Origin of the sequence: Bradyrhizobium sp. AUGA SZCCT0182 (genome assembly GCF_018130185.1) — a bacterium.
Lineage (GTDB): Bacteria > Pseudomonadota > Alphaproteobacteria > Rhizobiales > Xanthobacteraceae > Bradyrhizobium.
In genome coordinates this window covers 110,957-226,299 of record NZ_JAFCLY010000001.1, presented here as the reverse complement: position 1 = coordinate 226,299, position 115,343 = coordinate 110,957, and the positions used below count along the sequence as shown (strand labels likewise).

Below are 115,343 nucleotides of genomic sequence, written 5' to 3'. Positions count from 1 at the left end.
GCAGGGAGCGGCGTCGATGGCTATATGCTGCGGGAATGATATGGATGCCGGCATGACCCGTACACCCTCGCCGAAAGACCGTGAACCCGTCGATCAGGACCAGTTCTTGATCATCCTGTCGCGCGAGGAAGCGTTGGCGCGGTTTGAAGCCGCGTTGTTTCCGCGCGCGGTGCCCATCGAGCGGTGGGCGCTCGCGGATGCACTCGGCTGCGCGTTGGCCGAAGATATCGTGGCACCGATCGATGTGCCGCCGTTCGATCGTTCCAACGTCGATGGTTTTGCGGTGCGTTCCGCCGATCTCGCTTCCGCCGGTGAAGCAACGCCGGTGCGGATGATGCTGAACGACGAGGTGATCGCCTGCGGCACCGCGCCGACGCGGCCGGTGCTGTCGGGCACCGCCACGTCGATTGCGACCGGCGGTCCGGTGCCACGCGGCGCCGACGCCATCGTAATGGTCGAGCACACGCAGCCGGCGGGAACCCGCGTGATCGAAATTCGCCGCGCCGCTTCGCCCGGTCAGTTCGTGTCCTATGCCGGTTCCGACATCGCGCGCGGCGAGGCGCTGCTGCGCGCCGGCACTATGATTGGCTCGCGCGAGATCGGGATGCTGGCAGCCTGCGGTATCGCGCAAGTTGCCGTCGCGCGCCGGCTGCGTGTCGCCATTATCTCGACCGGCGACGAATTGGTGCAGCCGGGTTCGCCGCTGCGCCCGGCCGCGATCTACGACACCAATGGCGCGATCGTCACCGCGGCGATGTCGGAGAATGGCGGCGAGGCGATATTTCTCGGCGCCATTCCCGACGACGAGGCGCAGCTTGAATCTGCGATGCGCAGTGCGCTGCAAATCAGCGACATGCTGGTGCTCTCGGGCGGCACCTCGAAAGGTGCGGGAGATGTGACCCACCGCATCATCGCGCGGCTCGGCAAGCCCGGCATTATTGCGCATGGCGTCGCGCTGAAGCCGGGCAAGCCGCTCTGCCTCGCGGTTTGCGACGGCAAGCCGGTGGTGATCCTGCCGGGATTTCCGACCTCGGCGATGTTCACCTTCCACGACATGATCGTGCCGGTGCTGCGGCGCATGGCGGGCCTGCCGCCGCGTTTGGACGCCAAGGTCAGCGCCAGAATTCCGGTGCGGATCGCCTCCGAACTGGGGCGCACCGAATTCGTCATGGTCTCGCTGGTCGAGGGAACGGACGGTCTGATCGCCTATCCCACCGGCAAGGGCTCGGGCGCGATCACCTCATTCGCGCAGGCCGATGGTTTTCTGCGCATCGAGGCGCTGGCCGACCAGATGCCGGCAGGCACTGATGCCGAAGTGACGCTGTTCACGCCGCATGTGCGGGTGCCGGATCTCGTGATCGTCGGCAGCCACTGCACCGGGCTCGATCTCGTCACCGCGCCGCTGGCGCGCACCGGGCTTTCGGTGCGATCGATCGCGGTCGGCAGCCTCGGCGGACTGGCGGCGGCCAAGCGCGGCGAATGCGATTTTGCGCCGATCCATCTGTTCGATGACAAGACCGAAACCTACAACACGCCTTATCTCACCGACGGACTTGAACTGGTGCCGGGCTGGCGGCGGATGCAGGGCATCGTGTTCCGCAAGGGCGATGCGCGCTTCGAGGGCCTGGGCGCCGAGGCCGCGGTGCGTGCGGCGCTCGCCGATCCCGCCTGCATCATGGTCAACCGCAACCAGGGCGCCGGCACGCGCATCCTGATCGACCGGCTGCTGGCGGGTGCCAGGCCCGACGGTTACTGGAATCAGCCGCGCTCGCACAACGCGGTCGCCGCCGCCGTGGCGCAGCATCGCGCCGACTGGGGCATGACCATCGCGCCGGTGGCCCATGCGTCCGACCTGGGTTTCATTCCCTTTGCCGAAGAGCATTATGATTTCGCGCTGGTGACGGCGCGCAAGCAGCGGGCGGCGGTACAGGCTTTCCTCAACGCGCTGGCGTCGGAGGAAGGCCGCGCGGCGCTGGAAAGAGCCGGGTTTCGACCGGCCTGAATGGCGGGGAGGCGATGACGCGGCGTCTTTCGATTGCAATCATAGGCGCTGGCATGGGCGGCCTCGCGTCATCAGCAGCGCTGCGCCGGGTCGGCATCGACGTCTCCGTCTATGAACAGGCCTCGCAATTCGCGCGATTGGGCGCCGGCATCCAGATCGGCTGCAATGCCATGAAGGTGCTGCGCGGGCTGGGGCTCGAGGAAAGATTGCGCAGCCAGTCGTTTTACCCGCGCTCCTGGAACAACCGCGACTGGCGCACCGGCGAAGTCAAGTTCGACATGATTTTTGGCGAGAGCGCCGAACAGAAATTTGGCGCGCCCTATCTGCTGGCGCATCGCGGCGATTTGCATGCGGCGCTGGCGAGCGCCGTTCCCGATGAATGCGTCAAGCTGAACCACAAACTGGTCGGACTCGACGAGACCGGCGAGGGCGTCCGGCTTTCGTTTGCCAACGGCGAGGTTGCGATCGCCGACGCCGTCATCGGCGCCGATGGCATCCACTCCGTCGTCCGAGACATCCTGTTCGATACTTCGCCGGTGCACTTTACCGGGCGCATCGCTTACCGAACCACTTATCCGGCTGCGTTGCTCGGCGGTGAAAAAATCGACGACTGCACCAAATGGTGGGGCGAGGACCGGCACATCGTCATCTACTACGTCAAGCCGGACCGCAGCGAAATCTACCTCGTCACCAGCCAGCCGGAGCCGGACTTCCGGATCGAGTCGTGGTCGGCCAAGGGCGACGTCAGGGAATTGCGCAAGGCTTTTGCGGGCTTCGATCGCCAGGTCGAGCAGGTGTTGGCCGCCTGCCCGGACGTGCACAAATGGGCGATCGTCGATCGCAATGCGCTGGAACGCTGGGGCGAGGGCAACGTGACGCTGCTCGGCGACGCCTGCCATCCGATGACGCCCTATATGGCGCAGGGCGCGGCGATGGCGATCGAGGACGCCGCCGTGCTGTCGCGCTGCCTCGACGGCGTCGAGCGGGATGGCGTGCCAAATGCGTTTCGAAGATTTGAGGCAACCCGCAAGGAGCGAACCGCGCGGATCCAGCAAACCTCGCGCACCAATACATGGCTCAGCGGAAAGACCGATACCGATTGGGTCTATGGCTACGATGCCTGGACCGTGCCGCTGGCGGCGTAGGGACGACGTGGAGAGAGCTGCAGTCTAACCGCCATCCAGCGCGGCCAGCCGGTCCGCCTCGGCGATGTCATCCATGGTGTTGGCATTGAAAAACGGGTCGATCGGTTCGACCGGCCAGGTCACCGTGGCGAGGCGGTAGCGCGCGGTCCAGCGGTCGATCTTCCTGACGTCCTCGACAACCAGCGCGTGGCGGAGTTGTTCGCGCAAAGCCACGCTCCACAGCCCGATCACCGGATGCGACTGGCCGTCGGAAGCGGCGACCGCGAGCTCCGCGTTCTCATTGCGTAGCGCCGCACCGAGACGCGCCACGAGATCGCGCGGCAGGAACGGGCAGTCTGCCGCGGCACTCAACACCCACTTGACCTCCGGCCGGTTGGCCGCGGCCCAATCCAGCGCCGCCAGGATGCCGGCCAGCGGTCCGGGAAAATCGGCGACCCCGTCGGGGATGACCGGCAGCCCGAACGCTGCAAAGCGCGCGGGATCGCCATTGGCGTTGAGAATGAGCCCATCGCATTGCGGCTGCAGCCGCGCGATGACGCGGTCGAGGATGGTGCGGCCGCCGATTGTGCGCATCGGCTTGTCGCCGCCGCCCATCCTCCGCGCCAGGCCGCCGGCGAGCAGCACGCCGGGAATCTCCAGCGCGCCTCCTGGCGTCGCCTGCGCGGCTCTTGCCGTCGCGTTATCAGTCACGGTCTTCGCCCTTGCGTTTGTGCCGCGCCGATTCCTCTTCGACAAAGGCGAGATTCTGGTCGAACACGATGCGTTCCTGGCCTGACAGCGCGATGAACCGCTTGCCGCGCGTGCGCCCGACCAGCGTCAGCCCGACCTGCCGCGCCAGCTCGACGCCCCAAGCCGTAAACCCCGAGCGCGACACCAGGATGGGAATTCCCATCCGCACCGTCTTGATCACCATTTCGGAGGTCAGCCGGCCCGTGGTGTAGAGAATCTTGTCGCCGGGATCGACGCCGTGGCGATAGATCCAGCCCGCGATCTTGTCGACGGCGTTGTGACGGCCGACATCCTCGGTGTAGCAGACCGGCGTGCCCTCCTTGCACAGCACGCAGCCATGGATCGCGCCGGCCTCGAGATAGAGCGAGGGCATGGTGTTGATCGCATGCGTCATCTCGTAGAGCCAGGAGGTGCGCAGTTCCGCCTTCGGCAGTGCGACGCTTTCCACGGCCTCCAGCAGGTCGCCGAATGCGGTGCCCTGCGCGCAGCCCGACGTCTGCGTGCGCTTCTTCAGCTTGGCCTCGAAATTGGTGTGATGCTCGGTGCGCACCACCACCACCTGCAGGTCGTCGTCATATTCGACCTCGGTGACGACGTCGTCGTATTTCAGCATGTTCTGGTTCAACAGGTACCCGAGCGCGAGATATTCCGGATAGTCGCCGATCGTCATCATGGTGACGATCTCCTGCGCGTTCAAATACAGCGTCAGCGGCCGCTCCACCGGCACCCTGATTTCGACCGTGGCGCCGGTCTGGTCGGTCCCGGTGACGCGCTCGGTCAGCCTGGGATCATCAGGATTGGGCACGATCAGGGGGACGGGGGCTTTGTCGATCTTCATCATTTCCGCAGGTTAGCATGACAATGGCTCGCAGCCGATATAAAGCACCTCAGGAGAAAGCCCAGCCTGGTTCCGGCTGGGGTGCGGAGATTGCAATGAAAGTGATTGGCCTCGCGGGATGGAGCGGCGCCGGCAAGACCACCTTGCTGGCGCGGGTGATCCCGCATTTGCTGAAAGACGGCCTGCGGGTTTCCGTGATCAAGCACGCCCATCACGCCTTCGACGTCGATATTCCCGGCAAGGATTCCTGGCGGCATCGCGAGGCCGGCGCCACCGAGGTGCTGGTGTCTTCCGCGCGGCGGTGGGCGCTGATGCATGAATTGCGCGGCGCCGAAGAGCCGCGTCTGCCGGAGCTATTGACCAAAATGTCGCGGGTCGATCTGGTCGTCATCGAGGGTTTTAAGCGCGAGCCGCACCGCAAGATCGAGGTTTTCCGCGCCGCCAACGGCAAGCCATTTCTGTTCCCCGACGATCCCGGCGTGGTCGGCCTCGCCACCGATACCGCGGTTGAAACCAGGCTTCCCACCGCCCATCTCGATGATATCGAGGCGATTGCCGCGATGATGCTGCGCTCGGCGATTTCGGTCGAAGAGGTGCTGGCAAAGAGCGAAGCGGAGAGCTAACTGGCGATGGCGCAATTGTCCGACGATTGCTTTGCCTTCGGCGGTCCGATGATGTCGGTCGATGAGGCCGTCGGCATCATTGCAGCGCGGGTCACGGCTGTGCAGGAGGTGGAGACCGTCCCGCTCGCCAATGCCGACGGACGCGTGCTCGCGCAGGATGTTTCGGCGCCGCTGCCGCTGCCGCCCTTCACCAATTCCGCCGTCGACGGCTACGCGGTGTCGAGCCGCGATCTGCCTGATGACAAGGAGCAGGCGTTTGCGGTGTCCGGCCGCGTTCAGGCCGGCGCTTCCGCAGGCGCGCCGATCACGCCGGGCGAGGCGGTCCGCATCTTCACGGGTGCGCCGATGCCCGACGGCGCCGACACCGTGTTCATGCAGGAAGACGTTCGCCTCGACGACGGCAAGGTGGTGCTTCCAGCGGGGCTGAAACCCGGCGCCAATGTGCGTCCCGCGGGCGAGGATATCCCGTTGGGTCACGCGGCATTGAAGGCCGGACAAAGACTGCGGCCGCAGGATGTGGCGCTGGCAGCCGCATTCGGTCTGACGGAACTTGGCGTCAACAGGCGCATCCGCGTCGCGGTGTTCTCCACCGGCAATGAGCTGGTTTCGCCGGGCGAGCCACGCGCGGCGGCGCAGCTGTTCGATTCAAACCGTTTCATGCTCATGGCGATGCTGGCGCGGCTCGGCTGCGAGGTCAGCGACCTCGGCATTATCAGGGACGAGCCCACCGCGCTCGCTGCCGCACTAAGGAAAGTCGCCAGCGCCCATGATCTGATCCTCACCACCGGCGGCGTATCGACCGGCGAAGAAGATCACGTCAAGGCCAGCGTCGAAAGCGTGGGCTCGCTCGTGCTGTGGCGAATGGCGATCAAGCCGGGACGTCCCGTGGCGATGGGGATCATCGGCGGCACACCATTCATCGGCCTGCCGGGCAATCCAGTGGCGAGTTTTGTCACCTTCGCTCACGTGGTGCGGCCGACGATTCTTGCCCTGTCGGGCGCGCGGCAGCAGAAGCTGGTGCCGATGCCGGTTCGCGCCGCCTTCGCCTACAAGAAGAAAATCGCCCGCCGCGAATATGTCCGCGTCACCCTGCGCAAGGCCGGGGATGGTACGCTCGAAGCGGTGAAGTTTCCGCGCGAGGGTGCGGGGCTGTTGTCCTCGCTGGTCGACACCGACGGCCTTGTCGAACTCGGCGAAGAGATCACGCTTGTCGAGCCTGGCCAGACCGTCGGCTTCCTGTCCTATGCAAGCTTGATCTGAAGGCTCATTGACGATGCGCATCCGCTTCGCCATGTTCCCGGGATGACCACGACAAAGCTCGATCTCACCGGCCTCAAATGCCCATTGCCGGCGCTGAAGACGCGCAAGGCGCTGAAGTCGGTCAAACCTGGCGAGCGGCTTGAAGTCCACTGCACCGATCCGCTGTCGGTGATCGATATCCCGAATCTGATCCGCGAAACCGGTGACAAGGTCGAGATCACGGAGCGCGCGGAGACCCGAATCGTATTCCTGATCGAGAAGGCGGACGGTGGCGTAAGTTGAGACAGTTCATTTCGAATCTGCATCGACTGATTGCAAAACCAAATCGATGCGCATTCCCTATCGCATCATGAGACAGCTTTATTGATCTTTAGATCGATTCCAGTTCTCATTCGCTGATCGAAAAGATGGCTTCGACGCGAAGCCTCGTCCGGGCGGCGAGCGGCATGACCGCGCCGGACGTGCCCGCTTAAATGCTTATCAAAACGCGACAATTCTCTTGGCATCTGGCATGCCACGATTTATGATCGCGGAAACATGCAGGCAGGAACGAGACGTTTTCCATGGTTCAAGACGTGCAGAAAGTCCGCTCGTTCGATCACCCCGGCGCCGGGCGGAAGCGGGCCAAGGCGACGCCGAAGGGCCGCCAGGTTGATCCGACCGCCGCGCACGAGATTGAACAGCTGCTCGGCGACCGGTCGCGGCAGCGCGATCTCTTGATCGAACATTTGCATCTGATCCAGGACACGTATCACCAGATTTCCGCAGCCCATCTCGCCGCCCTCGCGGACGAGATGAAGCTGTCGTTTGCCGAAGTGTTCGAGACCGCAACCTTCTACGCGCATTTCGATATCGTGAAGGAGGGCGAGCCGGATATCGCGCCGCTGACCATTCGCGTCTGCGACTCGCTGACCTGCGCGATGCTGGGCGCCGAAAAATTGCTGCATGAATTGCAGGACAGCGCAGGCCCCGGCATTCGCGTGGTGCGCGCGCCCTGCGTCGGCCGCTGCGATACCGCGCCCGCCGCTGAAGTCGGCCATCACTTTGTCGATCACGCCACCGTCTCGAACGTGCTGGCCGCGGCGAAAGCCGGCGAGACCCATGCGCATCTGCCTGACTATGTTGGTTACGACGCCTATGTCGCCGGCGGCGGTTACGCGCTGCTCAATCGCCTGCGCTCGGGTGCGCTTTCAAAGGAAGATTTGCTGAAGGCGCTCGACGACGCCTCGCTGCGCGGGCTCGGCGGCGCCGGCTTCCCGACGGGGCGCAAATGGCGCGCGGTGCTCGGCGAGCCCGGCCCGCGGCTGATGGCGATCAATGGCGACGAGGGCGAACCCGGCACCTTCAAGGACCGCTTTTACCTCGAGACCGACCCGCATCGCTTCCTCGAGGGCATGCTGATCGGCGCCCACGTGGTCGAGGCGACCGATGTCTACATCTACCTGCGCGACGAATATCCGGCCTCGCGCGAAATTCTCGAACGCGAGATCGCAAAATTGCCGCCGGGCGGACCGGTGCTGCACATGCGCCGCGGCGCCGGCGCCTATATCTGCGGCGAGGAATCCTCGCTGCTCGAAAGCATTGAAGGCAAGCGCGGTCTGCCCCGCCACAAGCCGCCATATCCGTTCCAGGTCGGCCTGTTCGGCCTGCCGACGCTGATCAACAATATCGAGACGCTGTGGTGGGTGCGCGACATCGTCGAGAAGGGCGCCGATTGGTGGAAGGGCAACGGCCGCAACGACCGTCACGGCCTGCGCAGCTATTCGGTGTCGGGCCGCGTCAAGAACCCCGGCATGAAGCTGGCGCCTGCGGGCGTCACCGTGCGCGAACTGATCGACGAGTTCTGCGGCGGCATGGCGGACGGACATACTTTCCACGCCTACCTGCCGGGCGGTGCGTCCGGCGGTATCCTGCCGGCGTCGATGGACAACATCCCGCTCGATTTCGGCACGCTGGAAAAATACGGCTGCTTCATCGGCTCGGCGGCGGTCGTGATCCTGTCCGAACACGACAGCGTGCGGGGCGCGGCCCTGAACCTGATGCGCTTCTTCGAGGATGAGAGCTGCGGCCAGTGCACGCCGTGCCGGGTCGGCACCCAGAAGGCGGCGATCCTGATGGAGCGTCCGGTCTGGAACCGCGAACTGCTCGACCAGTTGAGCCAGGCGATGCGCGATGCCTCGATCTGCGGGCTCGGGCAGGCGGCCTCAAATCCCCTGACGTCAGTGATTAAGTATTTTCCGGAAGAATTCGTGCCGAAAGAAGCCGCGGAATGACCAAGATCAAGTTCGAACTCGACGGCAAGCAGGTTGAGGCCAACGCAGGCGAAACCATCTGGCAGGTGGCAAAGCGCCAGGGCCAGGAAATCCCGCATCTGTGCTATTCGCCCGCGCCGGACTATCGGCCCGATGGCAATTGCCGCGCCTGCATGGTGGAGATCGAGGGCGAGCGCGTACTGGCGGCGTCCTGCAAGCGCACGCCCACCGTCGGCATGAAGGTGAAATCCGAAAGCGCGCGCGCGGTCGCAGCCCAGAAGATGGTGATGGAGCTGCTGGTCGCCGACCAGCCGGCGCGCGAGACCTCCCACGATCCCGACTCAAAATTCTGGCATTGGGCCGAGAAGGTCGAGGTCACCGAAAGCCGTTTTCCCGCGGCCGAGCGCTGGGAAAGCGACGTCAGCCATCCCGCGATGAGCGTCAATCTCGACGCCTGCATCCAGTGCGGCCTCTGCGTGCGCGCCTGCCGGGAAGTGCAGGTCAACGACGTCATCGGCATGGCCTATCGCAGTCACGGCTCGAAAATCGTGTTCGACTTCGATGATCCCATGGGTGAATCGACCTGCGTGGCCTGCGGCGAATGCGTGCAGGCGTGCCCGACCGGCGCATTGATGCCGTCGGTGATGCTGGACGAGAACCAGACCCGCGTGACCTATCCGGACAAGGAAGTCGACTCGCTGTGCCCGTTCTGCGGCGTCGGCTGCCAGGTCACCTATCAGGTCAAGGACGAGAAGATCATTTACGCCGAAGGCCGCGACGGCCCGGCCAACCACAACCGGCTCTGCGTCAAGGGCCGCTTTGGATTTGACTACATCCACCACCCGCATCGCATCACCAAGCCGCTGGTGCGGCTGCCCAATGCGAAGAAGGACTCCAACGACCAGGTCGATCCGGCCAATCCGTTCACGCATTTCCGCGAAGCGTCGTGGGAAGAGGCGCTCGATATCGCCGCCAACGGCCTCGTGAAGATCCGCGACGAGAAGGGCGTCAAGGCGCTGGCCGGTTTCGGCTCCGCCAAAGGCTCCAACGAAGAGGCCTATCTGTTCCAGAAGCTGGTGCGCACCGGCTTCGGCTCCAACAATGTCGATCACTGCACGCGGCTGTGTCACGCCTCCTCGGTGGCGGCGCTGTTCGAAGGCCTGAGCTCCGGCGCGGTGTCGGCCCCGTTCGCGGCGGCGATGGACGCCGAAGTCATCATCGTGATCGGCGCAAATCCGACCGTCAACCATCCGGTCGCTGCAACCTACATTAAGAACGCGGCGAAGAAGGGTGCAAAGCTCTTCGTGCTGGATCCGCGTCGGCAGTCGCTGTCGCGCCACGCGACCAAACATCTGCAGTTCAAGCCCGGCTCCGACGTTGCCATGCTGAATGCGATGATCAACACGATCATCACCGAAGGCCTGACCGACGATCAGTACATCGCGGGCTACACCGAGGGCTTTCAGGATCTCGAGGAGAAGATCAAGGAGTTCACGCCGGAGAAGATGGCGCCGATCTGCGGCGTCCCGGCCGAAACCCTGCGCGAGGTGGCGCGAACCTATGCGCGCGCCAAATCGTCGATCATCTTCTGGGGCATGGGCATCAGCCAGCATGTTCACGGCACCGACAATGCCCGCTGCCTGATCGCTCTCGCGCTGATCACCGGGCAAGTCGGCCGTCCCGGCACCGGCCTGCATCCGCTGCGCGGCCAGAACAACGTGCAGGGCGCGTCCGACGCCGGCCTGATTCCGATGTTCCTGCCGGACTACCAGCCGGTTTCCCGCGACGACCTGCGCGGCAATTTCGAGAAGCTGTGGAGCCAGGAACTCGATCCGGTACGCGGCCTGACCGTGGTGGAGATCATGAACGCGATCCACGCCGGTGAGATCAAGGGTATGTATATCGAGGGCGAAAACCCCGCAATGTCCGATCCCGATCTTCAGCATGCGCGCGGAGCGCTCGCCATGCTCGATCATCTCGTGGTGCAGGACCTCTTCGTCACCGAGACCGCATTCCACGCCGACGTCATCCTGCCGGCCTCGGCCTTTGCGGAAAAGGACGGCTCCTTCACTAACACCGACCGCCGCGTGCAGCTTGCGCGCCAGGTGATCAAGCCGCCGGGCGACGCGCGACAGGATCTCTGGATCATCCAGGAGATCGGCAAGCGTATGGGGCTGCCGTGGAATTATTCGGGCCCCGGCGACGTCTACACCGAGATGGCGCAGCTGATGCCGTCGCTCAAGAACATCAGCTGGGAGCGGCTGGTCCGTGAAGGCGCCGTCACCTATCCGGCGGATGACCCGAACAAGCCCGGCAACGAGATCATCTTCACCACCGGCTTCCCGACCGAGAGCGGTCGCGGCAAGATCGTGCCGGCCAAGGTCATTCCGCCGGACGAACTGCCGGACGGCGAGTATCCGATGGTGCTGTCGACCGGCCGCGTGCTCGAACACTGGCACACCGGTTCGATGACCCGCCGCTCCAGCGTGCTCGACCAGATCGAGCCGGAGGCGGTGGCGTTCATGTCGCCCAAGGACATGCGCCGTCTGAGCGTATGGCCCGGCGATTTCATCAAGCTGGAAACCCGCCGCGGCGCGGTCGAGGTCAAGGTTCGCTCGGACCGCGACGTGCCGGAGAACATGGTGTTCATGCCGTTCTGCTACGCCGAGGCGGCGGCGAACCTGCTAACCAACCCGGCGCTCGATCCGTTCGGCAAGATCCCCGAGTTCAAGTTCTGCGCGGTGCGCGCCGAAAGGGCCGAGCTGCGAACCGCGGCGGAATAGACCTAAAGCCTGATGAGGTTAGGCTGGGTTGGTTGCCACGAAGACGGTGTACTCCCTCTCCCGCAAGCGGGAGAGGTTGAGGGGACTCGTGGCTCGATGGATTCAACCAAAAGCCATGCCGCTCTAGAAAGCCCCCCGGCGCGCGTGTCCCGCTGCTCAGTTGGGGCCGTTCGCAGCCGCGGCCTGCTGCAAGGACTTGTGTTGCGCGACAATCCCTTCGAGTCGCGCAATGTTTTCCAACAGGCGCTGGCTGGTCAGGACCAGGAAGTAATAGCCGAACTGCGGGTTCTGAAAGTAGATCTCGAGCAGCTTGTCATAAGTGATGGTCAGCACATGACCATCCTCGATGCATTCGATCGTCGCCGTGCGCCGGTTATCCGGCGTGAGGAAACCAAATTCGCCCATTAAACGTCCCGGCGGAAGCTCGACGCTGATTTCCTTCACCAGGAATTTTCCGGTGACGGTCAGCAGCATCTCATGGGCGGCATCGTCTTTCTTGAACAGAATATCGCCCTTGCGATATTTGCGTTCGGTCATGAACGGCTTGAGCCATTCCAGCGACGTATCGCCTTTCGTTGCGCTGCGGGCCTTCTTCACCAGAACGAGCATCTGTCGGAGGCGATACGCATTGATGGGGACCATCAGGAGATACAACAGGAAGGTCGTGACGGATGCCGTGAGCGCGCCAAACAGGGCGAAGAATGCGCAACCGATCATGTTGGCGACGCGCAGCGGCACCATGGTCTGCGTCAGCAAGGTGGCGACGAAGAAGATGGCGCCGACCAGGGCAAACATGTTGGCCAGCGTGATATTGTGGAGAAAAATCTCCAGCAGGCGATTGAACAGCGCGTCGTAGGTGATGTTGTTGGGGTCGAGGCCCAGCTGGACCAGGATTTTCGCTATCCTGAGATTATCCGCGGCCGCGTCGAGAATTCGATCAAATATTGTCACTGGTCTGCACCGCTACACTTCGTTCTAGCCGCTACACACAAGAATACAGGCGGGTTGTACCGCCTCAAAGCCCCGCAGGGAAGCGTGCCAAGGCGCAGGCGCCTTGTCACAAATGATTAAAAGCACGAAAGGTCTGCGACGCGCCGTGCGGGCCGAAAAGGCCGAGCTGGGACCGCGGCGGAGTGAAGCGAGATAATCGTTCAACCGCGACGTGACGGTCGTCGTGCGCGTCCAGCAGAACCGCCGCACATAATCGAGCGCGAGCTAAAAAGCCGCGCAATCTCTCGCTCAGACGCTATGGCCGCGCTTCCTGCACCGGAACGACAAAAACCTGGCCGGGATAAATCAGGTTGGGATTGCGGATCTGTTCCCGGTTCGCCTTGTAGATAACGGCGTAGCGCGTGCCCGCTCCGTAGGAGAGTTGGCTGATGCGCCAGAGGCTGTCGCCGCGCGAGACGGTGGTGGTGGTGATCTTCGGCACGACCACGGTGGAGGGCGAGCCTTTGTTGTCTGGCAGAACGGCGGCCATGGCGGCCGCCAGCTCCGGCGGCTGTGCAGCGGCAACGTCCAGCCGCTTGGCCGCGGTGGCCTGTGCCGGCACGGAGGCCGTGACCATCGTGTCGGGAACGTTGAAAGGCACCTCGGCGCGTGCGCGCACCGCGCCGGAATTCTGCTCCACCTCGTCCAGCCTCACGCGGTAGCTGCCCGAGGCGACCCCCTCATTGATCGTGACCGCAAAACGTCCGTCCGCGCCAGCCGTTGCCGACGCAATAAAGCTGTCGTTGAGATAAAGCTTCACCGCGGCGCCGGGGCGAGCGCGGCCGCTGACATGGAGCTTGCCGCCCGGTTCGATCTCAACCGTCTCCGCAACCACTGCGCCGGCCATCGGCTTTGGCACAGCCGGCTGCGACAGCACGACGGTGGGTTTGTCCGGCGCCATCAACGCTACGACCGGCCGATCGGTTGATTTCGGCTCAAGCGCCACCGTCACGCTCTGCTTGGATGAGGTCTGCTTGCCGTCCGGCTCCTTGGCCCGCAGCGTCAGGTCATACGTCCCTGAGGGAAGCCGGGGCGGAACCATGACGAATTGTCCGGATTGATCCGCCACCACGCGATCGTGTATCTCGCCGTTGCGCAGCAGTTCCACCGCTGCGCCCGGCGTGGCCCGGCCGGCGATGACGGCTTCGCCCGTCGGCTCGATGCGGGCAATGTCGAACGACGGCACGCTGTCCGGCGGTGGGGGTGGTCCGCCCAGCGTGGCCGTCACGGCGTTTGCTTCTGCTTGCGCCGCTGCGAGCGCACCCTGCTTTGGGGCACCCAATGCCGGCTTTGAGACCGCCGGCGCGGCGGTTACGGCCTTGGTATCGACCCGCGGTTCTTGGCGGACGTAATAGACGGCGAAGATAGCCGCCACGCTACATGCCGCAACCATGGACGGTACGACTATTCGACTCATCGATGTCGCAATCATGATGCTCATCCATCAGCCAAATCACTGGCTCGACGGCATTCTATAGCGTCTCGGGCAAAGTTGGTACTCGTTTGCGTTGAGAAAAAGGGGTAGGCCGGCCAGCTTACAGCCACCCGGCACGCCGGAAGCGCCAGAACAGGCCCGCGCACACGGTCAGGATCGTGCCAATAATGGCGAAGTAGCCATACTCCCACTCGAGTTCCGGCATGTGCTTGAAGTTCATGCCGTAGATGCCGGCGATCGCGGTCGGGACCGCGATGATGGCAAGCCATGAGGCGAGTTTCTTGGAGACCGCGGTCTCCTGGGCCTGGCCCACCAGCAGGCTGGCCTCAAAGGCAAAAGCGAGGACTTCGCGGAGCGAGTCGATCTGTTCCTGAACGGTGCGGACGTGGTCGGTGACGTCGCGGAACAGCGGCTGCATGGTGGGCCGGATCATCGGCAGATTGTCATGCTCAAGCCGGCGGCAGACCTCCACCAGGGGTCCCACCGCGTTCCGCAGGCGCAACAGATCGCGCCGCAACAGATAGAGCCGCTCGATCTGCGCCCGCGTCATCGCGCTGGCGAGCACCTGCTCCTCCATCGCTTCGACTTCTTCCTGGATGGTCTCGAGCACCGGCGAGTAATTGTCGACGATAAAATCGAGGATGGCGTAGAGGATATAATCCTCGCCGCGGGCCAGCGCCCGCGGGCAGCTTTCGCAGCGCGCACGCACCGGCGCATAGGACGTCGAGGCGCCGTGGCGAACGGAGACGAGATATCCTTCGCCGACGAACAGATGGGTTTCGCCGAACGCGATGCTGTCGCCTACGAGTTGCGCGGTGCGTGCCACGATGAAAAGGCCGTCGCCATATTGTTCGATCTTGGGGCGCTGATGGGCGTTGTTCGCGTCTTCAATGGCAAGATCATGCAACTGGAATTGCTGCTGCACGCTGGTCAGGATCGTCATGTCTGGTTCGTGCAGCCCGATCCAGACCACATGGCCGGGCTTGCTGCGCCAGCTCGAGGATTCCTCGATGGCGATATTGGCGACCCGCCGGCCGTCGACATAGGCCCCGGCCGCGACCACACCTTCGGAAGCAACGGGATCGCTCGGCATGTCCGCTTGCGGCGCTATGTTCATGGTTTCCATCCCTCAATGATCGCAGCTGAAACCTGCGCCGACGCCGTGTTCTCGGCAAGGCTAGCTACCGGGGAATTTGTCGTCAAATGTATGTTCGGCCTCACATGTCGTTATCGTTGATGCCGGTCAGACCAAACGCAGATGTCGGTAGCAGATTCTTGCGCACGGGTCGTTCGGCCGTTCTCAATGGCTGACGCGCGAAAGGAAGACCGCAGCCTTGAGGACGATGACGCCGGCGATCGCGACAGCTATCAGCAGGGGACCAATCGCGCGAAGGCAGATCAGCTTGAGTATCGCAAGGTTCGCGGTGGTGGTTGGGGCACGGCGTCCCGACCGATGGGAAGCCGGTTTGAACCGGCTGCCGGGATGCGTCAGCATGGTCATGTCATCACTCCTTCTGAAGATCGGATGTGCGGGTGAATCTGTCGCGGCGACATGCACCGCGCGCCTGGGCGGCTACCCATGTCGAGCTCGATTTCGCAGGCCAGTTCGACGATCGTTTCGGGATGGTGGCCGTTCTCGAACAACGCATATTTGATGGCCTGTGCGCGATTGACGAACAGGCCGCCATAGAGGCCGTTTTGTTCCTGGGCAACCCAATGGCCGCGGCGGTTTCTGCCGATGAAGACGATTGCGGATGGCGAGCGGCACGATGGAGGTTCGATGAGCTTCACGTTGGTATTCTTTCATTTTGGCGAGCTGTGTATTCCCGGCTCGTTCAGCCGAAATTGTCGCTCAGGACCGGCTCATAGAGCGCGCCGGCATCGCAGCGCATGGCAGGGACGCTGGGCCGGCGCAACGGCACGCTGAGGCGCTGCGCCTCGACGAACGCGCTCAGGATAGCCAGCGCCAGGTCGGCGTGCCGGCCCTCGGCCGATTGATCGAGCCAGTCCGGCAATTCGCGTTCGCGCGACAATGCGCAATGCCACTCGCCTTCGTCATAGGCGATACGGCGCAGCTGCCATTGCGGCAATTCCAGATCGATCAGCGCCAGGGCGGCATCGGTCCAGGCGCCGGATTGAATCAGCCGCTCAATGCGGGCGGTGTTGCCGCTCTGGCTCACGGACGGAAAGCGCCGGCAGGTCTGGTCGACGATGTCGGAGAGGAATTCAGTGGTCACGGCATAGGCATTGCGCAGCCGGTCGCCGGGTTCTGTGGGGTTCTGGGATTCTACAAGTAGTGACATGGCGTGATCTCACTTGTGGGGCGGCTGATACGGCAGCCGTGCCCCCCAAGGTGGTCAAAACGCCATTTGAAAACGAGATGAGGTGAGGAGCAGAGAAATAGAGATTTCATAAGTGGTGGGTGGGATGTTGGCGCGCTCCCTCCCCACGTCGTCCCGGCGAAGGCCGGGACCGATAGCCACCGTCAGAATTTTGCGACAGGTCTCTGCCGTTCTGCCCTTTCGATGGGACAACGCGGTATGGGTTTCGGCGTTCGCCGGGACGACGCCAGAGTAAAGTGGCCAAGACGACCGGCACTTATGAGATTCCTATAACGTCGCCATTGCCCCCATCTCGAAAACCTATGCGCAAGGTGGCACTTCAGCCATCCAAAGCGAGGCCGTCCATTCGGTCCGCGGCTCATTTCGCACAGGAGCATCCCATGCTGGACATTGTCATGCTGGCGCTAGGCGCAGGCTTCTTCCTGGCAGGCGTCGGCTACGCCTATGCCTGCGAACGGTTGTGAGGGTAAGGCCATGATTTTCGATTACTCGCTCGCCGGGCTCGTGTCGCTGGGTCTGCTGTTCTACCTGACCTACGCGCTGCTGCGGCCCGAACGCTTCTGAGGACGCCATGATCACGCTGGTCCAAGTCGTTCTGGCGTTTGTCGTTACCTCGGCGCTGCTGATTGCGCTCATTCACCTGCTGCTGCCTGCAAAGAGATTCTCAAGGATTCCCGACCATGACCGTCATCGGCTGGATTCAAATTTTCCTGTACTGCGCCATCGTGGTCGCGCTGGTCAAACCGCTCGGCTGGTACATGACTCGCGTCTTCAACGGCGAGTCCACCTTTCTGTCGCCCGTGCTGCGGCCGGTCGAGCGCGGGCTTTACTGGATCGGCGGCGTCGATGAGAAGCGCGAGCAGCATTGGCTGACCTATACGGTCGCGATGCTGCTGTTCCATGTCGGCGGCTTCCTCATCATTTATGGACTGATGCGGCTGCAGGCGCTGTTGCCGTTCAATCCGCAGGATCAATCCGCGGTCGCCCCGGATCTGTCGTTCAACACAGCGATCTCCTTCATCACCAACACCAACTGGCAGAACTACGGCGGCGAAAGCACGCTGTCCTATCTGGTCCAGATGCTGGGACTGACGCACCAGAATTTCCTGTCGTCGGCGACCGGTATCGCGCTCGCGGTGGCGCTGATCCGCGGCTTCTCGCGTTCCTCGATGCGCACCATCGGCAATTTCTGGGTCGACGTCACGCGCTGTACCCTTTATGTGCTGCTGCCGATCTGCGTGGTCTACACGCTGTTCCTGGTCTGGCAGGGCATGCCGCAGACGTTAGGGGCCTATGTCGACGCCACCACGCTGGAAGGCGCCAGGCAGACCATCGCGGTCGGCCCGGTCGCCTCGCAGGTCGCGATCAAGATGCTGGGCACCAATGGCGGCGGCTTCTTCAATGCCAACGCCGCGCATCCGTTCGAGAACCCCACCGCGCTGTCGAACTTCGTGCAGATGATTTCCATCTTCGCGCTCGGCGCGGCGCTTACCAACGTGTTCGGCCGCATGGTCGGCGACCAGCGCCAGGGCTGGGCGATCCTCGGCGTCATGGGCGTGCTGTTCCTCGCGGGCGTCGCCATCACCTATTGGGCCGAGGCCAACGGCACGTCGACGCTCAGTGCGCTCGGGCTCACCGGCGGCAACATGGAAGGCAAGGAAGTCCGTTTCGGCATCGTGGCCTCCAGCCTGTTCGCGGTGATCACCACGGCGGCCTCCTGCGGCGCGGTCAACGCCATGCATGACTCCTTCACCGCGCTCGGCGGCATGATCCCGCTGATCAACATGCAGCTCGGCGAGATCATCGTCGGCGGCGTCGGCGCCGGCCTCTATGGCATGCTGCTGTTCGTCGTGCTGGCGATCTTCGTGGCCGGCCTGATGGTCGGTCGCACGCCGGAATATGTCGGCAAGAAGATCGAGGCGCGCGAGGTCAAGATGGCGATGCTCTCGATCCTGGTGCTGCCGTTGATGTATCTCGGCTGGACTGCTGTCGCCGTGGTGTTTCCGCCGGCGGCGGCGTCGATGGCCAATGCCGGGCCGCATGGCTTTACGGAGGTGCTCTATGCCTTCACCTCGGCGACCGGCAACAACGGTTCGGCGTTCGGCGGCCTGACCGGCAACACCTTCTTCTACAATCTGACGCTGGCAAGTTCGATGTTCGTCGGCCGCTTCTTCATGATCGTGCCGGCGATGGCGATTGCGGGCTCGCTGGCGGCCAAGAAGTCGATCCCGCCATCGGCCGGCACGCTGCCGACCACCGGTGGCCTGTTCGTCGGCCTCGTCGTCGGCGTGATCCTGATCATCGGCGGTCTCACCTTCTTCCCGGCGCTGGCGCTCGGGCCGATCGTCGAGCACCTCGCCATGAATGCCAACAATCTGTTCTGATCGATCTCTCGTTGGAGTTGCGTCCATGGAAACCACAAGACTGCAGAAAAAAGCGACGGCCTCGGCGATATCAGACCCGAAGATCCTGCTCCCGGCGATCAGGTCGTCGTTCGTCAAGCTCGACCCGCGGCTGATGATCAAGAGCCCCGTGATGTTCGTGGTCGAGATTGTCGCGGCGTTGACGTCAATCATATTTGTGCGCGATCTCGTCACCGGCGGCGCGAACCTCGGCTTCACGTTCCAGATCATCCTGTGGCTGTGGTTCACGGTGCTGTTCGCCAATTTCGCGGAAGCGGTTGCGGAAGGCCGCGGCAAGGCGCAGGCCGAATCGCTGAAGAAGACCCGCACCGAAAGCCAGGCCAAGCTGCTGACGGGTTCGGACAAGACTTTTCGCCTGGTGCCCGGCACCGCGCTGAAAGTCGGCGATATCGTTCTGGTCGAAGCCGGCGACAACATTCCGTCCGACGGCGAAGTGGTGGAGGGCGTCGCTTCGGTCAACGAGGCTGCGATCACAGGCGAATCCGCGCCCGTGATCCGGGAATCCGGCGGCGACCGCTCGGCGGTGACCGGCGGCACCCAGGTGCTGTCCGACTGGATCCGCGTCCGTATCACCGCGGCGCAAGGCTCGACCTTCATCGACCGCATGATCAGGCTGGTGGAAGGCGCCGAGCGGCAGAAGACGCCGAACGAGATCGCGCTCAACATCCTGCTTGCGGGCCTCACCATCATCTTCGTATTTGCTACCGTGACGATCCCGAGCTATGCCGCCTATGCCGGCGGCTCGATTTCGGTGGTGGTGCTGGTGGCGCTGTTCGTGACGCTGATCCCGACCACGATCGGCGCGTTGCTGTCGGCGATTGGTATCGCCGGCATGGACCGGCTGGTGCGCTTCAATGTGCTGGCGATGTCCGGCCGCGCGGTCGAAGCCGCCGGCGACGTCGACACGCTGCTGCTCGACAAGACCGGCACCATTACCCTCGGCAACCGGCAGGCAACGGTGTTTCGCCCGGTCCGCGGCGTGACCGAGCAGGAACTGGCGGATGCGGCGCAACTGGCTTCGCTGGCCGACGAGACGCCGGAGGGCCGCTCGATCGTGGTGCTGGCCAAGGAAAAATACAACATTCGAAGCCGCGACATGAAGGAGCTCGCCGCGACATTCGTGCCCTTTACCGCGCAAACCCGGATGAGCGGCATCGACGCCGGTTCATCGTCGGTCCGCAAGGGCGCGGTGGAGGCGATCCTCAATTACATCGGCGGCGGCACCGCGCAGACCATGGCCAGCGGCAACGCGGTTCGTGCGATCCAGCCGACTATAGGTACGGAAGCGGCCCGCGAACTCCAGGCCATCGCAGACGAAATCGCCAAGGCCGGCGGCACGCCGCTCGCCGTCGCCAGGAACGGCCGCCTGCTCGGCGTCATCCACCTCAAGGACATCGTCAAGGGCGGCATCCGCGAGCGCTTTGCTGAACTCCGCCGCATGGGCATCCGCACGGTGATGATCACCGGCGACAACCCGATGACCGCAGCGGCAATCGCGGCCGAGGCCGGCGTCGATGATTTCCTGGCCCAGGCAACGCCTGAGGACAAGCTGAAGCTGATCCGCGACGAGCAAGCCAAGGGCAAGCTGGTGGCGATGTGCGGCGACGGCACCAACGACGCGCCCGCACTGGCGCAAGCCGACGTCGGCGTCGCCATGAACACCGGCACCCAGGCCGCGCGCGAGGCCGGCAACATGGTCGACCTCGATTCCAACCCGACAAAACTGATCGAGGTGGTCGAGATCGGCAAGCAGCTGCTGATGACGCGCGGCGCGCTGACGACGTTCTCGATTGCGAATGACGTCGCGAAGTATTTCGCCATCATCCCGGCAATGTTCCTCGCGTTCTATCCGCAGCTCGAGGTGCTCAACGTCATGCACCTGGCGAGCCCGCAAAGCGCGATCCTGTCGGCGATTATCTTCAATGCGCTTGTTATCATCGCACTGATCCCGCTGGCGCTGAAAGGCGTGGCCTATCGCGCCGTCGGGGCAGGGGCACTGCTGCGCCGCAACCTGCTGATCTACGGCCTCGGCGGCATCATCATTCCCTTTATCGGCATCAAGGCCATCGACCTCGTGGTCGCTGCCTTGCACCTGGCTTAACCCCCATCGTCATTGCGAGCGAAGCGAAGCAATCCATCCCACCGCGCAAAGAAAGAATGGATTGCTTCGTCGCTTCGCTCCTCGCAATGACGAATTATCAGGAGGCATGTTATGTTAAGAGAAATTCGCCCCGCCATCATCCTGCTGCTCTTGCTGACCGCCATCACAGGCCTCGCCTATCCGCTCGCGATGACCGCGATTGCCGGCGTGATCTTTCCGAAGCAGGCGCAAGGCAGCCTGATCGAGAAGGACGGCAAGGTGATCGGCTCGGCCCTGATCGGGCAGGAGTTCAGGGAAGACAAATATTTCCACGGCCGGCCCTCGGCGACGTCGGCGCCGGACCCGGCCGATTCCAGCAAGACGGTATCGGCCCCCTACAACGCCGCCAATTCCGGTGGCTCCAACCTCGGCCCGACCAGCAAGGCGCTGAACGATCGGATCAAGGAGGATGTCGACAAGCTGAAGGCCGAAAACCCCAACGCTCCCGTCCCCGTCGATCTCGTCACGACCTCTGCCAGCGGCCTCGATCCCGATATTTCGCCGGACGCGGCGCTATTTCAGGTGCCGCGGGTGGCCAAGGCGCGGAAGATGCCGGAAGAGCGTGTTCGCCAGCTGGTCACGGAGCACAGCCAGGGCCGCATGGCTGGATTGCTCGGCGAGATCAGAGTTAACGTTCTGGCGCTGAATCTGGCGCTGGATGCCGCCGCAACCAAATGACGGGAGCTAGGCCGCGCCGGATGAGATGACTATATTGCCGCATGGCTAATCAGCGCCAAGATCATGAAAAAAGACCGTCGCCGGACGCGCTGCTGGAGGCCGCCCGGCGCGAGAGCGATCAGGCCGGAAAGCTCAAGATATTCGTCGGCGCCGCCCCCGGTGTCGGCAAGACCTACGAAATGCTGCAGAGCGCGCACGCCAGGAGCAAGGCCGGTGTCGATGTTGTGGTCGGCGTGGTCGAGACCCATGGGCGGGCAGAGACCGAAGCGCTGCTGCACGGCCTTGAAGTCATTCCGCGCAAGAAGCTTGAGTATAAGGACCAGATCCTTGAGGAGATGGACCTCGACGCCCTGATTGCGCGGCGCCCTCAGATCGCCCTGGTCGACGAACTCGCTCACACCAACGCGCCCGGCAGCCGCCATCCCAAGCGCTATCTCGACGTCGAGGAGCTGCTGTCCCACGGCATCGATGTCTACACCGCAGTCAACATCCAGCACATCGAAAGCCTCAACGATGTGGTCGCGCAGATCACGCATGTGCGGGTGCGCGAGACCGTGCCGGACAAGGTGTTCGACCGCGCCGATGCCATCGAGCTGATCGACCTTACACCTGACGACCTGATCCAGCGGCTGAAGGAGGGAAAAGTCTACGTCCCCAAGCAGGCCGAACGCGCGCTCGAACACTATTTCTCACCGGGCAATTTGACTGCGCTGCGCGAACTGGCGTTGCGACGCACCGCCGAACGGGTCGATGAGCAACTGCTGACCCACATGCAGGCCAACGCGATCGCCGGGCCCTGGGCCGCAGGCGAGCGTGTTCTGGTTTGCATCAGTGAGGATCCGCGATCGGCGGGGCTGGTGCGCTACACCAAGCGGCTGGCCGACCGGCTGCACGCGCAATGGACGGCGATCAGCATCGAGACGCGGCGCAGCCTGCAACTGACCGACGAGCAGCGCGACCGGCTCGCCGATACGATGCGGCTCGCCGAAGCGCTCGGTGGCGAGGCTATCACCATTCCCGGCGTCGGGCGGCGCATTGCCGATGACGTGGTCCAATTCGCGCAAGCCAACAATGTGACCCAGATCATCATCGGCAAGTCGACGCGTTCCCTGTGGTTTGAACTCACGCGCGGCTCGGTCGTGCACGATCTGGTGCGCCGCGCCGGCAATATCACCGTCAACGTCATCGCCGGCGAGGAACTCGCGGCCGAGCCCGTTCCGAAGAAGACGGTGCACACGGCCGAACGGCAGGAGCCGTTCGATCCACTGCCCTATGCAATATCCCTGCTGTTCGTCGCCATTGCGCTCGGTGCTGGCCTGCTGGTTCATCCACGGCTGGGCATCGAAAACGTCGACCTCGTGTTCCTGACGGCCGTGGTCGGGGCCGCCGTCCGTTACGGGCTGTTGCCTTCGATATTTGCAAGCGTGGTGGGCTCGCTTTGCTACAATTTCTTCTTCCTGCCGCCGCTCTATAACTTCACGATCACCGAGCCGACCAATATCGCCGCCTTCTTCTTCTTTATGCTGATTGCGATCCTGGTTTCCAACGTCGCGGCGCGGGTGCGAACGCAGGCCGTGACTGCGACTAGCCGGGTCCGCACCACGGAATCGCTCTACGCCTTCAGCCGCAAGCTCGCCGGCACCGCGACCCTCGACGACGTGTTGTGGGCGACCGCCTACCAGACGGCCTTGATGTTGAAGGTGCGGGTGGTGCTGCTGTTGCCGGAGGACGGCATCATTACCGTCAAGGCCGGCTATCCGCCCGAAGATCAACTGGACAAGGCCGATCTCGCCGCCGCGAACTGGGCATGGGGCAATGACCGAGCCGCGGGGCGCGGCGCCGATACGCTGCCGGGCGCCAAGCGCCTGTTCCTGCCGATGCGAACCGGACGCGGACCGATCGGCGTCATCGGCATCGATGACGACAAGACCGGGCCGCTGCTCACCCCGGATCAGCGCCGGTTGCTCGACGCCTTGATGGATCAGGGCGCGCTGGCGATCGAGCGCGTGTTGCTGGTGGAGGATATGGACCGCGTCAAACGCACGGTGGAGTCGGATCGTCTACGCTCGGCGCTGTTGACCTCGATCTCGCACGACCTCAAGACGCCGCTGGCCTCGGTGCTCGGCGCCGCAAGCGCGATACGGGACCTTGACAGCGGCCTGAGCGATACCGAAAAACGCGACCTGCTGGCAACCGTGATCGACGAGTCCGAACGGCTCAACCGCTTCATCGCCAACCTGCTCGACATGACAAAGCTGGAATCCGGCGCCGTGGTGCCGAACACGGCGCTGCATGATATCGGCGAGATCGTCGGCAGCGTGCTGCGGCGCGCCAGCAAGATTCTTGGAGGCCACAAGGTTTCGCTTGAGCTTGCCGCGGACTTGCCGATGCTGCAGCTTGACGCGGTGCTGTTCGAACAGGTGCTGTTTAATCTGCTGGACAACGCGGCGAAATATGCGCCGGCCGACACCACGATTTCGATCAGGAGTTCGCGGGAAAGGGATTGGGTATCCCTGCAAATCATTGACGAAGGCGATGGTATACCGCCCGAGGAGCTGGATATGATATTCGACAAGTTCCATCGCGCGCAAAAGGGCGATCACGTCCGCCCGGGCACCGGCCTTGGCCTGGCGATTTCGCGCGGCTTTGTCGAGGCGATGCATGGCACGATCTCGGCCGCCAACCGGCTTGACCGGAGCGGCGCCGTGCTGACTATCCGCTTGCCGGTCCCGGCAGTATCAGATGCACTGGACACCGCCGCATGAGTGCCGCGCCGATCAAGGTCCTGGTGATCGACGATGAGCCGCCGATCCGCAAGCTGCTGCGGATGGGACTGAGCACGCAGGGCTACGAGATCCTGGAAGCCTCCAACGGCAAGATCGGGCTCGAATTGCTTGCGCAGGATCCCGCATTGATCATTCTCGATCTCGGATTGCCGGATATCCAGGGCCATGAATTGCTGCGCATGATCCGCGGGCGTAACGACAGCGTTCCGGTCGTTGTGCTGTCGAGCCGCGGCGACGAGGCCGGCAAGGTCCAGGCGCTCGATCTCGGGGCCGACGATTATCTCACCAAACCGTTCGGGATGGACGAACTGCTCGCCCGCATGCGCGCAGCACTTCGGCACCAGTTGCAGGTCCATGGCGAACGGCCGGTATTCCGATCGGGCGATCTTTCGGTCGATCTTGTGCGCCGGATCGTCAAGGTGGGTGACAAGGATGTCAAATTGTCGCCCAAGGAGTATGAATTGCTGCGCGTGCTGGTGCAGCATGCCGGCAAGGTGCTGACCCACCGGTTCCTGCTGAAGGAGCTGTGGGATGAGTTGACCGACGCGCAATATCTCCGCGTCTATGTGCGGCAGCTCCGACAGAAGATCGAGACGGATCCGGAGCGCCCGCAATTCGTTCTGACTGAAACCGGAATAGGCTATCGGCTGCGCGCGCCGGATTAGAGCATGATCCGGAAAAGTGGGTACCGGTTTTCCGATGAGATCATGCTCAAACAAAGAGTTAGAGAGGGATGACGAAACGAAGAGAAGTCGTCCCGCTCTAACGCGGCGATCCGCCCGGAGTTACGATGAAGATTTCCGATCTGCTATCGCCAACCGACGTCATGATCGACGTTCGGGCCTCGCAGAAGGGGCCGCTGTTGCAGGAATTGGCGGCCATGGCCGCCGCCAATCTCGGCTTGGCGGTTGATGAGGTCACGTCGCATCTCCTGAAGCGGGAAGAACTGGGATCGACGGGGACCGGCAATGGCATCGCCATTCCTCATGCCCGGCTGACGGGCTTGAAGCGGCCCTATGGGCTGCTTGCAAAGCTGAAGCAGGGCATCGAATTTGATGCCATCGACGGACGGGCGGTGGACGTGGTGTTCGTCCTGCTGTTGCCTGCGGCAGTGGAGAGCGAAGCGCTCACCGCTTTGGCGCTGGTAGCCCGGACGTTGAGATCGCCGGATACGCTCGCGCGACTGCGGGCCGCGAAGACCTCAGCCGAACTCCATGCCGCGGTGGCCTGAGGGTTGCGGGCTGGAACCTTCGTGCAATGCGACGATTATTTTCCCGAACACCGGTAGGTAATCCATGGCACGAAAATATTCCAAGAAGGCTTCGGCCGACGTCAAGCGCGCAATGAAGAAACGCAAGGCTGGCACCTTGAAGAGTGGCCGCTCCGGCAGGACGGTGAAGAGCAAGAAGCAGGCGATCGCGATCGGACTTTCCGAGGCGCGCGCCAAGGGCAAGAAGGTGCCGAAGAAGGCCAAGAAGACAGCAAAGAAACGGAAGACAGTGAAGAAACGGAAGGCGAAGAGGTAGGGCATCTCTCTCTCGTCATGGCCGGGCTTGACCCGGCCATCCACGTCTTTGCTGCAAGCTAAAGGAAGTCGTGGATGCCCGGGTCAAGCCCGGGCATGACGAATGAGTGGGCTGCGCTCTCAAAATCACCCCGCCTTGCGGGCTCGCGCCGCCGAGCGGTGCGCCTTCTTGGCCGCGCGTCGTTGTGGGGCCCGGCGCGATGCCGGGGCGCCGGCTCGGCGCTTGGTGGCTGCCTTGCCTTTCAGGCTCTGCTTCAGCGCGTCCATCAGGTTGATGACGTTATCCACCTTCTCCTCACGCGGGGCGGCCTTCACGGGCTTGCCGGAGGCCTTGCGGCGGACCAGCGCCTTCAACGCGTTTTCGTATTCGTCCTTGAATTTCGACGGATCGAAATGCGCCGCCTTGGTATCCAGGATGTGGCTGGCCAGTTCGATCATGTCTTTCGATATTTTGGGGCTCTTGATGTCGTCGAAATAGCTGTCCTCGTCGCGCAGTTCGTAGGGGTAGCGCAGCGTGGTGCCGAGCAGGCCCTTGCCGAGCGGTTCGATCGCGATGACGTGCTCGCGGTTGGTGAGCACGATGCGCGCCAGCGCGACGCGGTCCTGGTCCTTCATGGCGTCGCGGATCACGGCAAAGGCGTCGATACCGGCCTTGCCGTCCGGCACGATATAATAGGGGTTGTTGAGATAGCGTTTGTCGATCTCGTCACGGGGCACGAAGCTGTCGATGTCGATGGTGTGGTTGCTCTCGATCTGGACCGCCTCCAGTTCCTCTTTCTCGACCTCGACATATTCGCCCTTCTTCAACTCGTAGCCGCGGCCCTTCTGGTCGCTCTCGACGACATCGCCGGTCTCGCTATCGACCATCTGCTGCTTCAGCCGGTTGCCGGTGTCCCTGTTGATCATGTGGAAGCGGGTTTTCTCGGCGGAGGTCGAGGCCGGGTACAGCGCAATCGGGCATGACACGAGGGAAAGCTTCAGCGAGCCTTTCCAATAGGCGCGAGGGGCCATGACAATCTCCGGCGAGGATTTTGGTTTCGGAGCTTCAACGGTTGGTGCTGGGTTTGGTTCCTGTTGCTGCTGTGCAAGAGCAACGCCGCCTTTCCGTCATTGCGACCCGTTGGCTCGCAATGACAGTTGAGTGCGACAAAACAACCCGACGGGCAAATCACTTCGAATTTTCGGAATTAATGTCAAGCCCCAGAATTAGAAATATTTCTGTTTCCCAGAAAGAAAATCAGAGGTATGTGTTTGGCCATCCCGTCCTACTCAAAAGGGCGTCGGCCGTCGTCACGGACGTTGGGCGGGTTGCGGTGGACGCTGGTTTACGCCTCGACGATGGCGTGGATAAGCGTACGGCAAAACCGTGTGGTCCTGGCACCCGTTGCAGGTGTCAAGCTGTCGGGTAGGCGAGAGCTGAACCGGCGGTGACGGAGTCAACCAAGAACTCGTCTCCGGGGAGATCACGGCATAAGCCGTAAAGCCATTGCGCAGGGAAGGCCGGGTGTTCTCCGCTGCCCTGTATGCTCGTGTGCAGCCTACTTAGTGCAAACCGCACACGGGACCGCGGGTGCAGCGCGCACCCGGTCTTCCCTGCGCCCTCTATTTGAAGAGGGCGGGAAGTTTCTGGCACAGCTCGGGCGCATCGCGCCGCGAGAATGCGAAGGTGTGTTTTGGATAACGGCGCAACAACAAACACCGCTGTCGTCCCGGCCTTGAGCTCAGATGCGCAATTGCGCATCGGGGGACCCATACGCCGCGGCCCATCGGTTAGGCGCTGGCGTTAGAGACCTTCTTCAACAATGATTGCCGCGGAGTATGGGTCCCGGCGCCGGGACGACGCGCTGATGGAGCTAAGGCCACGCCCGGCGGGCTTTGGTTTCGGAACTTCAACGGTTACCATGGGTTTTGGATAACGTTGCCGCCTCGCGGGGCGCCGGACGGATGTGAGGCTAGACCGTGTCGCTACGAAACCTGAACACCTACCGGAAAAAACGCGATTTCGAAAAGACCAGCGAGCCCTCCGGCGACGTCAAGGTGGCGCCGTCGAAGCAGCGGCGGTTCGTGATCCAGAAGCATGACGCGACCCGGCTGCACTACGATCTCCGGCTGGAGTTCGACGGCGTTTTCAAGTCGTGGGCGGTGACGCGTGGTCCCTCGCTCGATCCGCACGACAAGCGGCTCGCGGTCGAGGTCGAGGACCATCCGCTCGATTACGGTGATTTCGAAGGCACCATTCCGGATGACCAATATGGCGGCGGGACCGTGCAGCTCTGGGACCGCGGCTATTGGGAATCCGACGACCCCGAGCGCGGCTTCAAGAAGGGCGACCTGAAATTCAACCTGCAGGGCGAGAAGCTGCATGGCAGCTGGGTGCTGGTGCGGATGAAGGGCGACCGCTATGGCGGCAAGCGCACCAACTGGCTGCTGATCAAGCATCGCGACGAATTCGTCAAGGAAGGGGACGACAACGATATCCTCGACGAGGACAAATCGGTCGCGTCGGGCCGCTCGATGGATCAGATTGCGAACGGCAAGGGGAGGGCGCCAAAGCCGTTCATGCTGGCGAAGGGCGGCAAGACCAAAGCGGATGCGGTGTGGCATTCCAACCGCGGCGATGCGGCGGAAGCGCGGGCGCAGGGAAAAACATCGATCAAGACGTCGATCGCGCGGTCCGCGCCTCTAACGAAGGCGCCCGCCGCCGCCAAGGCGAAGAAGATTGACGCGATGCCGGATTTCGTCGCGCCGCAACTTTGCGCCTCGGCCGAAAGCCCACCCAATTCGGACGGCTGGTGCCACGAGATCAAATTCGACGGCTACCGCATGCAATTGCGGGTCGAGGATGGCGACGCCGTCCTGAAAACCCGTAAAGCACTGGACTGGACGGAAAAGTTCGGCGCCATCGCCAAGGAGGCGACATCGCTGCCGGATGTGCTGATCGACGGTGAAATCGCGGCGCTCGACCACCACGGCGTACCGCATTTCTCGACGCTGCAGGCCGCAATCTCCGACGGCAAAACCGGCGCCCTGATCTTCTTCGCGTTCGATCTGCTGTTCGCCGGCGGTGAGGATCTACGCGGCCTCCCGCTTGGCGAGCGCAAGGCGCGCCTGAAGCAGCTTCTGGAAGCCAGGAAGCGCAAGGGCCGTCTGATTCAGTACGTCGCGCATTTCGAGGAAAGCGGCGATTCCGTCCTGGAAGCCGCCAACAAATTGGCGCTTGAAGGCATCATCTCCAAGAAGCTGGATGCGCCGTATCGATCCGGGCGGTCCGAAAGTTGGACCAAATCCAAGACCCGCGCCGGACACGAGGTGGTGCTGGGCGGCTGGAAGACCACCAACGGCAAATTCCGCTCGCTGATGGCCGGCGTCTATCGCGAAGGTCATCTCGCCTTTGTCGGCCTCGTGGGCACCGGCTTTGGGCAGGATACGGTCCGGCGCATCATGCCGGCGCTGAAGTCGGCGAGTTCAGACAAGAGCCCGTTTGGCGGCAAGGACGCGCCGAAGAAGACCCGCGACGTGCATTGGCTGAAGCCTGAACTCGTTGCCGAGATCGAGTTCGCGGGGTGGACCGACGGCGGCAACATCAGGCAGGCGGCGTTCAAGGGGCTGCGGCAGGACAAGCCGGCAAATGAGGTTGAAGCGGAGAAGCCTGTCATGACCAAGGCGGCAAAACCTTTGATCAGGTCCGGCAAGTCGTCGGCCAGCAAATCCGCTGAGGTGATGGGCGTCGTCATCTCAAAACCCGACAAGGCGCTGTGGCCCGACGGCGGGGACGGCAAGGGCGTGACCAAGCTCGATCTTGCGCGTTATTTCGAGGCGGTCGGCGAATGGATGATCGGCTATCTCAAGGGACGGCCGTGCTCGGTGGTTCGCGCGCCCGATGGCATCAAGGGAGAGACGTTCTTTCAGCGTCATGGCATGCCGGGCAAGTCGGAGCTGCTCGAACTCGTCAAGGTCTCCGGCGACCGCAAGCCGTACCTGCAGATCGATCGCATCGAGGGCCTTGCTGCGGTAGCCCAAAGCGGCGGGCTCGAACTGCATCCCTGGAATTGCGCGCCTGATGCGCCAGATGTGCCCGGCCGGCTGGTGTTCGATCTCGACCCCGCGCCCGATGTCGAATTTGCTGACGTGATCGAGGCCGCCAAGGAGATGCGGCAGCGGCTGACTGCCGTGGGCCTCGAGAGCTTCTGCAAGACCACCGGCGGCAAGGGACTGCACGTGGTGACGCCGCTGCTCCACGGGCCTAAGGACAAGGTGACGTGGAAGGAAGCGAAGGCGTTCGCGCAGGGCGTTTGCCAGTGGATGGCGAACGACGATCCCGAGCGCTATCTGCTCAACATGTCGAAGAAGCAGCGCCAGGGAAAGATCTTCCTCGACTATCTGCGCAACGACCGGATGTCGACCGCGGTCGCCGTGCTGTCGCCGCGCGCGCGCGAGGGCGCTACGGTTTCAATGCCGCTGACCTGGGCGCAGGTGCGCGGCGATCTCGATCCAAAGAAATACACCGTGCGCACGGTGCCGGCGTTACTGGCCAAAACCAAGGCGTGGCAGGGCTATGATGAGGCGGCGGCGTCGATCAAGGCGGCGATGAAAAAGCTGGCGGGGAAGTGATGGAGGGCAGCGAACACAGCCAAGTCGTCATGCCCGGCCTTGTGCCGGGCATCCACGTCTTTGCCAAGCTCAAGCAAGGAAGACGTGGATGGCCGGGACAAGCCCGGCCATGACGGAAAATCTCTTTACTCAGAGATCACAGCTTCCCGAGCAACAACAATATCAGCAGGATCACGATCACCAGCCCGAGGCCGCCGCCACCGTAATAGCCGGTGCCGTAGAACGGTCCGCCGCCGATGCCGGAAAAGCCGCCGAGAAGGGCGATGATAAGAATGATCAGGATGATTGTTCCGAGTGACATGTAGTTCTCCTCAGCCCGGCATTGGGCGCCTGTTTGCCTTGCCCTCAACCGGAAAAACAAATGGCAGGTGTGAAAGTTCCACCTATTGCAGTGCACATATCGCGCCCGCCTCTTCCTTTCGAACGGAACGGAATTACATCCGAAAGATCAGACCCGAGGATTTGTCCAATGTCCGCACCGCTGGTCGTTTCCATTCCGCACAGCCTCGGCCGCGAAGAAGCCATGCGCCGTCTCAAAACAGGTTTATCGCGCGCTGCGTCGAGCGTGCCGATGCTGAGCGTCGATGAGGAGCGATGGGAAGACAACCGCATGGTCTTTCGCGTCCGCGCGCTCGGGCAGGCGGCTGCCGGGCATGTCGATGTCGCCGACGATCATGTGAAGGTCGAGGTCGTGTTGCCGTGGCTGCTGCAGCGCTTCGCCGAAGTGGCCCAGGCCGCGATCCGGAGTCGCGGCAATCTGTTGTTGACCAAGAAGAACTAGGGCGTTGGTATCAAGCGCCTGCGCTTTGGCGCACGCTGCGCCGCGCCGTGATATCTGGCCTTCAGCACGGCCACAGGCAGGTGCGCCAACAGGTCGGACAACCGCAATTGTGAGGCATCGGCGTCGGCAAAGCCTTCCGCCGAATAACCGGTGACGTCGAGGGTGGCATCATGGCTTTCGGCGCGGGGCCACGCCCGGCCACTCTCGGAGAACGCGGCGGACGATTTCGTGACGACGACGATTGCGGCCTCGCGGCCGCGACGGCGGGCAAAGGCGATAAAGTGGTCGCGATGAGGTCCGCTGATATCCAGTGGCTGATAATCGCCGTTGGTGAAGACATCGGCGAGCCCAGTGCGCAATTTGAGGAGATGCCGCGTCCAGGCCAGTTTCAACTTGCCGCTCGGCCAATCCTGCACCAAATGGTCCCAGTCCGGTGTCTGCAGTGAAGCGAGCAGGTGGGCACGTTTGGCAAAGTCGACTGGTCGCCGGTTATCGGGATCGACCAGCGAGAAATCCCAAAGCTCGGTGCCCTGATAGAAATCGGGTACGCCCGGCATCGTTGCCTTCAGCGTGATCTGGCTCAGCGAGTTCAAGGCGCCTAATAGCGATACGCGCCGCGCCAGTGCATCAAGCGCGTCCAAAAACTCGGCGGAAATGGAGCGGTCCAGAATGCGCGCGATGAAGGTCTTCAGTCCCGCTTCATAAGCCGCGTGCGGATTGAGCCAGCTGGTCTCTTCCTTGCCCTCGCGCGCCGCCTTCAGCGCATAGGCCTGCATCCGCTCCAGGAACCCCTCGTCGTCCGGCTGCCAGGCGCCCAGCAGGGCCTGATAGAGCATGTATTCGAATGTCGCCGACGGCGCCCGCATCTCGCCGTCGATGACCAGATGGGGCGCGTTGAGAACCTTCCACCGCGCCACGGCGCTGGTCCACTCGCCATGGATCTCGGACAGCGCCATGATCCGGGCGCGGGCGTCCTCGCCCCGCTTGGTGTCATGCGTTGCGGTCGCGGTCATGCCATGCGGCCATTCCCCGGCGCGCGTCTGCATGACCTGATGAAAATCATCGACGGAGAGCGCCCTGGCAGATGGGTCTCCGCCGACCTCGTTGAGTGCGAGCAGGCGGTGGTAGCGATAGAACGTGGTGTCCTCGAGCGATTTCGCCATCATCGGCCCGGTGAATTGCTGCACCTTCAGCGCAAATCGCCGCACGCGCGGCGCGCTGTGTGGCGGCCGGCCGGGCTTGAGCAGGTCCATGGTCAGGGTGTCGCGCAGGAATTCGAAAATGCCGTCATCGGCCGCGAACCAGTCGGCGCGTGCCTTCTGGAGAGTTTGCGAGATCAGCGCACGGTCATGGGCGTTCGGACCCGACGAGGTCAAATAGGTCCGGTAGACCGGGAAATGCAGCACATAGAGTTCCAGCGCCTGCCGCAGACTGTCGGCGGAATAGTCCCGTGTCGAGTAGTGTCCGCTGGCGATGCGCGCCAGGAGGCGCGTCAGCACCGTGAACTCGCTGGTCAGCAGGGTTTCCAGCACCCGGCGCTTAGCCTCCCTCAGGATCGGTTCGAGTTTCGGCGACTGGCTGCTGATCTGGCGAAAGATTTCGCTGAGCGGTTCGAGGCCATTGCCGTCGACCAGCGCTTGCGTAATCGTGTTCATCCACTCGTAGCCGGTGGTACCGTGAACCCCGGTGAAGGAAGGCAGCTGTTCGCCTTCCCCGAGAATCTTCTCGATCACCATATAGAATGGCTTACTGCCCTGCGCGCCGCGGATCAGGCGGCGCAGGCGCTGAAAATATTGGACGGGATCGCGCAGGCCGTCGATATGGTCGAGCCGCAGGCCCTGCAGCTTTCCTTCCGTGATCAGCCGTCTGACGAGTTGATGGATGGCCTCAAAGGTGCCGGCGTCCTCGACGCGCAATCCCGCGAGCGAATTGACGTCGAAGAAGCGGCGGTAGTTGATGTCGCTGGAGGCAAGCCGCCAGTGACCGAGCTTGTAATGCTGGCGTTCGAGAAGGTGGTGCAGCGCCAGCGTCTGAGCGGGACGATCCGGTCCGGCGCGATAGGCGTCGATCCCGTGCGTGATGGCCGCAGTGCTTCCGGCGATCGCCCGCAACCCCGCCTTGAACGCCGGGGCTTCCTTCCGGTTGGGGCGGCGCAGCCCGTGGTAGCGCGCGGCGAGGGCGAGGATGTCCTTGCCGGCTGGACGATCTTCGGCGCCTGCTTCTCTGACGACGGTTCGCAGGATTTCGCTGTAGCGCTCGGGTGCGATCGGCAGCCGATGCTCGAAATACCATGCCGAGAAGCTGCCTTCGTTGGCATCATAGCGCAGTTCGATCTCGCCGCTTTCCAGCGCCTGACCATAGGATGAACCGATGATCGGCAGCAGCACGCCGCCGCGCGCGCGATACGGCAGCAGTTCCCAGTCGATATCGAAGGATGCCGCGTGCGGCGAGGTCTGGCCCCATTCCAGCACGTCCAGCCACCATGGATTATCGGCGAAATGCACCCCGACATGATTGGGCACGAAGTCGAGGATCAGGCCGAGATCGTATTTCCGCAGCGCCGCACTCAACCGCTCGAAGCCGGCTTCGCCGCCGAGCTCGGGATTGAACCTTGTGTGATCGGTGATGTCGTACCCGTGCGTGCTGCCCTTGCGCGCCGTCATGAAGGGCGAAGCGTAGAGATGCGTGATCCCGAGCGCCGCAAGATACGGGACGACGGAAGCGGCCGCGTCGAAATCGAAATCCGCCGAAAGCTGCAGGCGGTAGGTCGCGATCGGGATCGCCGGGGGCATTTTCCTATCCGATGCGCCAGTGCACCGACCATGGCGGGACGCGTTCTCCCAACTCGCTGCCCCAGATCAGGGTTCCCTGGAATTCGCCCGATGTATTGGCGATCTCCAGGTCTGACAGGTTGGCGAGCAGGCGAAGCGTGGCGCCATCGCCCATGCGCCAACTGGCCGTCAGCAGGCCATTGCCGGCGGCCTTTGCTTCGCCGAACGCCGCGCCTGCGAGGCGAGGGACGATCTCTCGCCTGCGGATCGCCAGCATCTGCTGCACGGTTGACTGCCGTCGTTGTGCCGCCGGCTCGGCACGTTCATTCCAGTTGAGGACAGCCGATTGGAAGGTGGATGGCGCCAACGCGTCGGGGACCTCGTCGCCATATTCGGCGTAGGCCCAGGCGTATTCGCTGCGGCGGCCCTTGCGGACCGCGTCCGCAAGATCGCCCTTGAAATCACAGAAGAATGGGAAGGGAGTTTTCGAGCCCCATTCCTCCCCCATGAACAGCATCGGGATCGCAGGGGCCAACAGCATGACGGCGAGCGCCGCTTCGATGGCTTCCGGACGCGCTACGCCTTCGAGCCGGTCGCCAAAGGCGCGGTTGCCGATCTGGTCGTGGTTCTGCAGGAAATTGATGAAAGCCGTCGGTGCGAGCTTGCCGCTCGGTTCGCCGCGCGTGCCGCCGCGAAATTCCGACACCTCGCCCTGGTAGACAAATCCTGAGGATAGCGATCTGGCGATGTCGTCCAGCGGCGAACGCTGATAGTCGCAATAATAACCCTGCTTTTCGCGGGTCATCAGCACGCGCCAGGCGTGATGATAATCATCGTTCCACTGCGCGCGATATTTGCCGCGCGGCGGGTCCTGCGCAGCGTCCAGTATGCTGGCGCGGTTGTCGCCGTTTTCCAGCACCAGATGAATGTGCCGACCGGTTGCCGCGGCGAGCTGGCCCACAGCCATGCTGAGATCGTGCAGCAGCGAGAGCCCACCCGGTTCGACGATGCTGTTCACCGCATCCAGCCGCAATCCGTCGAAGCGATAATCGCGCAGCCAATGCAGCGCATTCTCGATCGCGAAGGCGCGCACTTGCGGCACGCGGTAATCGATCGCACTGCCCCACGGGGTGTGGGCCTCCGTAAAGAACCCCGGCGCGTAACGGCCGAGATAATTTCCCTCGGGGCCGAAATGGTTATAGACCACGTCGAGAAACACCATCAGGCCGCGCAGATGCGCCTCGTCGATCAGCGCCTTGAGATCCTCAGGCCGGCCATAGGCGCTGTCGGGCGCATACCACAGCACGCCGTCATACCCCCAGTTGCGGCTGCCGGCGAAGTCCGCCAGCGGCAGCAATTCCAGCGCGGTGATGCCGGTCTGCACGAGATGATCGAGCCTCCCGATCATGGCGCGATAGCTGCCGTCCGGCGTGAAGGTTCCGACATGAGCCTCGAGGATGACGGCTTCCTGCCAGGGCCGCCCGCGCCACTCCGTCGCGCGCCACGGAAAGGCGGCGTGGTCGATCACCTCGCTCGGACCGAAGACGTCCTCGGGCTGAAAATCGGCCGCGGGGTCGGGGATATCGATCTCGTCGTCGATGCGGAATTTGTAGCGGGCGCCCGATTTCGCGCCCGGGATATTGGTGGAAAACCATCCACCGTCGCCGCCCTGCATCGCATGGGGTTGTTGCAGCAGCAGATCGACGCGCTTGGCCGCCGGCGCCCACAGGCGAAAGCGCGCGCCGTCTTTCGTCAGCTTTGGGCCAAATTGTCGGTCATTCATGCTGAGCCCGCAAAGGCGAGCACCGAGCGCGGCGGCGCCTTCAGGTTGGCGCCCGCGGCGAAGTCGGCCGTCGCTTGTGCGTTTTCGGTGGTATTCAGCACCCGCTGCCAGCTCTTGTAGTTGCTCATCTTGGGCAATTTGAATGCGATCTCTTCGGGGGCGGCGTTCAGAACGATAAAGATCGGCGCTTGTCCTTGTTCCATCGGTCCGAGCACATAGGCGAGGAATCGTCCTTCCGGAAACTTCCAGTCGGATTCCTTCATTTCCTCGGCCGCCGGCGTCAGCCACAGCACGCCGTAGGAGCCGTCGGCGCGACGGCCGTCGAGCCAGCGCTGGCAGCGGATCTGGCCGAACCGCCGGCGCAGGCCGGTCAAATGGCCGATGAAATCGGTGAGGTCCTCGCCTTCCTTGCCGAGGTTTTCCCAACCAACCCAGCCGATCTCGTTGTCCTGGCAATAAGCGTTGTTGTTGCCGCTTTGCGAGTTGCCGACTTCATCGCCGGCCAGCATCAGCGGCGTACCCTGCGCGAGCATCAGGCACGCCAGCTGGTTCTTGCGGAGCTGGCGGCGTAACGCAATGATCGCAGCGTCATCGGTCGGGCCTTCATGCCCGCAATTGTTGCTGTCGTTGTGGCTGGAGCCGTCGCGGTTGTCTTCGCCATTGGCCTCGTTGTGCTTCTCGTTGTAGCTGAACAGATCCGCCAGCGTGAAGCCGTCATGAACGGTGATGTGATTGATGCCGGCGCGCGGGGCGCGATTGTCATGGTGAAACAGGTCGGAGGAAGCGGTCATGCGGCTCGATATTTCGCCGATCAGGCTGCCTTCGCCGCTCCAGTAGCGCCGCATCGCGCTGCGATATCGGTCGTTCCATTCCGACCATTGCGACGGGAACGCGCCGACCTGATAGCCGCCCAAACCGAGATCCCAGGGTTCGGCGACCAGTTTGACGGTTGCCAGCACCGGATCCTGCCGCACGGCGGTGAGGAAGGCGGCGTTGCGGTCATAACCGTTCGGCCCGCGCGCCAGCGTGGTGGCGAGATCGAAGCGGAAGCCGTCGACGTGGCAGACCTCGACCCAATAGCGCAGTGAATCCATCACCATTTGCAGCACGCGCGGATGGGTCAGATTGACCGAACTGCCGCAGCCGGTGAAGTCGTCATAGAAGCGCCGATTGTCCGGCTTGAGCCAGTAATAGGACGCGTTGTCGATGCCGCGAAACGACAGCGTCGGGCCGAGATGATTGCCTTCGGCGGTGTGATTGTAGACGACGTCGAGCATCACCTCGATGCCGGCATCGTGCAGCCGCGCCACCGTGGTGCGGAACGCATCGAGCGGATTGTCCTGCGCGTAGCGCCCTTCGGGCGCGAAGAACGCCAGTGTGTTGTAGCCCCAGTAGTTGACCAGCTTCTTTTCGACCAGCACGCGGTCGTCGATCAGCCCGTGGACCGGCAGCAAGTCGATGGTGGTGACGCCAAGGCGCTTGAGGTGATCGATCATCGCAGGCGAGGCGAGCCCGCTATAGGTGCCGCGCAGGCCCGGCGGCACGTCGTCGCGCTTCTGCGTCAGGCCCTTGACGTGGGCCTCGTAGATGATGGTGTCTTCCCAGGAAATGTTGGGGCGCATCTCGCGGCGGCCCCAATTGAAGGTCTCGTCGACCACGACCGCTTTGGGCATGCCGCGGGCGTTGTCGCGCCGGTCGAAGGAGAGATCCTCGCGCGAACTGCCGGCCCGATAGCCGAAATGCGCGTCGCTCCAGACCAGCCGGCCGGCCAGCCGCCTTGCATAGGGATCGAGCAGCAGCTTGTTGGCGTTGAAGCGGTGCCCGTGCTCGGGATGGTAGGGCCCGTGGACCCGATAGCCGTAGAGCTGCCCGGGTGAGACGTCGTTGAGATAGCCGTGCCAGACATCCTCGGTACGTTCGGGCAATTCAATGCGCTCGAGCTCGCGGCGGCCCTGGCCGTCGAACAGGCAAAGCTCGACCTTCTCTGCGTTGGCCGAGAACAGCGCAAAATTGGTGCCTCTTCCGTCCCAGCTTGCGCCGAGACGTGAGGGCGTTCCCGCGGTCAGGCGCATGCGTCAGCTTTCCGGTACGAGAAAGATCGCGGCCAGCGGCGGAATGGTCAGGTTGAGTTCGGGGATGTTGCCCTCCAGCGTCCGGACCTCGCCGACATTGCCGACATTGCTGCCGCCATAATGCGCGGAGTCCGAATTGAACACTTCTTTCCATTTGCCGGCAAACGGCGCGCGTACCCGGTAATCATAGTAGACGTTGGGCGAGAAGTTCACGACCACAAGGCAGCGCGCTCGCGGATCAAGGCCCTTGCGGACCCAGGCAAAGACGTTGCCGCCGGAATCATGGGTGATGACCCATTCGAAGCCCGGCTGGCTGCAATCCAGCTCGTGCAGCGCCGGCACCGTGCGATAGAGGTGGTTGAGGTCGCGGACCAGGCTGTGGATGCCGGCATGCCTTGGCTGTTGCAGCAGGTGCCAATCCAGCGAGTGATCGTGATCCCACTCGCGCTCCTGGCCGAATTCGCAGCCCATGAACATCAGCTTCTTGCCGGGATGGCCGAACATGAAGCTGTAATAGGCGCGCAAATTCGCAAAACGCTGCCAGTCGTCGCCGGGCATCCGTCCCAGGATCGAGCGTTTGCCGTGCACGACTTCGTCATGCGACAGCGGCAGGATGAAGTTTTCCGAGAACGCATATTGCAGGCCGAACAGGATGTCGCCGTGATGGAATTTGCGGTGGATCGGATCCTTGCCGATATATTTCAGCGTGTCGTGCATCCAGCCCATGTTCCACTTGTAGCCGAAGCCAAGCCCGCCATATTCGACCGGGCGGGAGACTTGCGGCCATGCGGTGGATTCCTCCGCCGCGGTGGTGGCGTCCGGGAAGCGTCCGAACACTTCGGTGTTGAAGCGGCGCAGAAAGCCGATGGCTTCGAGATTTTCCCGCCCGCCAAGCTGGTTCGGAATCCATTCGCCGGCGGGCCTGGAGTAGTCGAGATAGAGCATCGAGGCGACCGCATCGACGCGCAGCCCGTCGATGGCGTAGCGCTCAAGCCAGAACAGCGCGTTCGACACCAGGAAATTCACCACTTCGGTGCGGCCGTAATTGTAGATCAGCGTGCCCCAGTCGAGATGGCGGCCCTGCAAGGGGTTGGCGTGCTCGTACAATGCGGTGCCGTCGAAATGGCCGAGGCCATGGGGATCGTCGGGGAAGTGTCCGGGCACCCAGTCCAGCAGCACGGCAATGCCCTCGCGATGGAAGGCATCGACCAGCGCGGCAAAATCCTCCGGCGTGCCGAACCGGCTGGTCGGTGCGAACATGCCCGTCGGCTGATAGCCCCACGAGCCGTCGAACGGATGTTCGCTGATGGGAAGAAGTTCGACATGGGTAAATCCGAGATTCCTGACATAGGCCGGAAGCTGCTCGGCGAGTTCGCGGTAGGTCAGCCAATCGTTGCTGCCCTTGCGCCGCCATGAACCGAGATGAACCTCGTAAATCGACATCGGCACGTTCAACGCATTCATGCCAACCGGTGCCGGGCGCGGACGCGGCAGATTGGCCTGGTCGAAAACGATCGAGGCGGTCTTGGGACGCACTTCGGCGGCAAAGGCGACCGGATCGGACTTCAGCGGCAAATGCTGTCCGTTGGGTTCGATGATGTCGAACTTGTAGTGGTCGCCGACGCTGGCGTGGGGAATGAACAGCTCCCAATAGCCGACGCCGCGCACCCGCATCGGGTGCCGGCGCGGATTCCAGTAGTTGAAATCGCCGACCACGCTGACGCCGCGGGCGTTCGGCGCCAGCACGACAAAGGCCACGCCCTCGACGCCTTCGAGCGTCATCGGATGGGCGCCGAGCTTGTCGTAGATGCGCTGATGGGTGCCTTCGCCGAGCAGGTAAAGGTCGAAGTCGCTCAGGACAGGCGGAAAACGGTAGGGGTCGTCGAGGTCGACCAGTTTGTCGCCGAACCGGGCGCGCAATTGATAGCGCGTAGAGCCGTTCGGCAGCGCACCGGCAAATAGCCCGGCATCATGGATCCGCGCCAGCGGCGCCCGTTCACCATGTTCTCCGATTGCCTCGACATTGGAGGCCTCCGGCAGGAACGCACGAACGATCTTGCGGTCGCCCTCGGTATGAAGGCCGAGATAATGGAAGGGGTCGGTGTGATTGCCCTGGATGATCGCATAGGCCTCGGCGGGTAGCTTGGTCATAAGGCCTCAAGCGACTGTTGCGGCAAAATACGGAGCATTCCGGTCAAGGCCGTTCGTAGCCAATCCGGCCGGTAGGATAGTTCATATTCGATCTCGTAGCATGCCTTCTCCAGCAGGAAGAAGTTGAGCATCGACTCGGCGGCTTCGGGGTCGGCTGGCCAAAGGCGCTTGTTAACCATGGCTTCGCGATAGGCGGCCAGGAACGCGGCGGTCGCCCGATTGCGCCACTCCGCGAGCGCAGCCCCGAGCCTGCCGTTTTCATCGTGGGCCACCTTGAGCGCCCGCTCAAGGGCAGCAGTCGTCGAATAATCGATCGAACGGATCATGCTGGCGACGTCGCGCGCCGCGGGCGCCTTGCGCCGACGCTCGGCGATGGAGCGCCGCGGATCGCCGTCGAAATCGACGATGAAGATGTCGTCCTTGACGATCAGCAGCTGGCCAAGATGGAAGTCGCCGTGATGGCGGATATTGAGCCCGGCGTTTTCTTGCGGCAACAGCGCCTTCAGCCGATCGGGCAGGCCGGATTGCTGGGCCAATAGCTGATCGACCAGCGGACGATCCGCCTCTTTCAGCGTATCGCGTCGTTGCTTCAGCGTGTCGAAGACGCGCTCGACGCGGGCCAGGGTGTCGCCGAACCAGCGCTGGACATCCTCGTGCTTGATGGGCTCCGGCACGAAGTCGGGAAGCTCATTATTGCTTGCCAGTGCGACATGCATCTCGGCGACGCGCCGGCCGGCCTGCGACATGTAGCGCAGAAAAGAGACCTGATCCTCGCTTTCCCTGACACGCTCGCTTGCCGCCAGCAGGCGCTGCTCGTCGACGAAGCGGTCGAGATAGGCCGCGGTCACGGTCCAGGCGTCGCCCTGGTTGGCGACGAAAGCATGCAGGACGCCGATAGCGTTTCGTTCGTCGCCGTCAATCAGTTCGACGCTGCCGAGCAGCGCCGGCGTGTTGGCATAGCCGGCGATCTCGGTCAGAAAACGGCCCATCTCGATCTCGGGACTGATGCCGGCCTGCAGCGTGCGGTAGATCTTGACGACATAATCGTCATCCACCTGCGCAGTACTGTCGACCCGCTCGGTCTCGATCGTGCGGATGTGTTCGGGCTGCTTGATCGCCTTATCGGAGAAACGGCTGGTCGGCCGGAATTCCAGCTTCAAACCCTGCTCGCTTTCGTCGACGAGTAGCGACTCCTTGAGGTTTCGCAGCAAGATCGCGATGAAAATCTGGTCGTTGGCGACGTCGAGCAATGTTCCTTCACGGGCGCCCTGACGCACGGCGGCCAGCGCGCGCGGGTTATAGCGCTCGCGGTCGAAGCGCACCCATTCGATCTGCAACGGCAGCACGTAGCGCGTGGTGACGCCGCGTTGCGTCGACTTGAAGAAGGCGAGCCATGGCCTGTTATCACCGATATCGCAGAACGGGATCGCCGAAATCAGCGTCGGCTGGATCGCCTTGGCCGATCGCTCCGGGTACCAGCGCGTCCGCGCCAGATGCCCGGGCAGCACGTCGCGTTCGAACACGCCGCGGGTGCGCGCCAGCGATACCCAGGTCGCGCCCAGCGGCACCACCAGCGTTTCGAATTCGGGCACCGCCCGCTGCACCACCGGCTCGGACTTGTCGCGCTCCTGCAGCTCGAACCAGTAGAAGCCGTACGGCGCCAGCGTGATCATGTAGGGCAGTTCGCCGATCGCGGGGAAGCGCGTGCGGCCGAGCATCTCCAGGGGAATCCGGTCCTTCCACGGGGAGAGATCGAGTTCGGTGGCCTGTGCGGAGCGCGACAAATTGGCGACGCAGAGAATGGCCTCGTCCTCGTACTGGCGCACATAGCACAGCACCGAGCGGTTTTCCGGGCGGATGAACGTCATGGTGCCGCGGCCGAAAGCCAGCGTCGATTTGCGGACCGCGATCAGCCGTTTGGTGGCTGACAGCAGCGACGACAGGCTGCGCGACTGCGCCTCCACGTTGACGGATTCATAGCCGTAGACGGGATCCATGATGGTGGGTGCATAAAGCCGCGCCGGATCGGCGCGCGAGAACCCGCCATTGCGGTCCGGCGTCCATTGCATCGGCGTGCGCACGCCGTTGCGATCGCCGAGATAGATGTTGTCGCCCATGCCGATTTCGTCGCCGTAATAAATGATCGGCGTGCCCGGGAACGACAGCAGCAGCGAGTTCATCAGCTCGATCTTGCGCCGGTCATTGTCCATCAGCGGCGCCAAGCGCCGGCGGATGCCGACATTGATGCGGGCGCGGGGGTCGTTGGCGTAGGTCGACCACAAATAATCGCGCTCGACGTCGGTAACCATTTCCAGCGTCAGCTCGTCATGGTTGCGCAGGAACAGCGCCCATTGGCAATTGCTCGGAATGTCAGGCGTCTGCCGCAGGATGTCGGTGATCGGAAAGCGGTCTTCCTGCGCGATCGCCATGTAGATGCGCGGCATCAGCGGGAAGTGATAGGCCATGTGGCATTCATCGCTGCGGCCGAAATATTCCTGCACGTCCTCGGGCCATTGGTTGGCCTCCGCCAGCAACACCTTGCCTTTGGCATAGGCGTCGAGCTCGATGCGCAGCCGCTTGATGATGGCGTGGGTCTCGGGAAGGTTCTCGTTGTTGGTGCCGTCGCGCTCGCACAGATAGGGAATGGCATCGAGGCGGAAACCGTCGACGCCGGTATCGAGCCAGCGCTTCATCACCTTCACCAGCGCGCTGACCACGCGCGGATTGTCGAAATTGAGATCCGGCTGGTGCGCGAAGAAGCGATGCCAGTAGAACTGGCCGGCTTCCGGGTCCCAGGTCCAGTTCGACTTCTCGGTATCGGTGAAGATGATCCGCGTGCCCTGGTATTTCTGGTCGGTATCGCTCCAGACATACCAGTTGCGCGCGCTCGAATCCGGGCCGCTGCGCCGGGCGCGCTTGAACCAGTCGTGCTGGTCGGAGGTGTGATTGACGACGAGCTCGGTGATGACGCGCAGGCCGCGCCGCTTGGCTTCCTGGATGAAGCGCCTGAAATCCTTCATCGTCCCGAAATCGGGATTGATGTCGCCATAGTCGGCGATGTCGTAGCCGTCATCACGCCCGGGTGAGGGGTAGAACGGCAACAGCCACAGCGTGGTGACGCCGAGGTCCTGCAGGTAACCCAGCTTCTCCGTCAGTCCTGCGAAATCGCCGATGCCGTCATTGTTGCTGTCGGCAAAGGCCTTGACGTGGAGCTGATAGATAATGGCATCCTTGTACCAAAGCTCATCGTCGCTGGACTCGACGGCTGGCACCTCGCTTGCATCGATCGCAAAGCTGCCGCCGTCATTCAGCGGATCGGCAGCATCGAATCGGTAGGAGACGCCGGCCTTGGAGCTTTCGCCGGTTTGGACTTTTTTGTTCACGGTGATGCCATAGCCATGGAAACGACGCCCCCGTTTCACTTGCGAGAAAGGAGACGTTCCGAACATATGTAAAAAGCCGCTCGGCCGACTTTGGTTCCCCTGGAACCGATCAAGGGGCTGAGCGTTAGACACCGTCTATCCCCTTCCTGTATTTGGACAATTTCGCGACGCCTCTGAGACGTTTGCGTGCAAACCGCGTGCCGAATGGACCTTTTCGCTCAAGCTAACAGCCAGGGAATCCAGACCGAATTCGTGGACGGTCAGGGTCACCGCCGTGTGACTGATACGGCCGCCCTCAAAATTATCCTCGATGCCTTGCCGCCGCAGACCCCGGGCCCGTTCATCGGCGGCCCGGTCGTGGTGCGGTCCGGGCTGCCTGCGCGGACCGGGCTTTCGGCTGCCGCAAGGCTTCCGGTCCGATGGAAAATCGTGGCCGATCACAAGGTTATCGCAGAAGGCGAGGCCGTCGATCGCGTCATTGCCTGGCCGCTGGATCTGCCGCTGGGGGTCCATCGGTTGCAGCTGACCGATGCCGCATCCACCACCGAAGACGTGCCGCTGCTATCGGCGCCGCCAAGGGCTTTTGGCGGCGATTTCGACCGCTGTTGGCTGCTCGCGGTCCAGCTTTACGGCGTCCGCTCGGCGCGCAACTGGGGGATCGGCGACTTCACCGATCTAAAGGGTCTGATCGAACTCGCGAACCATCTGGGCGCCGATGGCGTCGGCCTCAATCCGCTGCATGCCCTGTTCGACGATCGTCCGGGTGATTGCAGTCCGTATTCGCCGAACAGCCGGCTGTTTCTCAACCCGCTCTATGTCGATGTCGAGAACATCCCGGAATTCCGCATCGACGCCGGGACAAGGGATGCGCTGGCGCGGGCCAGAGAAGGCGAAATGATCGACTATGTCGCTGTCGCCGGATTGAAATGGCGCGCACTGCGATCGGCATTCGCCGCCTTCGAAGCCGATGCGACACAAGGGCGCAGGCGGGAGTTCGAAAAATTTCGCGCCGAGCGCGGCTCGCTATTGTCGCACTTCGCCTGCTTCGAGACGCTCCGGCACAAATTCAAAAAGCCCTGGTGGGAATGGCCGGACGAATGGCGGCAACCGGACGACGCCAAATGCGCTGAGCTGCGCAAGGGTCCGGACGCGGCCGAAATCGCGTTTGTCGAATTCGTGCAATGGACGGCCGATCGGCAATTAGCGGCTGCGAAAGACCGCGCGCTTGAGCTCGGCATGAGGGTAGGGCTCTATCTCGACGTCGCCGTCGGCGTGCAAGCCGACGGTTTCGATGCGTGGAACGAACAGGTGGCGATCTCGCGGCATCTCGGCGTCGGCGCGCCGCCCGATCCGCTCAACACCGCCGGGCAGAGCTGGGGCCTTGCGGGCTTCAACGCGACCGGGCTGGAGCTGAAATCGTTCGCGCCCTATCGCGAAATGCTGCGCGCCTCGATGCGGCACGCGGGCGCGATCCGGCTCGACCACGTATTGGGCTTGAAGCGGCTTTATCTGGTGCCGCAAGGCTTCAGCGCCGCCGACGGCGTCTATGTGCCAATGCCGTTCGAGGCGTTATTGGCCGCAACCGCGCAGGAAAGCATCGCGCAGCGCTGCGTCGTGATCGGCGAAGACCTTGGCACCGTGCCGGAAGGTTTTCGCGACCAGATTGCCGGATGGGGCATCTGGTCATATCTGGTGATGATGTTCGAGCGCGAGGACCACGGTCCGTTCAAGAGCCTCGATCATTACCTCGCCAATGCGCTCGTCACTTTCAACACCCACGATCTCTCGACCTATGCCGGCTGGCGCTCGTTCGGCGACCTCAAAACCAAGCGCGCGCTCGGCATCGACCCCGGCGAAAGCGACGATGCGCGATGGCATGCGCTGGCAATGCTCGACGATGTGCTGCGCCACAACGGCATCGGCAAGAACGACCTTTATTCGGTGGCAAATTTCCTCGCGCGCACGCCATCACGGCTGCTCGCGATCGCGCTGGAGGATTTTTTGGGTCTGGTGGACCAGCCCAATATTCCCGGCACGGTCGACGAACACCCGAACTGGCGTCGCCGGCTGCCGGTGCCGCTCGAGCAGATCGCGTCCACGATCGACGTTGCCGCGCTGAAGGCGGCGACACGCGAGCGGTCGCGCGGATAGGCCCGATCCAGGTGGTAGCAAGCCTTGTCGTGCAGGATAGAAGACTACGGATTGATCGGCGATTGCGAGACGGCGGCGCTTGTCGGTCGTGACGGCTCGATCGACTGGCTGTGCTGGCCGGCGTTCGATTCCGACGCCTGCTTTGCCGCACTGCTCGGCACCCACAAGCATGGCCGCTGGCTGATCGCGCCCGCAGAAGAGATCACCAACACGTCACGCCGCTACCGGGGCAACACGCTGATCCTGGAGACGCGGTTTGAGACCGCCAATGGCGTGATCGACTTGATCGATTTCATGCCGCCGCGCGGCAATGCGTCCGACGTGGTGCGGCTGGTGCGCGGGGTCAGCGGCCGGGTCAGGCTGCGGATGCAACTGGTGATCCGCTTTGGCTTTGGCATCGATATTCCCTGGGTCAGGAAAACCGACGACGGCTCGGGTCTGCTCGCGATTTGCGGGCCTGACATGACCGTGCTGCGAACGCCGGTCGCGACCCGCGGCGAGGACCTGACCACGGTGGCGGAGTTTGAGGTAGGCGAGGGCGATACCGTGCCCTTTGTCCTCACCTACGGGCCCTCGCATCTGGCGGTGCCCGCGCCGATCGATCCGGCGGTCGCTTTGCAGGAAACCGAGGCGTTCTGGAGCGAATGGAGCGCCCGCTGCAGCTACGAAGGCGAACATCGCGATCTCGTGATGCGCTCGCTGATCACGCTAAAGGCGCTGACCTATGCGCCGACCGGCGGTATTGTCGCGGCGCCCACCACCTCGCTGCCGGAAAAGCTCGGTGGCGGGCGCAACTGGGACTATCGCTTCTGCTGGCTGCGCGATGCCACCTTTACGCTGCTGGCGCTGATGAACTCGGGCTATACCGAGGAAGCCCTCGCCTGGCACAACTGGCTGTTGCGTGCGGTGGCGGGATCGCCGGCCAACATGCAGATCATGTACGGCATCATGGGCGAGCGGCGGCTCTTGGAATGGGAGGCGGGCTGGCTCCCGGGCTATGAGGGCGCGCAGCCGGTCCGCGTCGGCAACGCCGCGCATGCGCAGCTGCAACTCGACGTCTATGGCGAGCTGATCGACGCCTTCCATCAGTGGCGAATAGCCAAGCTCGAACTCTATGAAGGAAGCTGGGCACTGGAATGCACGGTGCTGGAGCATCTCGCCGAACAATGGGATCAACCGGATCACGGCATCTGGGAGCGCCGCGGCGACGGCAAGCACTATGTCTCGTCCAAGGTGATGTGCTGGGTCGCCTTCGACCGTGGCATCAAGAGCGTCGAAAAATTCGGCTTCAAGGCGCCACTGGAAAAGTGGCGGACACTGCGCGACACCATCCATCGCGACGTCTGCGAAAAGGGCTTTGATCGCGAGCTGAACGCGTTCGTCGAATCCTACGGTTCGAAAATGCTGGATGCCAGCATCCTGTTGTTGCCCTCGGTCGGGTTCCTCGAACCAACGGATCCCCGCGTGCGGGGAACGCTGGCCGCTATCGAGAAATACTTGATGCGGGACGGCTTCGTGTTGCGGCATGACCCCCGTGAAGTCGAGCAGCAGCCGGCGGAAGGCGCATTCCTGGCCTGCAGCCTCTGGCTCGCCGATGCCTATGTGCTGACGGGAGAACTCGACAAGGCGCGGGCGTTGTTCGAGCGCATGGTCGCGATTGCCAATGATGTCGGCCTGTTGGCCGAAGAGTTCGACACCGGCGCTGGCCGCCAGACCGGTAATTTCCCGCAGGCGTTGACGCATATCGCGCTGATCAACACCGCCCATAACCTCAGCGCGGCGAAGCAGACGACCGAGAAGCCGGCGATGCAGCGGTCGAAGTAGGCTATCTCGTCGGATTGACGTCACGCGAGCCGGCACCCAGTCGCACGGCTGCAGGCGGGGCTGGGTGCCTGCGTACCTCTGGATGAATACCGGCTCGCGCTTGCCGATTCACACCCGTTGGAGTCGGAAATGGTGTGGGGTATCGGCAACCCCGAAAACCGCGGCGACGAAGGCAATAAAGCGGATTTGCCGGGCGAAAGCTTTGGCGACTTATGGATTTATTCTTGAGACGCCCTTGATATCGCGCGCCGCGTCCCCTGTGATATGAAGTGGCCGCTAGCCGAGCTTCAAAACCGTCTCCATCGCGCGGGCAAAGCCGTCACGTTCGTTCGTATCGGTCACATGCGTCGCGCGCTGCTTGATGTCATCGGCCGCGTTGCCCATCGCGAACGACATGCCGCTTCGGGCAAACATCGGCAGGTCGTTCTGCATGTCTCCGATGGTGGCGACGGCGTCGGTCGAAACGCCGAGCCGTTTGGCGATGTTCTCGACGAACGTGCCCTTGTCGTGACCCGCGGGGGTGACGTCGAGGTAATAGGTCTGCGAGCGAACCGCGGTGGCCTCTGCGCCCACCGCCTGCTTCATCGCCGCTTCGCAGCGCGCGAGCAGCGCCGCGTCGGAACTGGCGCCGACGATCTTGCAGGCCTCTAGCAGATGCGGCGTGAAATCCTCAATGATCGTCGGATCGGCCTTGATCGCGCGCTTCTCGTGCGGAACGTATTCGCCGTCGGGATTGCGCGTGTACCAGCGCTCGTTGCTGAACAGCCAGATATCGACGCCGAATTCATTGAGCACATCGAGACTGCGCTGTGCGACCGCGGGCGCGATCAAATGCTGTTCAATCGGCTGCAGCTTCGCATTGACGATCGAACTGCCGTTGAAGGCGCCGACCGGCAGCGTGATTGCAAGTGGTTCGATCAGAAAGCCCATGCCGATGGTCGGGCGGCTGGAGACGATGGTGAAGCCGATGCCGGCGGCGTGCAGCGCCCGCACGGCGTTCCTTGCATCGTCTGTGAGGATCTTGTCCTTGGTCAACAGCGTGCCATCGACATCGGATACGACAAGCGCAATGCGGCTCATGTGGGCACTTTCAATTGACGGATTATGTCGTCGACGATGGTCTCGATCGGCGCGGCAATCGACACCGTAATGGGCCGTTCGCCTGGCTGCGGCGGCTCCAGCGTCTTGAACTGGCTGGCGAGCAGCCCCGGCGGCATGAAATGCCCCTTGCGGGCAGCTAACCGGTCCGCGATCAGGTCCTGCGTCCCGTTCAGGAAGACGATGCGGATATCATCGCGTCCATGCACGAGAATGTCGCGATAGCTGCGCTTGAGCGCCGAACAGGCGACAACAGCGCGTTGTCCGGCTGCCGAGAGGCGGTCGATCTCGTCGGCAATCGCCTGCAGCCAGGGCCAGCGGTCTTGATCCGTCAGCGGCTGGCCCGCGCTCATCTTCGCGACATTGGCGGGCGGGTGAAATTTGTCCGCGTCCTCGTAGCGCCAGCCCAGCCGCGCGGCCAGGCTTTCCGCGATGGTGCTCTTGCCCGAGCCGGAGACGCCCATCACCACCAGCGCGCAGGGGCTTGTCGCATCACGCACGAAAATTCTCCGGCAATGCCGCCTGATCCACCAGCCAGATCGTCTCGCCGCTGGATCGCGCGCGGCTCGTCGGCAGGTTCTCGCCTGCGAACACGCGCGTCAAGATCGCGCGTTTGTCTGATCCTGCGACCTCGAACAGCATTTCGCGGCAGCAACCGAGTGTCGGCAGCGTGAGCGTGATGCGCGGGACGAACGGTTCGACATTGGCTTTGTGTACGCCGACCACCCAACGCCTGACCTCGTCGAGCAAGGGATCGCCGGGAAACAGCGACGCGGTATGGCCGTCGGGCCCGACGCCCATCAGCACGAGATCGAACAGCGGCCGGGCCGGGTCGAGGTCGTCTGCGCCATAGAACGCCTTCAGTTCGCCCTCGTAAAGCGCCGCACCGCGATCGGGATCGGTGGGATCGGCCGTACTCGTCGGAATTGGATGGATGTTGGATGCCGGCGCGCATCGGTCCAGAAAGGTCTTCCGTGCCACGCGCATGTTGTTGAGGGGATCATCCGCGGGCACGAAACGTTCGTCGCCGATGAACCAGTGCACGCGTTGCCACGGAATCCGGCTTCGCCAGGGGTCGGTGCCGAGCAATTGATAGAGCTGTTTCGGGCTCGATCCGCCGGTCAGGCAGATCGCGACGCGGCCGGGGTTCTCCGATATCCGCGCGATGACGCGCTCTGCGGCGGCCTCGGCCATCGCGGCTGGATCGGCAACTGACGTCACATGGCGATTGTCGTTCGACATCATCTCTAACTGAGCTTGCGCCAGCTGCGGCCGTCTCGCTCCAGCAGATCGTTGGCTTCCTCCGGACCCTCGCTGCCGGGCTCATAGACCTTGAGCCCCTTGCCGCCGGCGTTCTTCCAGGCGTCGAGAAATGGCTGCACCGCGCGCCAGCCGGCCTCGACGCTGTCGGCGCGCTGAAACAGGATGTTGTCGCCGATCATACAGTCGTAGATCAGGGTCTCATAGCCGGTCGATGGCTCGGCCTTGAAATAATCCTTGTAGCGAAACTTCATCTCGACGCCGTCGATATTGATGGTCGGGCCCGGCACCTTGGTGTTGAACTGCAGCGCGATGCCTTCGGTCGGTTCGGTCGAGATGATCAGGTAATTCTGCGAGAGCCGGTCCACCGGCGTGTCGCGGAACATCGCGAACGGCGCCTGCTTGAACTTGATGGCGATCTCGGTGCGCTTGATGCCGAGCGCCTTGCCGGTGCGCAGATAAAAGGGAACGCCGGCCCAGCGCCAATTGTCGATGGTCAGTTTCAGCGCGGCATAGGTTTCCGTGGTGCTGGCGGGTTTGACGTCGGCGGTCCTGCGATAGTCCTCGATCTCGGTGTCGCCGACCATGCCGGCGCGATATTGCCCGCGCACCGAATTGTGCAGCGCCTCCTGCTCGCTCTGGGTCTGGATCGCGGCCAGCACGTCGGCCTTCTCCGAGCGCACCGAATGCGCATCGAATTTCGATGGCGGCTCCATCGCGACCAGCGACAGCAGTTGAAACAGATGGTTCGGCACCATGTCGCGCAACGCGCCGGTGGCGTCATAGAAGCTGCCACGATGACCGACGCCGAGCCTTTCATCGACCGTGATCTGGATGTGGTCGATGTGATTGCGGTTCCAGATCGGCTCGAACATGCCGTTGGCGAAGCGCAGCACCAGGATGTTCTGGACGGTCTCCTTGCCGAGATAATGATCGATCCGGTAGATCTGATGCTCTTCGACCAGCTTCAGGAGTTCGTTGTTGAGCTCTCTTGCCGATGCCAGATCGGTGCCGAACGGCTTTTCGACCACCAGCCGCCGCCATGTGCCGTTCTCGACCAGCATGCCGGTGCGGCCGAGTTCGCGGCTGATCGGCAGGAAGGCGCTCGGCGGCGTCGCGAGATAGAACAGGCGATTGCCCTGGGTGTTTCGCGCGGCTTCCAATTTGTCGAGCTGCTCGCTCATGGCGTCGAATGAGGCGGGATCCCGCGGGTCAGCCTCGATGCAGGTGACGCATGCGAGCAGGCGCATCGCGATCTCCTCGTCCACTTGGCGCGTGGCGAATTGATGCAGGCCCTTCATCAGGCTGTCGCGCAACTGGTCGCTGGTCATGCCCTTGCGGGCAATGCCGACGACGCAGAATTTTTCCGGCAGCAGATCGGCTGCCGCCAGATTGTAGAGGGCAGGGATCACCAGCCGATGCGCGAGATCGCCGGTGACGCCAAAGATGACGAAGGAGCAGGGATCGGGTTTCGTCTGTGCCAGTTTGCCGACCGCCATGGGCGTTAAGCCTTCGAGCCCGGCTTCTTCGGCGGCTCCTTGTGACCGCCGAAGCCTGCGCGCATCGCGGAAAGGATCTTCTCCGCGAATGTGTGATCCTTGCGCGAGCGGAAGCGCGCATAGAGCGCCGCCGTCAGCACCTCGGCCGGCACCGCCTCGTCGATCGCGGCATTGACGGTCCAGCGGCCTTCGCCGGAATCCTCGACATGGCCGGAGTAATTATCCAGCGTCTGGTTCTCGGCGAGCGCCGACGAAGTGAGATCGAGCAGCCAGGAGGGGATCACGCTGCCGCGCCGCCACACCTCGGCGATATCGGCGATGTCGAGATCAAACCGATGCTCGGCCGGCAGCGCCTCGATATTGGCGTTCTTCAGGATATCAAAACCCTCGGCATAGGCCTGCATCAGCCCATACTCGATGCCGTTATGGATCATCTTGACGAAATGCCCGGCGCCGCTGGGGCCGGCATGGATATAGCCTTGCTCGATGCGCTGATCGCGGCCGTCGCGGCCGCCGGTGCGCGGAATGTCGCCGATCCCCGGCGCCAGCGTCTTGAAGATCGGATCGAGCCGATCGACCACAGCCTTGTCGCCGCCGATCATCATGCAATAGCCGCGCTCGATGCCCCAGACGCCGCCGCTGGTGCCGACGTCGACATAATGCAGCCCGCGCTCTTTCAGAGTCTTGCCGCGGCGGACGTCGTCCTGCCAGAACGTGTTGCCGCCGTCGATGATGACGTCACCGGGCTCCATCAGTTTTGCGAGTGCTTCGATGGTGGCCTCGGTGATTTTGCCGGCCGGCAGCATCACCCAGGCGGTGCGCGGCTTCTCCAGTTTCGCCACGAAAGCTTCCAGCGTGTCGGCGCCGGCAGCGCCTTCGGCCGCCAGCGCGGCGACGGCCTTGGCGTCCTTGTCGTAGACTACCGACGTGTGGCCGTTCCTCATCAGCCGCCGCACGATGTTGCCGCCCATCCGGCCGAGGCCGATCATGCCAAGCTGCATGCCAATACTTCCCTAATTGAGCGCTTCTGATATCGCGGCATCCAGCGCGGCAAGCGCCGGCTTGAGGTCGCCCTTGAGATGAACCCGCAATGCGCGCCGGCCGCGTTCGGTCAGCACGTCGAAGTCGCCGCGCGCCTGGGCTGCCTTGACGACGCCGAAACTCGCCTTCTGGCCGGGCACGGCCAGGTCCTTGGCATCGTCGGCGGTGATCTGCAGGAACACGCCGCTGTCGGGCCCACCCTTGTAGGCCTGGCCGGTCGAATGCAGGAAGCGCGGACCGAATTCGGCGCAGGTCGCTACCTGCCTGACGTCACGTACCGCCAGCCGCATCTTCTGCAGCGTGTCGATCGAAGCGCCGTCGCGCCCGATATAGGCCAGCAGCGCAAAATAGTCGCCGCTGCCGGGACGCGTCAGATGTGCCTTGATCCAGGATTCCAAAGTGCCATTGGCGCCGGCCTTGCGCAGCGCGGCGGCATTGGCTTCGTCGGTGTAGATGTCGGCCTCGGCTGTCGCGACCACCGGCCGTTCCGCCGGCAGTGCACCGGTTTTCTCGAACGCCGCGGTCAGTTCGCGCGTCTTGATCTTGGCCGCCTCGACATCAGGCTGGTTGAACGGGTTGATGCCGAGGATAGCGCCGGCGACGGCCGTGGCCATCTCGAAGCGGAAGAACTCCTGGCCGATATGGTCGATCGATTTCAGCACGATGCGCACCACCGGATGCCCGGCGGCCTCGAGGGCGGCAAGCTTGTCGTCGTGCGCCGAATCGGCTTCGCCCTCGGTTCGGATATCGATGAAGAAGCGATCGTCGCCATAGACGGCGGGATCGGCGAGCGGTTCGCCGTCGATCGGGATCAGGCCTTTGCCGTCCTTGCCGGTGGACTCCGCGATCAATTGCTCGGCCCAGGCGCCGAAATCGGCGATCTTCTTCGACGAGGATATCGTCACCTTGTCGCGGCCTTCGAGCCCGGCGAGTCCGAGCGCAAGCCCAAGCTGCACGCCGGGGTTTTCGTGCGGCGGCACGTCGGCGCCGCAGGAGCGCACCATCGCCAGCGTGTGCTTGATCAGACTTTTGACATCGATGCCGGCGGCAGCCGCCGGCACCAGCCCGAACGGTGACAGCACCGAGTAACGTCCGCCGATCGATGGATCGCCGTAGAAAATGCGCGCGAAACCCTGCTTGGTCGCGACCTTCTCCAGCGACGAGCCGGGGTCGGTCACCGCGATGAAGCGATGGCCGGCCTTGTCAGCGCCGATGGTCTTACAAACGCGATCGAAGAAATAATCCTTCATCGCATTCGGCTCGGTGGTGCCGCCGGATTTGCTGGAGACGATGAACAGGGTTTTTGCAAGGTCGACCTTCTTCTCCATCGCGCGCACCTGCGCGGGGTCGGTGGAGTCGAGCACGTGCAGTTTCGGGAAGCCCGACTTTTTCGGGAAGGTTTCCGCCAACACTTCCGGACCAAGGCTCGATCCGCCCATGCCGAGCACGACAGCGTCGGAAAAGTTCTGCCCCTTCACGCGCCTGGCAAAATCCTCGTAGTCGGCGACGTCAGCGGCAGCCGGGCTGTTCAGCCAACCCAGCCATTTGTTCTCGTCGTCATTGCTCCAGACCGATTTGTCCTTGTGCCAGAGCCGTCGGATTTTTGCTGACGCCCGCCAGTCCTCGGTGCTCTTCTCCACGGCTTTCTTGATGCCGTCGCCGAGCACGAGGTGCTGCTTGTCGATCCCGCCGCCAAGCGAAGCCGCGCGCTTGTGCGCGACGGCGCCGTAGAGCTTGTCGGCGGCGTCGGCGAATTGCTTGACGCCATCCTTGACCAGCTCGGTGGTGATCGCATCGAGCGAGATGCCGGATTTTTCCAGCTCTTCCAGCACGCGGCGCGCGTCCTCGATATTTTCCTCGAGGCTGTCGCGCGGCGTGCCGTGATCGCGGAACGCGTCGAGCGTCGCCGGCGGCACCGTGTTGATGGTGTTGGGGCCGATCAGTTCCTCGACATAGAGCACGTCACTATAGTCTTTGTTCTTGGTGCCGGTCGAAGCCCACAACAGCCGCTGCGGCTTTGCGCCCTTGGCCTTGAGCTTGTCCCAGCGTGCGCCCGAAAACAGCCCCTTGTAGTCCTGATAGGCCATCTTGGCGTTCGCGATCGCGACCTTGCCCTTGAGCGCGCTCAGGCGCTCCTTTTCGCTGGGATCGTTGGCCTTTGCGATCTTGTCGTCGAGCTGCTTGTCGACGGCGCTGTCGATCCGGCTGACGAAGAAGCTGGCGACACTGGCCACACGCGAGGGATCGCCACCCCCGGCGACGAGTTTCTCCAGCCCGTCGAGATAGGCTTCCGCCACCTGGCGATAGACCTTTTGCGAGAACAACAGCGTGATGTTGATGCTGATGCCTTCGCCGATCAGATGTTCGATCGCAGGCAGGCCTTCCGGCGTCGCCGGCACCTTCACCATCAAATTCTTGCGCTTGACGTCCTTCCACAGCCGCTCGGCCTCGGCGATGGTGCCTTTGGTGTCCATCGCCAGATAGGGCGAGACCTCGAGGCTGACGAAACCGTCCTCGCCCTTCAACTGGTCGTAGACCGGCCGCAACACGTCAGCGGCGTTCTGGATGTCCTCAATGGCGACATGTTCGAACAGGTCGGCGACCGGGCGGTCGCCCTTTTTCAGCGCCTGGCCGATCGCGCCGTCATATTCGTCCGAACTGCCGATGGCTTTCTCGAAGATCGCGGGGTTCGATGTCACGCCTTTGACGCCGTCGGTGTCGATCAAATTCTTCAGATCGCCCTTGGCGACGAAGCCGCGGGCGAGGAAATCCAGCCAGACGGCCTGACCGTGGTTTTCGAGTGCTTTGACGGGATTCATGATGCCTGTTCTGTCCGGTCGTCGGTTTTCGGGTTCCCCGGCAGCTTTCGGGTGCGAGGCGGGAATGTCAACAATTGGATGGCAAGTGGATGGCAAGTGATGGAATGGCTGCCGGTCGGAATGGGTGTATCCGGTCGGATAACGCCATTTATGTCAGTTCGATCCCCGGGATGAGCACCCGGAGAGTTGCCGAAATCCAGCACGATTTTGTGACGGGAAAGCGGACGCCGCGATCACGATCGCAGACTGCGATCAGGGTCGCAGATAGAGATAGCCCTGCGATTGCAACTCGGCGATGCGCACCACGCCGCCCTGGTCGGCGGAAATGAAGCCCGGCAGGAGATCGGCGAGGCCGACTTTCTGGGATTTCATGGTGTTGCCGCAGACGGCGAGTTCAATTCCGGCCCTGGCGAACTGGCCGATATGCCGTGTCAGATCGGGATTGGCCGCGGACGCGTGGAACGCGCGCAGCGCCTGGCCGTGAACGACCAGAGCGATGGTGACGTTGTCGGGCCCGCCGACGCCGTCGAGATGGTTCTGGATGTTGCCGACGACAGAGCTGACCTTGTCGAGGTCGTTGAGGTGATAGACCACTTTCAGTTTTTTCGTCGGCGGCGCCTCGGTGGCCGCGCTGGCGCGCGAGGCGGCAAAGGCGGCGCCGAAAGCGGACGCCGCGGCCCACAAGATGCTGCGTCGATGCATGGCGTCCTCCAACTCGATTGCCTTAAAGCTGTCACTTATGCCTGAGCGCCGCGAGTTCCTTGCGGTCGGTCACCAGCTCGGCACATTCGCGCAGATCGGCGCGATCGACCCGGAAAATCTTGTCGTCGGCGCCGGCTACCAGATCATTGCTGGCATCGTCGTCGGGCTTGCTGCGCTCCCAGATCCTGATCCGCTCCAGCCGGATGATGGCGGATTTGTCGTCCTTCATCGCGACATCGATGCCGCCGCCGTCGCAATCGATGCCGCAGCCGAAGCGGATCTCGTTGCCTTTGTCCTCGGCGACGACATGGTTGCAATAGCCGCTGGAGTCGAAATTGCCCGGCCGATGCCGATGTTTGACGCCGATGCGGAAGGAGTAATTGGTGATCTTCTCTTCCGGCGGGTTTTCGGCGGTGACCAGCAGCTTCATCGCGCTGACTTTTTGCTTGGGATGCTGCGCCAGGTGGTGGGCGTCATAGCGGCGGACGAAGCAGGCATAGGTCTTTTGACCGAGGGGGCCGGCGAACATCCTGTTGTCGAAGACGGCAGCTCTTGCCTTGTCGACGTCGTCCTGGGCATGGCCGGGGCCGGCAAGCGAGGCCATCGCGGCCAGCGTGAGGGTACACAGGAAGATACGCTTCATGATCGTCCCTAAATGCGTGACACACCGACCGTCCGCACGGAAGCGGTGCGGCGCCAGGCGCCGCCAAGGTTCGGCTTCGATCTGTTGATTGGTCGCAGGCGGCCGCGGCTGCGTTCAATTTCAGGCAGTTGGCGGGAAAACCGTGCTGCTGGCAGCCGCTTGCCTAAATATTGAGCGACGCGCCCATTCGCGCCCCATGATTTGCCCGCATTGTGCCTTGCACAATAAATCCCGGCCGGTGTCCAATTCGGACCATGACCTGGAGCACGCCTGACCCAATTGGACGCAGCGCGGGTTTCGTTTTTGCGCCGCACTCAGGAGGACCGGCGAATTGGTTGCGCCGGACTAATCCAAAAGTACTAGCGCGCGAGCCTCTTGTATCGGTTCGCCGCGTTCGGGACTTGATTACAGTCGCAATGAACGCCGCCGTGACGGCGTTCATGCCGACGAGAACGCAAACGTCACCCGTCGTGGTGAGTGGCATAAGCCCGAGAAGCGGAATTCGCGCGTTTGGATTCGTCGAACGACACCGAACAGAGAGATGATCTGCCGAGGATGACGCAGCCTGGAGTGATCTGGATTTCCGATCGCCCGTTATGGTCCAACGCGCTGAACGGACGCCGCGCGCGGCGTGCATTAATGAATCGACAAGCATTGCGGCGGCGCGTGTTCAACCGCGCGAATTCTGCAGGTTCGTTCATCTACCTGAAAAACCAGTACTTCTCCGGATGCCGCATGTTGCACTCCGGTTACAGATTCAGTGGATTCCAGTACATTCTTGAGCTCCCGAGTCGTTTAGCATGACTATTGCATTGCGTGAGGGAGTCAGTCGCGTGTCAGATATCACATCTGCTGTTGGTGATTCGCGATTGGGTACGCAGGAGGCTTGCCGGGGCTTGGAACTTGGCCAGCGCATCCTACGTTATAGCTGAACCATGAGGAGATGAATCTATGTACAACGATTCTCTGTTCAACGCGTTTGCTCGCTCCTTCGAAGCCAGAAGTCAGAGCGACATGTCGATGGCGGACTATCTGGAATCGTGTCGAAGCGATCCACTTAAATATGCGAATGCGGCCGAACGGTTGCTCGCGGCAATTGGCGAACCTCAGATGATCGACACGGCCAGGGACCAACGCCTTGGCCGTATTTTTTTGAACCGCACCATGCGCACCTATCCGGCCTTTGCCGGCTTCTATGGCATGGAGGAAACGATCGAGCGCATCGTCGGATTCTTCCGGCACGCCGCTCAAGGCCTCGAAGAGCGCAAGCAGATCCTCTATCTGCTCGGGCCCGTCGGCGGCGGCAAGTCATCGCTCGCCGAACGCCTGAAGGCGTTGATGGAGGTTCACCCCATTTATGTCTTGAAGGCCGGCGACGAACTCAGTCCCGTCTTTGAAAGCCCGCTCAGCCTGTTTGACCCGGAAACACTCGGGCCGATGCTCGAGGAAAAATACGGCATTCCGCGCCGCCGCCTCAACGGCTTGATGAGCCCGTGGTGCTACAAGCGGCTCGAATCGTTCGGCGGCGACATCTCGCAATTCCGTGTCGCCAAGATCCAGCCGTCGCGGCTGCGGCAGATCGCGGTCGCCAAGACCGAGCCGGGTGATGAAAACAACCAGGACATCTCCTCGCTGGTCGGCAAGGTCGACATCCGCAAGCTGGAAACCTTTGCCCAGAACGACCCCGACGCCTACAGCTATTCCGGCGGCTTGAACCGCGCCAACCAGGGCATCCTCGAATTCGTCGAGATGTTCAAGGCGCCGATCAAGATGCTGCATCCGCTGCTGACGGCGACGCAGGAAGGGAATTACATCGGAACCGAAAACATCGGTGCGATCCCCTTTACCGGTGTCATTCTTGCGCACTCCAACGAGTCCGAATGGCAGAGCTTCAAGACCAACAAGAACAACGAAGCCTTCATCGACCGCATTTGCGTCATCAAGGTGCCGTATTGCCTGCGCGTCACCGAAGAACAGAAGATCTACGAGAAGCTGATCCAGGGCTCTGAACTCGCCGCCGCGCCCTGCGCGCCGTCGACGCTGGAGACGCTGGCGCGCTTCTCGGTGATGTCGCGGCTGCGCCGTCACGAAAACTCCACCGTGTTTGCAAAGATGCGGGTCTATGACGGCGAAAGCCTGAAAGAGTCCGATCCCAAGGCCCGCAGCGTCCAGGAATACAAGGATGCCGCCGGTGTCGACGAAGGCATGGACGGCGTCTCGACCCGCTTCGCGTTCAAGGTGCTCGCCGCAACCTACAATCACGATACGTCGGAGGTCGGCGCGGATGCCGTTCACCTGATGTATGCGCTGGAACAGTCGATCCGTCGCGAGCAGCTCCCTGATGAGACCGAAAAGCGTTACCTCGAATTCATCAAGGCCGAACTGGTGCCGCGATATGCCGAGTTCATCGGAAACGAGATTCAGAAAGCCTATCTCGAATCCTATTCGGATTATGGCCAGAACCTGTTCGACCGTTACGTGGATTACGCCGACGCCTGGATCGAAGATCAGGACTTCAAGGATCCCGACACCGGACAATTGCTCGATCGTGAATTGCTCAATCAGGAGCTGACCAAGATCGAGAAACCTGCGGGCATCGCCAACCCGAAGGACTTCCGTAACGAGGTCGTGAAGTTCTCGCTGCGGTCGCGGGCCCAGAACGGCGGCAAGAATCCGGGCTGGACCAGCTATGAAAAGGTTCGCGAGGTGATCGAAAAGCGGATATTCTCGCAAGTGGAAGATCTGCTGCCCGTCATTTCGTTCGGCTCGAAAAAGGACGGCGAAACTGAGAAGAAGCACGACGATTTCGTCGCGCGGATGGTGGACCGCGGTTACACCGAACGGCAGGTCCGCCGGCTCGTCGAATGGTACATGCGCGTGAAGCAAGCCGGCTGAGGCGGATGCGAAGTGGTTGCTATTCACATCGTTGACCGGCGGCTGAATCCGGGCAGCAAGAGTCTCGAGAACCGTCAGCGGTTCCTGCGCCGGGCGAAGGCGCTGGTTCAGCAGGCGGTCAAGAAGACCTCGCACGACCGGGACATCAAGGATGTCCTGGAAGGCGGCGTGGTCAGCATACCGCTCGACGGCATGGACGAGCCGCGGTTCCGCCGTGAAGGCGGCACCCGCGACATGGTGCTTCCCGGAAACAAGAAGTTCATCGAAGGCGACATGCTTCCGCGCTCGGGCGGCTCGGGCGGCAAGGCCGGCGGCGCGGGTGAGGGCGACAGCGAAGACGCGTTCCGCTTCGTTCTCAGCCGCGAGGAATTCGTCGACCTGTTCCTGGACGATCTCGAATTGCCTGATCTCGCCAAGCGCAAGCTTGCCGAGGTGGAGAGCGAAGGAATCCGCCGCGCCGGTTATGCGACATCAGGTTCGCCGGCGAATATTTCCATTCCCCGTACCGTGAGCCGCGCGATGGCGCGGCGGGTGGCATTGCGGCGGCCGAAGCCGGAAGAGATTGCGGCCCTCGAAGCCGAGCTGCTGATTTGCGGCGACGAGGCGCGCCGCGCCGAACTGCTGGCCGAGATCGAAGCCCTGAAAGCCAAGGCCAAGCGGATCCCGTTCATCGATCCGATCGACATCCGATATCGGCGGTTCGAGACCACGCCGAAGCCGATTGCCCAGGCCGTGATGTTCTGCCTGATGGACGTCTCGGGCTCGATGACCGAGCACATGAAGGATCTCGCCAAGCGCTTCTACACGCTGCTCTATGTCTTCCTGAAGCGGCGCTATCGCCATGTCGAGATCGTCTTTATCCGCCATACCGACCGCGCCGAAGAGGTCGACGAGGATACATTCTTCCATGGCCCGGCATCGGGCGGCACGCTGGTCTCGAGTGCACTGCAAGAAATGCACGAGATCGTGCGTTCGCGGTTCCGCCCGGCGGACTGGAATATCTACGCCGCGCAGGCTTCCGATGGCGACAATTCCACGTCCGACGGCGAGGTGGCGGGCCGGCTGCTGACCGAGAAGATTCTGCCGGTCAGCCAGTTTTTTGCCTATCTCGAGGTCGGCCAGGATGCCGGCCTGACCTTCGAGATGCCGGATTCGTCGCTATGGACGCTGTATGAGCGCCTGCGCCTCGCCGGCGCGCCGCTGTCGATGCGCAAGGTCTGCGAGCGCAGCGAAATCTTCCCGGTGTTTCACGATCTCTTCCAGCGCCGTGTAAGACAGGAAAGGGCACCATGACAGACAAGCGGCTGTTTCAGGGCGCCGATTGGGATTTCCCGACGCTGCAGCGGATCCACGACGCCTGCGAGGAGATCGCGGAGTCCGAACTCGGGCTCAACGTCTATCCGAACCAGATCGAGGTGATCACGGCCGAGCAGATGCTGGACGCCTATTGCTCGGTCGGCATGCCCTTGTTCTACAAGCACTGGTCGTTCGGCAAGCACTTCGCCTATCAGCAGGCGTCCTACCGCAAGGGCCTGATGGGCCTGGCCTATGAGATCGTCATCAACTCGTCGCCGTGCATCTCCTATTTGATGGAGGAGAACACCGCGACCATGCAGACGCTGGTGATCGCGCACGCCGCCTTCGGCCACAATCATTTCTTCAAGAACAATTATCTGTTCAAGCAGTGGACGGATGCCGACGGCATTCTCGATTATCTCGAGTTCGCCAAGACCTACGTCGCGCAGTGCGAGGATCGCCACGGCCGGTTGGCGGTCGAGCAGACGCTCGATGCAGCGCACGCGCTGATGTCTCATGGCATCAACCGCTATCCCGGCAAGAAGCTGCCCGATCTGCGCGTCGAGGAGAAACGGGCCCAATATCGCCGCCAGCACGAAGAAAGCGTGTTCAATGATTTGTGGCGGACCATTCCGACCGGACCGGTCAAGAGCGTGGCAACGCTGAGCGCCGATCGCCGCCGCGCGCTGCTCGGCCTGCCGCAGGAAAACATCCTGTACTTCCTGGAAAAGACCGCGCCGCGCCTGGCGCCCTGGCAGCGCGAGCTGCTGCGAATCGTGCGGCACATCGCACAGTATTTTTACCCGCAGAGCCAGACGAAGGTCATGAACGAGGGCACTGCGACCTACGTTCATTACCGCATCATGAACCGGCTGCACCTGCAGGGGCGGCTCTCCGACGGCAATTTCCTCGAATTCCTGTCGTCGCATACCAACGTCGTATTCCAGCCCGACTTCGACAGTAAATATTTCTCGGGCTTCAACCCCTACGCGCTCGGTTTTGCGATGATGCAGGATATCGAGCGCATCGTGACCAATCCCGAGGACGAGGATCGCGAATGGTTCCCGGATATCGCCGGCAAGGGCGATACGATGGGCGTGCTCCGCGATGTCTGGGCCAATTACCGCGACGAGAGCTTCATCAGCCAGTTCCTCTCACCGCGGCTGATGCGGCACTTCCGCATGTTCCATTTGCATGATGATCCGGCGGAGACCGCCGGCATCAAGGTCGATGCGATCCACGACGAGCGCGGCTATCGGCGCGTGCGCCGCGCGCTGTCGCGGACGTACGATGTCGGCTTCATCGATGCCAATATCGAAGTCGTCGATGTCGATCTCGCCGGCGATCGTCATTTGATGCTGCGCCATACCGTGTTGAACGGCGCGCAGCTCAATGACACCGACGCCAAGCGCGTGCTGCAGCACCTCGCCGACCTCTGGACATACAACGTCTCGCTGGTCGAGGTCGACGCGACCGGCAAGGTGCTGAAGGAATACGTCGCCAACCCGCGCGGGCTGGCCGCGGTGGCGTAGCTACTCCGGCGATCCCGAGCGATCAGCGCCCGCGCGTCGGCAACTTCGGCAGTTTGTGCGGATCGAATGCTGGTATGGGCTCGCTCGCCTCCGGGGCGCGCGCCTGCTGGTTGTAAATGAGCGTTCCCTCCAGGAGCAGGCCTGGGAACTGTTCCGCCGTTCCGATGTAGGTCGCTATCTTGCCGGTGCACGTTCCCTGCAGCTTAAGCTCGAGTTCCTGATCATCGCCAAATACGGTTGGCAGCCCGTCGGTGTGTTTTCTTGTGATGACGACTGCGGTGAATCGGTCTCCGTCGACTTCGCATGACCCCTCGTAGGTCATGACGCCGTCGCGCCCCCAGATCCTGCCGTTTGCAACATGGACGATGCCAGTGCCTTGGCTTACCGGGGTCTTGAACCATGCCGCATAAGTACCGTCCTTGAGCACGGTGGAACCTCTTCCTTGAGCGTTCACAAGAGGGTCGATCATCGGCACGACCAGCCTAAGACTCCATTAATCGCCGCCCTCTCGGAAAGGGCGGCTTTTCTTTTGCCGTAGTCTTACGGAGCAAAACTCCATTGTTCCGACTGGTTTCGTACACATCCTATCGAGATGGGTCAGCCAATACGGGAAATCCGAGTTTGCGAAAAGTGCCACGCCGAAATGCGGCTGTTAGGCAAGCTGCCCGCTATCGGGGCCAAGCCACTCATCAAGGTTTTCCGTTGCTACCAGTGCAACCGCATTGAGACGCGCACAATAAGGTCGGGTGCACTCGGCAGACCCTTTCTTCGTACGTCCCGCTCTGCCGCAGGCCGGCGTTGATCTTTTCCAGCGCTGACGAGCCGAGGCACAATTCGCTGGTCGGCCGCGGGGTGGGTTAGGTGTCGGCTGTTCCCGCGTCCCCAAATCCTATCGACGCGCCAGGTTTGCGCGACGGGCGTTGACGGTTCGTGCCCAGGTTCCGTGAAATTTTCCGGCAAGGCGCTGGTCAATATGCGGCTTGATCAGCTTGGTCATGGCAAAGTTGAGGTCATCGTATTCCCTTGCGCAGACCTCGGCCCGGTCCTTGGGCAGGAAGCCCCTTTCGACGACGTCGGCAAACAACGTCTTGTCTGCGCCATAGGCGACGCACAGAATGTTGAACGTCCGCTGCGCCGGCGTCGAATGCTCACCTGAAAGCGATTGGATCGGAACGGTGACATGCGGTCCCGGCATCTGAATCGCATGATGATAGGCGGAGCCCAGGATCATTCTGCGGGCCTCGTCCGTGCTTAGTCGAAGCATGACGTAGGCGGCGAACTGATCGGCGGCATCTTCCTCGCGGCCGAGCACGGGTATTTGCAGCATGTTGAAAACCGCATGCGCGGTCTCGTGCAGGAACACCGCGAGAATTGGGCCCAGCACAGTGTCGGCCCGGGATAATCCGCCGGGAAGGTCTTGCGGCGGCGCGCTCTTCAGGATGTTCGCCAGCATTTCGTAACACACGGTGATGACTTCATCGTCGTACCAGGCGTTTGCGGCGCCGTCGCAACCCGCGACCTTCAGCGTCAGCGGGTAGGAAAGGCGGAGTGGACTAAGCAGTTCCTGCAGGTGTTCGAGTGCGTGACCCTGCTTCATTTGGTCGTGGATCGGCTGATGTGCCGGGTCCTTTGGCGACACATATTCGTACTTGATCTGGTTCGGCTTGCTTTTGGGGGCTGCGCTTGCACTGCCGACGGTCCAAAAGATCGTTGCCGCCAGGGCCGCGGCAATCGCGGCAGGTTTGTGCCTCATCATATCTCTCAACTATGAATGATAAAAATTTACGGCGGCAAGTGTATCGACGCGTGGTCGAGCAGCCATAGCACGCCCGTCGGATTCCGTGGATAACGAATCCGGTCGGGCTTATTGTCGGCAGCGCGGCCGCGATGACTGCTTGGACGCAAGCAGGCACGCCAACCGATGCCTGCTTCCGAGGCTAAAGCTCATATCGCAGGATGCATCGACGTTGCAGCCTGACGACTGCATGCGCTAACGCAGGCTGGCGTTGATCTTTTCCAGCGCTGACGAGCCCGGGCACAATTCCTTGGCTTCCAGCGTATTGAGCGGCGTCTCGACGGTGTCGAGATGGGTGTGCATGTCTTCGGCGTCGGGATCGACATAGAGCAAGCCGGTTACCACCTGGCCCTTGGCGGCGTGCTTCTGCAGGAAGGTCATCGCCGCCAGCCGGTCATTGGCGTCGTAATCGGCGTCGATCTTGCGTAGCGCCAGCCTGGTGCCGTCGTGCTGCTCCACCACCTGCACCGAGCCCGGGGCATAATCGACGGTGATGGGGTCACGGCTGGTGATGACGTCGAGGCGGTTGACCGCGTCGTTATGTTCGCGGACGTAGTCAAAACTCTTGGTCGAGCCGGCGTGGTTGTTGAAGGCGATGCAGGGGCTGATGACGTCGATGAATGACGCGCCCTTGTGACGGATGGCGGCGGCGATCAGCGGCACCAGCTGGGTCTTGTCGCCGGAGAAGCTGCGCGCCACGAAGCTGGCGCCGAGCTGCAGTGCGATCGCAACCAGATCGATGGCGTTGTCGGTGTTCATCACACCCTTCTTGGATTTCGAGCCGCGGTCGGCGGTGGCCGAGAACTGGCCCTTGGTCAGACCGTAAACGCCGTTGTTCTCGACGATATAGGTCATGTTGACGCCGCGCCGGATCGAATGGGCGAACTGGCCGAAGCCGATCGAGGCGGAATCGCCGTCGCCGGAGACGCCGAGATAGATCAGGTCGCGGTTGGCGAGGTTGGCGCCGGTCAGGACCGACGGCATGCGGCCGTGCACCGAGTTGAAGCCGTGCGAATTGCCGAGGAAATAGTCCGGCGTTTTCGAGGAGCAGCCGATGCCGGAGATCTTGGCCACGCGATGCGGCTCGATCGACAACTCGTAGCAGGCCTCGATGATCGAGGCGGTGATCGAGTCGTGACCGCAGCCGGCGCACAGCGTCGAAATCTTGCCCTCGTAGTCCCGGTGGGTGTAGCCGAGATCGTTCTTCGGCAGGCCGGGATGGTGGAATTTCGGTTTTGCAATGTAGGTCATGACACGGCCTTGCGGAGAGGAGTCACTTTCAGATGGTCCTGATGGTCGCCGATGGCGCTGGCGATGAAGCGCGCGGTGATCGGAGTGCCGTCATAGTGCAGGATCGGCACCAGCCGCACCGGATCGATGCCGTTCTCGTTGACGATCAACTGGCGCAGCTGGGCGTCGCGGTTCTGCTCGACCACGTAAACGAAGTCATGGTCGGCAATGAAGCTGGCGACGCTGGAGTGGAACGGGAAGGCGCGAATCCGCATGCGGTCGAGGTGGTGCCCGCGCGCCTCGAGCAGGCCGATCGCCTCGTCCATCGCCGGTGCGGTCGAGCCGAAATAGATCACGCCGTATTTGGTCGGCTTGGCGGCGTTGGCCTGCAGCGGCCGCGGCACCATGTCCTGCGCGGTCTCGAACTTGCGCATCAGCCGCTGCATGTTGTCGGCGTAGACGGCGCCTTCTTCCGAATAGCGCGCATAGCGGTCGCGCGAGGTACCGCGGGTGAAGAACGAGCCTTTGGTTGGATGCGTGCCGGGATAGGTGCGGTAGGGAATGCCGTCGCCGTCGACGTCGAGATAGCGGCCGAAATCGCGGCCGGGCTCGTCGAGCATCTCTGCGGTCATCACCTTGCCGCGGTCATATTGCCGGGCGTCGTCCCACTTCAGTGGACGGCAGAGCCGGTGGTTCATGCCGATGTCGAGGTCGAGCATCAGGAAGATCATGGTCTGCAACCGCTCGGCGAGATCGAACGATTGCGCCGCGAATTCGAACGCTTCCGCCGGGTCTTCCGGGAACAACAGGATATGCTTGGTGTCGCCGTGCGAAGCATAGGCGCAGGCGATGATGTCGCATTGCTGGGTGCGCGTCGGCATGCCGGTCGAGGGGCCGGCGCGCTGGATGTTCATGATCACGCCGGGAATTTCGGCGAAGTACGAGAGGCCGATGAATTCCGTCATCAGCGAGACGCCGGGCCCGGAAGTCGCGGTGAAGGCGCGCGCGCCGTTCCAGGAGGCGCCGATCACCATGCCGATCGATGCAAGCTCGTCCTCGCCCTGCACGATAGCGTATTTGGCCTTGCCGGTTTCGGGGTCGTGCCGCAGCTTCTTGCAGTGGCTGGTGAAGGCCTCCGCCACCGACGACGACGGCGTGATCGGATACCAGGCGCAGACGGTGGCGCCGCCATAGACGGCGCCGAGCGCGGCCGCGCTGTTGCCTTCCATGAAGATGCGGTCGCCGACCTTGTCGGCTTTCTTCACCTGCAGCCCAATCGGGCATTTCAGGTTCTGCAACGCCCAGTCGCGGCCCAGATGCAGCGCGTGGACGTTCGAGGACAACAGCTTTTCCTTGCCCTTGTACTGTTCTGATATCAATTGCTCGACGATCTTCGGGTCCATGTCGAGCAGGGCGCACATCGCGCCGAGATAGATGATGTTCTTGAACAGCTGGCGCTGGCGCGGATCGGTATAGGTCGAGTTGGTGATCGCGGTCAGCGGTACGCCGATGACGTTGATGTCGGCGCGGAATTTCGACGTCGGCATCGGCTTGGTGGAATCGTAGAACAGATAGCCGCCGGGCTCGATCGAGCCGACGTCCTTGTCCCAGGTCTGCGGGTTCATCGCCACCATCATGTCGACGCCGCCGCGGGCGCCGAGATGGCCTTCCTCGGTCACCCGCACCTCGTACCAGGTCGGAAGTCCCTGGATGTTGGAGGGAAAGATGTTGCGCGGGCTCACCGGCACGCCGTGGCGCAGGATCGAGCGCGCGAACAGCTCGTTGGCGCTGGCCGAACCCGAGCCGTTGACGTTGGCGAAACGGACGACGAAGTCGTTTACGCTGCTGATCGGGCTTTGGTCTGACATGTTGATCCCGCGTGAGTCATATCGATGAGGTACTTCTGCATGTCCCAGGCTCCGGTGGGACACCGCTCGGCGCAGAGCCCGCAATGCAGGCAGACGTCTTCGTCCTTCACCATGACGCGCCCGGTCTTGAGCCCATCGGCGACATAGAGCGCCTGGTCGTGATGCGGCGAGGGCGCCTTCAGCCGTGTCCGCAGGTCCTCTTCCTCGCCGTTCTCCGTGAAGGTGATGCAGTCCATCGGGCAGATGTCGACGCAGGCGTCGCATTCGATGCAGGCGGGGGCGCTGAAAATCGTCTGAATGTCGCAGTTCAGGCAGCGCTGCGCTTCACCGAGCGCGAGCTTGACGTCGTAGCCGAGCTCGACCTCGGCGCGGATGTCCTTGAGGGCGATCACCTTGTCGCGGTGCGGCACCTTGTAGCGTTTGTCGGCGGAGATGTCGTTGTCGTAGCTCCACTCGTGGATGCCCATCTTCTGCGACGAGACATTCACTTCGGGAAGCGGGCGCTCGGTGATGTCCTCGCCGGAGAGCATCTTGTGGATCGACAGCGCGGCGTCATGCCCGTGCGCCACCGCCCAGATGATGTTCTTGGGGCCGAACGCCGCGTCACCGCCGAAGAACACTTTCGGGTTGGTCGAAGCGAAAGTCTTGGCATCGACCTGCGGCATGTTCCACTTGTCGAACTCGATGCCGCAGTCGCGCTCGATCCAGGGGAAAGCGTTTTCCTGCCCGACCGCGACCAGCACGTCGTCACAGGGAATGGTCTGGTCCGGTTCGCCCGCGGGCACCAGGTTGCGCCGGCCCTTGGCGTCATATTCCGCCTTCACCTTCTGGAAGGTGACGCCGATGAGCTTGCCGGCTACATGCTTGAATGCCACCGGCACCATGAAATTGAGGATCGGAATGTCCTCGTGGATGGCGTCTTCCTTTTCCCAGGGGCTCGCCTTCATTTCCTCGAAGCCGGAACGCACGATCACCTTGACGTCTTCGCCGCCGAGGCGGCGCGCGGTGCGGCAGCAATCCATCGCGGTGTTGCCGCCGCCGAGCACGATCACGCGGCGGCCGATCTTCTCGACATGGCCGAACGAAACCGAAGCCAGCCATTCGATGCCGATATGGATATTGGCGGCGGCCTCCTTGCGGCCGGGGATCTCGAGCTCGCGGCCGCGCGGCGCGCCGGAACCGACGAAGATCGCGTCATAATTTTCAGCCATCAGCTTCTTCAGGCTGTCGACGCGATGACCGCCCTTGAACTCGATGCCGAGGTTGAGGATGTAATCGGTTTCCTCGTCGATCACCGAATCCGGCAGCCGGAACTTTGGAATCTGGCTGCGCATCATGCCGCCCGCCTTGGGGTCGGCATCGAACACGGTGCAGTGATAGCCGAGCGGCGCAAGATCGCGCGCCACCGCTAGCGAAGCGGGACCGCCGCCGACCAGCGCGATGCGCTTGCCGTTCTTCGCCGATACCTTCGGCATGCGGTGCTTGACGTCGTCCTTGAAATCGGCGGCGACCCGCTTCAGCCGGCAGATCGCAACGGGTGTTTCCTCGACGCGGCCGCGACGGCAGGCCGGCTCGCATGGTCGATCGCAGGTGCGTCCCAGAATTCCGGGAAACACATTCGATTTCCAGTTGATCATGTAGGCGTCGCTATACCGCCCCTCGGCAATCAAACGGATATATTCGGGAACTGGCGTGTGAGCGGGGCAGGCCCATTGGCAATCAACCACTTTGTGAAAGTAGTCCGGCGCCGAGATATCAGTCGGTTTCATTCCTACCTTTTCCGCGTAGCAATCCGAACGCGGCCTTGTTTGCCTGAACGCTCAGTAGGCGTTCTTGTGGTTTTTGAATTGGATCATAGGCTTATCTTATCGGAGCTTAGAGCCATTCCAGATGAGTCACAAAGGCAAATTTGCGCGATCGCCAGCTTTCAATGCAGGCACGCGTGAACGTTAATACTCGCTGGCATTATGCGGCGGTGCAGCATGAGCACCGCTTCGTCGCCAATGTTACGCGCGCGGCAGATCGCTCTTCGCCAGATCCCACATCAGCCGGTAAACGCCGCTCGTTACCACCAGTGGCTTGATCGCGGCATTGTCGTTGAAGCGCGCCGCGGCCGCCGGGACTGCGCCGACATCGGTGGCGTCGATCAGCACAAACCAGTCGCCGGCGCCTGGATTGGGCGCTGCGGGGTCATCAGTGATCGGTTTCGACAGCGTCGGATTGTTCTCCAGCAGGTGCATGGAGATGATGCCGTCGAGTTCTGTGGGATCAAGTTGATCCCGCAGTGCGGTACGTAGTTTGTCCTCGCCGCCGGCGGGCGGCCGCAGCCGGATGATGCCGAGCACGGCGCCACGGCCGGTGCCGTGGCTGATGGTGATACGCGAAACGCCCCGGATCATGTTCTTGAAGCGGGCAATGTTGGCCTTCGACCAGGCGGTCTGGTTGGCGAGCGCAGTGCGGTAGAACGGGCTGTCCAGCACCTCGATGGTTTCGGTGGAATACAGGCTGAGATACTTCGGGTCGCCATCGTGCGCGACATAGCGCCGCGCTTCGAGGAAACCGGGCATCGCGACGCGCTCTTCGAGATGTTCGCGGTCGTACCAGCGATTGAATTCGGCCTCGTCGGCGGCATCGATATTCATCGACGTCAGCAGCATGCCTTTTCCGGCTATCGGCATTTCGAAATCCCTATCTGGTAATCTTGGAAGCCATGTCCGCGACCGCTTTCATCACGGCGTCGCGAACGCCGGGATCGTACAGCGTGTGGCCGGCGCCTTCGACCAGGCGAACCTCGGCCTCGCGCCACACCGCGGCAAGCGCATGCGAGGTCGCCGGCGGGCACAGCAAATCATAACGGCCCTGCACGATGATGCCGGGAATGTCAGCGAGCCTGCCGGCCTCTTCGATCAGCTGGCTCGGCCTCATGAAGCAGTCATTGGCGAAATAATGCGCTTCCATGAACGGCGTGGCGGGCAGGGCGCGCGACGAGTTGACCGGATCGAGCCGGGCGCGGCCGGGCGTGTGCTCGGAGAGGATGCGTTCGGTCTCGCCCCATGCCCGTGCGGCCGGGCCATGCACGGCGGTATCGGGATTGAGGATGCGGCGGAAATATGCGTCGATCGGGTGCGTGCGTTCCGCTGGCGGCAACACGTCGAGGAACTCCGCGTGCAGCGCCGGATAGAAGCGCGGCAGCACCTCGAGGAATCCATCCTCGATCTCCTTGCGGGTGCCGAGGAAGGTGGCGCGCAGCACGATGCCGGTGACGCGGTCGGGATGCGCTTGCGCATACGCCAGCGCCAGCGTCGCGCCCCAGGAGCCGCCGACGATCATCCAGCGCTCAAAGCCGAATTTCTCGCGGATCCTCTCCATGTCCGCAATCAGATGCGGCAGAGTATTGTCTTCACGCCTGCCCTTGGGGCGGCTGCGGCCGGCGCCGCGCTGGTCGAACAGCACCGCGTGGAAACGCTCGGGGTCGAATAGCCGGCGGTGATCGGGCTGGCAACCGCTGCCGGGCCCGCCATGCAGATAGACCGCCGCAATGCCGCCGATGCGGCCGACGCTCTCGACATAGATGTCGTGGCCATCGCCGACATCGAGCTGCTCCGAGGTCAGCGGTGCAAACGGATCGGCGCGTTTGGCGGATTTTCCGGCGTCGGCGTCAGGCGCCATGCTCGCCTTCCGTCTCCAGCGTACCGCCGGCGAAATTGCGATAGAGGAAACGGTTATTGTCGGAGGCCGCTTCCTGCTCGGCCTGCTTGAAGATCTGCTCGTGCATCGGCGACAGCGTGCAGGCCGGATCGGTATTGCCGGCATCGCCGGTCAGCGCAAAGGCCTGGCAGCGGCAGCCACCGAAATCGATCTCCTTGAACTCGCAGCTCTGGCACGGTTCAGGCATCCAGCCGGTGCCGCGATAGCGGTTGAAAGCTTCGGAATTCTGCCAGATCCAGGCGATCGAGCGATTGGATCGCACCGAAAGGAATTCGAGCCCGGTGATGCTCTCGGCGGCGTGACACGGCAGGATCTTGCCGGCAGGTGAAATGTTGAAGAATTGCCGGCCCCAGCCGCCCATGCATTTCTTCGGCCGCAGCGCGTAATAATCCGGCACGACGTAGTCAATCGCGAGAATGCCCTTCAGCCGCACTTCGGCTTCCTCGACGAGCCGGCTGGTCTCCTCGATCTGCGCCATCGTCGGCATCAAGGCGGCGCGGTTCTTCAGTGCCCAGCCGTAATACTGCACGTTGGCGACCTCGAGCCGGTCGGCGTCGAGATCGACCGCCATCTGGATGATGTCGGAAAGCTGGTGCAGGTTCTGCCGGTGCATGACGGCATTGACCGTCAGCGGCAGGTCGAGCTCGCGCGTCCACTTCGCGACCTCCAGCTTCTTCTCATGCGCCTTCTTCAGGCCCGCGACGCGGTCGGCCACCATGGGCTCATTGCCCTGAAAACTGATCTGCACGTGGCACAGCCCGGCATCGGCCAGAGCGGACAGTTTTTCGCGTGTCAGCAGCACCGCCGAGGTAATGAGATTGCTGTAGAGCCCGACATCGCTGGCGTGCTGGACCAGTTCGACCAGATCCTTGCGCGCGGTCGGCTCGCCGCCGGAGAAATGGATCTGCAGCACGCCGATTTCGGCGAGCTCGGTCAGAACCTTCTTCCATTCCTCGGTGGTCAGCTCAGTGCCGCCGCGGTCGAGCTCAAGCGGGTTGGAGCAATAGGGGCATTGCAGCGGGCAGCGGTGCGTCAGCTCGGCCAGCACCGCGAGCGGAATGCCGAACGTCTCCGCCGTCGAGCGCCGCTGTTCCAGCACCGAGAGCCCGTCATGGGGTGCGGTTGCCGCTTTGCCGTTGGTGAGAATGTCGCTCATGACGTCTTCTCGCGCGCTTCGGTCAGAAAGCCCTTGTCGGCGAGGTCCTGCAGCATTGCGATGACGTCGGTTGCAATTGCCTCGCGCGGCGCGGCGTATTTCGCGGTCAGCTGATCGATCATAGCAGAGACGCTGCGAACACCGTCGCAAAGCTGCAGCACTTCGACCGCGATTTCGTCCGGCGCCAGCACGCGCTCCGGCGCCAGGATCACCCAGACCTGCCGCGTCTCATCGAATTTCAGCTTGGCGTGCCGCGGCAATTTCGGCCGGCTCGCCTCGCTGACACTGATGTTGCGGCCCAAAGCCATCGATCGCTAAATCCCGGTTCTTGGTTTCGGTTCTTAGGCTTCAGTCCCCTTAGGGCACGAACGCGCCGGGCGGTATGTGGCCGTCGACATAGGCATGATACAGCGCATCGAGCTGAACCCATAGCACATTGGTCTTGAAGATCAGGGCGTTGCAGACCGCCTCGCGTTCCGCCGGCGACCTGGCGTGCGCCTTGACGTAGTCGAGCGCGAATCCGGCGTCGCGCGGCGCTTGCTGCAGGCGGCGGCTGAAATAGCTCATGATGTCGGGATTGACGAAATCATAGTGCTGCAGCATGCCCGAGATGCGCTCTTCATGCAGGTTCGGCGCGAACAGTTCCGTCAGCGAGGAGGCGATCGCCTCGAGCGGCGTCTTGTCGCGGCAGAAATGCACATAGGCCTCCACCGCAAAGCGCGTCGCGGGCAGGATGCCTTCGGTCGATTCCACGTAGGCGCTGTCGAGCCCGAGGCCCTCGGTCAGCTTGAGCCAGCGCTCGATGCCGCCTTCGGAGCCGAGATCGCCATCGTGGTCCTCGATCCGGTGCCGCCATTCGACGCGGGTCGCGCGGTCGCGGAATCGCGAGATCACCATCGCGTCCTTGAGCGGGATCGTGCTCTGGTAAAAATAGCGGTTCAGCGCCCAGGCCTGCACCTGGCCTTTGTTGAGCTTGCCGCCATGCAGCAGCCGGTGGAACGGATGCAGGTTGTGATAGCGCGTCGCGCCGATGTGGCGCAGCGTTGCCTCCAGTTCCTCGGCGTTATTGAGCGAAATGCCTTTGCCGATCGATAGCGCGGTCATTCTGGTGACGGGCACGACGCTCACAGTGTGATCTCCATTCCATCGGCGGGGATGTGCCAGCCGGCCTGCTCGGCGGTTTTGCGCTCGTCCGAGCCGTGCAGCAAGGCGGGGTTGGAGTTGTTGATATGCAAAAACATCTTGCGCCCGATGTCGAGTCCTTCAAGGCTTGCGATCGCGCCGTCCTCGCCTGACATCGAGATGTGTCCCATGCTTTGTCCGGTCTTGTTGCCGAGGCCCGCCGCAACCAGTTCGTCGTCGCGCCACACCGTGCCGTCAAAGAACACCAGTGCGGCGCCTTTCAGCCGCGCCTTCAGATCGTCGGTCACCCGCGCGCAGGCGGCAAGGAAATAGAGATATTTGCCGCTGGCTTTGTCCAGGATTCGAAGCCCGAGCGTATCGCCCACACCGCTGCCGCCGGCCGGATGCGCCTTGCCTTCGAGATACCAGGCGCCCTTGCCGGGAACCTCGAAGGGGAGGATTTCGATGCCGGATGGCGAGCCATCGGGCAAGTCGGGTTCGAACGCCTGGTCGACCGCGATCGGCTGGCGTTTCACGTTCTTTTCGCTCAGCACATTAAAGATGCTGTTGGATTTGAGGATCGCAAGCACCCGCTCATGCGCATAGAGGGTGAAGGGCGATCCCTCGCGCATCGACAACAGGCCTGCGACCGCGTCGATCTCGCCATTGGTCAGGATGACGCCCGCGATCGGACTGTGACGGAGCTGGCCTGCCTTGGGATGAAGCTGCGGCGTCGCGGTCAATTGCTGGCGCAGATCCGGCGAGGCGTTGATCAGGAACCAGTGCTCGCCATCGGCGCTGACCGCGATCGAGGCCTGCGTGCTCTGGAGTTCGGGATGTTCGTTGCGGGCCGTCCGGCACACCGGACATCCGCAGTTCCACTGCGGAACACCGCCACCCGCCGCGGCGCCCAGGACGACGACGCGAAGCATGATCCGTCTCCTGGCAAATTCAAAACTTGGGCACAAACGGTAAGGTCAAAACGCTACGAGGTGGATCCGGGCCAAAGACACGGTTCCGCGTTCGGGAACGTGTCAGGCCCAAAGATCCACCTCGCTAAAACCTTGGCGATCGCTGCCGGTTACTTCCGGGCGGCGCACGCATACATGTTGATTTCCATGCCGACCGACACTTCGACGATTTTCGGTGCTTTCCAGGCCATTAAGCGCTCCTTTTGATACCGGACGAACTCCGCCCTCGGAGATAAGGTACTGCGGATCAGAAAGTTCGCCAGTGAAATCTTTTTGCCGCATGCCTTCCGTGTTTTCATGTTGCATCGCGAGATAATTCACGTTTTTGTGCGAAGGCCCGCGGTCAAAACGGCGTGGGATCAAGCGTTTCCGGGTTGATCGCAACGCCGCGAATGCTGATTTTCCGTTCGACGGAGCGCTGCCGGCTTCAGATAAAGAACTTGTGAAAAATGGGCTGGCCCCCGGCTGCGGGGCATCCATGGAGTAGGTTACCGCCGATGCCACGCTATTTTTTCAACACCCGTATCGGCGATGAGCTGATTTCCGATCCCGATGGCGAAGTACTGCGGGATCCCGACCGCGCCTGGGAAATGGCGCGCGCCATGATCCGGGAACTGCTCAAGACCGAAGGCACTGACGGCGCGCTGCTGAACGCGACCATCGAGGTCACGGACGACGAGGGCGAGATCGTGCTCGAGTTTCCGTTCACCGAGGCCATTCTCGACACGCCGGATCGCTCCATCACCCGGCATTGATTCAGCCACCGTCATTCCGGGGCGCGCGTCAGCGTGAATCTCAGGTGCGAATTGCGCACCGGGGAATGGCGCTGGATGATGGGTCAGCGATGTTTTCCGATTGCAAATGTACGGACAAATATTAGAGAGTGCCGCCCGGGGGGCCACCGGCGGATGATGTTTGCCGCGCGAGGATAAGGCTTCCGCCAGGGAGAATGCCATGATGAGCTATTCGTCGGCGCCGCGCAGCCTGTTGCTGGCCGGTGCTTTTTTCGGTGCATTGACATTGAACGCTGCAGCGCAGCAGCCCGCCACGCCGCCTGCGGCAGGTGCGGCGCCGGCAGCCGCAGCCCCGCTTCCGCCGGGCTCGCCCTTGATCGGCCGGCCTGCCGATAATGAAGCCGCCGCCAAGCTCGCACCGATCGCACCGCCGCCCATCCCCGCCGCGCCCGACAAATTGCCGACCGCCAAGCTGAAGGTGCCGGCCGGCTTCAACATCGAAGTCTACGCCGCCGGGATGGCCAACGCGCGCTCGCTGATCGAAGGCGACAAGGGCACGGTGTTTGCCGGCACCCGCCTGATCGACAAGGTCTATGCGGTCGTCAACAAGGACGGCAAGCGCTCGGTGAAGGTGATCGCCTCCGGCCTCTATCGCCCGAACGGCCTCGCGTTCAAGAACGGCACGCTCTACATCGCCGAACTGTCGAAGATCTCGAGGATCGACAAGATCGAGGACAATCTGGACAATGCGCCGAAGCCGACCGTGATCTACTCCGATCTGCCCAAGGATGAAGCCCACGGCTGGAAGTTCATCGGCATCGGTCCGGACAACAAGCTGTATATTCCGGTCGGGCAACCCGGCAACAACGTGCTGCACAGCGATGCGCACGGCCTGATCAAGCGCATCAATCTCGACGGCTCCGGCGCCGAAGTGATCGCCAGGGGCGTGCGCAACACCGTTGGCTTCGACTGGAATCCGGAGAACAAGCAGCTCTATTTCACCGACAACGGCCGCGACTGGATGTCGGAGGACGTGCCCGAGGATGAGCTCAACCGCATCACCAAGGTCGGCGAACATTTCGGCGCGCCCTACTGCCTGCAGGGCAACATCGTCGATCCCGAATTCGGCTGGGGAAAATCCTGCAGCGACTACACTGCGCCGGTCGGCCTGCTGGGCCCGCATTCCGCAGCGCTGGGCATGCGGTTCTACACCGGCAACATGTTCCCGAAGTCCTACAAGAACGCGATCTTCATCGCCCGCCATGGTTCGTGGAACCGGACCAAGAAGGTCGGCGGTGACGTCCTCATCGCCCGGCTGAACAAGGACGGGTCAGTCAAATCCGTGGAGCCGTTCCTCACCGGGTTCGTCGAGGACAACAAGTACATCGGCCGCCCGGTCGATGTGCTGCAGCTGAAGGACGGCTCGCTGCTGGTCTCCGACGACTACAACGGCGCCGTCTATCGCATCACCTATGGCAAGCAGAAGGTTGCTGGCGCTAAGTGATTGAAGTTCGTCATTGCGAGGAGCAGCGCGACGAACAAGCTACGTGGTCATTCCGGGCTGGTGCGTTAGCACCAGACCCGGAATCTCGAGCTTCCGGGTTCGATGCTTGCGCATCGCCCCGGAATGACAGGCATTCCTGGAAGCCCGATGCATAGAACAATAACGGCGCTGGCGTTCAGCCTGATCGCCTCAGTAGCAAGCGCGGAAACCTTCCAGGAGCGCATCGCGCCGTGTCTGGCCTGTCACGGCGAGCGCGGACAATCCCTGACCGAAAACACGCCCTCGCTCGGCGCGCAGCAGGCGCCTTACACGCTGATCCAGCTCTTCATGTTTCGCGAGAAGCTGCGCAGCTTCGAGCCGATGAACGAGATGGCGAAGGCGCTGACCGACGACGATCTGCGCACCTTCTCCGATTTCATCGCCAAGATACCCAAACCCACACCACCAGCTGAGGCCGGCGATCCCGCGCGGATGCAGCGCGGCCAGGCGCTGGGGCAGCAGCATCGCTGCAACAGCTGTCACAACCCGGATTATTCCGGCAAGGAAAACGTGCCGCGGATCGCCAACCAGCGCGAGGATTATCTCGCCAAGACGCTTGGCGAATACAAGGACAATAGCCGCCACGGCTACGACGGCAGCATGGCCGACGTGATGGGTCCGATCACATCAGAGCAGATCGCCGATCTCGCTCATTTCATTGCCCATTTGCGCTAAACCTTCGTGCGCGGCCCCGGCTGGCGTTGCCGTTCGCGCGGCGCTACAAGGCGGTCAAACGGAGTTTTCCATGCAAGATATCTGGCGCCTGTCGGCCGCGGAGCTGGCCTCGCTGATCAAGGCAAAAAAGGTCTCGGCAACGGAGGCGGCCACATCCGCATTGGCGCGGCTGGACGCGGTCAATCCCAGGATCAATGCGGTGGTCGACCACAAGCCGGCCGAGGTGCTGGCGCAGGCCTCGGCCATCGATGCCGCGATCGGGCGGGGCGAAGATGTCGGCCCCCTCGGCGGCGTACCCATTACCGTGAAGGTCAATATCGACCAGAAGGGCTTTGCCACCACCAACGGCCTGAAGCTGCAGCGCGACGCGATTGCTACGACCAACAGCCCCGTGATCGATAATCTCTACAAGGCCGGCGCCGTCATTTTGGGGCGGACCAATTGCCCGGCCTTTTCCTATCGCTGGTTCACTACCAATCTCGTGCATGGCGATACCAAAAACCCCCGCGATCCCGGCATCACGCCGGGCGGCTCCTCGGGCGGCGCGGGTGCTGCGGTCGCGGCCGGCATCGGGCATATCGCGCATGGCACCGACATCGCTGGTTCGATCCGCTACCCGGCCTACGCCTGCGGCGTCCATGGCCTGCGGCCGACGATGGGCCGGATTCCGGCATTCAATGCCGCGCTCCCCGAGCGCACGATTGGTCCCCAGATCAGCGCGGTATCGGGACCCTTGGCCCGGACCATCGGCGACATCAGGATTGCCCTGGCGGCGATGTCGGCCCGGGATTATCGCGATCCCTGGTGGGTGCCGGCGCCGCTGGACGGCCCGCCGGTGCAAAAGCGCGTCGCGATGTGCCTCAATCCTGATGGCCTCGATCCCGTGCCCGAGGTGAAAGCCGCCGTTGCCGATGCCGGCAAGCGGCTGGAGCGCGCGGGCTGGATCGTCGAGGAAATCACCAATACACCGCCGCTGCGCGAGCCCGCCGATCTGCAGACCAAGCTCTGGCTCGGTGACAGCTATGAGGCGCAGCTGGAGACCGCCGAGCGTGAGGGCGATCCCGGCGCGCTGGCCTGTCTGCGCGGCAGCCGGACAAAAGTGTTTCCGTTCGATGCCGCTGATTTCTCGAAGGCGCTGACCCGGCGCGCGACGCTGACCCGCGAATGGCTGGAATTCTTCGAACAATACCCGGTGCTGCTGATGCCGGTATCCGGCGAATTGCCGTTCCCCGATCACCTCGACCGCAAGGACGAGGCGTCTTTTGCGAGGGTGTGGCACGCCCAATTGCCGCAGATTGCCATTCCCTTCATGGGGCTGCCCGGGCTAACGGTTTCGACGGGACTGGTGGGGCGGATTCCGGTCGGCGTTCAACTGGTCTCCGGCCGTTACCGTGAGGATCTCTGCCTTGCCGCGGGCGAGGCGATCGAGGCCGGCGGAACGCCGTCGGCGGCGATCGATCCGGCAAGCTAGCAGAGCGTTTTCAAGCGAAGTGGACACCGGTTCGCGTAAAGAAAACGCGTCAAACAAGAGACCGAAGGAATTCGATGTCAGGCATTTATGATTTCACGGCGCAGTCGCTGGCCGGCGAAGAGGTTCCGCTGAAGCAGTTCGAGGGTCAGGTGCTGCTGATCGTCAACACCGCCAGCGCCTGCGGATTCACGCCGCAATACAAGGGTCTGGAAGCGTTGCATCGCGAACTTTCGCCGCGCGGCTTTGCGGTGCTCGGCTTTCCCTGCAACCAGTTCGGCGCGCAGGAGCCGGGCGACGCCAAACAAATCGAGGCGTTCTGCGAAACCAGATTTCAGGTGACGTTTCCGATGTTCGCCAAGATCGACGTCAACGGCAGCAAAGCGCACCCGCTGTATGAATACCTGAAGAACGAACGGTCGGGCCTGCTGGGCTCGTCGATCAAATGGAATTTCACCAAATTCGTGGTCGACCGTTCGGGCAAGGTGGTGGGACGCCATGCCCCGACCGTGACACCCGAAGCACTGAGAAGAGAAATCGAGGCACTGCTATGAACGAGAAAACCGAAACCGACGCGTTCCCCGACCGCCTGTCGACCAATCCGAGCAGCCCTTATTACAACGAAGAGCTGCTGTCGCGCGACGTCGGCATCCGCTTCAAGGGCGCCGAGAAGACCAATGTCGAGGAATACTGCATCAGCGAGGGCTGGATCCGCGTCACTGCGGGCAATGCCAAGGACCGCTTCGGTAATCCCCTGACGATCAAGGTTCATGGCCCCGTCGAGCCGTATTTCCGGGACAAGGCGTCGTCCTGAGGCGGTCCTGTCTCATTCGTCATTGCGAGCGAAGCGAAGCAATCCATCTCGCCACAAAAAGAAAGAATGGATTGCTTCGCTTCGCTCGCAATGACGGCATAGATCAATCATCCATTTCTATCGCTGAAGGACGCCGCGATCTTGACCAGTAAGCTCCCCCAACTCTCGCTCGCAAAGGACAAGATCCGGGTCCTGCTGCTCGAAGGTGTCAACGACAGCGCCGTGCAGCTGATCGAGTCGGCCGGCTATTCCAGCATGACGCGCCTGTCCAAGGCGCTGGAAGGCGATGCGCTCAAGGAAGCCATCAAGGGCGTGCATCTGCTCGGCATCCGCTCCCGCACGCAGATCACCCCGGATGTACTGGAAGCCGCGGACCGGCTGATCGCGATCGGGTGCTTCAGCGTCGGCACCAACCAGGTGGATGTCGACGCCGCGCGCCGCAGCGGGATTCCGGTGTTCAACGCCCCGTTTTCCAATACGCGCAGCGTGGCGGAACTGGTGATCGGCGAGATCGTCATCCTGCTGCGCCGGATCGTGGCGCGTTCCAACGCCGCCCATCAGGGACGCTGGGACAAGTCCGCCAACGACAGCTATGAGGTGAGGGGCAAGACGCTCGGCATCATCGGCTACGGCAATATCGGCTCGCAGCTCTCCAATCTCGCCGAAGCGCTGGGCATGAAGGTCATCTTCTACGATCACACCGACCGGCTTCGCCATGGCAATACCGAGCCGGTCGCGAGCTTGCATGAGCTATTGGCGCAAAGCGACGTGGTGTCGTTGCATGTGCCGGAGACGCCGGCCACGGCTGGGATGATCGGGCGCGAGGAGATCGCGGCGATCAAGCCGGGCGCGTATTTCATCAACAACAGCCGCGGCACCGTCGTCGACCTCGAGGCGCTCGCCGACGCGCTGCGCGAAGGCAGGCTCCGTGGCGCCGCGGTGGACGTTTTTCCGGTCGAGCCGCGCTCGAATGCGGATCGCTTCGTATCGCCGCTGCAGGGGCTGGAGAATGTCATCCTGACGCCGCACATCGGCGGTTCGACCGAGGAGGCGCAGGAGCGCATCGGCGCCGAAGTCGCCCGCAAGCTGGTCGACTACAGCGATTCCGGCTCAACCATGGGTGCGGTCAATTTCCCGCAGGTCCAGTTGCCGCCGCGTCCATCCGGCACGCGGTTCATCCAGGTGCAGCGCAATCTGCCGGGCATGCTGGGCCGTCTGAACGAAGTGCTCGCGCGCCACTCGGTCAACATCGCCGCGCAATATTACGAGACCGATCACGACGTCGGCTATGTCGTTCTCGACGCCGATGCCTCCGCCGCCGACGGCCAGCGCGTGCTGGCGGACATCCGGGCTCTGGAAGGCACCATCCGCGCCCGGTTGCTCTACGAATACAAGATCTGAGCCGGTAGAAGCAAATCTTTGGGTAAGCGCCCCCTGCCTCAACGTCATTGCCTGCGACAAACGCGAAGCGTTTGCGCAAGGGGGCGATAGCGACGAAGCAATTCATTCTTGCTTTGTGGCGGCGATGGATTGCTTCCGCCTTCGCTCGTCGAGCTACGGCGGACAAGTCGCTTCGCTCGCAATGACGGAAGTGTGATGGCTCGCCGGTCTACGACAGCCGCATGTCCAGCAAGCGCCGGCCTTCGGTCTTGAGCAGCTTCTTCACCGCGCTGGAGGCGGCGATCTCGCCCTGGTTGGCGTAGGCTTCGTGGTTCTTTTCGATGTCGTCGAGCCGGTAGAGGTAATTGACCATGATGCCGGCGGACTCGCGAACGCCCTTCGGCGAGAGGTCGCCGAGCCAGTCGATCCGCTCCAGCCGCGCGCCGTTGCCGATATGGAAGCGCGCCACCGAATCGATCAGCCGGCCTTTTGAGGTGCGGGCCTTGAGAAAATAATGCGCGGCCAACGGCTCGATCACCGCGCGCAGTTGCGTGGTGGTCTCCGCGTTCTCGAACCAGCCGGGCTGGTTGAGCTTTTCCAGCAGCGTTCGTTCCTCGTCGGACAAGGGAACGTCGTCGGCTTCCTTCAGCCACTGCATGAAGCCCGGCACCGGCGACAGCGTCACGAAGGTGTCTAGCTTCGGCAATTCGCGCCGCAATTCCTCGACCACCTGTTTGATCAGGAAGCTGCCGAACGAGATGCCGCCCAGTCCCTTCTGGGTGTTCGAGATCGAATAGAACACGGCGGTACGGGCACGCTCGATCGCCACCGGCTGGCGTTCGGCGGCGAGCAGCGGCGCAATCGCGGTCGGGATCGTTTCGGTCAGCGCGACCTCGACGAAGATCAGCGGCTCGTCGGTCAGCTGCGGATGGAAGAAGGCGTAGCAGCGGCGGTCGACCGGGTCGATGCGGCGGCGCAGATCGTTCCAGTCGTGGATTTCATGCACTGCTTCATAACGGATGATCTGTTCCAGAATGTTCGCTGGCGTCGACCAGTCAATCCTGCGCAGCACCAGAAATCCCCTGTTGAACCAAGAAGACAGCAAATGCACCACGTCGCGGTCCAGCGCTGCCAGATCCTTGTTGCCCTTCATGAGCGAAAGCAGATCGGCGCGCATCGCCACCAGATCACTGGTGCCGCCCGGCGCGCGGTTGAGCCGGCGCACCAGTTCCTGGCGCCGCGGCTCGGAAGCAAAATGAAGATCGCTGGCGTCGGCGTCGCTCGGCTGCGCGCGCCAGCTCTCGATCGCCCGCGAAAGCCGTTCGCGATCGGGACCGTAGTCGCGGGCGAGGGCGGCAAAGAACGAAAGCCGGCCGGCTGTGTCGAGGTCATGGTAGCGATCGAGCACTTCACGGGCCATCGCGGTGCCCGTAGCCTCGCCGCGGCCCGACAGCAGCGCCTCGCACAGTTCAAGCAGTTCGGAGGCGTCTTCCTTGGTATCCGAAGATCCGCCGCGCCGAAGCAGCGTACGGCCGCGTTCGGAAATCGTCGAAAGCAGGTCGGAGAAGAAGGCGTTGGCCATGGGCGAAGTCGATTCCGGAGGTGATGCCGAACCTTATATCGAATCTAGGGCGCGGCCGATCTTATTCAAGCGCATGGTTCGTACGGAAATATGTCAGGCTTCGACGAAGGTATAATTCACGCCTTTTCCGCAAATTCGGTCGGCGTCTTGCCGGTGACCTGCCGGAAGGCGTGCGAAAACGCCGGTACGCTGGCATAGCCGAGGTCGGAAGCCAGCTGCTTGACCGAGACGTTGGCGTCGGTGGAGAGTTTTTCGATCGCGGCCGCGACACGGGCGCGCTGGCACCAGCTCTTGAAGCTGAGTTGCGTCTCGGCCGAAAACAGCCGCGACAGCGTCCGTGCCGAGGTGCCGACCTCGCGCGCCAGCGTTTCGATCTCGTGGGCGCCGGTCGGATCCGACAGCACGATGTCGGCGGCGCGCCGGCAGCGCGGCTCGTGCGGCAGCGGAATGAAGGTCGCGGAATCTTCCGCCTGGTGCAGCTCCAGCATTGCGAGTTTGACCAGCAGGCCGGTGCGCTCGGCCGTGGTGTGCTCGTCGAACAGCGCCAGAATTGCCTGATGCAACAGCGGCGACACCCGCACCACGAATTCTGACCTGAGGCTCTGGCTGCGCTCCTCGCGGGCCAGCCAGTCGAGGTCGAAATACAGGGTGCGCATTTCGATGTCGGCGAGCACGTCGATGGCATGCGCAAGCCGCGCCGGCACCCAGACCGCGCGGTCGGGCGGCACCAGCCAGCGGCCCTTCGGGGTGGTGACCTGCATGGTGCCCCGGGCGGCGTAAACCAGCTGCGCCTCGCGGTGCATGTGGGTGTCGATCCGGAAGCCCTTTTTGTAGTTGTTGGCGATCAAGTGGACGCCGTCGCCGGTCGAGATGCGGCGCCCGATAATGGCGGCGATTGGCTTTTCGGCGATATTCATTGGCGACATCCCGTCAGGACAACCCCCTATAACCTATTTCAGGAGATTGCGGGATTCGGCCGAACGGACCCGCCAAGAAGACGCGGGTCCTGGCGAAATAGGCCACTCGCGAAAGCAGAACAGGCCAATATTGGGGACAATTGGCAATGACCGGCGTTGAGGTGGGTGTCCGGAGGACATCGGACATATCAAAAATCGGCCTTAGCGCGCTAACCCTCGGCGCTGAGGCCGTTTCTTTTGGGGCGGTTGACTTGGGTGTGTTCCGTAGCGATCAACTAACGCTAGCGGCCATGCCGGAACCGCCGCCGCGGCCGCCGCGGTTGGACAGCATATCTTTGATGTCCTGGCCCAATTGCGTGAGGAAGCTACCGATGCCGCCGCCCTGTACGAGGGAAAGCGCCTCGTCGGTCAGTGCCTCGGTCGGCTCATTCAATTCGATGGTTCGTTCCACAGCGTGTTCCTCCAGTTTGTCCTAGGGAGCATCAATGCCCCGATCGGATGAGAGGCAATTTGGTTCAATCCGACGGCTCGATCCGTGATCCGGATCACTCAAAAAGGCAAAACAGGCCACTGCTAAATTCAAACTAGGCCACTAGCGGCCGAAACAGGCCGGCACCGAAGACACCAAGGACCAGACCATGAACAGCCCCAGCCGGGTAATCAGCTTCGTCAACGCCGCCCATTTCATCGACCATTACGCGATGCTGATCTTCGCCGCCGCCGTCATCATCATGGGGCCGGCATTCGGCATGGCCTATTCGGAGCTATTGCCTTACGCCACCCCCGGCTTCGTCGCCTTCGGCGCGGGATCGCTGATCACCGGCTGGCTCGGCGACCGCTGGAGCCGCCGCCACATGATGGTGATCTTCTTTGCCGGCATCGGCGCCTCGATGATCGCGGTCGGCTTCGTGCGGACACCGCTGGAGCTCGGCGCGGTGCTGCTCTCGATCGGCCTGTTCGCCTCGATCTATCACCCCGTCGGCACCGCCATGATCGTGTCCTATGCCGACAAGCTCGGCCGCGAGATGGGGCTGAACGGCGTCTGGGGCAATCTCGGCGTGGCGTCGTCGGCGCTGGTCACCGGCGTGATCGGGCAATATCTCGGCTGGCGCTGGGCCTTCATCGTGCCGGGGGTCGTCACCATGCTGATCGGCGTGGCCTTCGCCATGCTGGTCGTGCATGAGGATCGAACCGGCTCCAGGCAGGCGGCAGCCCAGGCGCGCATCGCCAAAGAGGACATGTGGCGGGTGATCCTGGCGCTGCTGATCGTCGTGATCGCGATCTCGACCACTTTCAACGCCGTCACCGTGGCGCTGCCAAAGCTGTTTGCGGAGCGGCTGGCCGACTTGACCAATAGCCCGGCGCTGCTCGGCGTCATCGCCGCCGGCGTCTATGTGTTCGGCGCGATGACGCAGTACACCATCGGCAAGCTCATCGATCACTACTCACTGAAGACCGTGATGCTGCCGCTGTCGTTTCTGCTGGCGCCATTCCTGTATTTCGCGGCGACGCTGTCGAACCTGCCGCTGATCATCGCCTCGATCGGCATCGTGATGGGCGCGTTCGGCCAGGTCACGGTGAACGACGCCATGGTAGGCAAGTACACCACCGATGAATGGCGCTCGCGCGCTTACTCCGTGCGCTACTTCATCGGCTTCACGGCCGCGGGCGCTTCCGTCGGGCTGGTGGCGTGGCTGTACGAGAAGGGCGGCTTTGTCACCATGCTGCAGGCGTTTGGCGCGCTGTGCCTCCTGGTGATCGTCGCCGCCATCATCCTGCCGCAGGAAATCAAGGTGCCGGCGGCGCAGACGAATTGATCGCAGTCGAGTTTTCGCGTCAGCTCGCCAGCGTCAGTTCGTCAGCGCGCTGGCGATGATATCGGAGCTCTTCTCTGCGACCATGATCGTCGCCGGGTGAATGTTCGGCGAGGGCATCGCCGGCATGACGGACGCATCGACAACCCGCAGACCGTCGATGCCGCGAACGCGGAGCTGGCTATCGACGACGGCCCCGTCATCCTCGCCCATCCGGCAGGTGCCGCAGGGATGATAGACGGTCGAGCCGATGTTCCTGATATAATCGGCGGCGTGTTCGTCGCTGGTGACCTCGGGACCGGGCCTGATCTGTTCGACCACCAGCGATCGGAAAGGCTCAGTCGCGACGATTTGCCGGGCAATGCGAAAGCCCGCCAGCATGATGCGCATATCATCAGGGTCGGTCATATAGTTGGCGCGGATATGCGGCGGCGTGCGGCCCTCCGCGTCGCGCAGCGTAATTTCACCGCGGCTCTTCGGCCGGCAGACGCTGAAGATGAAGGTAAAGCCCGGCCACCGATGCAGGCCGTTCTTGAACCCGTCAGTCGAAAAATTGAGGCACTGATACTGGATGTCAGGCACCGGTTCGGAAGGGTCCGATTTCGCAAACAGCGTCGCTTCGGTCGCGCCGACCGAGAGTTGTCCGGATCCCCTGAGCAGCCATTCGAGCGCGAGCTTGACCGACTTGGCCGGGCTCATCACGGCTTCATTCAAGGTATCGGTCGCGTTGGTCTTGAATGTGAAGTTCGACTGATAATGGTCCTGCAGATTCTTGCCGACGCCGTGCAGGTCGCATTTCACGTCGATGCCGAGCTTTGCCAGTTCTGCGGCCGGGCCAATGCCGGAGGCGAGCAACAGCACCGGAGAATTGATCGCGCCGCTTGAGACGATGAGCTCGCGCCGCGCGCCGATGCGCTGGATCTGGCCGTCGCGTTCGACCTCGACGCCGATGGCGCGGTTTCCGTCGAACAGGATGCGGCGGACGCGGGTCTTCGTCATCAGTTCGAGATTTTTGCGGCTGAGGTTCGGCTTGAGATATCCGACCGCCGTCGAGCGGCGCCAGCCATTGTGGACGTTGAGCGGCGCGAAGCCGACGCCGTCAATACGCTCGCCGTTGAAATCAGGGTTGCGCTGATATTGCAGGCGCTCGCAGGCCTCGACGAATGCCTTCGCCGCCGTCGAAGGGCGTTTGATGTTCGACACCGTCATCGGACCGCCGGCGCCGCGCCATGCATTGGCGCCGTCAACGCTGTGCTCCATTCGCTTGAAATAGGGCAGCACGTCATTGTAGCCCCAGCCACGCGCGCCTAGGCGCTGCCATTCGTCGTAGTCGCTGGGGGCGCCGCGCAGGAAGACGAGGCCGTTGATGGAGCCGGAGCCGCCCAAAACCTTGCCGCGCGGCCAGATCACGGTTCGGCCGCCCAGACCCGGTTCGGGTTCGGTTTCGTAACCCCAGTTCATCTTCGGGTTCGGGACCAGTTTGCCGAAACCCATCGGAATGTGAATCCAGGGATTGCGATCGCGTCCGCCGGCCTCGATGACGCAAAGCGACACTTTTGGATTTTCCGTCAGTCGTGCCGACAGCACGCAGCCGGCGGAGCCGCCTCCTACCACGACGACATCGAACTCCGCATCAAAACCGGATTTACCCGTCAAGACGTTTCGCTCCCGATCTGCGTTTGCGGCAGACGATAGTGGCCTGCAGATGGTCTGGATAGGGCTTTGCGTCATATGCGGCGTGCATGGCGGATCGCTGTACGCCCGATCTTCGCTGAGCTAAAAGCAAACTTTCCAGAATTGACCGGGCGAAGACCCGGCGTGGAGGAAAGCTATGTCCCATCAATTGCCGCGACTTGCCGGCCTCGTCCTTGGAGCCATGATGATAGCCATGCCGGCAAATGCCGATGCCCTGAAAGATGAAATCGCGCCGACCGGCAAGCTGCGGGTGGCGATTGCGATCAGCCCGGCGGGCGGCGCGTTCTGGTCGACCAAAACCGAATCCGGCTATGCTGGCGTCCCGGTCGATCTCGGCAAGGCGATGGCGGCGCAGCTCGGCGTTGCCGTCGAATATGTCGTGCACCAGAATTCCGGCCAGATCGTTGACGCCGCGTCGAAGGGCACCTGGGACGTCACCTTCCTGCCGAAGGATCCGGAACGCGAGGGAAAGATGTCGTTCGGGCCGATCTATGAGGTCGCGGACGCCACCTACATCGTCAAGCCCGGCTCGACGGTGACTGATTTCGCGACCCTCGATCAACCCGGCGTCAAGATCGCCGCCGTCAACAACACCACGACCATGCGCGGCGCGATCGTGCATCTGAAGAATGCCAAGATCACCGGCTACCAGACCTTTGACGAAATCGCCGGCCTGCTTGCGAAGGGCGAGATCGATGCCTTCGCGCTGTCGCGCGAAACGCTCAATGCCATGGCCAAAAAAATTCCGGGCACGCGCGTGCTCGACGAAACCTTCAAGCAGACGGTGACCGCGGTCGCGGTGCCGCTCAATCATCCGTTGTCGCACGCGTTTGCGGTCAAGTTCCTGACCGAGTCGATCTCGAACGGCACGCTGCGCAAGGCCTATGACAATAACGGCCTGAAGGACTCGCCGATCCGGACCCAGACGAAGTGAGCGGTTAGAGCGTTAGACCGCACACTGCTTCCACGATGGAGCTGGGCTTTCTCTCCCGCACTTGCGGGGGAGGGTTGGGGTGGGGGTGTCTCCGTGGTTTGCGATGTTAGCGTGAGGAGTCGAACCCTGCGCTACATCTGTGCAACTGCACAAATACAAGGCATGAGATCGATGCGCCTGGATGCGATCCGGGGCGATTAATCCTGTAAAATCACGGGGTTTTTGCCACTTCGGCGCCCGCCCCGTGTTGGCACATCGATTGCTTAATTAAATCTCAGTCAATGACGACTGCCGTCCTACGGATTGCCAAAGCCAGTGTTGGCCAAGGCGCAGGGATCAGGCGACCTCCATGAGGCGCCTGGAGCAGTCATCGGGACCACTCCACAAACATCTCTGTCTCAGATCAAGCGTGAGCGTGTGACCCGCGGCGCCGAGCAGAAGCGTTTTGCTTCTGCTGATGGTGTTGGTTGCGGTACGCGCGCGCGAGGACGGCTCGCCACACCTCACATCGGCGCGGGCCATATGGATGCCGGCGCTGGTTAGATTTTTGCGAAACAGGGGGAACTGCAATGGCTTATCTCGTGCCTTCGGAATTCGTGACCAAGATGGTCGATGCCGGAGAATCCAAGATCTTCATGTCGACGCGCGACACCATCATCCGCGCCTATATGGCCGGCGCGATCCTCGCGCTCGCGGCCGCCTTTGCGGTCAGCATCAACGTGCAGACCGGCGTACCGATCGTCGGTGCGGCGCTGTTTCCGGTCGGCTTCTGCATGCTCTATCTGTTCGGCTTCGACCTCCTGACCGGCGTGTTCGTGCTGTGTCCGCTGGCGCTGATCGACAAGCGTCCGGGCGTGACGCTGGCCGGTGTGCTGCGCAACTGGGGCCTGGTGTTCGTCGGCAATTTCGGCGGCGCGTTCACGGTCGCCGTGATGATGTCGATCGTCTTCACCTTCGGCTTCTCGACGCCGCCGGACAAGGTCGGTCAGGTGATCGGCACCATCGGCGAAAGCCGCACCGTCGGTTACGCCTCGCACGGCGCGTCCGGCATGCTGACGCTGTTCATCCGCGGCATGCTCTGCAACTGGATGGTTTCGGCCGGTGTCGTCGGCGCGATGATCTCGACGACGGTCAGTGGCAAGGTGATCGCGATGTGGATGCCGATCATGCTGTTCTTCTACATGACCTTCGAGCATTCGATCGTGAACATGTTCCTGTTCCCGTCGGGCCTCTTGATGGGCGGCCACTTCACCGTCTGGGATTACCTGATCTGGAACGAGATTCCGACCGTGGTAGGCAACCTCGTCGGCGGCCTCGCCTTCACCGGCCTGACGCTGTACGCCACCCACGTCAAGACGGCGCCGAAGCGCGCCGTGGGTTGACCGCATCGGCCATTCGGGGTCTCAACTCCAGGGATTATTCCAAGGGTTGAGACCCCCATTTCCTTTGACGGGACAGATGCCGCGTGAACTGAAAATATCGGTCGGGCAATATTCTGACAAAGGTCGCAAGGAGACCAATCAGGATTTTCACGGCGTCCTGATTCCGGCCGAGCCGCTATTGAGCCTCAAGGGCATCGCCATCGTGCTGGCGGACGGCATCTCGAGCAGCAATGTCAGCCGGATCGCAGCCGAGTCCGCCGTCAAGGGTTTTCTGACCGACTATTACTGCACCTCGGAATCCTGGTCGGTGCGAACTTCTGCCCAGCGCGTGCTGGAAGCGACCAATTCCTGGCTGCACTCGCAAACGCGAAGAAGCCAGTATTCCTACGACCGGGACCGCGGCTACGTCTGCACGCTGAGCGCCATCGTCCTCAAGTCGACCACGGCGCATCTGTTTCACGTCGGCGACAGCCGGATCTATCGCATGTCCGGCAACTCGCTGGAGCAGCTGACCAACGACCATCGCGTCATCATTTCGTCGGAACAGTCCTATCTCGGCCGCGCGCTCGGGGTGAATCCGCAGATCGAAATCGACTATCTGATGTCCCGGGTCGAGAAGGGCGACACCTTCGTGCTGGTGACCGACGGCATCTACGAACAGGTCAGCGATCGCCATATCGCCAGAACGGTCCGGGATAACGCCGCCGATCTCGACCAGGCGGCAAAAGCCGTAGCCGAACTCGCCTTTGAACTCGGCAGCAAGGACAATCTCACCATTCAGATCGTGCGCGTCGATGAGCTGCCCGAAAGCGCCGCCAGCGAGGTGTTCGGGCAGCCGAGAGAACTGCCGCTGCCGCCGCTATTGGAAGCGCGGCAGGTTTTCGATGGATACCGCATCGTCAGGGAATTGCACGGCAGCAGCCGCAGCCACATTTACCTTGCGGTCGACATCGAGAGCGAGGACGTCGTCACTCTCAAGATTCCGTCGATCGACCTGCGCGACGATCCTGAATATCTGAAGCGGTTCATGATGGAAGAATGGGTGGCGCGGCGGATCGACAGCCCGCATGTGCTGAAGCCGTGTTTGCCGTCACGCAAGCGCAACTTCCTCTATGTCGCGACCGAATACATCGACGGCCAGACGCTGACGCAATGGATGATCGACAATCCCCGGCCGACGCTGGAAACGGTGCGCGGCATCGTCGAGCAGATCGCCAAGGGCCTGCGCGCGTTCCACCGCAAGGAGATGCTGCATCAGGACCTGCGGCCCGACAACATCATGATCGACAAGACCGGAACGGTGAAGATCATCGATTTCGGCTCGACCAAGATCACCGGCGTCATCGAGGCCGCTCCATCCGGCAACCGCAACGACATCCTCGGCACCGCGCAATACACCGCGCCGGAATATCTTCTGGGCGAGCCGGTCTCGTCGCGCTCCGACCTGTTCTCGCTCGGGGTCATCACCTATCACATGCTGACGGGAAAGCTGCCCTATGGCGCCGCAGCGGCGAAAGCCCGAACCCGCTCGCAGTTCAGCAGGCTGATCTACAGCCCGGCCTCGCACCGCGACCGCGAAGTGCCGGTATGGGTCGACGGCACGCTGGAGCGCGCGGTGCATCCGAATCCTTACAAGCGATACGACAGCCTGTCGGAATTCCTGCATGATTTGCGTCATCCCAACGCCAATTATCTCAGCAATTCGTCAACACCGCTGATCGAGCGCAACCCGCTGCTGTTCTGGAAGAGCACCACGGTCGTGCTGGCGCTGGCGATCATCGTGCTGCTGGCGATGCAGCACGGCATGCACCGGTGACGCGGGACTTCACCTCTCCCGCTTGCGGGGTCGAGACGAGCGAAGCTCGCTCTTAGGTCGCTGCGCTCGAAGAGCGCGGCGGGTGAAGACTCTCTCCCCACGAAGAGTGCGACTCGCGGCAACTCCCCCCAACCCTCCCCGCAAGCGGGAGAGGGAGCGCTAGCATCACCTAATTCGTCGCCCCCACGATCGGGTCCATCCCGCTCTTGACGATCTCCGGCCGCGCCGCGGGCGAGGCGAGGAATTTGATCAGCGCCTTGGCGGCGTCGGGCTCCTTGGAGACGCTGGCGATCGCGGCGGAGAACACCGTGATCTTCTGTAGTTCGTCGGGCAGGGGACCGACGATGTCGATGCCTTCGACCGGCCGCAGCTCGCTGATCTGCTGGAAGCCGATCTCGGCGTTGCCGTGCGCGACGATTTCGCCGACCGGGGTCGCGGGAATTTTTCGCGCCTTGTCCTTCATGGCGTCCTTGATGCCGAGCTTGTCGAACATCTCGGTCGAGACATAGACGCCGCTGGCGCTGTCGGAATAGGCGATGGTCTTCGCGGCCAGCAGCGCGCGCTTGACCGCGTCCGCGTTGCTGATGTCCGGCTTCGGGGCGCCTGCCTTCACCGCAACCCCGATCGGCGATTTGACCAGGTCGATCTTGCTTTCCGCAATCGCCTTGCCCTGCCTGGCGAGATCGTCGATCGCATAGCCGACCATGATCAGGACGTCGGCGGCCTCGCCGCGCTCCAGCCGCACCGGGATAGCATTCGCCGTCGTGCCCATCGACGGACCGTAGGCGGTCAGCACCTTGTGGCCGGTGGCACGCTCGAACTCAGGGACCAGCGCCTTATAGGCGGCGGACAATCCGCCGGAGATCATGACGCGGACCTCGGCGGCGGAGGCTGAGCCTGAAAACGCGAAGGCGGCAACGAAGCCGAGTGCGAGTGCGCGGAAAACAGTTGAATTCAGCCGCATGGTTATTCCTCCCGGGGCGCTTCTTGAGCGGACGTCCTTGTGACGATGTTACTGCGCATAAGGCCGAGCGGCTATCCCAAATGAAGCCCTCGCCACCTGCATGCGACACCCTCACTGGTTGCATGTTACACCTAAGGTCTAGTTCCACGGGCCTGCTTGCTTCGGCACAAATAGTACTGACGACTACGAAAACCAAAACAGGCGGAGGACACAGATGAGCAGGCTCTCGTGGCGCTGGTGGACACGAAACAAGGACAAATCCGTAAGCGAGAGGACGCCCCCGTCCGAAGAATTTGCAGGCGGAGATCGGCGCCAGTTGCTGCAGGCGCTTTCCGCGATCGCCGGCAGCGGCGCGCTGGCCGTGATCTCGCAACCTGCCGAAGCCAAGGATTCCAGCGACCTGCCACCGCCCAAGCGGGCGCTGACCGGCCGCGATGAGGCCGGCAAGTCGGTGTTCAAGTCCTTTGACGTCACGTCCAAGGTCGTGGAGATCGATAGCAATCCGGGGCTGACATTCTACGAGCTATACATGACCGAAGGTGTGCCGCAGCTCACCGGCCGGGAGCCGGACCCGATGCTCAAGGGCACAATAGGGTTTCCCGGCCCGGGCGGCACGATGTTCCGCCTGATCTCGTATCCGCCGAGGCGGCCCGAAGGCTACAAGCCGCCGGCCGGCGTCACGTTCGAAAGCGGGCTGAAGGAATTGTCCGACAAGCTCCCCGGCATGGGTGACGTTTTCGACCGCAGCGCGCCGGGCATGCACACGTCCGATACCATCGATTACGGCGTCGTGGTCCGCGGCGAGATGACGCTCGAACTGGACGACGGCCAGAAGGTCCATCTGCGCCAGGGCGATTGCATCGTGCAGAACGGCACCCGCCATCGCTGGCGCAACCCGTTGCCGGAGCCCTGTCTGATGGCCTTCATCTCGATCGGCGGCAAGCGCGGTTAGGACTTGCGCCGTTAGGACGCGATAGCCTTCGCAGATCAGGACACCGTATTTGCCCGGAATCCACAATAGAACGGTTCTGCGCTATCAAGTTGCCAAGCAGGATTTCATACTTAAAAATTTTAGCGAGGCCGCTGACATCACTCAGCGGCCTTTTTATTTTTGGAACTCGTGACAACGAGGCCGATTCCAGCGGCGCAGCCACCGCTGAACCGTCTCATTTCACCTTGTCCTGCGACACATCCATGATCATGCGCGCCGACAGATAAAGCCGCGGCACGATGGTCTCCAGCTTGACGTATTCGGCGTCGTTGGAATGGGCGCCAAAGCCGCTGAGACCAAAGCCCTCGATGACGGGAGCCTTGGTCTTCAGCGCGGCGAAGGCGGCGTCGGTGCCGCCGCCGGAGGCGACGTCGATCACCTTCAAGGGCAACCCGAGTTCCTCGTAGATGGCGGTGCCGTGGGCGGCCAGGCGGCGCGAGGCGGGCGTGGCTTCCAGCGGCGGGCGGCGCATCTCGAACCGGAGCTGCACCTTGGCATCGGGGATCCGCTGGGTCTTGATGCGTTGCTGCAGCGTGGCCTCCAGCTCGGCGAAATCGGACACTTTCAGCGCCCTTGCGTCGCCTTGCGCGGTGGCCTGCGCCGGGATCACGTTGCGATTGGTGCCGGACTGCGAGACCGTCCAGTTCAGGGACAGGCCCTGTTCGCGCCGCGACAGGTCGCTCAATTGCAGCATCTGGTGCGACAGCTCGTATAGCGCGTTGACGCCCTTTTCCGGCGCCGCACCGGCGTGCGAGGCCTTGCCGTCCACCGTCAGGTATGCCGCGCCGATGCCGCTGGTGGCCAGGCGCAAATTGCCATCCATTCCGCCGCCCTCATAGGAGAACACCGCATCGTGCTCGCCCGCCATGCGGGTGATGGTGCTGCGCGAGCCCGGTGAGCTGATCTCCTCATCGCCGTTGATCAGCACGGTGAGCATGCCGTAATCCGTAAACTTCAGTTTTTGCAGCATCGCCACCGCGTGCAGGATCAGCGCGATGCCCTGCTTGTCGTCGCCGACGGCGAGGCCATAGGCGCGGTCGCCGTCGATGCGGAAGGGTTGGTCCTTCAGCATGCCTTTCAGGTAGACGGTGTCCATGTGGGCAATCAGCATGATCTTCCTGGTTCCCGTCCCCTTGAACTCCGCATGCACCATGGAACCCGGCTTCGGCGGCGTGTCGTCCATCCGGTAGATTTCGGTCGGCTCGATGATCTCGACCTTGCCGCCGAGCCTGGTCAGGCGTTCGGCGATCAACGCCGCCAGCTGCGCCAGGCCCTCGGAATCCTTGCTGCCGGACTCGATGTTGACGAGGTCGCGCAGCGTGTCGAGCAGCGGGGCCTTTTCCTGCTGCGCCAGCTCGTGAATGCTGGCCACCGGGGCGGCCCGTGCGGGCAGGGGCGACAAGGCCAGGGTGCAGGCGGCGATACAGGCCAGCGGGAAACGCAGAGGGAACCGGGCGGGACGCGACATGGCGAGCCTTTCGAATGATCTGACGATATTGATAGTTCGTGGGATGGGTAGAGCCACCCTACGGTCCTTGCTTCAAACATTCGAGCGAGGTGTTCTGGAGTTTACAGCTAAATGAATGCGAGGGTTTCGGAAAATAATAGCCGGAAGCGCAAGCGGGAGATTGCGATGGATGATCGAACCGTGCGGGCGAGGCTGGAGCGCCATTGGGATGCTTCGGACGCGAGCGATTTCGAGGCCGAACATGAAATCTACCGCGAGGATGCTGTGCTTGATTATCCGCAGTCGGGCGAGCGGATCCGGGGCCGGCGCAACATTCAGGAGAGCCGAACCGTCCAGCCAAACAAGAAACATTTTGCGGTGCGGCGAATGATCGGCAGCAGCGATCTCTGGATCACTGAATTCGTGCTTACCTATGACGGCATACCATCTTACGCCGTGAGCATCATGGAGTTCCGCGAAGGACTGGTGGCCCACGAAACGCAATATTTCGCCGATCGTTTTGACCCTGCAGCCTCGCGTGCGCATCTTGTTGAGCGAGTCTAGCGCGGCTGAGCCAACGGGTCGCGCGAATGCGCGCCCGATGACAGGCTCCACGATTTCAGGGTTTTCGCTGTGACATCATCCCGTATGGCACTTCGCTTGTACGGGCTACTTGCTGAGGCGCTCACACCTGCGCGCCCCCATGCGCGTGCCTGGGGTCTCCGCAGTCACACGGGCGAAAATCGCTGGCCGCGTCTCATTGCCATACATACTGTACGAGGGCTGCCAAACATGGCGGCGTGGAAGGGGTTCAAATGAACGCCATGATGCAAAAGATCAAAGAGCACACCTGCGCTGCCTGCAATGGAACGGGATTCCCTGCGGTGAAGCAGCCCGTGCTGGCAACTCGCAAGATCTATCCGGCGAAGTGCGAGGCCTGTGCCGGCAAGGGAAGAATTACGGACGCCGACTGAACTCAGCGAGCGTATCCCGGATGAGCCAAACGGGTCGTGCAAATGCGCGCCCGATGACAGGCTCCGCGACATCCGGGTTTTCGCGGTGACGTGATCCCGTTTGGCGCGTCGTTTAAGGCTACTTGCTGAGACCGAGGCCCTCGCGGGGCGGGTTGAGCCGCTCCGCTGATCGGACATCGAGAGGCAGATTAAATCGACGCGAATGAACCTGAGCGTCCCTGCGCCCAGCGTGCCTTGCCCTACCACCAGTTCGTGCCCGGCTGCCAGTACTGTTGGCCGCCGCGCCGGCGCGTATTGGCGGGTTGGGGCGGCTGGGGTTCCCAGCTGCGCTGGAAAAACGGGTTGAAGCCGTCGCCCTGGACGGGGTCGCTCGAAGCGTAGACATCGACCGAGGGCGTCGGCTTGCGCGTGATGAAGCCGCCTTGCGGCTGCGTGCTCAGCACCGCGACGAACTCGGTGCGATAGTTGGTCTCGACGCTCAGCGGCTCGTCCGAGATGATGATCGAGGATCGCGGTATGGCGGTCGGCGCGATGCGATCGAGCACCTCCTGCGGGATGGTGATGCGGTCGAGCGCGGCCTTGGCGTCGTCGGCGCCGTCGATGGTGACCGCGGTCCAGCGCAGGCCCGAACCGGTTTGCGCCACCGCCGTGAAGACATGCGTACCGATCGGCCTGTCGGAATTGCGGATCGTGACCGGAACCTCGATGGTCGCATCGAACACAATGCCGCCGCCGTCAGGCGCCGGCTTATGCGTCGGGCGGCGCACGTACAGCTTTTGCGTCGCGCGGCTGATGTAGATCGAGACCGGCTCGAGCGCGAGCTTGGCCTCGCTCGCCGCCTTGGCGGTGTCGGCCTTCCTGGTCTGGGCCGTCTTGGCCGCTTCCTTGGCCGCGGCGGCGGCGTCGAGCTTCGATTTCGAGTCGGCCTTGGCGGTGTCGAGCTGGGTCCCCAGGTCCGCGGCCTTGGCGGCGGCCTTTTGCTTGAGGTCCTCGGCCCGCGCCTTGACCTCGTCGGTCTTGGCGGCGGCGACCGCCTTCTCGGCGGAGGCAAGCTCGCCGTCGGCGCGGGTCTTCAGGCTCTGCAGCTTGCGCAGCGACGCCGTCAGCGACGCGGTCTCGCGCGTCGCCGTCGCGATGGCTTTCTTCGCCTCGTCGGCTGCCTTGGCAGCCTCGGCCGCCTCGCGGGGCAGCGCTTCGGCCTTGGCCGGCGCGGCCGCGATGGCTTCGCGGTTCGGCGAGAAAAGCGCCGGATGGGAGAATTCCATTGGCTCGGCGTCGTTGGGTGAGATGATCACCCGCATCCCGATCCGCGTCTTGTCGAACATCTTGTCGGCAAAGCCGAACGGCATCCGCACGCAGCCGTGCGAGGCCGCATAGCCGGGCAGCGGCCCACCATGAAGCGCGATGCCGTTCCAGGTGATGCGCTGCATGTTCGGCATCTCGGCATCGTCATACATGTTCGAGCGGTGTTCCCTGTTCTTCTCGAGGATGGCGAAGATGCCGGCGGGCGTCTCGCGTCCCTTGGTGCCGGTCGACACCGGCGCGCGCAGAATCCAGCCGTCGGCGTCGTAGAAAGTGACCTGCTGGCTCTTGATCGACACGATCGCCATGAGCGGCTCGCCGGCATCGCGCGGCGCCGTCGCCTCGGTGGCGGGCTTCGGGCGCGCTTGTTTCGGCGCGGCGTCGGCGGCCAGTCCCGTCAAGGCCGTCAGTGCGGCCACCGCCGCGAATGTCACAATGGCAGGAACACCCCGGGCAGGAACACCCCGACGCCGCATCGCCACGGAGTATCGCGCCGTCGCCAATCGAATTACCATTCCTTGCCCCGGTTCAAATGTCTGTCCGCGCGTGCGTCGATCAGATGTCAGATTCATGAATTTTGGATCAACCAATCGCCACCACTATCCACGCCGCGAATTCGGCCAGTTCCGGGGGCGATTCACTTTTATACGACAGCCTGCGCAGGAGAAAGAGCGGCCCGCGGCTCGGATTGTAACGATCTGGATACATCGGTGCGACAAAACAACCCGGACGGGCGGATCATCAACAGTCTCTCGCCGGAAATTCGGCCTGACCACGTCCGGTCCCGAGGTGGATAAGGATCCCGTCATGGAGTCCAGGTTCCGAAATTGACTCGAAGCGGACCGTGGAATCCACGATACCTTGAAATCGCAGCGTAAACGGTCCTGTCATCGGCCGCGCTGGACGGCCCCTCGCTGATCTACGATAATGCGGGACGGCGCGGCAATGATGCTGATCCCGCGTTACCCATGGGTAGACGCATATGACACAGAGCGGTTTTCACGGTCAGGCGTTCAAGGACCTGCTGCACCTTCAGGATACACCGTCATCGCTGATCACGCGGTCTATGCGCGGTGTCGAGGTCACAGCCACCGAAACGCGGGATGACAATCCCGTGCCGGGCCTTTGCGGCGCCATCGCACCTGAGGATGCCTATCTCGTTAGCTTGAAACTTCGCGATTATCCCGACTGCGAATACTGGGAGCATGGCAAGTGCGTGGCCAAGCCCAATATCCGGGCAGGCACGACATATCTGTACGACATGAAGTGCGATCCGCGCTTTGTGATCGAAAAGCCGTTCCACTCCGTTCATTTCTATGTTCCGGCTTTGGCGCTCAACGGCGTCGCGGAGCGGTTCGGCGCGCGGCGTGTCGGCCAGCTCGACTGCCAGTTCGGCAACGGCTTTGACGACGCCGCCGTGCATCACATCGGCGCAGCGCTCCTGCAGGGATTGCGCCGGCCATCCGAAGCGAACCAGCTTTTCGTCGATCACATGATGCTGGCGCTCACAGCGCATGTCGCTCGGGCGTATGGCGGGCTTCGCAACGCCGAGCCCGTGTATCGTGGCCTTGCTCCGTGGCAGATGAAGCGTGCCTGCGAAAGACTCCAGTCTGATCTCAGTGGCAAATTCACGCTGCAGGAGATCGCGGCTGAATTGGGCCTGTCGGTCAGCCATTTTTCTCGAGCGTTTCGGGCGTCCGTCGGCCTGCCGCCACACCAGTGGCTCCTTCGCCAGCGCGTTGACACCGCCAAGCAATTGATGACCGTCCGTGGCCTCTCGCTTGCGGAGATCGCAATATCCGCCGGGTTTGCCAATCAAAGCCACTTTACGCGGGTATTTTCGGCCCTGGTCGGCGTCAGCCCGGCCGCGTGGCGCCGCGAAGCACAAGGTGCGGCGGAAAGCCCTGCGCTCTCCGATCTTGAGGGCGGATGATTTTGAAAACTTCGGGCGCATCGCGCCGCGAAAATGCCGACGCGCGCCCTCACGCCGTTTGAGAATCAGAATCCCACCTCACGTCGTCCCTGCGACGACGCGAAGCGAAAGCGTCCCGCCTCACGAATTCACATGAACAAAATCCCGCAACAGCGGATAGATCTCGTTGTTCCAGCGTTTTCCGGAGAACACGCCGTAATGGCCGACGCCGGCCTGCATGTGATGGACGCGGCGATAGGCGCGCACGCCGGTGCAGAGGTCTTGGGCGGCCAGTGTCTGGCCGATCGAACAGATGTCGTCCTTTTCGCCTTCGACCGTCATCAGGCCCATGCGCTTGATCGCGGCCGGGTTCACCGGCTTGCCACGATGCATCAGCTTGCCCAGCGGCAGCAGATGCTCCTGAAACACGTCGCGTACGGTCTCGATGTAAAATTCCGCCGGCAGGTCCATCACGGCGAAATATTCGTCGTAGAAAGTCTTGATGACTTCCGCCTTCTCCTTCTCGCCCTTGGCCAGATGCTGGGCAAGATCGATGTGTTGCTTGATGTGACGCTCGAGGTTCATCGAGACGAACGCCGTGAGCTGCACGAAGCCCGGATAGACCTGGCGGAACGCGCCCTTGCATTGAACGGGCACGTAGTTGATCAAATTCTCCTCGAACCATTTGATCGGTTTGCTCTTGGCGAAATCATTGACCTTGGTCGGCTGGATGCGGGTGTCGATCGGCCCCGCCATCAGCGTCAGCGTCGCAGGCCGCGCGGGGTGATTTTGCTCCGACATCACGGCCGCCGCCGCCAGCGCCGAAACCGAGGGCTGGCAGATCGCCACCATGTGCGAGCGCGGGCCCATCTTGTCGAGGAAGGTGATGAGGTGGTCGGTATAATCCTCGAGGCCGAAGCGGCCGGCATTGAGCGGGATCTCGCGCGGATTATGCCAGTCGGTGATGTAGACGTCGTGGTCCTGCAGCAAGGTCTTCACGGTGCCGCGCAGCAGCGTCGCGAAATGGCCGGACATCGGCGCCACCAAAAGCAGTTTGGGTTGCTCCGGCGCATGCTCCTTCTTGAACCGCAGCAGCGATCCGAACGGCGTGGCAAAGGTGACTTCCTCGGTCACCTCCAATTCCTGATTGCCGACCATGACCTTGTCGATGCCGTAGGCCGGGCGGGTGTAGGTCAGCGAGGTGCGCGAGATCAGTTCGAGCGCCGCCGCCAGCCGCCCGAACGCCTTGTCGGACACGCCTTGCGGCACGAGGTTGAGATATTTCAGCGCCGCTCCGGCCCCGGTCCGCCACGGCGCCGTGAGGTCCATATGGTTCTGATAAGCTTGGTACATCAATGACATCATACGCATCCGCCCTTGCCCGATGATGCCATGCAATATCGAAGCCAAAGCAGAGCGAACCGCCCGAAAAACTGGCACGTGGCTTGCTGCGGAACGTGACCGGCGCACGTGACCGGCGTAAGCTATCGGCGGCGCCGCGCTGGCGCGGCCGTCCACTTAGCCTTGCGGTAGACGTTCAGGCGTGAGGGAAGGCCCTATGGCGAATACGACACTAACCATCAGCAGCAAGAACTATTCGTCCTGGTCGCTGCGCGGCTGGCTGCTCGCGAAGTTCTCAGGGCTCCCCTTCGAAGAGGTCGTGACCGCACCCGACGATGCGTCGGCGCGGGCCGAAATCCTGCTGCTGTCGTCATCGATCCTGGTGCCGTGCCTGCGGCACGAGGGCGCCACCGTCTGGGACACGCTGGCGATCGGCGAATACCTCAACGAGGTGATGCCGGACGCCGGCCTGTTGCCGGCGGACCGCGTGCTGCGGGCGCACTGCCGATCGATCTGTGGTGAAATCCATTCCGGCTTCACCACGCTGCGGGCCTCACTGCCGGTCAATCTCAAGGGCCATTTCCCGAACTTCAAGATCTGGTCGCGCGCACAGTCCGATATCGACCGGGTCTGCACCATCTGGCGCGAGTGCCTGGCCCAATCCGGCGGGCCGTTCCTGTTCGGCGAGCGCACCATGGCGGACGCGATGTACGCGCCGGTCGTGACCCGCTTCATGACCTATGACGTCAAGCTCGACCCGAAGCTTGCAGCCTACGCAAAAACCATCATGGCGATGCCCGAGATGGTCGAGTGGATCGAAGCCGCCAAGGCCGAGCCCGCCGACATCGAGGAGCTCGAGGTCGAATATTAGGCAGTGCACCCGGCGCTGTGCCCGTTTGACGGGCTTTCAGCGGTGACCGTCGTAATCGCTGCAGTGCAACGCGATTGGCGCGGATTTCGCATGGCAGCATGCAGCTGTGAACGCGACGATGCGGCGCTGCCGAAAATCTGGGACGCCTTGCGTGGTCGCGATCTCGCGAAGAACCGTGGAGGCTTCGATGAATCACACCGCAATCGCGCGCAACTACTTCCTCTATCGCGACCTCGGCATTTCGCCGCCGACACCTTGGAAGTGACCGCGATGTCATCCCCCGAGGAATTAACCTTTGTCGTCGGCCGGTGGTTGCGGCCAATCGTGGCGGTGCTGCATGTGGTGCGCCGCCTGACGTTCCAGCCGATATCTAGCCGTGAACAGGGGAGTACAGCCGCCAAGCAGTGATTCGGGCGCGATTCGTTCTGTCCGCGTTCCGAAACTTAAAGACCGCTCCGGATGACGCGCGATATCGTCGCATTCTGGAACAATGCGCCGCGCGTCCGGCTGGCCTGCAGCCGCCCAGAGCGTTTTCCAGCGAAGTGGACACCGGTTCGCGTGAAGAAAACGCGTTAAAGCAAGAATCTAGAGCCCCGTTCCGATTCCATCGGAACGGAAAAGGCTTTAGCCCCGGAAAATGCCCGTCAAACCTGACTGCTCACCCGTGGCAGCCGCCAGCCGACCACGGTCGCCTCGACCGCGCCGCCGGTCCGCTCATTGCGCCATTGACCTTCAATCCAACGGCAGGCGAATGGCAATTGATACGTGCCGCTGTGATCCTCGCACAGCACCTCCACCGGCCGGTCCGGCGGCGGTTCCCCGTTGCCATCGAACTGTGCCAGCCGCTTCTCGCGCGTTGCCATATGTTCAATCTCCACTGCCGGGCGTGCAAACCTTACGTTTGGGTTCCCCGGCGATAGTCCATCCACACCAATAAAGGGGAAGCTCACCGCCTGAATGCGGTATCAGTGTGGTATCGCTGCAGCCAGCGGCCTGATACGAGCAAATCAATGTGATTGACCGAATGAAGTTTGAGTGAGGGTTGGATGATTACCCGGATTGCAAGAACCGCTGTCGCCGTTGCAGCGCTGCTGATGCCTTGCGCAAGCTACGCGCAGGATGTTCCCGGCATCGAAATCTGCACGGTCGAAAAAACCATGGAGCGGCGCACCTCTTGCCTGCAGAGCAATGTCGACTTCCTGCAAAAGACCATCAACAAGATCACGCAGGACAATCAGCAGAAGCTTGACGCCGCCAACCGGCAGATCGAGGCGCTGAAGGGAACGGTGATCGCGCTGCAGAAGTTCGTGGACGATCTGCAGAAGAAGACGGCGGAGGAATTGAAAAAGAAAGCCGACGCGCCGGCGGCCAAGGATGCGACGCCTGCGGCGAAATAATTGCCGCCGTTGCGGGATAATGCTCGGCCTCGGTAATCAGCTGCGCAATTGCGGCTGCGAGAGCAACGCCGGTCAAATGCGGCGCGCGGTAAGCGTTTATGGTTGCGGCCGTTTCGAATGAAAGCTGTCGCCGATGAATCCGGCCCAGAAGGCGCTCTGGTATATCGAAAGCCATCTCGCCGCACCGTTGACCCTCGACGAGATATCGGCGGTCGCCGGCGTCTCGCGCTTCCATCTGGTGCGGGCGTTTGCCGCCGCGACCGGATATTCGGTCATGCGCTATGTACGTGCGCGTCGTCTCTCTAACGCGGCGCGTGCGCTTGCGGCCGGCGCGCCTGACATTCTCAGCCTCGCGCTGGATGCGGATTACAGCTCTCACGAAGCCTTCACCCGCGCGTTCCGCGACCATTTCGGCATCACGCCCGAGATGGTTCGATCAGGAACGTGCCTTGATGGCCTCAAGCTTCAGGAGCCCATCGTCATGATTTCAACCGCGCTCGATCATCTCAAGCCCCCGCGTTTCGAGACCGGCAAGGCCTTGCTCGTTGCCGGCATCGGCGAACGCTGCACCCACGAAAACGAAGGCGCGTTCATCCCAAGCCTGTGGCAGCGCTTCCATCAGACCATCGGCAACGTCCCCAGCCGGATCGGCAAGGTCGCCTACGGCGTCTGCTGCAACGCCGACGATGCCGGCAATTTCGACTATGTCGCCGCCGTCGAAGTGACCGATTTCTCCGACCTGCCGCGCGAATTCCAGCGGGTGCGGATTCCCGAACAGAAATACGCCGTGTTTACCCACGCCGAGCACATCTCGACCATCCGCCGTACCGTCAACACGATCTGGAATCACTGGCTGCCGGCGTCCGGCATGAAGGCCGCCGACGCGCCGAACTTCGAGCGCTATGACGAGACGTTCGATCCCGCGACCGGCAATGGCGGGCTCGAGATATGGATACCGGTGAGGGAGTAGGACGGCTCGTGGAATGAGTTGGCGGAAGCGAAATCCATCACCTTCGGGGCGAGCGCCGGAGCGCGGAGCCGACGCGCCGGGCATGAGCTCTCTCCGGGATGAGTAGACCGCATGACCAAAGCAGCGCGTGGCGGCAGATCAGTCTCGCGGCATCCAGCTGCGCGTTTCCTGGCAAGGCTTGCTGACAATTTACGCAAGGCAACTCTCGCCAATTCTCCCTGGAGTTGCGAAGTTGGCGATGAGGGGCAAGGCAGCGTCAAGCGGCGGGCTCTCTAACGTCCTGTACGCCTTGAATTTTTTTCAATCGCCCGGTCCCAAAAAATGCCTTGGGAATCGGCGCGATGCTCCGTGCTCGAACTGGCCCGGAATTCGCATTGCAGCATGAGCCCGTCAGCGTCGACCGGCGACTCCAAGCGCTCTGCCAAAGCTGAGCAGCGCATTTGAACAGGCAAATTTGAACAGGGCTGGGTCGCGCTGAAGTTCAGGGATTGGAGGACGCCTTGAATATACATGCCGCGGTTGATCTCAAATGGCCTGGCCTTACTCGTCCGGACGGCGATGCCCTCCGCCTGAATAAAACGAACTTCGTGGCTATCGATCGCGATCGGGATGCCTTGCACGAGCCGACCTATCGCCCGCAAGCCCTCTATAATCGCGCGAACGAAGGTTTCCATGCGAACAACGAAACCTTCCTCCTCCACGAAGTTTCGACAAATCTGCCGATCTACCGCTCCGATACGGGCCCCACCGATTTCCATCTTCACCTTCCACCCGGCGGTTACCAACTCGTGCTGGTCACGTCTGGCGTGTTCACCTTCGATTACGATGGCCGATTTTATTACGTCGGTCCCGGTGCGGTGATGCTGCAGAGCGCGATCGTGCATCGCCAGCTCTTTTACACGTGGTCGGGATTGTCCACCGAAGAAAACCTGAAAACGCCGCAGACGGTGGTGCCGGATCCGATGTCGATGGGCTATTCCGGCAAATTTCTTGAAGCCTTCATCACCGATCCCACGACCTTCCCCAACCCGACGGTGGTGGATCATGATCACATCAACGAAGAGGAAACGCCGCGCGTAGCCTGGAGCCATCCGCTGCATGACCGTCCTGCCGATGCCCGTTTCTGGCTGCAGGATCCGCTGGAACTGGAAGCACTCTACAAGCCGCTGCCGGCAGGCTCGCCGATCAAATCCGCCGGGCCTGTTTACGTGCGCGATATCGGGATCGAGATTCCGAGCGGTCGCCTTACAACTGGACATATCATCGCGACCGACCCGCGTGGCCAGTCGCTGTTGCCGAAGAGCACCTCCGCAGCAGCGGAAACCGCCTTTCTTGGGAAAGGTGAGGTTGTCATCTATCGCGTCATTCGCGGCACAGCCCAATTCACGAATAGCGCGGGGGAGAATTTTGAACTTGCGACCGGCGATACGGTCACGGCGGGCAAGAACACGATCGATCTGGTGGGCTTAAGCGAAAATACCCAGATCCTCCGACTGGGCTTGCTGAAAGGCATGGAAAATCTTCGCAGCTGGACGCCGACGCAGCGCGACGAAATTGACGGCCTGGCAGGTCAAATCATTACGCGGAAGGACGTTCGTCCGCTGCGTAACGAAGGCAAGCCGGTCGGATATTTGTACGAGTGAACTGAAAAGGCGCATACGCCTTTTTGCTGTACTGTATCCGTTCGCTGGTGGCGCGGCCGGGGAGCGCGGCATACCTGTTGCGCAGGTCGTCGGGTTGGCAAGCGTGATCTGCTTTGCCATAACATCACGCAACGAAATGTTGCGCGTGCGGGGTCGAGCCAAAAATCCGCCTGCAGCCAAAAGCAAGCCGGGAGGATTTCATGGCCAATATCCGCGTTCTCGCCACCGATCTGGAGTTTCCGGAAGGCCCGGTGGTCATGCCGGACGGATCGGTCGTGCTGGTCGAAATCCGCGGCCGGCGGCTGACACGGATCTGGCCGGACGGGCGCAAGGAGGTGGTCGCGGAAGTCCCCGGTGGCCCCAATGGCGCGGCGCTTGGCCCCGACGGAAAAATGTACTTCTGCAACAATGGCGGCTTTAGCTGGATTCCGACGGGCAAGGTGATCATGCCGGGTCCGCAGCCCGATGATTATCTCGGTGGCTCGATCCAGCGCGTCGACCTCTCGAACGGCAAGGTCGAGACGGTGGTCGACAAATGCGGCGAGTATCCGCTGCGGGGTCCCAACGACCTCGTTTTCGACAAGCACGGTGGCCTGTGGTTCTCCGAACTCGGCAAGCGCCGGGCTCGCGACATGGATGTCGGCGGCGTCTACTACGTCAAGCCCGGCATGAAGGAGATCGTCGAAATCGTGCACGGTGTGCTGCCGGCCAACGGCATCGGGCTGTCGCCAGACGAAAACACCGTCTACATCGCCGAAACTCCGACCGCGCGGCTATGGGCCTACGAACTTTCCGCGCCCGGCATGTTGAAGCCGCGTGAGCCGATCTATCGCGGTGAACGCGGCAAGCCGATCACGGGCCTCGGCGGCTATCAGATGTTCGACTCGCTTGCGGTCGAAGCCTCAGGCAATGTCTGCGTGGCGACGCTGATCTCGGGCTGCATCTCGGTGATCGCGCCCGACGGCACGCTGGTCGAGCAGGTGCCGACCGGCGACCGCATGACCACCAATATCGCCTTCGGCGGGCCCGACCTGAAGACTGCCTACATCACGCTGTCAACCAAGGGCGAACTGGTGGCGATGGACTGGCCGCGCCCCGGCCTGCCGCTGAATTTCTTGAATAAGTGACGATCGCGCAAAACGCGATCGTCATCCCGGGGCGATGCGAAGCATCGAACCCGGGATCTCGAGATTCCGGGTCTGGTCCTTCGGGCCATCCCGGAATGACGATCTCTGAAATTGCGCTTACACTCCTCGCAACGACGACTTCGGAGTTTTGAATGCCCTGGCTTGAACCGGTTACCCTTCGCGGCGCCTACGCGCGGCTCGAACCGCTGTCGCACGATCAACGCGACGGCCTCACCGAAGCGGTGCGCGACGGCGAGCTGTGGAATCTCTGGTACACCTTCGTGCCGGCGCCGGAAGACATGACCAAGGAGATCGATCGCCGGCTCGGCTTGCAGGCATCAGGCTCGATGCTGCCGTTCACGGTGTTCGATGCCGATGGCAAGATCGCGGGCATGACGACCTACATGAATGTCGATGCCGCCAACCGGCGCGTCGAGATCGGCTCCACCTGGTACGCCAAGCGCGTGCAGCGCAGCGCCGTCAATACGCAGTGCAAATTGCTGTTGCTGACGCACGCGTTTGAGCAGCTCGATTGCATTGCGGTGGAGTTCCGCACCCACTTCTTCAACCAGCAGAGCCGCCGCGGCATCGAACGCCTGGGTGCCAAGCAGGATGGCATCCTGCGCAACCATGTGATCGCGCCGAACGGCACGTTGCGCGATACCGTGGTCTTCAGCATTATCGCCAGCGAGTGGCCGACGGTGAAGGCGCATCTCAATTATCAACTCAACGATAGACTGCGGTAGTTTTAGCCCGCGGCAGAAAAAAGTGTGATGGAAACGTTCGATTATGTGATCATTGGCGCGGGCTCCGCAGGCAGCGTGCTCGCCAATCGCCTCAGCGAAGATGCGGGCACCCGCGTCTGCGTGCTCGAAGCAGGGGGCAAGGACTGGCATCCTTACATCCATCTGCCGGCCGGCTTCATCAAGACGTTCCATATGAAGAGCATCAACTGGGCGTATCAGCAGGAGCCCGGCCCCTGGACCGGCGGCCGCAGCATCTACGCGCCGCGCGGCAAGACGCTCGGTGGTTCGTCGTCGATCAACGGCCATATCTATAACCGCGGCCAGCGCCAGGATTTCGATACCTGGGCGCAGCTCGGCAATCGCAGCTGGGGCTATCCGGACATACTGCCCTATTTCAGGCGGCTGGAGCGGCGCGTCGGCGAGGGCGATGAAACCTATCGCGGGCGCGACGGCAACCTGACCGTCACCACAATGGACTGGCGGGATCCGCTCTGCGAGGCGTTCATGGCGGGCGCGATGAGCCTCGGCATTCCGCGCAACCCCGATTACAACGGCGCGATCCAGGAAGGCGTTTCCTACGCCCAGCGCACCATTCAGAACGGCCTGCGCGTCAGCGCCGCGACCGCGTTCCTGCATCCGGCGGTGAAGCGTGGGAATGTCGATGTGCGGACCCATGCGCACGTCACCAACATCATCTTCGAGGGCAAGCGCGCGGTCGGCGTTCGCTACCTGAAAGGCGGCAAGGGCGGCGTTGCCACCGAAGTGCGCGCCAATAAGGAAGTCATCCTGTCCGGCGGCACCTACAATTCACCGCAGGTGCTGCAATTGTCCGGCGTCGGCTCGCCGGAGCTGTTGCAGTCGCACGGCATCGAGGTGCGTCACGCGCTATCAGGCGTCGGCGAAGGCTTGCAGGATCATTACGCGCCGCGCTCGGTCGCACGCGTCAAGAACATCAGGACCATCAATGAACTTCGGCGGGGATTGAGTCTCTGGGTCGAGGCGCTGAAGTGGGCGACGACGCGGCGCGGGCTGCTGTCGCTGTCGCCGACCATGGTCTATTGCTTCTGGCATTCCGGCGAGACCACCGAAAGCTCCGACCTGCAGCTGACGTTCACGCCCGCAAGCTACAAGGAGGGCGTGCAGGGCCAGCTCGAAGACGAGCCCGGCATGACCATCGCCTCATGGCAGCAACGCCCGGAAAGCCGCGGCTATGTCCGCATCCGCTCGGCCGATCCGTTTGCGCCGCCGATCATCCAGACCAATTATCTGGTCGAGGAGCTCGATCGCCGCGTCGTCGTCGCCGGCATGAAGCTGGCGCGCCGGCTGCTCGCCTCCGCGCCGCTGTCGCAATATTACGCCTATGAGGATTTCCCCGGACCGAAAGTGCAAAGCGACGACGAGTTTCTCGCCGCTGCCACCGAGCGCGGCACCACCACGTTCCACCCCGGCTGCACCTGCCGGATGGGACCGGCGGATACCAAATGGGCTGTCGTCGACGACCAGCTGCGCGTGCACGGGCTGCAGGGCCTGCGCGTGGTCGATGCCTCGATCATGCCGCGGATGATCTCCGCCAATCTCAACGCCTCGACCATGATGATCGCCGACAAGGCCTCCGACATGATCCGTGGCAAGGTCGCGCCGGAGGCGGCGCGGGTCTAGCCGCGCAGAGGTGGCTCAGGCCGGTACAGCGTGTCGATCGTGACCACGCCCACGGCGCGTGACACGCAGGGGCAGATCTTGCGGTTGTCACGCTTCTGCTGGTCGCTGAAGAACACGTCGCGGTGGTCGATCTCGCCGTCGACCGCGATGACATCGACCGCGCAGACGCCGCATTCGCCGCGCTGGCAGTCCGAGATCACCTCGAAGCCGGCGTCGTTGAGCACGTCGAGCATCGAGCTGTTGGGCGAGACCACAAGCTCGGCGCCGGTGTCCTTCAGGCGGACGCGGAATTCCGCCGTCGGCAGCAGGCCGCTGGAGCCGAATGTCTCGTAGCGCAGATCGGCGGGAGACCGCCCGGCCTCGTTCCAGGCACGCCGCGCCGCTTCCAGCATCCGCATCGGCCCGCACATGATGGCAATCGCATCCGATGGCAGTGCGCGGAAGGTGGAATCGAGATCGATCCGTGCGCCTTCGTCGCTGGCGTGGACGACCAGGCGGTCACCGAGCACGGAGGATAATTCGTCGAGATAGGCGGCGTCGCCGCGCGACTTCACCGCGTAGTGCAGGCGCAGGTCGATATCCCGGCGGTGCAGGGCGCTGGCGATGCCGGTGATAGGGGTGATGCCAATGCCACCAGCGATCAGGCAATAATTCTGCCTGTTCCAGTCGATATCGAGCAGCGATGTCGGATTGGAGATTTCGATCCGCGCGCCCGGCTTGAGGCTCCACATCGCGTGCGAGCCGCCGCGGCTTTCCGGCGCCAGCCGCACCGCAATGCGATAGCTGTGTGGATCGCGATCGCCGACCAGCGAATAGGACCGCCGTGCGGGCTGTCCGTCGATCAGCACCGCGACGTTGAGATGGCTGCCGGCCGGGTAGGGCGCCACGCCGCCGTCAGGGCGCAGGCGGAATTCGCGGATCATGGGCGCAACGTCGCGGATATCCTCGACCGTGCACCAGCTCCATTGTTCGGCAAAGCGCATGACTAACCTATACGGCCGGGGATTGAAGCAGAGCGAGCGCGGGCAGCAAATCGAGATGCGTGCGATTGCGCAGCGCCAGCCGCAGATTGCGTGCGGCGAGCCGCGAATGCTCGCGCATGATGGCTTCGGCGCGCCCGCCCTCGCGGTTCTCGATCGCGTCCACCACGATGCGGTGATGGTCCTGGCCGATCAGCAGGATCTGGTGCGCTTCCGGCAGCGCCGACTGCGCCATCACGAAGCCGCTCGGCGACGCGAACGGCAATGCCGAGACGCGGTCGATCTGCCGGATCAGCGGCGGGCTGGCGGATAGTTCAGTGAGCAGCGCGTGAAAGCGCGCGTTCATGGTGACATAGGCGGAAAAGGCTTCGACCGAGACCGGATCCTGGCGAACCAGCTGATCGAGGTCGGCGAGGCACTCCTTCAGCGGTTCAAGGCTGCGCGCGCTGGCGCCGCGTTCGGCGGCGAAGCGGGCGGCGAGGCCTTCCAGCGTGCCGCGCAGCTCGATTGAATCGAGAATGTCGCGCTCGGTGAACGCCTTCACCATGAAGCCGCCGGAGGGGATCGCCTGCAGCAGGCCTTCGTCTTCGAGCCGGACCAGCGCCAGCCGCACCGGCGTCCGCGACACGCTGGTGATCTCGACCGCCTGCAATTCGCTGATGCGCTCGCCCGGCCGCAATCGGCCGGACAGGATCATGTCGCGCAGTGCGAGCTGGGCCCGCACCGTCTGCGAGATCGAGCGTTCGGAATCGCGTTCGCTCATGGCCTCACTCCGCGGCTTGCGCGGTGGTCGGCGGCGATGTCTCGTGGGCCACCATGCGATCGATCACGCGCCGCGCCCACATCGCGCCGGCGTCGATGTTGAGATTGTAGAAGGTGCGGTCCGGGTTCTCGTCCATGGCGCGCTGCTGTGCCTCGAGGATGATCTCGTCCTCGCGAAAAATATTGGAGACGCCATCGCGGATCTCGGTGGTCAGCTTCTGTTCGGTCAGGCGGTGGTTGCGGACGAAGGCCCAGAAATAGTGGCAGGTGGTGTCGGTCTCCGGCGTCATGGTGTTGAGCACGAAGCCGTTGACGCCCTGCGAGCGGTCGCCCTCCGGCGCGCCGGTGCCGGCTGGCGCCACGCCGACATCGATATTGACGGTGCCGGGCGCCTGGAAATGGATGATCTGCCAGCGGTCGACCGGGCCGGGCTTACCGAGCTGTGCGGCCCAGAACGGCGGCGCCTCGATGCCGCGCATCCAGCGCGTCACCGTCACGGTGCGCTCGCTATGGGTGACGTCGAAGGGGGCCTCGGCGACGTGGTCGTTGCCGATGCTGGAGCCGTGCACGAAGGTCTCGTGGGTGAGGTCCATCAGATTGTCGACCACGAGGCGGTAGTCGCATTTCACTTGAATGGTCTTGCCGTCGCCGGCCCAGGCCGGATCGTCGTTCCAGTGCATGTCCGGCACCAGCGCTGGATCGGCGAGCGCCGGGTCGCCCATCCAGAGCCAGATGAAGCGATGCCGCTCGACCACGGGATAGGAACGCACGCAGGCGGAAGGATTGATGGTCTCCTGCGAGGGCATGTAGGTGCAGCGGCCCTGCGCATTGTATTTCAGCCCGTGATAGCCGCAGACGACGGTGTCGCCGTCGAGCCGGCCTTTCGACAGCGGCACCAGCCGGTGCCAGCAGGCGTCCTCCAGCGCGGCCACCTGGCCGTCAGAGCGGCGGTACATCACGACATGCTTGCCGCAGATCGTGCGGGGAAACAGCGCGTGCTTGAGATCGACGTCCCAGGCGGCGGCGTACCAGGCATTGAGTGGGAAGGATGACGGCATGGCTGCACTCCATGGCACAATGAGTTCATTATGTATACATTAGTGCGCCATATATGACAAGTTGCGAATATTTAGGGTTCTATATTACCTGTGTAGTATACATACATCTAAATTCTCGGCGGTTTGACATTAAGTAAGAATTATTATAATAATAATTATTACCTTTTAGGATGGTCATGGCCAAGCCGCACGCTTCTCCGGAAGTATTGCCGTCCCACCGGGTGCCGGCTCATTTGGCGCGTCGCTTCAATCAAATCTGCCTTGGTGTCACCGCCGAGATACTGAGCGGTGACGATCTGACGCCGATGATTTTCGGCGTCCTCGTGGCCGTCCTGGAGCAGCCGGGGAGAGGCCAGAGACAGGTGGCCGAGCGCATGGGCGTCGATGTGGTCAATTTTGGCCAGATGATCGACGAACTGGAGGGCAAGGGCCTCGTCGAGCGGAAGATCGATCCCGATGACCGGCGCGCGCGCAAGCTCTACGTGACCGAGCGAGGCGCGGCCTTGCGCCGCCGCTTAAGTCCCGACTTGCTCGCCGCTCAGGAACGCCTGCTGGCGCCGCTATCGCCAGATGAACGGCGCGCGTTGCTGGACATGCTCGTGCGCGTCATTGAAGCGAATGATTCCTACGCGCGTCCCGGAAACGGTCGCCGAAAGCCGCAACGCAAATCCAAGCCAGTAAATCCAAGCCAGTAACGAATGGGAGGCAGTCGTGACAATGTTCTCGCAAGTGTCTCATAGTTCAACATCGTCGGCTCATCGCTCAGCTCAAGGAAAATCCACCTGGTGCAAGGCGCGAGGGCTGTGCGCGATCGCTGTTCTTGCGGCTTGTGTCACGGCGCTTATCGCGCCGATGTCGGCAAGAGCGGATTGGCCCGAGCGGCAGGTCAAGCTGATTGTAACCTTTCCGCCCGGAAGCGCCAATGATGCCGCTGCCCGAATCTTCGCCGATGCTCTAGGCAAAAAATGGGGCAAGCCAGTCGTGGTTGAGGATCGGCCTGGCGCTGAAGGTACGATTGGCGTCGGATCGTTCGTCGCAAACCAGGACGATCATGCGTTGTTGTATACGGTGGCCGGCTCCATCACGGTGGCGCCACTGCTCGTCGACCGGCTGCCATACGACGTCAACCAGGATCTGGTGCCGATTGCGGCGACCACAGAGATCGTTTTGACGCTCGCGGTCAGCAATCAGCTGTCAGTCAACAGCATTCCGGAGTTGATCGCGGCGCTGCGGACCAGCCCCGAGAAACATGCCTGGGCGTCCGGACCGACCCTGCCGCGATTTGTATTTTCAGCATTCCTGAAACAACACGATCTGAAGATGAATTTCGTCAGTTATCGAGACGCCTCCCAGCCGCAGGCTGACCTCGGTGAGGGCCGGATACAGGCGCTTCTGACCTCATTGACGGCCTCGTCCTCGCCTGTTCAGGCCAGAAAGGCGCGCTTTCTTGCCGTCGCCAATCCAGGCCGTGCAGCCACGCTGCCCGACATCAAGACTGTGCGCGAACTCGGTTACCCCGAGCTTGAAATCGCTGGAATGGCGGGAATTTTTGGTGGCAAGGCCCTGTCCGAAGCGCTGAGAAACCGAATTGCCGCTGATGTCGCCGCGATCTGCCGGGACGCCGATGTTCGCCGCAAACTGGAGGCAAGCGGGCATAACGTGCTCAACGGAACGACCGAGGAGCTGAAACAAGGGATCGAAAAGCAACGAACAGCGTTGAGCGAAATCACCAAATCGATTGATATCCGGAGCCCGCAATAAACCCGCGATCGGAGAGAGGCGATGTCGTCACAACTCCCGGCCCTCAAGCTTCTCGACTTGATACAGTCGCACCGCATCACTGCGGTGATCCATGTCGCGGTGAAACTGGGGCTGGCGGAGCTTCTGCGGGACGGACCGCAGACGGTGGGCAAGCTTGCAGCGGCGACCGGCGCGGACGAGCGGGCGCTCGGACGTCTGCTCACCGCACTTTCCACCATCGGCCTGTTCGCGCGGACCAGCGACAATTCCTACGCACTGACTGACGTGGGGGCCTGCCTCGACGGCGCATCCGAGCAATCGTTCAAGGCGTGGGCCTTCCTGGAAGCGGAGATGCTCACAAAGTCCTGGGCTGGCCTGCTCGAAACGATAATGACCGGCAAGACCGCCGCTCAACTTATGGGGCTTGAGAACAGCTTTGATTTGATGGGGCAAACGCCGGGCAGCGTCGCCAAATTCAACGCGGCGATGACGGACCTTACGCGGCTGGTCACGCCGGAAATTCTGCGATGCTACGACTTCAGCGGATTGTCCCACCTGATGGATGTGGGAGGCGGGTCCGGCGAATTGCTCGGCGCCATCGCCCGGCAAAACCGGCAGCTGCGCGGAACTGTCTTCGACCTTCCGAGGTGCGCGGAGGCTGCAACCAGCCATCTTCGACACATCGATGTGAGTGACCGCGTGGATTTCGTAGCCGGTGATTTCTTTCAGCGCGTGCCGCCGGCCATTGACGCAATCATCCTCAAGAGCGTGATCCACGATTGGGATAACGTCCGCAGCACTTCAATCTTGCGGAACTGCCGCCAGGCGCTGCCGGGCGGCGGCAAATTGCTGTTGGTCGAACGGCTGATGCCGGAATCGCCAACGACGACGGAAGAGGACAGGGCGCACGCACTGAGTGATCTGAACATGCTTCGCGGGCCGGGCGGGCTCGAGCGCACCGAGCGGCAGTATGCCGAACTGCTTGCCCAAACCGGCTTCCGCCTCGCCGCGATCCATCCGACCGGCCGCTTCAACGTGATTGAGGCACATCTCAACTGACAGCTGCCCGAGTGACGGATGTCTCCGTCACTCGGCGCCCATCATCAGGAGCCGTAGATAAAGACGTGGTCCTTCAGGTCGATGGCCGGGAATTCATCCTTCTCCGCCCAGTAATCCTGGTTGTGCTGCCATTCCGGCTTGTCGCCGCGCTTGGGCAACAGGTGCATGCCGCGCATCATGTAGCCGGGATTGAAATTTTCGGCATCGATCCAGGGCAGCAGCGGCATGTTGTGGTCTTCCGGCCGAAGCTGCGGCACCACTTTCTTCGCGCCGGTGTCCTTCATGTGGTTGAGCAGCCGGCACACGAAATCGGCGACGAGGTCGACGCGCAAGGTCCAGCTGGCGCGGAAATAGCCGAACACCCAGACCAGATTGGGTACGCCGGTGAACATCATGCCGCGATAGGTCACGGTATCGGCGAAATCGAGCTTCTTGCCATCGACCGCGAATTCGATGTCGCCGTTTGCACTGAGGTTGAAGCCGGTCGCGGTAACGATGATGTCGGCTTCCAGCTCCTTGCCGGACTTCAGCAGGATGCCCTTCTCGGTGAAGCACTCGATCTCGTCGGTGACGACCGAAGCCTTGCCCGACTTGATGCCCTGGAACAGGTCGCCGTCGGGAATGAAGGCGATGCGCTGCCGCCACGGCCGGTATTTTGGCGTGAAGTGGGTAGCGATGTCGTAGTCCTTGCCGAGATAGGCTTCCACTGCCGACAACAAATCCTTCTTCGCTGCTTCCGGCTCCTCGAAGGTCTTGCGGGTGAACGCGTCCTGATCGAACAGGATTTTCCGCCGCGTGATTTCGTGGATCCACTTCTCGTCGACCTGCAACTGCCGCAGTTGCTCGGCGATCTCGATCGCGTTGCGGCCGGTGCGGAAATAGGTCGGCGAACGCTGCAGCATGGTGACATGCGCGACGTCATTGGCCAGCGCCGGGATCAGCGTTGCGGCCGTTGCACCGGAGCCGATCACGATGACGCGCTTGTTCTTGTAGTCGAGATCTTCGGGCCATTTCTGCGGATGGACGATTTGGCCCTTGAACTTGGCCATGTCCTTCCACTCCGGCGTATAGCCTTCGGTGTGGCGGTAATAGCCCTGGCACATCCAGAAGAAATTCGTGGTGAAGCGCAGCTTTTCGCCGGTGTCGCTCCGCGTGGCCTCGATGGTCCAAAGGTTCTGTTCGCTCGACCAGGTCGCCGAATTGATGGTGTGCTGGTAGCGGATATGGCGGGCGAGATCGTTCTCCTCGATCACGTCGCCCATATATTTGAGTATCTCGGCCGCGCTTGCGATCGGCGCCGAGGTCCACGGCTTGAAGCGGTAGCCGAACGTATGCAGGTCGCTGTCCGAGCGGATGCCCGGATAACGGTGCGTGCTCCAGGTGCCGCCGAACGTCTTCTGGGTTTCGAGGGCGACGAAACTCGTGCCCGGACATTGCGTGGTGAGGTGGTAGGCCGCGCCGACGCCGGAGATGCCGGCGCCCGCGATCAGCACGTCGAAATGCTCGGTTTGGCCGGGCGAGGCGGCGTGAATC

Annotated in this window: 98 protein-coding genes (2 of these 98 running past the window's edge); 50 read left to right on the top strand and 48 right to left on the bottom strand. The window is 62.6% G+C overall.

Annotated features, from left to right (window positions below):
* The 3 genes in view from JQ611_RS01035 to JQ611_RS01025 are tightly spaced (at most 14 nt apart) and all read left to right on the top strand, a layout consistent with a single transcriptional unit that may run on beyond the window.
* Positions 1–39, top strand: partial view of a molybdopterin-binding protein gene (locus JQ611_RS01035; protein WP_212464291.1) — the 3' end only. It extends 1,074 nt beyond the left edge of the window; only the last 39 of its 1,113 coding nucleotides appear in the window; the start codon falls outside the window, past its left edge; it ends in the stop codon at positions 37–39.
* Positions 40–52: 13 nt separating this feature from the next.
* Positions 53–2,002 carry a molybdopterin biosynthesis protein gene (locus JQ611_RS01030; protein WP_212464290.1) on the top strand — a complete coding sequence of 650 codons (1,950 nt, stop codon included), beginning with the start codon at positions 53–55 and terminating at the stop codon, positions 2,000–2,002.
* A 14-nt stretch (positions 2,003–2,016) separates the two neighbouring features.
* On the top strand, positions 2,017–3,147 hold the full coding sequence (locus tag JQ611_RS01025) for an FAD-dependent monooxygenase (protein WP_212464289.1): 1,131 nt from the start codon (positions 2,017–2,019) through the stop codon (positions 3,145–3,147).
* Positions 3,148–3,171: 24 nt separating this feature from the next.
* On the opposite strand, the gene mobA is transcribed toward JQ611_RS01025, so the two are convergent.
* Together mobA and JQ611_RS01015 are read right to left on the bottom strand one after the other, a co-directional pair.
* Positions 3,172–3,786, bottom strand: a complete 615-nt coding sequence (mobA, locus tag JQ611_RS01020; RefSeq protein ID WP_212464398.1) for a molybdenum cofactor guanylyltransferase MobA — start codon at positions 3,784–3,786, stop codon at positions 3,172–3,174.
* A gap of 43 nt (positions 3,787–3,829) precedes the next feature.
* The gene (locus tag JQ611_RS01015; RefSeq protein ID WP_212464288.1) at positions 3,830–4,717 is read right to left on the bottom strand and encodes a formate dehydrogenase accessory sulfurtransferase FdhD; all 888 of its coding nucleotides are present in this window, start codon (positions 4,715–4,717) and stop codon (positions 3,830–3,832) included.
* A gap of 92 nt (positions 4,718–4,809) precedes the next feature.
* Between JQ611_RS01015 and mobB the strand changes: the two genes are divergently transcribed.
* From mobB to fdhF, 5 genes are all read left to right on the top strand, one after another.
* Complete coding sequence (gene mobB, locus JQ611_RS01010; RefSeq protein ID WP_212464287.1) at positions 4,810–5,337, top strand: molybdopterin-guanine dinucleotide biosynthesis protein B; 528 nt, start codon at positions 4,810–4,812, stop codon at positions 5,335–5,337.
* 6 nt (positions 5,338–5,343) lie between these two features.
* Entirely contained in the window at positions 5,344–6,597 is a 1,254-nt protein-coding gene (glp, locus tag JQ611_RS01005; RefSeq protein ID WP_212464286.1) for a gephyrin-like molybdotransferase Glp, read from the top strand.
* A gap of 42 nt (positions 6,598–6,639) precedes the next feature.
* The gene (locus JQ611_RS01000; RefSeq protein ID WP_212464285.1) at positions 6,640–6,879 is read left to right on the top strand and encodes a sulfurtransferase TusA family protein; all 240 of its coding nucleotides are present in this window, start codon (positions 6,640–6,642) and stop codon (positions 6,877–6,879) included.
* A 281-nt stretch (positions 6,880–7,160) separates the two neighbouring features.
* Positions 7,161–8,870 carry an NADH-ubiquinone oxidoreductase-F iron-sulfur binding region domain-containing protein gene (locus JQ611_RS00995; RefSeq protein ID WP_212464284.1) on the top strand — a complete coding sequence of 570 codons (1,710 nt, stop codon included), beginning with the start codon at positions 7,161–7,163 and terminating at the stop codon, positions 8,868–8,870.
* Positions 8,867–11,632 (top strand): formate dehydrogenase subunit alpha, encoded by a 2,766-nt coding sequence (gene fdhF / locus JQ611_RS00990; RefSeq protein ID WP_212464283.1) that lies wholly within the window; start codon positions 8,867–8,869, stop codon positions 11,630–11,632. The genes JQ611_RS00995 and fdhF overlap by 4 nt, the downstream gene beginning before the upstream one ends.
* A 156-nt stretch (positions 11,633–11,788) precedes the next feature.
* Here the strand turns inward: fdhF and JQ611_RS00985 are convergent, their stop codons facing one another.
* The 6 genes from JQ611_RS00985 to JQ611_RS00960 form a co-directional block, all read right to left on the bottom strand.
* Complete coding sequence (locus JQ611_RS00985; RefSeq protein ID WP_212266087.1) at positions 11,789–12,583, bottom strand: Crp/Fnr family transcriptional regulator; 795 nt, start codon at positions 12,581–12,583, stop codon at positions 11,789–11,791.
* A 295-nt stretch (positions 12,584–12,878) separates the two neighbouring features.
* A complete protein-coding gene (locus JQ611_RS00980; RefSeq protein ID WP_249132823.1) occupies positions 12,879–14,054 on the bottom strand; it encodes a LysM peptidoglycan-binding domain-containing protein in 1,176 nt (391 codons plus the stop codon).
* Between the two features lie 103 nt (positions 14,055–14,157).
* Entirely contained in the window at positions 14,158–15,174 is a 1,017-nt protein-coding gene (locus JQ611_RS00975) for a magnesium and cobalt transport protein CorA (RefSeq protein ID WP_212266089.1), read from the bottom strand.
* 183 nt (positions 15,175–15,357) lie between these two features.
* The gene (locus JQ611_RS00970) at positions 15,358–15,558 is read right to left on the bottom strand and encodes a hypothetical protein (RefSeq protein WP_212464281.1); all 201 of its coding nucleotides are present in this window, start codon (positions 15,556–15,558) and stop codon (positions 15,358–15,360) included.
* Positions 15,555–15,848, bottom strand: coding sequence for a hypothetical protein (locus JQ611_RS00965; RefSeq protein WP_312011795.1), 294 nt, complete (start codon positions 15,846–15,848; stop codon positions 15,555–15,557). Before JQ611_RS00965 ends, JQ611_RS00970 begins: the two co-directional genes overlap by 4 nt.
* Before the next feature lie 44 nt (positions 15,849–15,892).
* On the bottom strand, positions 15,893–16,360 hold the full coding sequence (locus JQ611_RS00960; RefSeq protein WP_212464280.1) for a hypothetical protein: 468 nt from the start codon (positions 16,358–16,360) through the stop codon (positions 15,893–15,895).
* 513 nt (positions 16,361–16,873) lie between these two features.
* On the opposite strand from JQ611_RS00960, the gene JQ611_RS00955 reads away from it, so the two are divergent.
* The 8 genes from JQ611_RS00955 to JQ611_RS41515 all read left to right on the top strand — a co-directional run bounded on the left by JQ611_RS00955 (position 16,874) and on the right by JQ611_RS41515 (position 25,952).
* Positions 16,874–16,963, top strand: coding sequence for a K(+)-transporting ATPase subunit F (locus JQ611_RS00955; protein ID WP_016846764.1), 90 nt, complete (start codon positions 16,874–16,876; stop codon positions 16,961–16,963).
* Positions 16,964–17,079: 116 nt separating this feature from the next.
* On the top strand, positions 17,080–18,783 hold the full coding sequence (gene kdpA, locus JQ611_RS00950) for a potassium-transporting ATPase subunit KdpA (protein WP_212464279.1): 1,704 nt from the start codon (positions 17,080–17,082) through the stop codon (positions 18,781–18,783).
* A gap of 25 nt (positions 18,784–18,808) precedes the next feature.
* A complete protein-coding gene (gene kdpB, locus JQ611_RS00945; RefSeq protein WP_212464278.1) occupies positions 18,809–20,923 on the top strand; it encodes a potassium-transporting ATPase subunit KdpB in 2,115 nt (704 codons plus the stop codon).
* Positions 20,924–21,034: 111 nt separating this feature from the next.
* Positions 21,035–21,640 carry a K(+)-transporting ATPase subunit C gene (locus JQ611_RS00940; RefSeq protein WP_212266096.1) on the top strand — a complete coding sequence of 202 codons (606 nt, stop codon included), beginning with the start codon at positions 21,035–21,037 and terminating at the stop codon, positions 21,638–21,640.
* 41 nt (positions 21,641–21,681) lie between these two features.
* Positions 21,682–24,405, top strand: a complete 2,724-nt coding sequence (locus JQ611_RS00935) for a sensor histidine kinase KdpD (protein ID WP_212464272.1) — start codon at positions 21,682–21,684, stop codon at positions 24,403–24,405.
* Positions 24,402–25,091, top strand: coding sequence for a response regulator (locus JQ611_RS00930; RefSeq protein ID WP_212266098.1), 690 nt, complete (start codon positions 24,402–24,404; stop codon positions 25,089–25,091). The genes JQ611_RS00935 and JQ611_RS00930 overlap by 4 nt, the downstream gene beginning before the upstream one ends.
* A gap of 125 nt (positions 25,092–25,216) precedes the next feature.
* Positions 25,217–25,657: a PTS sugar transporter subunit IIA gene (locus tag JQ611_RS00925; RefSeq protein ID WP_212464269.1), complete on the top strand. Its 441-nt coding sequence runs from the start codon at positions 25,217–25,219 to the stop codon at positions 25,655–25,657.
* Between the two features lie 64 nt (positions 25,658–25,721).
* Positions 25,722–25,952 carry a DUF6496 domain-containing protein gene (locus JQ611_RS41515; RefSeq protein ID WP_312011794.1) on the top strand — a complete coding sequence of 77 codons (231 nt, stop codon included), beginning with the start codon at positions 25,722–25,724 and terminating at the stop codon, positions 25,950–25,952.
* Positions 25,953–26,077: 125 nt separating this feature from the next.
* On the opposite strand, the gene JQ611_RS00915 is transcribed toward JQ611_RS41515, so the two are convergent.
* Positions 26,078–26,962 (bottom strand): Ku protein, encoded by an 885-nt coding sequence (locus JQ611_RS00915; protein ID WP_212464266.1) that lies wholly within the window; start codon positions 26,960–26,962, stop codon positions 26,078–26,080.
* A 948-nt stretch (positions 26,963–27,910) separates the two neighbouring features.
* Here JQ611_RS00915 and ligD point away from each other — a divergent pair.
* On the top strand, positions 27,911–30,562 hold the full coding sequence (gene ligD / locus JQ611_RS00910; RefSeq protein ID WP_212389863.1) for a DNA ligase D: 2,652 nt from the start codon (positions 27,911–27,913) through the stop codon (positions 30,560–30,562).
* Positions 30,563–30,698: 136 nt separating this feature from the next.
* Here the strand turns inward: ligD and JQ611_RS00905 are convergent, their stop codons facing one another.
* Positions 30,699–30,863 carry a DUF3309 family protein gene (locus tag JQ611_RS00905; RefSeq protein WP_192740124.1) on the bottom strand — a complete coding sequence of 55 codons (165 nt, stop codon included), beginning with the start codon at positions 30,861–30,863 and terminating at the stop codon, positions 30,699–30,701.
* Between the two features lie 168 nt (positions 30,864–31,031).
* On the opposite strand from JQ611_RS00905, the gene JQ611_RS00900 reads away from it, so the two are divergent.
* Positions 31,032–31,343 carry a polyhydroxyalkanoic acid system family protein gene (locus JQ611_RS00900; protein ID WP_212389862.1) on the top strand — a complete coding sequence of 104 codons (312 nt, stop codon included), beginning with the start codon at positions 31,032–31,034 and terminating at the stop codon, positions 31,341–31,343.
* On the opposite strand, the gene treY is transcribed toward JQ611_RS00900, so the two are convergent.
* Genes treY through treS form a run of 5 tightly spaced genes read right to left on the bottom strand, consistent with a single transcriptional unit; the run spans position 31,340 to position 43,407 of the window.
* Positions 31,340–34,135, bottom strand: a complete 2,796-nt coding sequence (treY, locus tag JQ611_RS00895; RefSeq protein WP_212464258.1) for a malto-oligosyltrehalose synthase — start codon at positions 34,133–34,135, stop codon at positions 31,340–31,342. The two genes, JQ611_RS00900 and treY, sit on opposite strands and share 4 nt — an antisense overlap.
* 4 nt (positions 34,136–34,139) lie before the next feature.
* Positions 34,140–35,897, bottom strand: coding sequence for a malto-oligosyltrehalose trehalohydrolase (gene treZ / locus JQ611_RS00890; RefSeq protein WP_212464256.1), 1,758 nt, complete (start codon positions 35,895–35,897; stop codon positions 34,140–34,142).
* Complete coding sequence (glgX, locus tag JQ611_RS00885) at positions 35,894–37,969, bottom strand: glycogen debranching protein GlgX (protein ID WP_212266963.1); 2,076 nt, start codon at positions 37,967–37,969, stop codon at positions 35,894–35,896. Before glgX ends, treZ begins: the two co-directional genes overlap by 4 nt.
* A gap of 3 nt (positions 37,970–37,972) precedes the next feature.
* Complete coding sequence (gene glgB / locus JQ611_RS00880) at positions 37,973–40,120, bottom strand: 1,4-alpha-glucan branching protein GlgB (protein ID WP_212464254.1); 2,148 nt, start codon at positions 40,118–40,120, stop codon at positions 37,973–37,975.
* The gene (treS, locus tag JQ611_RS00875) at positions 40,117–43,407 is read right to left on the bottom strand and encodes a maltose alpha-D-glucosyltransferase (RefSeq protein WP_212464397.1); all 3,291 of its coding nucleotides are present in this window, start codon (positions 43,405–43,407) and stop codon (positions 40,117–40,119) included. The genes glgB and treS overlap by 4 nt, the downstream gene beginning before the upstream one ends.
* A gap of 300 nt (positions 43,408–43,707) precedes the next feature.
* Between treS and malQ the strand changes: the two genes are divergently transcribed.
* Positions 43,708–45,654: a 4-alpha-glucanotransferase gene (malQ, locus tag JQ611_RS00870; protein WP_212464253.1), complete on the top strand. Its 1,947-nt coding sequence runs from the start codon at positions 43,708–43,710 to the stop codon at positions 45,652–45,654.
* Between the two features lie 24 nt (positions 45,655–45,678).
* On the top strand, positions 45,679–47,478 hold the full coding sequence (locus JQ611_RS00865; protein WP_212464251.1) for a glycoside hydrolase family 15 protein: 1,800 nt from the start codon (positions 45,679–45,681) through the stop codon (positions 47,476–47,478).
* A gap of 276 nt (positions 47,479–47,754) precedes the next feature.
* On the opposite strand, the gene JQ611_RS00860 is transcribed toward JQ611_RS00865, so the two are convergent.
* The 8 genes from JQ611_RS00860 to JQ611_RS00825 form a co-directional block, all read right to left on the bottom strand.
* Positions 47,755–48,558, bottom strand: coding sequence for a Cof-type HAD-IIB family hydrolase (locus JQ611_RS00860; RefSeq protein ID WP_212464249.1), 804 nt, complete (start codon positions 48,556–48,558; stop codon positions 47,755–47,757).
* On the bottom strand, positions 48,555–49,040 hold the full coding sequence (locus tag JQ611_RS00855) for a gluconokinase (protein ID WP_212464396.1): 486 nt from the start codon (positions 49,038–49,040) through the stop codon (positions 48,555–48,557). The genes JQ611_RS00860 and JQ611_RS00855 overlap by 4 nt, the downstream gene beginning before the upstream one ends.
* A gap of 28 nt (positions 49,041–49,068) precedes the next feature.
* Positions 49,069–49,821 carry a 6-phosphogluconolactonase gene (gene pgl, locus JQ611_RS00850; RefSeq protein WP_212464247.1) on the bottom strand — a complete coding sequence of 251 codons (753 nt, stop codon included), beginning with the start codon at positions 49,819–49,821 and terminating at the stop codon, positions 49,069–49,071.
* Positions 49,822–49,823: 2 nt separating this feature from the next.
* Entirely contained in the window at positions 49,824–51,335 is a 1,512-nt protein-coding gene (zwf, locus tag JQ611_RS00845) for a glucose-6-phosphate dehydrogenase (protein WP_212464243.1), read from the bottom strand.
* Positions 51,336–51,340: 5 nt separating this feature from the next.
* Positions 51,341–52,336: a phosphogluconate dehydrogenase (NAD(+)-dependent, decarboxylating) gene (gnd, locus tag JQ611_RS00840; RefSeq protein ID WP_212464241.1), complete on the bottom strand. Its 996-nt coding sequence runs from the start codon at positions 52,334–52,336 to the stop codon at positions 51,341–51,343.
* A 12-nt stretch (positions 52,337–52,348) separates the two neighbouring features.
* Complete coding sequence (locus tag JQ611_RS00835; RefSeq protein WP_212464239.1) at positions 52,349–55,195, bottom strand: bifunctional transaldolase/phosoglucose isomerase; 2,847 nt, start codon at positions 55,193–55,195, stop codon at positions 52,349–52,351.
* A gap of 252 nt (positions 55,196–55,447) precedes the next feature.
* On the bottom strand, positions 55,448–55,897 hold the full coding sequence (locus JQ611_RS00830; RefSeq protein ID WP_212464237.1) for a DsrE family protein: 450 nt from the start codon (positions 55,895–55,897) through the stop codon (positions 55,448–55,450).
* Positions 55,898–55,928: 31 nt separating this feature from the next.
* Positions 55,929–56,540, bottom strand: coding sequence for a hypothetical protein (locus JQ611_RS00825; RefSeq protein ID WP_212464235.1), 612 nt, complete (start codon positions 56,538–56,540; stop codon positions 55,929–55,931).
* 510 nt (positions 56,541–57,050) lie between these two features.
* Between JQ611_RS00825 and JQ611_RS00820 the strand changes: the two genes are divergently transcribed.
* From JQ611_RS00820 to JQ611_RS00805, 4 genes are all read left to right on the top strand, one after another.
* Positions 57,051–57,344 carry a hypothetical protein gene (locus JQ611_RS00820; RefSeq protein ID WP_212464233.1) on the top strand — a complete coding sequence of 98 codons (294 nt, stop codon included), beginning with the start codon at positions 57,051–57,053 and terminating at the stop codon, positions 57,342–57,344.
* Positions 57,345–57,491: 147 nt separating this feature from the next.
* Complete coding sequence (locus JQ611_RS00815) at positions 57,492–59,435, top strand: PrkA family serine protein kinase (protein WP_212266931.1); 1,944 nt, start codon at positions 57,492–57,494, stop codon at positions 59,433–59,435.
* Between the two features lie 21 nt (positions 59,436–59,456).
* The gene (locus JQ611_RS00810; protein ID WP_212266999.1) at positions 59,457–60,728 is read left to right on the top strand and encodes a YeaH/YhbH family protein; all 1,272 of its coding nucleotides are present in this window, start codon (positions 59,457–59,459) and stop codon (positions 60,726–60,728) included.
* Entirely contained in the window at positions 60,725–62,263 is a 1,539-nt protein-coding gene (locus tag JQ611_RS00805; RefSeq protein WP_212389850.1) for a SpoVR family protein, read from the top strand. The genes JQ611_RS00810 and JQ611_RS00805 overlap by 4 nt, the downstream gene beginning before the upstream one ends.
* A 22-nt stretch (positions 62,264–62,285) precedes the next feature.
* Here JQ611_RS00805 and JQ611_RS00800 read toward each other — a convergent pair whose 3' ends face one another.
* The 12 genes from JQ611_RS00800 to pqqA all read right to left on the bottom strand — a co-directional run bounded on the left by JQ611_RS00800 (position 62,286) and on the right by pqqA (position 74,304).
* Complete coding sequence (locus JQ611_RS00800) at positions 62,286–62,690, bottom strand: hypothetical protein (protein WP_212266996.1); 405 nt, start codon at positions 62,688–62,690, stop codon at positions 62,286–62,288.
* Positions 62,691–63,152: 462 nt separating this feature from the next.
* Positions 63,153–64,016 (bottom strand): DUF4344 domain-containing metallopeptidase, encoded by an 864-nt coding sequence (locus tag JQ611_RS00795; RefSeq protein ID WP_249132821.1) that lies wholly within the window; start codon positions 64,014–64,016, stop codon positions 63,153–63,155.
* Positions 64,017–64,253: 237 nt separating this feature from the next.
* A complete protein-coding gene (locus tag JQ611_RS00790; protein WP_212266925.1) occupies positions 64,254–65,309 on the bottom strand; it encodes a 2-oxoacid:ferredoxin oxidoreductase subunit beta in 1,056 nt (351 codons plus the stop codon).
* Entirely contained in the window at positions 65,306–67,156 is a 1,851-nt protein-coding gene (locus JQ611_RS00785) for a 2-oxoacid:acceptor oxidoreductase subunit alpha (protein WP_212266922.1), read from the bottom strand. Before JQ611_RS00785 ends, JQ611_RS00790 begins: the two co-directional genes overlap by 4 nt.
* On the bottom strand, positions 67,126–68,925 hold the full coding sequence (locus JQ611_RS00780; RefSeq protein WP_212464232.1) for an FAD-dependent oxidoreductase: 1,800 nt from the start codon (positions 68,923–68,925) through the stop codon (positions 67,126–67,128). The genes JQ611_RS00785 and JQ611_RS00780 overlap by 31 nt, the downstream gene beginning before the upstream one ends.
* A 237-nt stretch (positions 68,926–69,162) precedes the next feature.
* Positions 69,163–69,834: a DUF4286 family protein gene (locus JQ611_RS00775; protein WP_212464230.1), complete on the bottom strand. Its 672-nt coding sequence runs from the start codon at positions 69,832–69,834 to the stop codon at positions 69,163–69,165.
* Positions 69,835–69,844: 10 nt separating this feature from the next.
* On the bottom strand, positions 69,845–70,825 hold the full coding sequence (gene pip / locus JQ611_RS00770) for a prolyl aminopeptidase (protein WP_212266913.1): 981 nt from the start codon (positions 70,823–70,825) through the stop codon (positions 69,845–69,847).
* Positions 70,815–72,020, bottom strand: coding sequence for a pyrroloquinoline quinone biosynthesis protein PqqE (gene pqqE, locus JQ611_RS00765; protein WP_212464228.1), 1,206 nt, complete (start codon positions 72,018–72,020; stop codon positions 70,815–70,817). Before pqqE ends, pip begins: the two co-directional genes overlap by 11 nt.
* Complete coding sequence (gene pqqD / locus JQ611_RS00760) at positions 72,017–72,328, bottom strand: pyrroloquinoline quinone biosynthesis peptide chaperone PqqD (protein WP_212266907.1); 312 nt, start codon at positions 72,326–72,328, stop codon at positions 72,017–72,019. The genes pqqE and pqqD overlap by 4 nt, the downstream gene beginning before the upstream one ends.
* Before the next feature lie 49 nt (positions 72,329–72,377).
* Complete coding sequence (pqqC, locus tag JQ611_RS00755) at positions 72,378–73,124, bottom strand: pyrroloquinoline-quinone synthase PqqC (RefSeq protein WP_212464395.1); 747 nt, start codon at positions 73,122–73,124, stop codon at positions 72,378–72,380.
* Between the two features lie 20 nt (positions 73,125–73,144).
* The gene (pqqB, locus tag JQ611_RS00750; protein WP_212464226.1) at positions 73,145–74,074 is read right to left on the bottom strand and encodes a pyrroloquinoline quinone biosynthesis protein PqqB; all 930 of its coding nucleotides are present in this window, start codon (positions 74,072–74,074) and stop codon (positions 73,145–73,147) included.
* 149 nt (positions 74,075–74,223) lie between these two features.
* Positions 74,224–74,304, bottom strand: coding sequence for a pyrroloquinoline quinone precursor peptide PqqA (gene pqqA / locus JQ611_RS00745; protein WP_084807017.1), 81 nt, complete (start codon positions 74,302–74,304; stop codon positions 74,224–74,226).
* Between the two features lie 306 nt (positions 74,305–74,610).
* Between pqqA and JQ611_RS00740 the strand changes: the two genes are divergently transcribed.
* From JQ611_RS00740 to serA, 7 genes are all read left to right on the top strand, one after another.
* Entirely contained in the window at positions 74,611–74,868 is a 258-nt protein-coding gene (locus JQ611_RS00740) for a DUF6894 family protein (RefSeq protein ID WP_192740088.1), read from the top strand.
* 199 nt (positions 74,869–75,067) lie between these two features.
* Complete coding sequence (locus tag JQ611_RS00735) at positions 75,068–76,351, top strand: sorbosone dehydrogenase family protein (protein ID WP_212266902.1); 1,284 nt, start codon at positions 75,068–75,070, stop codon at positions 76,349–76,351.
* A 147-nt stretch (positions 76,352–76,498) separates the two neighbouring features.
* On the top strand, positions 76,499–77,065 hold the full coding sequence (locus tag JQ611_RS00730) for a c-type cytochrome (protein ID WP_212464225.1): 567 nt from the start codon (positions 76,499–76,501) through the stop codon (positions 77,063–77,065).
* A gap of 70 nt (positions 77,066–77,135) precedes the next feature.
* A complete protein-coding gene (locus JQ611_RS00725) occupies positions 77,136–78,536 on the top strand; it encodes an amidase family protein (protein ID WP_212464223.1) in 1,401 nt (466 codons plus the stop codon).
* A gap of 74 nt (positions 78,537–78,610) precedes the next feature.
* Positions 78,611–79,087, top strand: coding sequence for a glutathione peroxidase (locus JQ611_RS00720; protein WP_212266896.1), 477 nt, complete (start codon positions 78,611–78,613; stop codon positions 79,085–79,087).
* Positions 79,084–79,347 carry a DUF3297 family protein gene (locus tag JQ611_RS00715; protein ID WP_212411352.1) on the top strand — a complete coding sequence of 88 codons (264 nt, stop codon included), beginning with the start codon at positions 79,084–79,086 and terminating at the stop codon, positions 79,345–79,347. Before JQ611_RS00720 ends, JQ611_RS00715 begins: the two co-directional genes overlap by 4 nt.
* 141 nt (positions 79,348–79,488) lie before the next feature.
* Positions 79,489–80,748 carry a phosphoglycerate dehydrogenase gene (gene serA, locus JQ611_RS00710; protein WP_212411351.1) on the top strand — a complete coding sequence of 420 codons (1,260 nt, stop codon included), beginning with the start codon at positions 79,489–79,491 and terminating at the stop codon, positions 80,746–80,748.
* Between the two features lie 208 nt (positions 80,749–80,956).
* Here serA and JQ611_RS00705 read toward each other — a convergent pair whose 3' ends face one another.
* From JQ611_RS00705 to JQ611_RS00695, 3 genes are all read right to left on the bottom strand, one after another.
* Positions 80,957–82,309 carry a malonyl-CoA decarboxylase gene (locus tag JQ611_RS00705; protein ID WP_212266889.1) on the bottom strand — a complete coding sequence of 451 codons (1,353 nt, stop codon included), beginning with the start codon at positions 82,307–82,309 and terminating at the stop codon, positions 80,957–80,959.
* A 116-nt stretch (positions 82,310–82,425) separates the two neighbouring features.
* Positions 82,426–83,226 (bottom strand): AraC family transcriptional regulator, encoded by an 801-nt coding sequence (locus JQ611_RS00700; protein ID WP_249132820.1) that lies wholly within the window; start codon positions 83,224–83,226, stop codon positions 82,426–82,428.
* Positions 83,227–83,497: 271 nt separating this feature from the next.
* Positions 83,498–83,677, bottom strand: coding sequence for a hypothetical protein (locus tag JQ611_RS00695; RefSeq protein WP_212464219.1), 180 nt, complete (start codon positions 83,675–83,677; stop codon positions 83,498–83,500).
* Positions 83,678–83,864: 187 nt separating this feature from the next.
* Between JQ611_RS00695 and JQ611_RS00690 the strand changes: the two genes are divergently transcribed.
* Complete coding sequence (locus JQ611_RS00690; protein ID WP_212266884.1) at positions 83,865–85,043, top strand: MFS transporter; 1,179 nt, start codon at positions 83,865–83,867, stop codon at positions 85,041–85,043.
* A 33-nt stretch (positions 85,044–85,076) separates the two neighbouring features.
* Here JQ611_RS00690 and JQ611_RS00685 read toward each other — a convergent pair whose 3' ends face one another.
* Positions 85,077–86,696, bottom strand: a complete 1,620-nt coding sequence (locus tag JQ611_RS00685) for a GMC family oxidoreductase (protein ID WP_212464217.1) — start codon at positions 86,694–86,696, stop codon at positions 85,077–85,079.
* A gap of 175 nt (positions 86,697–86,871) precedes the next feature.
* Between JQ611_RS00685 and JQ611_RS00680 the strand changes: the two genes are divergently transcribed.
* The 3 genes from JQ611_RS00680 to JQ611_RS00670 all read left to right on the top strand — a co-directional run bounded on the left by JQ611_RS00680 (position 86,872) and on the right by JQ611_RS00670 (position 90,867).
* Entirely contained in the window at positions 86,872–87,669 is a 798-nt protein-coding gene (locus JQ611_RS00680; protein ID WP_212266880.1) for a transporter substrate-binding domain-containing protein, read from the top strand.
* 569 nt (positions 87,670–88,238) lie between these two features.
* A complete protein-coding gene (locus tag JQ611_RS00675) occupies positions 88,239–89,051 on the top strand; it encodes a formate/nitrite transporter family protein (protein WP_192740075.1) in 813 nt (270 codons plus the stop codon).
* A 76-nt stretch (positions 89,052–89,127) separates the two neighbouring features.
* Entirely contained in the window at positions 89,128–90,867 is a 1,740-nt protein-coding gene (locus tag JQ611_RS00670) for a bifunctional protein-serine/threonine kinase/phosphatase (RefSeq protein WP_212464215.1), read from the top strand.
* Between the two features lie 169 nt (positions 90,868–91,036).
* Here JQ611_RS00670 and JQ611_RS00665 read toward each other — a convergent pair whose 3' ends face one another.
* The gene (locus JQ611_RS00665) at positions 91,037–91,831 is read right to left on the bottom strand and encodes an extracellular solute-binding protein (protein WP_212266876.1); all 795 of its coding nucleotides are present in this window, start codon (positions 91,829–91,831) and stop codon (positions 91,037–91,039) included.
* 214 nt (positions 91,832–92,045) lie between these two features.
* Between JQ611_RS00665 and JQ611_RS00660 the strand changes: the two genes are divergently transcribed.
* Complete coding sequence (locus JQ611_RS00660; RefSeq protein WP_212266874.1) at positions 92,046–92,783, top strand: cupin domain-containing protein; 738 nt, start codon at positions 92,046–92,048, stop codon at positions 92,781–92,783.
* Between the two features lie 214 nt (positions 92,784–92,997).
* Here JQ611_RS00660 and JQ611_RS00655 read toward each other — a convergent pair whose 3' ends face one another.
* The gene (locus JQ611_RS00655) at positions 92,998–94,290 is read right to left on the bottom strand and encodes a M20/M25/M40 family metallo-hydrolase (protein ID WP_212266872.1); all 1,293 of its coding nucleotides are present in this window, start codon (positions 94,288–94,290) and stop codon (positions 92,998–93,000) included.
* A 165-nt stretch (positions 94,291–94,455) separates the two neighbouring features.
* Between JQ611_RS00655 and JQ611_RS00650 the strand changes: the two genes are divergently transcribed.
* Together JQ611_RS00650 and JQ611_RS00645 are read left to right on the top strand one after the other, a co-directional pair.
* A complete protein-coding gene (locus JQ611_RS00650; protein WP_212266869.1) occupies positions 94,456–94,833 on the top strand; it encodes a nuclear transport factor 2 family protein in 378 nt (125 codons plus the stop codon).
* Positions 94,834–95,084: 251 nt separating this feature from the next.
* Positions 95,085–95,243 carry a hypothetical protein gene (locus JQ611_RS00645; RefSeq protein WP_192740070.1) on the top strand — a complete coding sequence of 53 codons (159 nt, stop codon included), beginning with the start codon at positions 95,085–95,087 and terminating at the stop codon, positions 95,241–95,243.
* 239 nt (positions 95,244–95,482) lie between these two features.
* Here the strand turns inward: JQ611_RS00645 and JQ611_RS00640 are convergent, their stop codons facing one another.
* Positions 95,483–97,060 carry a L,D-transpeptidase gene (locus tag JQ611_RS00640; protein ID WP_212464213.1) on the bottom strand — a complete coding sequence of 526 codons (1,578 nt, stop codon included), beginning with the start codon at positions 97,058–97,060 and terminating at the stop codon, positions 95,483–95,485.
* Between the two features lie 467 nt (positions 97,061–97,527).
* On the opposite strand from JQ611_RS00640, the gene JQ611_RS00635 reads away from it, so the two are divergent.
* The gene (locus tag JQ611_RS00635) at positions 97,528–98,478 is read left to right on the top strand and encodes a helix-turn-helix domain-containing protein (protein ID WP_212464211.1); all 951 of its coding nucleotides are present in this window, start codon (positions 97,528–97,530) and stop codon (positions 98,476–98,478) included.
* 120 nt (positions 98,479–98,598) lie between these two features.
* Here the strand turns inward: JQ611_RS00635 and JQ611_RS00630 are convergent, their stop codons facing one another.
* Entirely contained in the window at positions 98,599–99,822 is a 1,224-nt protein-coding gene (locus JQ611_RS00630; RefSeq protein ID WP_212266986.1) for a polyhydroxyalkanoate depolymerase, read from the bottom strand.
* Positions 99,823–100,015: 193 nt separating this feature from the next.
* Between JQ611_RS00630 and JQ611_RS00625 the strand changes: the two genes are divergently transcribed.
* Both JQ611_RS00625 and JQ611_RS00620 read left to right on the top strand, forming a co-directional pair.
* Positions 100,016–100,669, top strand: a complete 654-nt coding sequence (locus JQ611_RS00625) for a glutathione S-transferase family protein (protein WP_212464209.1) — start codon at positions 100,016–100,018, stop codon at positions 100,667–100,669.
* A 90-nt stretch (positions 100,670–100,759) separates the two neighbouring features.
* Entirely contained in the window at positions 100,760–101,077 is a 318-nt protein-coding gene (locus JQ611_RS00620) for a hypothetical protein (RefSeq protein WP_212464412.1), read from the top strand.
* 236 nt (positions 101,078–101,313) lie between these two features.
* Here JQ611_RS00620 and JQ611_RS00615 read toward each other — a convergent pair whose 3' ends face one another.
* A complete protein-coding gene (locus JQ611_RS00615; protein ID WP_212266854.1) occupies positions 101,314–101,532 on the bottom strand; it encodes a hypothetical protein in 219 nt (72 codons plus the stop codon).
* 183 nt (positions 101,533–101,715) lie between these two features.
* On the opposite strand from JQ611_RS00615, the gene JQ611_RS00610 reads away from it, so the two are divergent.
* The 6 genes from JQ611_RS00610 (at position 101,716) to JQ611_RS00585 (ending at position 108,211) form a co-directional block, all read left to right on the top strand.
* Positions 101,716–102,066, top strand: coding sequence for a hypothetical protein (locus JQ611_RS00610; protein WP_409411243.1), 351 nt, complete (start codon positions 101,716–101,718; stop codon positions 102,064–102,066).
* A 133-nt stretch (positions 102,067–102,199) separates the two neighbouring features.
* On the top strand, positions 102,200–103,036 hold the full coding sequence (locus tag JQ611_RS00605) for an AraC family transcriptional regulator (protein ID WP_212464207.1): 837 nt from the start codon (positions 102,200–102,202) through the stop codon (positions 103,034–103,036).
* A gap of 500 nt (positions 103,037–103,536) precedes the next feature.
* The gene (locus JQ611_RS00600; RefSeq protein WP_212464206.1) at positions 103,537–104,679 is read left to right on the top strand and encodes a hypothetical protein; all 1,143 of its coding nucleotides are present in this window, start codon (positions 103,537–103,539) and stop codon (positions 104,677–104,679) included.
* A gap of 200 nt (positions 104,680–104,879) precedes the next feature.
* Positions 104,880–105,806: an SMP-30/gluconolactonase/LRE family protein gene (locus tag JQ611_RS00595; protein WP_212389831.1), complete on the top strand. Its 927-nt coding sequence runs from the start codon at positions 104,880–104,882 to the stop codon at positions 105,804–105,806.
* Between the two features lie 152 nt (positions 105,807–105,958).
* Entirely contained in the window at positions 105,959–106,552 is a 594-nt protein-coding gene (locus tag JQ611_RS00590) for a GNAT family N-acetyltransferase (RefSeq protein ID WP_212266843.1), read from the top strand.
* A 27-nt stretch (positions 106,553–106,579) separates the two neighbouring features.
* Entirely contained in the window at positions 106,580–108,211 is a 1,632-nt protein-coding gene (locus JQ611_RS00585; protein WP_212464204.1) for a GMC family oxidoreductase, read from the top strand.
* On the opposite strand, the gene JQ611_RS00580 is transcribed toward JQ611_RS00585, so the two are convergent.
* Genes JQ611_RS00580 through JQ611_RS00570 form a run of 3 tightly spaced genes read right to left on the bottom strand, consistent with a single transcriptional unit; the run spans position 108,208 to position 111,011 of the window.
* Entirely contained in the window at positions 108,208–109,194 is a 987-nt protein-coding gene (locus tag JQ611_RS00580) for a PDR/VanB family oxidoreductase (RefSeq protein ID WP_212464202.1), read from the bottom strand. The genes JQ611_RS00585 and JQ611_RS00580 overlap by 4 nt on opposite strands.
* Before the next feature lie 7 nt (positions 109,195–109,201).
* Positions 109,202–109,954, bottom strand: coding sequence for a GntR family transcriptional regulator (locus JQ611_RS00575; protein WP_212389827.1), 753 nt, complete (start codon positions 109,952–109,954; stop codon positions 109,202–109,204).
* A 4-nt stretch (positions 109,955–109,958) separates the two neighbouring features.
* A complete protein-coding gene (locus tag JQ611_RS00570) occupies positions 109,959–111,011 on the bottom strand; it encodes an aromatic ring-hydroxylating dioxygenase subunit alpha (RefSeq protein ID WP_212464200.1) in 1,053 nt (350 codons plus the stop codon).
* A 176-nt stretch (positions 111,012–111,187) separates the two neighbouring features.
* Between JQ611_RS00570 and JQ611_RS00565 the strand changes: the two genes are divergently transcribed.
* Genes JQ611_RS00565 through JQ611_RS00555 form a run of 3 tightly spaced genes read left to right on the top strand, consistent with a single transcriptional unit; the run spans position 111,188 to position 113,810 of the window.
* Positions 111,188–111,706 carry a MarR family winged helix-turn-helix transcriptional regulator gene (locus tag JQ611_RS00565; RefSeq protein ID WP_212464198.1) on the top strand — a complete coding sequence of 173 codons (519 nt, stop codon included), beginning with the start codon at positions 111,188–111,190 and terminating at the stop codon, positions 111,704–111,706.
* A 22-nt stretch (positions 111,707–111,728) separates the two neighbouring features.
* Complete coding sequence (locus tag JQ611_RS00560) at positions 111,729–112,772, top strand: Bug family tripartite tricarboxylate transporter substrate binding protein (protein ID WP_249132840.1); 1,044 nt, start codon at positions 111,729–111,731, stop codon at positions 112,770–112,772.
* 21 nt (positions 112,773–112,793) lie between these two features.
* Complete coding sequence (locus tag JQ611_RS00555; protein WP_212464197.1) at positions 112,794–113,810, top strand: methyltransferase; 1,017 nt, start codon at positions 112,794–112,796, stop codon at positions 113,808–113,810.
* Positions 113,811–113,854: 44 nt separating this feature from the next.
* Here JQ611_RS00555 and JQ611_RS00550 read toward each other — a convergent pair whose 3' ends face one another.
* Positions 113,855–115,343, bottom strand: the 3' portion of a protein-coding gene (locus tag JQ611_RS00550) for an NAD(P)/FAD-dependent oxidoreductase (RefSeq protein WP_212266823.1). The gene runs 17 nt beyond the window's last position; 1,489 of the gene's 1,506 nt are visible here — the last part of the coding sequence; its start codon lies off the right edge, out of view — the gene reads right to left on this strand; the stop codon is at positions 113,855–113,857.

Excerpts from the sequence above, each read along its gene's own strand:
- JQ611_RS01030 (WP_212464290.1), top strand. The coding sequence starts at position 53 with ATGACCCGTACACCCTCGCCGAAAGACCGTGAACCCGTCGATCAGGAC.
- JQ611_RS01025 (WP_212464289.1), top strand. The coding sequence starts at position 2,017 with ATGACGCGGCGTCTTTCGATTGCAATCATAGGCGCTGGCATGGGCGGC.
- JQ611_RS01015 (WP_212464288.1), bottom strand. The coding sequence starts at position 4,717 with ATGATGAAGATCGACAAAGCCCCCGTCCCCCTGATCGTGCCCAATCCT.
- mobB (WP_212464287.1), top strand. The coding sequence starts at position 4,810 with ATGAAAGTGATTGGCCTCGCGGGATGGAGCGGCGCCGGCAAGACCACC.
- glp (WP_212464286.1), top strand. The coding sequence starts at position 5,344 with ATGGCGCAATTGTCCGACGATTGCTTTGCCTTCGGCGGTCCGATGATG.
- JQ611_RS01000 (WP_212464285.1), top strand. The coding sequence starts at position 6,640 with ATGACCACGACAAAGCTCGATCTCACCGGCCTCAAATGCCCATTGCCG.
- JQ611_RS00995 (WP_212464284.1), top strand. The coding sequence starts at position 7,161 with ATGGTTCAAGACGTGCAGAAAGTCCGCTCGTTCGATCACCCCGGCGCC.
- fdhF (WP_212464283.1), top strand. The coding sequence starts at position 8,867 with ATGACCAAGATCAAGTTCGAACTCGACGGCAAGCAGGTTGAGGCCAAC.
- JQ611_RS00980 (WP_249132823.1), bottom strand. The coding sequence starts at position 14,054 with ATGATTGCGACATCGATGAGTCGAATAGTCGTACCGTCCATGGTTGCG.
- JQ611_RS00975 (WP_212266089.1), bottom strand. The coding sequence starts at position 15,174 with ATGAACATAGCGCCGCAAGCGGACATGCCGAGCGATCCCGTTGCTTCC.
- JQ611_RS00970 (WP_212464281.1), bottom strand. The coding sequence starts at position 15,558 with ATGACCATGCTGACGCATCCCGGCAGCCGGTTCAAACCGGCTTCCCAT.
- JQ611_RS00960 (WP_212464280.1), bottom strand. The coding sequence starts at position 16,360 with ATGTCACTACTTGTAGAATCCCAGAACCCCACAGAACCCGGCGACCGG.
- JQ611_RS00955 (WP_016846764.1), top strand. The coding sequence starts at position 16,874 with ATGATTTTCGATTACTCGCTCGCCGGGCTCGTGTCGCTGGGTCTGCTG.
- kdpA (WP_212464279.1), top strand. The coding sequence starts at position 17,080 with ATGACCGTCATCGGCTGGATTCAAATTTTCCTGTACTGCGCCATCGTG.
- kdpB (WP_212464278.1), top strand. The coding sequence starts at position 18,809 with ATGGAAACCACAAGACTGCAGAAAAAAGCGACGGCCTCGGCGATATCA.
- JQ611_RS00940 (WP_212266096.1), top strand. The coding sequence starts at position 21,035 with ATGTTAAGAGAAATTCGCCCCGCCATCATCCTGCTGCTCTTGCTGACC.
- JQ611_RS00935 (WP_212464272.1), top strand. The coding sequence starts at position 21,682 with ATGGCTAATCAGCGCCAAGATCATGAAAAAAGACCGTCGCCGGACGCG.
- JQ611_RS00930 (WP_212266098.1), top strand. The coding sequence starts at position 24,402 with ATGAGTGCCGCGCCGATCAAGGTCCTGGTGATCGACGATGAGCCGCCG.
- JQ611_RS00925 (WP_212464269.1), top strand. The coding sequence starts at position 25,217 with ATGAAGATTTCCGATCTGCTATCGCCAACCGACGTCATGATCGACGTT.
- JQ611_RS41515 (WP_312011794.1), top strand. The coding sequence starts at position 25,722 with ATGGCACGAAAATATTCCAAGAAGGCTTCGGCCGACGTCAAGCGCGCA.
- JQ611_RS00915 (WP_212464266.1), bottom strand. The coding sequence starts at position 26,962 with ATGGCCCCTCGCGCCTATTGGAAAGGCTCGCTGAAGCTTTCCCTCGTG.
- JQ611_RS00905 (WP_192740124.1), bottom strand. The coding sequence starts at position 30,863 with ATGTCACTCGGAACAATCATCCTGATCATTCTTATCATCGCCCTTCTC.
- JQ611_RS00900 (WP_212389862.1), top strand. The coding sequence starts at position 31,032 with ATGTCCGCACCGCTGGTCGTTTCCATTCCGCACAGCCTCGGCCGCGAA.
- treY (WP_212464258.1), bottom strand. The coding sequence starts at position 34,135 with ATGCCCCCGGCGATCCCGATCGCGACCTACCGCCTGCAGCTTTCGGCG.
- treZ (WP_212464256.1), bottom strand. The coding sequence starts at position 35,897 with ATGAATGACCGACAATTTGGCCCAAAGCTGACGAAAGACGGCGCGCGC.
- glgX (WP_212266963.1), bottom strand. The coding sequence starts at position 37,969 with ATGCGCCTGACCGCGGGAACGCCCTCACGTCTCGGCGCAAGCTGGGAC.
- glgB (WP_212464254.1), bottom strand. The coding sequence starts at position 40,120 with ATGACCAAGCTACCCGCCGAGGCCTATGCGATCATCCAGGGCAATCAC.
- malQ (WP_212464253.1), top strand. The coding sequence starts at position 43,708 with ATGGACCTTTTCGCTCAAGCTAACAGCCAGGGAATCCAGACCGAATTC.
- JQ611_RS00860 (WP_212464249.1), bottom strand. The coding sequence starts at position 48,558 with ATGAGCCGCATTGCGCTTGTCGTATCCGATGTCGATGGCACGCTGTTG.
- JQ611_RS00855 (WP_212464396.1), bottom strand. The coding sequence starts at position 49,040 with ATGGGCGTCTCCGGCTCGGGCAAGAGCACCATCGCGGAAAGCCTGGCC.
- pgl (WP_212464247.1), bottom strand. The coding sequence starts at position 49,821 with ATGATGTCGAACGACAATCGCCATGTGACGTCAGTTGCCGATCCAGCC.
- zwf (WP_212464243.1), bottom strand. The coding sequence starts at position 51,335 with ATGGCGGTCGGCAAACTGGCACAGACGAAACCCGATCCCTGCTCCTTC.
- gnd (WP_212464241.1), bottom strand. The coding sequence starts at position 52,336 with ATGCAGCTTGGCATGATCGGCCTCGGCCGGATGGGCGGCAACATCGTG.
- JQ611_RS00835 (WP_212464239.1), bottom strand. The coding sequence starts at position 55,195 with ATGAATCCCGTCAAAGCACTCGAAAACCACGGTCAGGCCGTCTGGCTG.
- JQ611_RS00830 (WP_212464237.1), bottom strand. The coding sequence starts at position 55,897 with ATGCATCGACGCAGCATCTTGTGGGCCGCGGCGTCCGCTTTCGGCGCC.
- JQ611_RS00825 (WP_212464235.1), bottom strand. The coding sequence starts at position 56,540 with ATGAAGCGTATCTTCCTGTGTACCCTCACGCTGGCCGCGATGGCCTCG.
- JQ611_RS00815 (WP_212266931.1), top strand. The coding sequence starts at position 57,492 with ATGTACAACGATTCTCTGTTCAACGCGTTTGCTCGCTCCTTCGAAGCC.
- JQ611_RS00805 (WP_212389850.1), top strand. The coding sequence starts at position 60,725 with ATGACAGACAAGCGGCTGTTTCAGGGCGCCGATTGGGATTTCCCGACG.
- JQ611_RS00795 (WP_249132821.1), bottom strand. The coding sequence starts at position 64,016 with ATGAGGCACAAACCTGCCGCGATTGCCGCGGCCCTGGCGGCAACGATC.
- JQ611_RS00790 (WP_212266925.1), bottom strand. The coding sequence starts at position 65,309 with ATGACCTACATTGCAAAACCGAAATTCCACCATCCCGGCCTGCCGAAG.
- JQ611_RS00785 (WP_212266922.1), bottom strand. The coding sequence starts at position 67,156 with ATGTCAGACCAAAGCCCGATCAGCAGCGTAAACGACTTCGTCGTCCGT.
- JQ611_RS00780 (WP_212464232.1), bottom strand. The coding sequence starts at position 68,925 with ATGAAACCGACTGATATCTCGGCGCCGGACTACTTTCACAAAGTGGTT.
- JQ611_RS00775 (WP_212464230.1), bottom strand. The coding sequence starts at position 69,834 with ATGCCGATAGCCGGAAAAGGCATGCTGCTGACGTCGATGAATATCGAT.
- pip (WP_212266913.1), bottom strand. The coding sequence starts at position 70,825 with ATGGCGCCTGACGCCGACGCCGGAAAATCCGCCAAACGCGCCGATCCG.
- pqqE (WP_212464228.1), bottom strand. The coding sequence starts at position 72,020 with ATGAGCGACATTCTCACCAACGGCAAAGCGGCAACCGCACCCCATGAC.
- pqqD (WP_212266907.1), bottom strand. The coding sequence starts at position 72,328 with ATGGCTTTGGGCCGCAACATCAGTGTCAGCGAGGCGAGCCGGCCGAAA.
- pqqC (WP_212464395.1), bottom strand. The coding sequence starts at position 73,124 with ATGACCGCGCTATCGATCGGCAAAGGCATTTCGCTCAATAACGCCGAG.
- pqqB (WP_212464226.1), bottom strand. The coding sequence starts at position 74,074 with ATGCTTCGCGTCGTCGTCCTGGGCGCCGCGGCGGGTGGCGGTGTTCCG.
- pqqA (WP_084807017.1), bottom strand. The coding sequence starts at position 74,304 with ATGGCCTGGAAAGCACCGAAAATCGTCGAAGTGTCGGTCGGCATGGAA.
- JQ611_RS00740 (WP_192740088.1), top strand. The coding sequence starts at position 74,611 with ATGCCACGCTATTTTTTCAACACCCGTATCGGCGATGAGCTGATTTCC.
- JQ611_RS00735 (WP_212266902.1), top strand. The coding sequence starts at position 75,068 with ATGATGAGCTATTCGTCGGCGCCGCGCAGCCTGTTGCTGGCCGGTGCT.
- JQ611_RS00730 (WP_212464225.1), top strand. The coding sequence starts at position 76,499 with ATGCATAGAACAATAACGGCGCTGGCGTTCAGCCTGATCGCCTCAGTA.
- JQ611_RS00725 (WP_212464223.1), top strand. The coding sequence starts at position 77,136 with ATGCAAGATATCTGGCGCCTGTCGGCCGCGGAGCTGGCCTCGCTGATC.
- JQ611_RS00720 (WP_212266896.1), top strand. The coding sequence starts at position 78,611 with ATGTCAGGCATTTATGATTTCACGGCGCAGTCGCTGGCCGGCGAAGAG.
- JQ611_RS00715 (WP_212411352.1), top strand. The coding sequence starts at position 79,084 with ATGAACGAGAAAACCGAAACCGACGCGTTCCCCGACCGCCTGTCGACC.
- JQ611_RS00705 (WP_212266889.1), bottom strand. The coding sequence starts at position 82,309 with ATGGCCAACGCCTTCTTCTCCGACCTGCTTTCGACGATTTCCGAACGC.
- JQ611_RS00700 (WP_249132820.1), bottom strand. The coding sequence starts at position 83,226 with ATGAATATCGCCGAAAAGCCAATCGCCGCCATTATCGGGCGCCGCATC.
- JQ611_RS00690 (WP_212266884.1), top strand. The coding sequence starts at position 83,865 with ATGAACAGCCCCAGCCGGGTAATCAGCTTCGTCAACGCCGCCCATTTC.
- JQ611_RS00680 (WP_212266880.1), top strand. The coding sequence starts at position 86,872 with ATGTCCCATCAATTGCCGCGACTTGCCGGCCTCGTCCTTGGAGCCATG.
- JQ611_RS00675 (WP_192740075.1), top strand. The coding sequence starts at position 88,239 with ATGGCTTATCTCGTGCCTTCGGAATTCGTGACCAAGATGGTCGATGCC.
- JQ611_RS00670 (WP_212464215.1), top strand. The coding sequence starts at position 89,128 with ATGCCGCGTGAACTGAAAATATCGGTCGGGCAATATTCTGACAAAGGT.
- JQ611_RS00665 (WP_212266876.1), bottom strand. The coding sequence starts at position 91,831 with ATGCGGCTGAATTCAACTGTTTTCCGCGCACTCGCACTCGGCTTCGTT.
- JQ611_RS00660 (WP_212266874.1), top strand. The coding sequence starts at position 92,046 with ATGAGCAGGCTCTCGTGGCGCTGGTGGACACGAAACAAGGACAAATCC.
- JQ611_RS00655 (WP_212266872.1), bottom strand. The coding sequence starts at position 94,290 with ATGTCGCGTCCCGCCCGGTTCCCTCTGCGTTTCCCGCTGGCCTGTATC.
- JQ611_RS00650 (WP_212266869.1), top strand. The coding sequence starts at position 94,456 with ATGGATGATCGAACCGTGCGGGCGAGGCTGGAGCGCCATTGGGATGCT.
- JQ611_RS00645 (WP_192740070.1), top strand. The coding sequence starts at position 95,085 with ATGAACGCCATGATGCAAAAGATCAAAGAGCACACCTGCGCTGCCTGC.
- JQ611_RS00640 (WP_212464213.1), bottom strand. The coding sequence starts at position 97,060 with ATGGTAATTCGATTGGCGACGGCGCGATACTCCGTGGCGATGCGGCGT.
- JQ611_RS00635 (WP_212464211.1), top strand. The coding sequence starts at position 97,528 with ATGACACAGAGCGGTTTTCACGGTCAGGCGTTCAAGGACCTGCTGCAC.
- JQ611_RS00630 (WP_212266986.1), bottom strand. The coding sequence starts at position 99,822 with ATGATGTCATTGATGTACCAAGCTTATCAGAACCATATGGACCTCACG.
- JQ611_RS00625 (WP_212464209.1), top strand. The coding sequence starts at position 100,016 with ATGGCGAATACGACACTAACCATCAGCAGCAAGAACTATTCGTCCTGG.
- JQ611_RS00620 (WP_212464412.1), top strand. The coding sequence starts at position 100,760 with ATGGCAGCATGCAGCTGTGAACGCGACGATGCGGCGCTGCCGAAAATC.
- JQ611_RS00615 (WP_212266854.1), bottom strand. The coding sequence starts at position 101,532 with ATGGCAACGCGCGAGAAGCGGCTGGCACAGTTCGATGGCAACGGGGAA.
- JQ611_RS00610 (WP_409411243.1), top strand. The coding sequence starts at position 101,716 with ATGATTACCCGGATTGCAAGAACCGCTGTCGCCGTTGCAGCGCTGCTG.
- JQ611_RS00605 (WP_212464207.1), top strand. The coding sequence starts at position 102,200 with ATGAATCCGGCCCAGAAGGCGCTCTGGTATATCGAAAGCCATCTCGCC.
- JQ611_RS00595 (WP_212389831.1), top strand. The coding sequence starts at position 104,880 with ATGGCCAATATCCGCGTTCTCGCCACCGATCTGGAGTTTCCGGAAGGC.
- JQ611_RS00590 (WP_212266843.1), top strand. The coding sequence starts at position 105,959 with ATGCCCTGGCTTGAACCGGTTACCCTTCGCGGCGCCTACGCGCGGCTC.
- JQ611_RS00585 (WP_212464204.1), top strand. The coding sequence starts at position 106,580 with ATGGAAACGTTCGATTATGTGATCATTGGCGCGGGCTCCGCAGGCAGC.
- JQ611_RS00580 (WP_212464202.1), bottom strand. The coding sequence starts at position 109,194 with ATGCGCTTTGCCGAACAATGGAGCTGGTGCACGGTCGAGGATATCCGC.
- JQ611_RS00575 (WP_212389827.1), bottom strand. The coding sequence starts at position 109,954 with ATGAGCGAACGCGATTCCGAACGCTCGATCTCGCAGACGGTGCGGGCC.
- JQ611_RS00570 (WP_212464200.1), bottom strand. The coding sequence starts at position 111,011 with ATGCCGTCATCCTTCCCACTCAATGCCTGGTACGCCGCCGCCTGGGAC.
- JQ611_RS00565 (WP_212464198.1), top strand. The coding sequence starts at position 111,188 with ATGGCCAAGCCGCACGCTTCTCCGGAAGTATTGCCGTCCCACCGGGTG.
- JQ611_RS00560 (WP_249132840.1), top strand. The coding sequence starts at position 111,729 with ATGTTCTCGCAAGTGTCTCATAGTTCAACATCGTCGGCTCATCGCTCA.
- JQ611_RS00555 (WP_212464197.1), top strand. The coding sequence starts at position 112,794 with ATGTCGTCACAACTCCCGGCCCTCAAGCTTCTCGACTTGATACAGTCG.